Below are 112,361 nucleotides of genomic sequence, written 5' to 3' on the forward strand. Positions count from 1 at the left end.
TTGCCTATCTGATGCAGGAATTGCCGCAAGAGCGCCTGACGGTCGCCATCGGCGGTTTGGCCTCGGCCGAGGCGGCGTTGCAGTGGACCCTGGATTACACCCGCGAGCGCAAAGCGTTCGGCAAGGCGATTGCGGACTTTCAGAACACTCGCTTCAAACTGGCGGAGATGGCCACGGAGATTCAGATTGGCCGGGTCTTCGTCGACCGCTGCCTGGAGCTGCACCTGCAAGGCAAGCTCGACGTGCCGACGGCGGCGATGGCCAAATACTGGGGCACCGATCTGCAATGCAGGGTGCTCGACGAGTGCGTGCAGCTACATGGCGGTTACGGTTTCATGTGGGAATACCCGATCGCCCGAGCCTGGGCGGATGCGCGGGTGCAGCGGATTTATGCCGGGACCAATGAAATCATGAAAGAGATCATTGCGCGCTCGCTTTGACCGTGAGTTGACCGGGAGGCCGCCATCGCGAGCAGGCTCGCTCCCACAGGTTAAGTGATCTCTTGTGGGAGCGAGCCTGCTCGCGATTGGATCTACAGATCAATCAAGGTGCCGGATTCGGGTGATCCTTGTGAATCGCCTCGATCCCCGCCAGCACTTCATCCGACAGCTTCAGGTCGAAGCTGGCAATGTTGCTGTCCAGCTGTTCCAGCGTGGTTGCACCAATGATGTTGCTGGTGACGAACGATTGCTGGGTCACGAACGCCAAAGCCATTTGTGCCGGGTCCAGGCCGTGCTCGCGCGCCAGTGCCACATAACGGCTGCACGCGGCTTCCGATTGTGGGTTGAAATAGCGGCTGAAGCGGCTGTAAAGGCTCAGGCGACCTTTCGCCGGACGAGCCCCGCCTTCGTACTTGCCTGAGAGAAAGCCGAACGCCAGCGGCGAATAGGCGAGCAGCCCGCATTGTTCGCGGATGGCGATTTCCGACAGGCCGATTTCAAAGCTGCGGTTGAGCAGGTTGTAGGGGTTCTGGATCGACACCGCACGCGGCCAGCCACGGGCTTCAGCGAGGGCGAGGAAGCGCATGGTGCCCCACGGCGTTTCGTTGGATAGGCCGATGTGGCGGATCTTGCCAGCCTTGACCTGCTCGTCCAGTGCTTGGAGGGTGTCTTCCAGCGGTGTCAGGTTAGCTTCAGTCGTGTGCTTGTAACCCAGCTGGCCGAAGAAGTTGGTGCTGCGCTCAGGCCAGTGCAGCTGATAGAGGTCGATGTAGTCGGTCTGCAAGCGCTTGAGGCTGGCATCGACGGCTTCAGTGATGTGCTGGCGGTTGTGTCGCAGGTTTTTATCGCGAATGTAGTCGATGGTGTTGCCGGGGCCGGCGATCTTGCTCGCCAGAATCCAGTCGGCGCGATCACCGCGACTTTTGAAGTAATTGCCGATGTAGCGCTCGGTGGTGGCGTAGGTTTCGGCCTTGGGTGGCACCGGGTACATCTCGGCGGTGTCGATGAAATTGATTCCGGCGCTCTTGGCCCGCTCAATCTGTGCGAAGGCCTCTGCCTCGCTGTTTTGCTCGCCCCAGGTCATGGTCCCGAGGCAGATTGCACTCACGTTCAGATCGGTACGGCCCAGCTGTCGATAGTCCATCGGGTAGTCCTTGGAGGAAAACAATCATAAAAGCAGGTTGAATTTTTTTTCGCAATCTGCATAATTGCGCACCTCTTTCTGCAGTGGAAGTGATGCGCCGCCTGCCGAAGAATCTTGCCGTTGAACGGACGCGCCGACCCGAGCCCCCGATAGCGTCTGTACCCGGCTGCCTTTGACTTGTCAAAGTACGCACTATTCAGTAAGATCCGCCGTCTAAATTTACAGGGCGGCCCCTGAGGCTATAAAGAATGAAAACTTTTACTGCTAAACCGGAAACAGTAAAGCGCGACTGGTTTGTCGTCGACGCTGCTGGTCAGACCCTGGGTCGTCTGGCCACCGAGATCGCGAGCCGTCTGCGTGGCAAGCACAAGCCTGAGTACACTCCTCACGTTGACACCGGCGACTACATCGTCGTTATCAATGCCGAGCAGATTCGTGTAACCGGTGCTAAAACCACCGACAAAATCTACTACTCCCACTCCGGTTTCCCGGGCGGCATCAAGTCGATCAACTTCGAAAAGCTGATCGCTAAAGCCCCTGAGCGCGTGATCGAGACCGCGGTCAAAGGCATGCTGCCTAAGAACCCGCTGGGTCGCGACATGTATCGTAAGCTGAAAGTCTATGCGGGCGCTGCACACCCTCATACTGCTCAGCAGCCCCAAGAACTGAAGTTTTAACGGAATAGTTCATTATGTCGGCGACTCAAAATTACGGCACTGGCCGTCGCAAGACCGCAACCGCACGCGTTTTCCTGCGTCCGGGTACTGGTAACATCTCCATCAACAACCGCACCCTGGAAAATTTCTTCGGCCGCGAAACTGCCCGCATGGTAGTTCGTCAGCCGCTGGAACTGACTGAGACTGTCGAGAAGTTCGACATCTACGTCACCGTGATCGGTGGTGGTGTGAGTGGTCAAGCTGGCGCAATCCGCCACGGTATCACTCGCGCTCTGATGCAGTACGACGAAACTCTGCGCGGTGCTCTGCGCAAAGCTGGCTTCGTTACTCGCGATGCACGTGAAGTTGAACGTAAGAAAGTTGGTCTGCGTAAAGCGCGTAAGCGTCCGCAGTACTCGAAGCGTTAATTCGCTTTCGCGTTCAAAGCGCCCAGTCTCCTCGCGGAGCTGGGCGTTTTTTTTGCTCAAAGATTTATGATGTGACAACTTGCCACATCCGTAGAGCCCCTATACTACAAGGCTTGGCGCTGACCCCGGGTGGTAATTACCTTGTCAGAACTGGGGCTTTTCATTACCATTCTGCAAAATTTTTATAAGTTCAGATTTTTACTTAGTAGATGCCTGATTTAACAGGCCACAAAGCTGATGGGAGAGGACTGAATGAGCAATGACGGCGTGAATGCAGGCCGGCGTCGCTTCTTGGTAGCAGCCACATCCGTGGTGGGTGCTGCAGGAGCGGTGGGGGCTGCGGTCCCGTTCGTGGGGTCATGGTTTCCCAGTGCCAAGGCGAAAGCCGCAGGTGCACCGGTGAAAGTGAATGTCAGCAAAATCGAACCAGGTCAGCAAATGATTGCTGAATGGCGCGGTCAGCCGGTTTTCATCGTCCGCCGTACCCAGGAGATTTTGGGGAATCTCACAAAGATCGAGGGTGACCTCTCTGATCCAGACTCCAAGAATTCGGTACAACCGACTTATGTGGACCCCAAGACGCGTTCGATCAAGCCAGAAGTTCTGTTGCTGATCGGTATTTGCACGCACTTGGGTTGCTCGCCGACCTTCCGTCCAGAAGTAGCGCCTGCCGATCTTGGCCCGAAATGGGTGGGTGGTTATTTCTGCCCGTGCCACGGCTCCCACTACGATTTGGCTGGCCGCGTCTTCAAGTCGCAACCCGCGCCTTTGAACCTGCCAGTTCCCCCGCATTCCTATGAATCGAACGACATCATTGTCATCGGCGTCGATACGGAGAAAGCGTGATGAGCAAGTTCATGGATTGGGTTGATGCGCGCTTTCCCGCCACTAAAATGTGGGAAGACCATCTCAGCAAGTACTACGCCCCGAAGAACTTCAACTTCTTCTACTTCTTTGGCTCCCTGGCGCTGTTGGTTCTGGTTAACCAGATCGTAACCGGCGTCTGGCTGACCATGAGCTACACCCCGTCGGCGGAAGAGGCATTCGCCTCCGTCGAATACATCATGCGCGACGTCGAGTACGGCTCGATCCTGCGCCTGCTGCACTCCACCGGCGCTTCGGCGTTCTTCATCGTGGTTTACCTGCATATGTTCCGTGGCTTGCTCTACGGTTCGTACCAGAAGCCGCGTGAGCTGGTGTGGGTGTTCGGCATGCTGATCTACCTGGCGCTGATGGCTGAAGCCTTCATGGGTTACCTGCTGCCGTGGGGCCAGATGTCGTACTGGGGCGCCCAGGTGATCATCTCGCTGTTCGGTGCGATCCCGGTTATCGGTAACGACCTGACCCAGTGGATCCGCGGTGACTACTTGATTTCGGGCATCACCCTGAACCGCTTCTTCGCCTTGCACGTCGTCGCCTTGCCGATCGTGATTCTCGGCCTGGTCGTGCTGCACGTTCTGGCGCTGCACGAAGTCGGTTCGAACAACCCGGACGGCGTGGACATCAAGAAACACAAAGACGAAAACGGCGTACCGCTGGACGGCATTGCCTTCCACCCGTACTACACCGTGAAAGATATCGTCGGCGTGGTGGTGTTCCTGTTCATCTTCTGCTCGATCGTGTTCTTCTTCCCGGAAATGGGCGGTTACTTCCTCGAGAAGCCGAACTTTGAAGTGGCGAACGCCTTCAAGACCCCGGAACACATTGCACCGGTCTGGTACTTCACCCCGTTCTACGCGATTCTGCGTGCGATTCCGGACAAGCTCATGGGCGTTGTTGCCATGGGGGCTTCGATTGCCATGCTGTTCGTCCTGCCCTGGCTCGACCGTAGTCCGGTCAAGTCCATGCGCTACAAGGGCTGGCTGAGCAAAATCTGGCTCTGGGTGTTCTGCATCTCCTTCGTGATTCTTGGCTGGCTGGGTGTCATGGCGCCTACCCCGGAACGTACGTTGCTGTCGCAGGTCTGTACCTTCCTGTACTTCGCCTACTTCATTCTGATGCCGTTCTACACCAGGCTCGAGAAGACCAAACCGGTTCCGGAAAGGGTGACTGGCTGATGAAAAAGCTATTTGCTGTACTGATTCTTGCTGCTTTGCCTGTCTTGTCCTTCGCGGCCGAGCATGGTGGTCCAGAGCTGGAAAAGGTCGATATCGACGTCTCCGATAAAGCCGCAATGCAAGATGGCGCGCGTACGTTCGCCAACTACTGCATGGGCTGCCACAGCGCCAAGTTCCAGCGCTATGAGCGCGTTGCCGACGACCTGGGGATTCCTCACGATCTGATGCTGAAGAACCTGGTGTTCACAGGCGCCAAGATCGGTGACCACATGAGCATCGGCATGCAGCCGGCAGACGCCAAGGCCTGGTTCGGCGCTGCGCCGCCTGACCTGACCCTGGTGGCTCGCGTTCGTGGGACTGACTGGCTCTACAGCTACCTGAGGTCGTTCTATGAAGACCCGGCACGCCCTTGGGGTGTGAACAACAAGGTGTTCCCGAACGTCGGTATGCCTAACGTTCTGGTCGGCTTGCAAGGTCGTCAGGTGGTAGGATGCAAACAAGTTCAAATCGTCGAAGACGGTAAGAAGCAGTATGATCCGCTGACCGGCACGCCGCTGACTCATGAAGCGTGCGATCAGCTGACCATCGTGCCAAAAACCGGTGCACTGAACGAAGAGCAGTTCGACGAGAAGGTCAAGAACCTGGTGACCTTCCTGGCCTATTCGGCCAACCCGGTGAAGCTGCAGCATCAGCGCATCGGTACCTATGTGTTGCTGTACCTGGCGTTCTTCTTCGTATTCGCTTACTTGCTCAAGCGTGAATACTGGAAAGACGTGCATTGATAAAGCGTTAAGCAATTGCTGTTAATCGCGCGCGCCCAAGGGCGTCTCTGAACATGTAACGAGTCTGGTCATCCAGGCGTTACAGGAGGCGCCCTCTGGGCGCGCTCGTTTTTCCGCTCCCGATAATTTCAACAAGCGAGGAGGACCGCCATGGGCGTGACCAATCGGTTGGCCTGTTACTCCGACCCCGCCGACCACTATTCCCACCGAGTGCGCATCGTACTGGCAGAGAAGGGTGTCAGCGCCGAGATCATCAGTGTGGAGGCGGGTCGTCATCCGCCAAAACTGATCGAAGTGAACCCTTACGGCAGCTTGCCCACCCTGGTCGATCGTGACCTGGCGTTGTGGGAGTCGACCGTGGTGATGGAATATCTGGATGAGCGTTACCCGCATCCACCTTTGCTGCCGGTTTATCCAGTGGCGCGTGCCAACAGCCGTCTGCTGATTCACCGTATTCAGCGTGACTGGTGTGTGCTGGTGGATCTGATTCTGGATTCGCGGACCAAAGAGCCGGCACGTGTGCAGGCTCGTAAAGAGTTGCGTGAAAGCCTGACTGGCGTTTCGCCGCTGTTCGCCGACAAGCCGTTTTTCTTAAGTGAGGAACAAAGTCTGGTGGATTGTTGCCTACTGCCAATACTCTGGCGTTTACCGATTATGGGTATTGAACTGCCGCGGCCAGCCAAGCCGCTGCTTGATTATATGGAGCGCCAGTTTGCGCGTGAGGCTTTCCAGGCGAGTCTGTCTGGTGTCGAACGCGATATGCGCTGAGGCTTAAGGAGCCGCTATGAACTCCAGTCGACCTTATTTGGTCCGCGCGCTCTATGAGTGGATTGTGGACAACGATTGCACCCCGCACATGCTGGTCAATTCCGAGTACCCGTCAGTGCAGGTGCCGCAAGGCTTTGCCAGTGACGGACAGATCGTCCTGAACGTATCGCCTGCCGCTGTGCGTCATCTGCATATGGACAACGATGCGGTCAGCTTTGAAGGGCGCTTCGGTGGCGTGCCGCATACGCTGTACGTGCCTATCGCCGCGATCCTGGGTATTTACGCCCGGGAGAACGGTCAGGGCATGGTGTTTGATCTGGAATCGCCTATGGACGACGAAGAGATCGAGCCGGAGGATGATCTTCCGCCACCCGACAGCGAGCCACCGCGTCCCAGCGGCCGGCCAAGCTTGAAGGTAGTGAAGTAATAAAAAAGGCGATCCGGATGGATCGCCTTTTTTGTGCCTGCCAATCGGGTTACATCAGTCGATGTACTCGAACAGTTTCACAATCTTTTGTACGCCTGAAACGCCTTGCACCAGGTTGGTGGCCTGGTCTGCTTCCTGCTTGGTCACAAGGCCCAGCAAGTAGACGATACCGTTCTCGGTCACGACCTTGATGCGCGAGGCTGGAATGCTGTTGTCGGTGAGCATCTGGGTTTTGATCTTGGTGGTCAGCCAGGCATCGTTATTGCGGGCCAGTATCGACGAAGGCGGCATCACTTGCAGTTCGTTGTGTACGGTCTTGACCCGCTGAACCGCAGCGGCGGCTTGCCCGGCCAGTTCCTTGAGGTCCGGGCGTGGCGTTTGCCCGGCAAGCAGCACGACACCGTTGAAGGTGGTGACGATGATGTGCGAGCCATTCTCCAGGTCCGGGTTGGCCTTGGCCACGTTCACGCCGACCTTGGTTTCGATCAGGGAGTCGTCGATCTTGCTGCCGAGAGTGCGGGTTCCGCGATCGTCTTCAATGGGGGCTTCGCGGCTCGCGGTGATTACCGAGGTGCAGCCGCTGATGCCCAGGCTTAGAGTCAAGGCCAGAAGGCCAAGGCGATTAAGGGTCATTCTTCACTCCCGAACAGTTGGCTGTCGATCAAGTCACAAAGACAGTGGATCGCCAGCAGGTGGACTTCCTGAATACGTGCAGTGACATTGGCCGGTACGCGAATTTCAACGTCTTCGGGCAATAACAGCGAAGCCATGCCGCCGCCATCGCGCCCAGTCAATGCTACGACAATCATTTCACGATCATGTGCGGCCTGGATCGCTTGAATAATGTTTGCCGAGTTGCCGCTGGTGGAGATCGCCAGCAGTACGTCGCCGGGTTGGCCAAGCGCGCGGATCTGTTTGGAGAAGATTTCGTTGTAGCTGTAGTCGTTGGCGATCGAGGTGATCGTCGAGCTGTCGGTGGTCAGTGCAATGGCCGGCAGGCTCGGGCGCTCGCGCTCGAAGCGGTTGAGCAGCTCGGAGGAGAAGTGCTGGGCGTCACCGGCCGAACCACCGTTGCCGCACGAGAGCATTTTGCCTTCGTTGAGCAGGGCGTTGACCATCACTTGGCTGGCTTGCTCGATGTGCGGTGCAAGTACGTCCATCGCCTGTTGCTTGGTATCGATACTGGCCTGAAAAAGCTGGCGAATTCGGGATTGCATGTCCATCTGTGTGACCTTAAGTAGCGCGGCTTGGTGGCACAGCAATGTGCAGCCCGCAAAGCAAAGAGCAAAAGTGTTGAGTGAAGATCGGCCTTGCCTTTGAGCTGTCAGCTGTCAAAGGCATTCCTTAGCCAGTTCAAATGAGCCGCGCTGCTGTCTATGGCAACTACATCGAAACGGCAGGGGTAATTGGCCCAGCGCGACTCGCGCTGCAGAAAATACTGCGCGGCGAGTATCAGTTTCTGACGCTTGCGCGCATCGATGCTGCCGAGCGCGCCACCCCATTGGGTGTTTTGTCTGTAGCGGACTTCGACGAATACTACTGTATCGCCGTCAAGCATGACCAGATCAAGCTCGCCGCGTTTGCACAACCAGTTCTGCGCCAGGAGGCGCAGACCGTGTTGCTGGAGATGCTTGAGCGCCTGGCTTTCAGCTTCTCGACCGCTTTGTTGGCGTGACCTGTCGGGCATCAGCGTGGTGTGTCAGGCAGGCGTTGAACCTGGCCGTTGACGAACTGTGCCCATGGCAGTTGACGTTGAATGCGTTGCGACGACGTCATGCTCAGGGTGCCCGACTGACCTTCGATGGAGCTGGCCGACAGAGCCTTGAGCTGAGCCAGGCGCGGAGCCAGACGATAGGCGTCGACACCCATTGCGTACAGACGGCCCAGGCTGCCAGCAGCTTGTGGCCATTGTGTGGTCACTTGTCTGCGCAGTGGGTCGTTGGCATCCAGCAGCCATGGGGTTTCGCAGAAGCGAATGCCGTTCATGTCGTTGTACTGGTTCTGGTCGCCGCTGGCACTGAACACGTGGGATGTGGCGTAAACCGGTACGTCACCCGCGTATTGGAAGTTCAGCGTTGGCTTGATCTGCTGGGCTTGTTGCGGTGTCGAGGCGAGGAAAATGAACTCGATATCCTGACGGCGCGATGGCTGTGCAGCCAGCTGCGAACCTACGGTGCTTTGCAAGCTCTTGGCGCGACCTTCGCTCTGGCGCAGCTGGAACAGGTCGGCGATTTGCTGGGCCAGGGCCACAGGCTGATCAACACGTTCGATACCCACGACGGTGCCGCCGTTGGCTTCCCAATCCTGACGGAAGGCTTTGAGCACGCGATCACCCCATTCGCCTTTCGGCACCAGGGCCGCAGCGCGATGCAGGCCATCGGCACGTGCACGACGGGAGACTTCGCGCGCTTCGTCTTCGGCAGCCAAGCCAAACTGGAACAATTGGGCCGGACCTTGTTCGCCTTCGCTGTAGTTCAACGCCAGGGTGGTGATGGGCAGTTGCGGGCGAGCGCTGAGTTGTTTGACCAGCGGTTTTTCCAGCGGGCCGATGACCAGTTGCACGCCGTCGGCTTGTGCCTTGCGATAAAAGTCGTCCAGCGAGGTCAGGCGCGAGCTGTCATAGAACTCGATGGCTGGCGGCTTCTGCCCGGCTTGTTGAGCCTGGTAGTGAGCGGCCATGAACCCTTCGCGCAGGGCTTTGGCGACCGAAGCAAGCGGGCCGTCCTGCGGCAGCAGCAGACCGATCTTGCTGACCGGTTGGCTGGCCAGTTCCTTGAGTTTGGTCAGGGGCAGTGGCAGCACAATTGCGGCAGGGTGTTTAGGGTGCTGGGCGCGCCAGTTGTCGATAGCGGCCTGTTGCTGTTCCAGCGTGCTCGCGTTTTTCACCGCCACGGCCAGACTCATCCACCCGCCGAGGTCGTCGGTGGTGATGGGTTGCAGTTGGTCGGTCGGCAGGGACGAAATAAGTGCCCAGATGGCCTCATGGTTTTTGCTGGCCGCGTCGCCGCTGAGCAGTGGGGCGATAAAAATGCGCTCGCGGGCGGCAGCCAGGATCTGGCCGTCAGCTTCAAGGGCGCGGGCATGGACGGTGCCGGTGCGCACTTGCTGTTCGACCGGCAGCTCACTCAGGCGTTGCAGGCTCGGATGGCTCAGGGCAGTCAGCGCCGCCTTGGGTTGATTGCGAGTCATCGCCAGTTCGGCGGCCAGGGTGCTGGCGAAAACCTGTTGGCCAGGCTTCAACTGGTCCATCGGGACCTGTTGAAGGATTTGTCCGGACTGGCCGGCATTGCCCTGGCGGTAGGCCAGGTCTGCCGCGCTCAGGCGCAACAGGGCAGCCTTTTCCGGAGTTTTGCTGGTGGCTGCCTGTTCGAGCAATTGCTCGATACTGGCATCCGTGGTCCGTGGAAGGTCGCCAAGGCTGGACGAGGGCGAGCTGGCGCAAGCCGCCAACAGGGCAGCGAGGCAGAGGGCAGAGAACAGCCGCAGGCAAGCGATCATGTAATGTTCCTGATACTCGATCAAATTAGCGTGGAATTGTACCCAAGCACTGGCCGGGGCGCGATGTTACTGGCGTTAAACGTTCAATTTAGGTCGTGTAAATGTTACGCAGCTCAACAAAAGGCCGGGCCGCAAGATGATAGCTGCGCGCATTCAATGCACTTCTACGCGCTACAATGCCGGTTTTACCGATCATGAGGTGTGCGCTTTGACTGCTCCAGGTGCTTTGAATTCCGTTGCTGGCTCGCTTTATGTGGTGGCGACGCCCATCGGCAACCTGGACGATATCAGTGCGCGGGCGCTGAAAATCTTGCGTGAGGTGGCGTTGATCGCTGCTGAAGACACGCGTCACTCCATGCGGTTGATGCAACATTTCGGGATCGCCACGCCACTGGCAGCATGTCATGAGCACAACGAGCGTGACGAAGGCAGTCGCTTTATCACGCGTTTGCTGGCTGGTGACAACGTGGCGTTGATCTCTGATGCGGGTACGCCGCTGATCTCTGATCCGGGTTATCACCTGGTGCGTCAGGCGCGGGCGGCAGGAATCAATGTAGTACCGGTTCCCGGTGCCTGCGCGCTGATTGCGGCGTTGTCTGCGGCGGGGCTGCCGTCTGACCGGTTCATCTTCGAAGGTTTTTTGCCGGCCAAGACCGTGGGTCGCCGTGCGCGCCTGGAGTCCATAAAGGAAGAACCGCGCACGCTGATTTTTTACGAAGCACCGCACCGGATTCTTGAATGCTTGCAGGATATGGAGCAGGTGTTCGGTGCAGAACGTCCGGCCTTGCTCGCTCGCGAGCTGACCAAAACCTTCGAAACCCTCAAGGGGCTACCGTTGGCTGAGTTGCGAGCCTTCGTCGAAAACGATAGCAATCAGCAGCGCGGCGAGTGCGTGGTGTTGGTAGCGGGCTGGTCGGCGCCGGAGAGTGAGGAGGCGGTGAGTAGCGAGGCAATGCGTATTCTCAATCTGTTGCTCGAAGAAATGCCGCTCAAGCGTGCCGCGGCGCTGGCGGCGCAAATAACCGGTGAGCGCAAGAACGTTCTCTATCAGGTCGCCCTGGATCAACAGAAAAGCGAGTAAAAACGCGGGCTGTAGAGCGGCAAAAGGCTTTTATCGCTTGTTCTTCGGGCGCTCTGCCGTTAACCTTTGCGGCGGAGAGTCGATTGGACAGTCGCTGCCCTCTATGAAAATTAGGGGGGGGAGGAAAGTCCGGGCTCCATAGGGCGAAGTGCCAGGTAATGCCTGGGAGGCGTGAGCCTACGGAAAGTGCCACAGAAAATAACCGCCTAAGCACTTCGGTGCCGGTAAGGGTGAAAAGGTGCGGTAAGAGCGCACCGCACGACTGGCAACAGTTCGTGGCTAGGTAAACCCCACTTGGAGCAAGACCAAATAGGGTCCCAAGGCGTGGCCCGCGCTGGGACCGGGTAGGTTGCTAAAGATGTCCAGTGATGGCCATCGTAGACGAATGACTGTTCAAGACAGAACCCGGCTTACAGATCGACTCTCCACCTTTTCCCCTCTCTGCTTGAATTGCTGAGCAGAGCGTTTGTAATGGCAATTTCCCTTCTCGCAGTATCAATAGCAGAAGGGGTTTAGTAATCCCGATTAGCCAGCGCTTGAACCGTTGGTCGCATCACCCAGGTAGTGGCCAATCCCTCCCTGCTTGAATCAGTGGCAGAAGGGTTGTGTAATACCGATTAGCCAGCGCTTGAACCGTTAGTCGCATCACCCAGGTAGTGGCCAATTCCCTCCCTGCTTGAATCAGTGGCAGAAGCGCTTTTGTAATACCGAAAAAATCTTACTCTTAACAAATCACTTTAACTTCTGAACGTAGCCATCAGTGCTGGTTCAAGTTATCGAGCTAAATCATCCGCCAAATACTCACAACCCCTTCTTTTACAGCGCTAAATCTCCGATCTGTAAGGGTTTTCCTTTAATCCGCGCCTTGACGGTGTGGTGGGCGCATTCCTATAGTGTGCGCAAGTGGTGGAAAGTGGCATGAAGTGGGTTTTTTGAGCGTAAAACGCTAAAATTTGGAGAAACGCTGACGTGTTTCGTGGAGCTAACGCTATCAGTCTCGATGCAAAAGGCCGTCTCGCCATGCCGAGCCGGTATCGTGACGAGCTCGTTTCGCGAAGTTCCGGGCAATTAATTGTCACAATTGATGCCGTTGATCCTTGTTTGTGTGTTTACCCACTCGATGAGTGGGAGCTGATTGAAACCAAACTGCGCGCACTGCCTTCGCTTCGCGAAGAGAACCGCCGTTTGCAACGTTTGCTGATTGGTAATGCCGTCGACCTCGAACTCGACGGCAGTGGTCGTTTTCTGGTTCCACCGCGTCTGCGCGAATACGCCAAGTTGGATAAGCGCGCGATGCTGGTAGGCCAACTGAACAAGTTCCAATTGTGGGACGAGGATGCCTGGGATGCGGTTTCTGCCGCTGACCTGGCTGCTATTCAACAACCGGGCGCCATGCCTGATGAACTGCGTGATTTGATCCTGTGACTATTGATAGCGGCTTTAACCACATCACCGTACTGCTTGACGAAGCCGTTGAGGCTCTCGCCGTACGCCCTGATGGCTGCTATCTGGATGGCACGTTCGGGCGTGGCGGGCATAGCCGTCTGATTCTCAGCCAGCTCGGTCCCGATGGCCGGTTGCTGGGGTTCGACAAAGATCCTCAGGCGATTGCCACCGGGCAAACGCTAGCGGCCGAAGACGGCCGCTTTGTCGTTGTGCAGCGCAGCTTTGCCGAGCTTGGATCGGAAGTTGCCGAACGTGGCCTGGCCGGCAAGGTCAGCGGCGTTCTGCTCGATCTGGGCGTGTCTTCGCCGCAGCTCGATGACCCGGAGCGTGGCTTCAGTTTCCTCAATGACGGCCCGCTGGACATGCGCATGGACCCATCTCGCGGGATCAGTGCGGCAGAGTTCGTCAACACCGCTCCTGTCGAAGAAATTGCCCGCGTGTTCAAGGAATACGGTGAAGAGCGTTTCTCCGGTCGCATGGCCCGTGCCGTGGCCGAGCGCCGTGACATCAAGCCCTTCGAGCGCACTGGCGATCTGGCTGAAGTCCTGAAAGTCGCCAACCCTGCCTGGGAAAAGGGCAAGAACCCGGCGACTCGTGCGTTCCAGGGCCTGCGAATTCACGTCAACAACGAGTTGGGCGATCTTGAGACCGGTCTCGAAGCCGCGCTGGAAGCCCTCGAAGTCGGTGGTCGTCTGGTGGTGATCAGCTTCCACTCGCTGGAAGACCGCATCGTCAAACTGTTCATGCGCAAACTGGTCAAGGGTGAAACCGATAACCTGCCGCGCAACCTGCCGGTACGTTTCGAAGCCTTTGTGCCGAAAATCAAAATTCATGGCAAACCGCAGTTCGCCGGCGAAGCCGAGCTCAAAGCCAACCCTCGTTCCCGTAGCGCCGTCATGCGTGTCGCGGAGAAACTTCGGTGAGCAAGCTCTTCGCCAAGCCACTTCCAGGCGGAAGCTTTTTCATGCTGCTGCTCTTTATCGGCGTACTGGTTTCCGCGATTGCGGTGTCCTACAGCGCGCACTGGAACCGTCAACTGCTGAACTCGCTGTTCAACGAGTTGAGCGTGCGCGACAAGGCGCAGGCAGAGTGGGGCCGGTTGATTCTCGAGCAGAGCACCTGGACTGCCCACAGCCGCATCGAAGTCTTGGCCACCGAACAACTGAAGATGCGCATTCCCGGCGCCGCTGAAGTACGAATGGTGGCGCCATGATGAAACTCGAAGGAGCGCTCTTTCCGTGGCGTTTTCGCGTAGTGCTCGGTTTGCTGGGCGTCATGGTGGCAGCCATCGCCTGGCGCATTATCGACCTGCAAGTGATCGACCGTGACTTTCTGATTGGTCAGGGCGATGCGCGCAGTGTTCGACACATCCCGATTCCGGCTCACCGTGGTTTGATCACCGACCGTAACGGCGAGCCGTTGGCCGTGAGTACTCCGGTCACCACCCTGTGGGCCAACGCCAAGGAAATGCAAACGGCCAAGGAAAAGTGGCCGGCACTGGCGGCTGCGCTGGGTCAAGACCCTAAAGCCCTGACCGAACGTCTTGAAGCCCAGGCCAATAAAGAATTCATCTATCTGGTGCGCGGGCTGACCCCCGAGCAGGGTCAGGTCGTGCTCGATCTGAAAGTGCCGGGCGTTTACGGCATCGAAGAGTTCCGGCGTTTTTATCCGGCCGGTGAAGTCACCGCGCACATGGTCGGCTTTACCGACATCGATGACCACGGGCGTGAAGGCGTGGAGCTGGCTTACGACGAATGGCTGGCCGGTGTCGCCGGCAAGCGTCAGGTCATCAAGGACCGGCGCGGCAGACTGATCAAAGATGTTCAGGTGACCAAAAACGCCAAGGCTGGCAAGCCCTTGGCGTTGTCGATTGACCTGCGCCTGCAGTACCTGGCAAACCGCGAGCTGCGCAACGCGATCATCGAGAACGGCGCCAAGGCCGGCAGTCTGGTGATCATGGACGTCAAGACCGGCGAGATCCTCGCCATGGTCAACCAGCCGACCTACAACCCGAACAACCGTCGTTACCTGCAACCGGCAATGATGCGTAACCGTGCGATGATCGACGTGTTCGAACCGGGTTCGACCATGAAAGCGATCTCCATGAGCGCCGCGCTGGAAACCGGGCGCTGGAAACCGAGCGACACCGTCGAGGTGTACCCGGGCTCCTTGCAGATTGGCAAGTACACCATCAAGGACGTATCGAAGACCGAAGGCCCGGTGCTCGACCTGACCGGCATTCTGATCAACTCCAGTAACGTCGGCATGAGTAAGGTCGCCTTCGATATCGGCGGCGAAACCATTTTCCGCCTGGCGCAGAAAGTCGGTCTCGGTCAGGACACTGGCCTGGGCTTCCCGGGCGAGCGTGTCGGCAACCTGCCGAACTATCGCGAATGGCGCAAAGCCGAGACGGCCACGTTGTCGTACGGCTACGGCATCTCGGTGACCGCCATTCAACTGGTCCACGCCTTCTCGGCGCTGGCCAACAACGGTCGCATCGCGCCGCTGACCCTGATCAAGACCGACAAGGCGCCGCAAACCACTCAGGTGATTCCGGAAAACGTGGCAAAAACCATGCAGGGCATGTTGCAGCAGGTGATCGAAGCGCCACGTGGCGTATTCCGTGCGCAAGTGCCGGCCTATCACGTCGCTGGCAAGTCAGGTACGGCACGTAAGACATCGGTGGGCACCAAAGGCTACGCCGAGAATTCCTATCGCTCGCTGTTCGCAGGTTTTGGCCCGATGAGCGACCCGCGCTACGCGATCGTTGTGGTTATCGATGAACCGAGCAAGGCCGGCTACTTCGGTGGTCTGGTTTCGGCACCGGTGTTCAGCAAAGTGATGTCCGGAACCCTGCGTCTGATGAACGTCACCCCAGACAACCTGCCGACTACTCAGCAAGCCAGCGCGGCCCCTGTCACCCCTGTCAAAGCCAATGGAGGGCGCGGCTGATGTCCCTTAGCCTGAACAAGATTTTCGCCCACGCTGGCCGTGATCTACTGATTCGCGAACTGACCCTGGACAGCCGTAATGTCCGTGCAGGCGACCTGTTTCTGGCCGTCCCTGGCGCCAGGTTCGACGGCCGTACGCACATTGCCGATGCCTTGCAGCGCGGCGCCGCAGCCGTCGCCTACGAAGTCGAAGGCGCCACTGTTCTGCCGATTACCGATGTGCCGCTGATTCCGGTCAAAGGCCTGGCCGCGCAGCTGTCGGACATCGCCGGGCGTTTTTATGGCGACCCGAGCCGTAACCTGAACCTGATTGGCGTGACCGGCACCAACGGCAAAACCAGCGTGACCCAACTGGTCGCGCAGGCGCTGGACCTGCTGGGGCAGCACTGCGGCATCGTTGGCACCCTGGGCACCGGTTTCTACGGTGCACTGGAAAGTGGCCTGCACACCACACCGAACCCGATTGCCGTACAGGCAACCCTGGCCGACCTGAAAAAGGCCGGCGCCAAAGCGGTGGCCATGGAAGTATCGTCCCACGGTCTGGACCAAGGGCGCGTCAGCGCACTGGCGTTCGATGTGGCGGTGATGACCAACCTGTCACGCGATCACCTGGATTATCACGGGACCATGCAAGCCTACGGCGAGGCCAAGGCCAAGCTGTTTAGCTGGAACGACCTGAAGTGCCGGGTGATCAACCTCGACGATGAGTTCGGTCGGCAACTGGCAGCTGAAGAGGGTGAGTCACGGGTGATCACTTACAGCTTGGAAGACTCCAGCGCCTACCTGTATTGCCGTGAAGCGCAGTTTGACGACGAAGGCGTGCGCGCTACGTTGGTGACGCCACAGGGCGAACACCATTTGCGCAGTGCCTTGCTCGGTCGCTTCAACCTGAGCAACGTGCTGGCCGCTGTCGGCGCCTTGATCGGCCTGGATTACCCGCTGGATGAAATCCTCCGTGTCCTGCCAATACTCGAAGGCCCGGCCGGTCGCATGCAACGCCTGGGCGGCGGCACTCAGCCGCTGGTGGTGGTCGATTACGCCCACACCCCGGATGCGCTGGAAAAAGTCTTGATGGCCCTGCGTCCACACGCCAAGGGCAAATTGCTCTGCCTGTTTGGTTGCGGCGGTGATCGTGATCGCGGCAAGCGTCCGCTGATGGCCGAAGTGGTCGAGCGCCTGGCGGATGGTGTACTGGTCACCGATGACAACCCGCGTAGCGAAGACCCCGCACAGATTTTCGACGACATCCGCGCCGGTTTCACGGCTGTGGATAACGTGCGTTTCGTCGCCGGCCGTGGTCAGGCAATTGCCCAGTTGATCGCCAGCGCTTCGGCGGATGACGTGATTGTCCTGGCCGGCAAAGGTCACGAGGACTATCAGGAAATCAACGGCGAACGCCACGACTTCTCCGATCTGGTGGAGGCCGATCGCGCCTTGACCGCGTGGGAGGTGGCTCATGCTTAAAGCCTTGAAGCTGAGCGAAGTGGCTGGCCCATTGGCCGGCCGCCTCCTGGCTGCCGATTGCAGCTTTGATGGCGTCAGCATCGACAGCCGGGCGATCAAGCCGGGTCAGTTGTTTGTCGCCCTGACCGGGCCGCGTTTCGACGGTCATGACTACCTGAACGACGTAGCGGCCAAAGGCGCGGTTGGGGCGTTGGTCGAGCGTGAAGTGGCGAACTCCACGTTGCCGCAGTTGTTGGTCAAGGACACCCGTCAGGCCTTGGGCGAACTCGGCGCGCTGAACCGTGCGGCCTATTCGAACCCGGTCGCGGCAATCACCGGTTCCAGCGGTAAAACCACCGTCAAGGAAATGCTCGCGAGCATTCTGCGCACGCGTGGGCCGGTACTGGCGACCCGTGGCAACCTGAACAATGACCTCGGCGTTCCGCTGACCCTGCTCGAACTGGCCGCGGAGCACACCGCGGCCGTCATCGAACTCGGTGCTTCGCGGATCGGCGAGATTGCCTACACCGTCGGCATGACCAAGCCGCATGTGGCCGTGCTCAACAACGCCGGGACCGCCCACGTCGGTGAGTTCGGCGGGCCGGAAAAAATTGTTGAAGCCAAGGGCGAGATTCTGGAAGGGCTGGACGCCGATGGCGTCGCCGTTTTGAATCTCGACGACAAGGCTTTTGATATCTGGAAGAAACGTGCCGCCGGTCGCCAGGTGCTGAGCTTTGCCCTGAACGACAGCCGTGCCGATTTCCACGCCAGCGATCTGGACCGTGACGCACGCGGTTGCCCGTCATTCAAGCTGCACAGCCCGCAGGGTGTCGAGCATGTTCAGTTGAACCTGCTCGGCAACCACAACGTTGCCAATGCTTTGGCCGCCGCGGCGGCTGCCCATGCCTTGGGCGTGTCGCTGTTCGGTATTGCCACGGGGCTGAACGCGGTGCAACCGGTCAAGGGCCGTGCCGTCGCACAACTGGCGACCAACGGCATGCGCGTGATTGATGACACTTACAACGCGAACCCCGCCTCAATGTGCGCGGCCATTGATATACTTGCCGGCTTTTCCGGCCGCACCGTTCTGGTGCTCGGAGATATTGGCGAGTTGGGCGAGTGGGCGGAGCAGGGGCACCGTGACGTTGGCGCGTACGCCAGCGGCAAGGTTTCCGCGCTTTACGCCGTTGGCCCGATGATGGCGCATGCCGTCGCAGCCTTCGGTGAGCAGGCTCGTCACTTTGCCAGTCAGGCTGATCTGATCGCGGCGCTGGGCGCCGAACACGATACAAACACCACTATTTTGATCAAGGGCTCGCGAAGCGCTGCGATGGAAAACGTCGTTGCGGCTTTGTGCGGTTCGAGCGGGGAGAAACATTAATGCTGCTGTTGTTAGCGGAGTATCTGCAACAGTTCTACAAAGGCTTCGCGGTCTTTCAGTACCTGACCCTGCGCGGGATTCTCGGTGTGCTGACTGCATTGTCGTTGTCGCTGTGCCTGGGTCCATGGATGATCCGCACCTTGCAGAACCGCCAGATCGGTCAGTCGGTCCGCAATGACGGCCCGCAATCGCACTTGTCCAAGTCGGGTACTCCGACCATGGGCGGCGCACTGATTTTGACCGCCATCGGCGTCAGCACCTTGCTCTGGGCTGACCTGCACAACCGTTATGTCTGGGTTGTACTGCTGGTTACCCTGCTGTTCGGTGCTATTGGCTGGGTCGATGATTACCGCAAAGTGATCGAGAAGAACTCCCGTGGCTTGCCGAGCCGCTGGAAATACTTCTGGCAGTCGGTGTTCGGCCTCGGCGCGGCGATCTTTCTTTATATGACCGCAACGTCGCCGGTGGAAACGACCCTGATTCTGCCGATGCTCAAGGACTACAGCATTCCGCTGGGCGCAGGCTTCATCGTCCTGACCTACTTCGTGATCGTTGGCTCCAGCAACGCAGTCAACCTGACCGACGGTCTCGACGGCCTGGCGATCATGCCAACCGTGATGGTCGGCGGCGCGCTGGGGATCTTCTGCTACCTGTCGGGTAACGTGAAATTCGCCGAGTACCTGCTGATCCCTTATGTACCGGGCGCAGGTGAACTGATCGTGTTCTGCGGCGCGTTGATCGGGGCGGGCCTGGGTTTCCTCTGGTTCAACACTTATCCAGCTCAAGTCTTCATGGGCGACGTCGGCGCACTGGCGCTGGGCGCGGCCCTGGGCACCATCGCCGTGATCGTGCGTCAGGAAATCGTCCTGTTCATCATGGGCGGTGTGTTCGTGATGGAAACCCTGTCGGTGGTCATCCAGGTTGCCTCTTTCAAACTGACCGGTCGCCGCGTGTTTCGCATGGCACCGATTCACCACCACTTTGAACTCAAGGGCTGGCCCGAGCCACGCGTGATCGTCCGTTTCTGGATCATCACCGTGATTCTCGTACTGGTCGGCCTTGCCACCCTGAAGCTGAGGTAGAACGAGTGTCTCTGATCGCTTCTGACCACTTCCGCATCGTTGTCGGCCTCGGCAAGAGCGGCATGTCCCTGGTTCGCTTCCTGGCGGACCGGGGCGTGTCGTTCGCCGTCGCCGATACGCGGGAAAATCCACCGGAACTGGTCACGCTGCGCCGTGACTATCCGCACGTGGAAGTGCGTTGTGGCGAGCTGGATGTCGAATTCCTCTGCCGTGCCGACGAGCTCTACGTGAGCCCGGGCCTGGCTTTGGCGACTCCGGCCCTGCAAGCGGCTGCGGCCCGTGGCGTGAAGCTGTCCGGTGATATCGAGCTGTTCGCGCGTAACGCGAAGGCGCCGATTGTTGCCATCAGCGGTTCCAACGCGAAAAGCACCGTGACCACCCTGGTCGGCGAAATGGCGGCCGCTGCCGGCAAGCGCGTGGCGGTGGGCGGCAACCTCGGTACCCCGGCACTCGACCTGCTGAGTGACGACGTTGAGCTGTACGTGATGGAACTCTCGAGCTTCCAGCTGGAGACCACCGATCATCTGGGCGCCGAAGTGGCCACCGTGCTGAACGTCAGCGAAGACCATATGGACCGTTACAGCGGCCTGCCGGCGTATCACCTGGCCAAGCACCGGATCTTCCGTGGTGCGAAGCAAGTAGTGGTCAATCGTCAGGATGCGCTGAGCCGTCCGTTGATGGGGGAGGGCCTGCCGTGCTGGACCTTCGGTCTGAGCAAGCCCGACTTCAAGGCCTTTGGTCTGCGCGAGGAGAATGGCGAGAAGTACCTGGCCTTCGAATTCCAGAACCTGATGCCGGTGCGCGAGCTGAAAATTCGCGGCGCTCACAACCAGTCCAACGCCCTCGCGGCCCTGGCCCTGGGGCATGCGGTTGGCCTGCCATTCGACGCCATGCTGTCGAGCCTGCGCACCTTCGCCGGGCTTGAGCATCGCTGCCAGTGGGTCCGTGATCTGGATGGCGTGAGCTACTACAACGATTCCAAAGCCACCAACGTGGGCGCCGCTCTGGCCGCCATCGAAGGCCTGGGTGCGGACATCGAAGGCAAACTGGTGCTGATCGCCGGTGGCGACGGCAAAGGTGCCGAGTTCAAGGATCTGCGTGATCCGGTCGCGGCCAACTGCCGCGCCGTGGTGTTGATGGGCCGTGATTCCGAGCTGATTGGCCAGGCCATTGGCGATGCCGTGCCACTGATTCGCGTCAACTCGTTGATCGAAGCGGTCGAGCAATGCCGTGCCATCGCCCAGCCAGGCGATGCCGTGCTGCTGTCGCCGGCTTGCGCCAGTTTCGACATGTTCAAGAACTACGAAGAGCGTGGGCACTTGTTCGCCCGGGCCGTGGAGGACTTGGCATGAGCTTGAGAAACATCATCAAGCCGTACCCGTCGCCGATCATCACCGGGCGCGGTATCGACCTCGACTTCCCGATGCTCGCCGGTTGCCTGGCGTTGCTGGGGCTGGGGCTGGTCATGATCGCCTCGGCATCGACCGAAGTGGCGGCGGTGCAGTCGGGCAGTGCCCTGTATTACATGATTCGTCACCTGATTTACATCGTGCTCGGCTTGGGTGCCTGCATCGTCACCATGATGATCCCGATCGCCACCTGGCAACGCCTGGGCTGGCTGATGCTGATTGGTGCGTTCGGTTTGCTGGTGATGGTGATCGTCCCGGGGATCGGCCGCGAAGTGAACGGTTCGATGCGCTGGATCGGCTTCAGTTTCTTCAACGTTCAGCCTTCCGAGATTGCCAAGGTGTTCGTGGTGATCTACCTCGCCGGTTATCTGGTGCGTCGCCAAAAAGAAGTACGTGAAAGCTGGATGGGTTTCTTCAAGCCGTTCATCGTGTTGCTGCCGATGGCGGGTCTGTTGCTGATGGAGCCGGACTTCGGTGCCACCGTCGTGATGATGGCGGCGGCTGCGGCGATGCTGTTCCTGGGCGGAGTCGGGCTGTTCCGTTTTTCCTTGATGGTTGTCCTGGCTGTCGCGGCGGTGGTGTTGTTGATTCAAGTGCAACCGTATCGAATGGCGCGCCTGACCAACTTTGCGGATCCATGGGCCGACCAGTTCGGTGCCGGCTATCAGTTGTCTCAAGCATTGATCGCCTTCGGTCGCGGTGAATGGTTGGGCGTTGGCCTGGGCAACAGCGTGCAGAAACAGTTCTACCTGCCGGAAGCCCACACCGACTTCGTGTTCTCGGTCCTGGCCGAAGAACTGGGTGCCGTGGGTTCCTTGTGCACGGTCGCACTGTTCGTCTTTGTCTGTATTCGTGGCATGTACATCGGTTTGTGGGCAGAAAAGGCCAAGCAATTCTTCGCCGCTTACGTCGCCTACGGCCTGTCGTTCCTGTGGATCGGTCAGTTCCTGATCAACATCGGGGTGAACGTCGGCCTGCTGCCGACCAAGGGTCTGACCTTGCCGTTCCTCAGTTACGGCGGCAGTTCGTTGGTGATCTGCTGCGCCTGTCTTGGCTTGTTGCTGCGTATCGAATGGGAGAGTCGAACCCACTTGGGCAGCGAAGAGATGGAGTTCAGTGAGAGCGACTTCGCCGAGGAGCCGACTCATGGGCGCTAACGTGCTGATCATGGCGGGCGGCACCGGTGGCCACGTGTTCCCGGCGCTGGCTTGCGCTCGCGAGTTTCAGGCGCGCGGTTACACCGTGCACTGGCTCGGGACGCCACGCGGGATCGAAAACGAATTGGTTCCGGCGGCGGGTCTGCCGTTGCACTTGATCAACGTCAGCGGCCTGCGTGGCAAGAGCAAGCTGTCGCTGCTCAAGGCACCTTTTGTATTGCTCAAGGCGATCTGGCAGGCGCGTGCGGTCATTCGTCAGGTGCAGCCGATCTGCGTACTGGGCTTTGGCGGATATGTCACAGGTCCCGGCGGCGTAGCGGCCAAATTGACCGGTGTGCCGGTCATCGTTCATGAGCAGAACGCCGTGGCCGGTACCGCCAATCGGTTGCTGGTGCCGCTGGCCGCGCGAGTCTGCGAAGCTTTCCCGGACACCTTTGCTGCCAGTGGCAGCCGGCGCACCACCGGTAACCCGGTGCGCACCGAGTTGTTCCTCGATACACCGCGTCCAGCCCTGGCCGGACGCAAAGCGCGTTTGCTGATCCTGGGCGGAAGCCTGGGGGCAGAGCCGTTGAACAAATTGCTGCCTGAAGCCCTGTCGCTGGTTCCTGCTGAACTGCGCCCGGAAGTGTTTCATCAGGCCGGCAAAAACCACGATGAAGTGACTGCCGAGCGCTATCGCACTGCCGGTGTCGAGGCGCAAGTGCAGCCTTTCATCAAAGACATGGCCCAAGCCTATGGCTGGGCCGACCTGGTGGTCTGTCGCGCAGGCGCGCTGACTGTCAGTGAGCTGGCTGCTGCCGGTCTGCCCTCGATGCTGGTGCCTTTGCCCCACGCGATCGACGATCACCAGACCCGCAATGCCGATTATTTGGCTCGTGAAGGCGCTGCCTTCCTGATGCCGCAAAGAACGACTGGCGCAGCGGATCTCGCTGCACGCCTGACAGAGGTCTTGATGCAACCGCAACGACTCAACGACATGGCTGGCGCCGCTCGTCGCCTGGCCAAACCTGATGCAACCCGCAACGTGGTCGATATCTGCCTGGAGGTGGTTCATGGTTGAGAATCAGAAAGCCATGCCGCAACCGGAAATGCGCCGCATCCGTCGCATTCACTTCGTCGGAATCGGCGGTGTGGGCATGTGCGGGATTGCCGAAGTGCTGCTGAACCTGGGCTATCAAGTGTCCGGTTCCGACCTGAAAGCTTCGCCGGTGACCGAGCGTCTCGAATCGTTCGGCGCACAGATCTTTATCGGCCACCGCGCCGAGAACAGCGCGAGCGCCGATGTGCTGGTGGTGTCCAGCGCGGTGAACACATCCAACCCGGAAGTCGCGACGGCCCTGGAGCGTCGTATTCCCGTGGTGCCGCGTGCCGAAATGCTGGCTGAGCTGATGCGCTACCGCCACGGCATCGCCGTCGCCGGTACTCACGGTAAAACCACCACCACCAGCCTGATCGCTTCGGTGTTCGCGGCCGGTGGTCTGGATCCGACCTTCGTGATCGGCGGCCGCCTGAATGCAGCGGGCACCAATGCCCAGCTGGGCACCAGCCGCTACCTGATCGCCGAAGCCGACGAAAGCGACGCCAGCTTCCTGCACTTGCAGCCGCTGGTGGCGGTGGTCACCAACATCGACGCCGATCACATGGCGACCTACGACGGTGACTTCAACAAACTGAAGAAAACCTTCGTCGAATTCCTCCACAACCTGCCGTTCTACGGTCTGGCGGTGATGTGCCTGGACGACCCGGTGGTGCGTGAAATCCTGCCGCTGGTCAAACGTCCGACCATGACCTACGGCTTCAGCGAAGACGCCGACGTGCGTGCGATCAATGTTCGCCAGCAAGGCATGCAGACCTTCTTCACCGTGCTGCGTCCTGATCGTGAGCCGCTGGATGTCTCGGTCAATATGCCGGGCAACCACAACGTACTGAACTCCCTGGCGACCATCTGCATCGCGACCGACGAGTGCGTCAGCGATGAAGCCATCGTTCAGGGGCTGTCGGGCTTCCAGGGTGTTGGCCGACGCTTCCAGGTCTACGGCGAGCTGCCGGTCGAAGACGGCCACGTGATGCTGGTGGACGACTACGGTCACCACCCGACCGAAGTGGCTGCGGTGATCAAGGCCGTGCGCGGTGGCTGGCCGGATCGCCGTCTGGTGATGGTCTACCAGCCGCACCGTTACAGCCGCACCCGCGACCTGTACGACGATTTCGTCAATGTCCTGGCCGACGCCAACGTCTTGCTGCTGATGGAAGTCTATCCGGCCGGCGAAGAGCCGATCCCGGGCGCCGACAGTCGCAAGTTGTGCAACAGCATCCGCCAGCGCGGTCAGCTCGACCCGATCTACATCGAGCGCGGCGTCGACCTCGCGCCGCTGGTCAAGCCACTGCTGCGTGCCGGCGACATTCTGCTGTGCCAGGGCGCCGGTGATATCGGCGGTCTTGCACCGAAACTGTTGAATAGTCCGTTGTTCGCGGGTGCCGTTGTCGCTCCTAACGAAGGGAAGTTGAAATGACTGCTGCCTACGCCAACCTGTTCTCGACCATCGCCCCGAAAGACTTCGGTCGTGTGGCCGTGCTGTTCGGTGGCAAAAGCGCCGAGCGTGCGGTTTCGTTGAAATCCGGTAACGCGGTGCTCGAAGCCCTGCAATCCGCTGGCGTGGATGCGTTCGGCATCGACGTCGGCGACGATTTCCTGCAGCGCCTGCTGAATGAAAAAATCGACCGCGCCTTCATCATTCTCCACGGTCGTGGCGGTGAAGACGGCAGCATGCAGGGTCTGCTCGAATGCGCAGGGATTCCCTACACCGGCAGCGGCATCCTTGCCTCGGCGCTGGCCATGGACAAGCTGCGGACCAAACAGGTCTGGCACAGCCTGGGTATTCCGACGCCACGTCACGCGGTGCTGAGCAGCGAAGCCGACTGTATTTTGGCGGCGACGGAACTGGGCTTCCCTTTGATCGTCAAACCGGCGCATGAAGGTTCAAGTATCGGTATGGCCAAAGTGACTTCGGCGTCTGAATTGATCGAAGCCTGGAAAGACGCCAGTACCTACGATTCGCAAGTGTTGGTCGAGCAATGGATTCAAGGTCCGGAGTTCACCATCGCCACCCTGCGTGATCAGGTGTTGCCACCGATCGCTCTGGGCACGCCACACACTTTCTATGACTACGACGCCAAGTACCTGGCTTCCGATACCCAGTACCGGATCCCGTGCGGCCTCGATAGCGCCAAAGAACAAGAACTCATGGACCTCACGGCGAAAGCCTGTGAGGCGCTGGGTATCGCCGGTTGGGGACGGGCTGACGTGATGCAGGACGCCGATGGGCAGTTCTGGTTCCTGGAAGTCAACACCGCACCGGGCATGACCGATCACAGTCTGGTCCCAATGGCCGCACGAGCCGCCGGTCTGGATTTCCAACAGTTGGTGTTGGCGATCCTGGCGGCAAGTGTTGCCGGTAACGCTGCCAGTAACAAAGAGCCGCGAGGTTAAGTCCATGCAAGGCGCCCAGCTACGTCATCAGCCACCCGCACCCGGCCGCAAGCCGGTGCCGCGGGGTGCCAGCCGAATGGTGGCCAAAGAGCCGATGTCGGTGCGCCTGCCGAAAGCCAATTTTGGTTTTCTCAAAGCCTTGTTCTGGCCCGTGCTGTTGGTCGCGTTGGGGTTCGGTACTTACGAAGGTGCACAGCGTTTGCTGCCGTACGCCGACCGGCCGATCACCAAGATCAACGTGCAGGGTGATTTGAGTTACATCAGCCAGCAAGCGGTGCAGCAGCGGATCGCCCCGTACGTGGCGGCGAGCTTCTTCACCATTGACCTTGCGAGCATGCGTACCGAGCTGGAACAGATGCCATGGATTGCACATGCCGAAGTGCGTCGCGTCTGGCCTGACCAGGTGGTGATTCGTCTGGAAGAACAACTGCCCGTGGCCCGTTGGGGTGACGAAGCACTGTTGAACAACCAGGGGCAGGCGTTTACGCCGCGTGAATTGGCCAACTACGAACATTTGCCACAGTTGTTCGGCCCACAGCGGGCTCAGCAGCAAGTGATGCAGCAGTATCAGGTGTTGAGCCAGATGTTACGGCCATTGGGCTTCTCGATTGCCCGGCTGGAATTGCGTGAACGCGGCAGCTGGTTCCTGACCACTGGTGCGGGTAGTGCGGGCCCCGGTCTCGAGCTGTTGCTGGGTCGCGATCACCTGGTGGAAAAGATGCGCCGCTTCATTGCCATCTACGACAAGACGCTTAAAGAACAGATTACGAACATTGCGCGCATCGACCTGCGTTATGCCAACGGCCTGGCCGTCGGCTGGCGGGAACCTGTAGCGCCCACGACGGCCCAACCCGCCGTCGCGAAGAATTGAGAAGAGGCAGGACCATGGCAAACGTGCAAAGCGGCAAAATGATCGTCGGTCTGGATATCGGTACCTCCAAGGTGGTGGCGCTGGTAGGCGAGGTCGCGGCCGATGGCCAACTGGAAATCGTCGGGATCGGTACTCACCCGTCCCGCGGCCTGAAGAAGGGCGTGGTGGTGAATATCGAATCCACCGTGCAGTCCATTCAGCGTGCAATCGAAGAAGCGCAACTGATGGCCGGTTGCCGGATTCACTCGGCGTTCGTCGGCGTGGCCGGCAATCACATTCGCAGCCTGAACTCCCACGGCATCGTGGCGATTCGTGATCGCGAAGTCAGCTCGGCCGACCTTGAGCGCGTGCTCGATGCCGCCCAGGCCGTGGCCATTCCGGCGGATCAGCGAGTGCTGCACACGCTGCCGCAGGATTACGTGATCGACAACCAGGAAGGCGTGCGTGAGCCTCTGGGCATGTCCGGCGTACGTCTGGAAGCCAAGGTCCACGTGGTCACCTGTGCGGTGAACGCGGCACAGAACATTGAAAAGTGCGTGCGTCGTTGCGGTCTGGAAATCGACGACATCATTCTCGAGCAGCTCGCTTCCGCGTACTCGGTGCTGACCGATGACGAGAAAGAGCTGGGCGTGTGCCTGGTGGACATTGGTGGCGGTACCACCGACATCGCGATCTTCACCGAAGGCGCGATTCGTCACACCGCGGTGATCCCGATTGCCGGTGATCAGGTGACCAACGACATCGCCATGGCGTTGCGCACTCCGACCCAGTACGCCGAAGAAATCAAGATTCGCTACGCCTGCGCCCTGGCCAAACTGGCCGGCGCCGGTGAAACCATCAAGGTCCCAAGTGTCGGTGATCGTCCGCCGCGCGAGCTGTCCCGTCAGGCCCTGGCCGAAGTGGTCGAGCCGCGTTACGACGAGCTGTTCACGCTGATCCAGGCCGAGCTGCGTCGCAGCGGCTACGAAGACCTGATCCCGGCCGGCATCGTGCTGACCGGCGGTACTTCGAAGATGGAAGGCGCGGTCGAGTTGGCCGAAGAGATTTTCCACATGCCGGTTCGCCTGGGCGTGCCGCATGGCGTCAGAGGCCTGGACGATGTAGTGCGCAACCCGATTTATTCCACCGGTGTTGGTTTGCTGATGTATGGCCTGCAAAAGCAGTCCGACGGCATTTCCTTCTCCGGGATCAGCAGCAGTCGCGATAGCTACAACAGTGACGAGGCCAAGAGCCCGTTGATCGATCGCATCAAAAGCTGGGTCCAGGGCAATTTCTGAAGATTTACCGCAACACCGTGACACCGCAGCACCGTTGTACGCAGTAGGCGCAGTAGGCGAAAAAAACTAGAGAATGTAAGGAGAGGGAAAATGTTCGAACTCGTAGACAACATCCCCGCAAGCCCGGTTATTAAAGTTATCGGTGTTGGCGGTGGCGGCGGCAACGCTGTCAATCACATGGTCAAGAGCAACATTGAAGGCGTTGAGTTCATCTGCGCCAACACTGATGCCCAGGCGCTGAAAAGCATCGGCGCGCGGACCATCCTGCAATTGGGCACCGGCGTGACCAAAGGTCTGGGTGCTGGCGCGAACCCTGAGGTCGGTCGTCAGGCCGCTCTGGAAGACCGCGAGCGCATTGCCGAAGTGCTGCAAGGCACCAACATGGTGTTCATCACCACGGGCATGGGCGGCGGTACCGGTACCGGTGCTGCGCCGATCATTGCCGAAGTGGCCAAGGAAATGGGGATCCTCACCGTTGCGGTGGTGACTCGTCCGTTCCCGTTCGAAGGCCGCAAGCGTATGCAGATCGCCGACGAAGGCATCCGTCTGCTGTCTGAAAGCGTCGACTCGTTGATCACCATTCCCAACGAGAAGTTGCTGACCATCCTCGGTAAAGACGCAAGCCTCTTGTCGGCTTTCGCCAAGGCCGACGATGTACTGGCCGGTGCCGTTCGCGGTATCTCCGACATCATCAAGCGTCCGGGCATGATCAACGTCGACTTCGCCGACGTGCGTACCGTGATGAGCGAAATGGGCATGGCGATGATGGGCACTGGCTGCGCCAGCGGTCCGAACCGTGCACGTGAAGCGACCGAAGCGGCGATCCGCAACCCGTTGCTCGAAGACGTGAACCTGCAAGGTGCACGCGGCATTCTGGTGAACATCACTGCCGGTCCTGATCTATCCTTGGGTGAGTACTCCGACGTGGGTAGCATCATCGAAGCCTTCGCTTCCGAGCACGCCATGGTCAAGGTCGGTACCGTTATCGATCCGGACATGCGCGACGAGCTGCACGTGACTGTGGTTGCCACAGGTCTGGGCGCAAAAATCGAGAAACCTGTGAAGGTCATCGACAATACCGTTCACACCTCCATGGCTTCTCAGTCGCAACCGGCACCTGCTCGTCAGGAACAGCCTGCGGTGAACTACCGTGACCTGGACCGTCCGACCGTCATGCGCAACCAGGCTCAGGCCGGTGCTGCGACTGCCGCGAAGATGAATCCACAAGACGATCTGGACTACCTGGATATCCCGGCATTCCTGCGTCGTCAGGCCGATTGATGGAATGTATCAGGGCTATGAAGGTGATTGGTGTTCAGCAAAGGTCTGGTCTGCTATTATCGCCAGCCTTTGTTGATACCAGTTCGCAATTTGCGCTGAAGCGGCCCAAGCCATGATTAAACAACGCACCCTGAAAAATATTATCCGTGCCACAGGTGTAGGCCTGCACTCCGGGGAGAAGGTATACCTGACCCTCAAGCCCGCACCTGTAGACACCGGCATCGTGTTTTGTCGTGCCGACCTGGACCCTGTGGTGCAGATTCCTGCTCGCGCGGAAAACGTTGGTGAAACCACTATGTCGACGACACTGGTCAACGGTGACGTCAAAGTGGACACGGTGGAGCACTTGCTCTCGGCCATGGCTGGCCTGGGCATCGATAACGCCTACGTCGAGCTCTCCGCGTCCGAAGTCCCGATCATGGATGGTAGCGCTGGACCCTTCGTATTCCTGATTCAATCGGCTGGCCTGGAAGAACAGGACGCAGCCAAGAAGTTCATCCGGATCCTGCGTGAAGTGACAGTGGAAGACGGCGACAAGCGCGCCACTTTCGTCCCTTTCGAAGGCTTCAAAGTGAGCTTCGAGATCGATTTCGATCACCCGGTGTTCCGTGACCGCACTCAAAGTGCCAGCGTGGATTTTTCCAGCACTTCGTTCGTAAAAGAAGTCAGCCGCGCCCGGACCTTTGGTTTCATGAGTGATATCGAGTACCTGCGCAAGCACAACCTCGCACTCGGCGGTAGCGTTGAAAACGCCATCGTGGTCGACGCGGATGGTGTACTGAACGAAGACGGCCTTCGCTACGAAGACGAATTCGTGAAGCACAAGATCCTCGATGCAATTGGTGACCTCTACCTGCTGGGCAATAGCCTGATTGGTGAGTTCAAAGGCTTCAAGTCGGGTCATGCACTGAACAACCAGCTTCTGCGCAAATTGATTGAGCAGAAAGATGCTTGGGAAGTCGTGACGTTTGAAGACGCCAGCGCTGCTCCGATCTCTTACATGCGTCCAGTTGCGGCGGTGTAAGCAAAAACCTCTCTAGTTTTTAAAGGCTGCCTTCGGGTGGCCTTTTTTTATGCCTCGTTGCCGCTGCCTATTCCTGGGCGCTGACCACTCGATTGCGTCCACGGTGCTTGGCCTGGTACAGCGCCTTGTCGGCGGCGTACATCAGGTTTTCCAGGATTTCGCTCGGTTGCCCCGTTGAAGTGGCGAGGCCGATGCTGACGGTGATCGGTGACTTGTCGCCTTCGAACGGCGGCAGTCGCTCGACCTGCGCACGGATATTTTCGGCAATCCGCAGTGCGCCAGCGGTGTCAGTCTCAGCCAGCACCACGGAAAACTCCTCACCGCCATACCGTGCGACGAGGTCGGCGGGGCGGTGGATATTTTCGCTGATGACCCTGGCGAGCATACGTAACGCATCGTCGCCACCCTGATGGCCGTGGCGGTCGTTGAACGACTTGAAGTGATCGGCGTCGATCATCAGCACCGATAGCGGCTTGCCTGAACGCAGGGCGCGGGACCATTCGCGGTTCAGGGCCAGGTCGAGCGTGCGGCGGTTGGCCACCCCGGTGAGGGCGTCGATGGCCGCCTGTTGCGCCAGTTCCTGCTCGGCATGATGGCGCAGGCGCAATTCGCGGCACAGCAGCAAGGTCAGCCACATCAGGCCGATACACAGCACACCGGTGGCACCACTGATAACGTACGCGGTGCGTCTCCAGCTGGCGAAGACTTCGTCCATGGAGAGCGCGACGATTACCGTCAGCGGCAGGTTGCCGACGCGTGAGAAAGTGTACAGACGGTCCTGGTGGTCCATGCTCGAGACGCTGACGAAGTTGCCACTGCCTGCGCGCAGGATGCGGATGACGTTGGGTCGGCTGCCAAAGCTCTTGCCAATGCTGTCGTCCGTCAACATGGGCTTTTGCGCCAATAGAATGCCGTCCTTGTCGAGCACGTTGAGGGTGCTGTCAGTGCCAATGTTCAAGCTGCTGAACAGCTCGTCAAAGTACGCCAGGCGCATCGAGGCGACGGCAACGCCGAGAAACTCCCCGGTGGGTGATGAGATGCGCCGACTGAAGCTGATGCGCCACTGATCGTTGTCGACGCAGTCACAGCGAGGTTTGAACGGGCGGCTGATAAACATCCCGGTGTCGCTGTTGGAAACGTGAGCCTGGAAGTAGTCGCGGTCGGCGAAGTTGCCGGGTTTTGGCTGAACCAGCGACGAATCGGCGATCACCTCGCCCTGCTTGTCGAGCAACAGGATATCGCCCTTGAAACGTGCCGTGCTGGATCGGTCGAACAGCACCAGGTGACGGATCTGGGCGGAAACCTTCTGCAAGTCGTCGCGTTGGGCGGCAGCAATCAACCCTTGCAGTGACAGGTCATAGAGTTCGACATTGCGCAGCACATCGGCGTCGATCAATTGCACGATGTTGGTCGCACCGCGCGTGGCTGCTTGCATGGCATTGGCGTGTTCGCGGATCAGCAGGAAGGTGACGATGGAAATGATCGCGATGACGGTCAGCGAACTGCCGAGAATCAGCATGAGTTCCGGTCGGCGGGTAGTGCCCGTTATGTGGGGGGACGTACGGCTTGCACTCATGGTTCTGATTTCTGCAGAGGGACTTCATCAGCGTAGTTCCCGAACAGGTCGGGCGGCATGGCAGATATCAGTACATTTATCGTTTCAGCTACCTGTATAAATCCCGGATATAAAAAAGGCCAGCACAAGGTGCCGGCCTTTTTGCAGGGTTTTGTCAAACAACAAAAAAAAGCCGCTGAGAGCAGCGGCTTTGAAGACAACCTCTCAAGGGAAAGAGCCGTGAGAAGTGTCGAGGGAAACTGAGAGGTGTTACAGATCAGCTGTCCTTTTCAACCCGCGGTTGAGCCTGAGTGGCCGATGTTTGCCGGGTTTGCTCAGCGCTTTGTGCCTTTGCGGTCAGTTCAGCCTGAGCCTTTTCAAAGGTTTCGGCACGTGCGGCATTGTGTGCGACGAATGTCTGTGACTCTTCAGCCATGGCCAAGGGCGACAGGAACAAGGACGACAAAACGAAAGCGCTGGCAATACCCATACTGTTGGACATCTGGAAAACCTTCTTGCTTGGCAAGTGCTGTTTGGTGCGGCAAAAGTAAAGGTCTTCAGCGTCGGGAAAAAGAGCGGATTGCAGAAAGGACTGTTGCATCAAGAGCAATAGTCACACTGACCTGTGGCGAGGGGAATTTTGTGGCGAGGGGGCTTGCTCCCGCTCGGCTGCGTAGCAGTCGTCATTCGGGGTAGGTAGTGTGTCTGACGAAAGACGGTTGATTGTGTTGGGGCCGCTTCGCAGCCCAGCGCGAGCAAGCTCGCTCGCCACAGGTATTTCGGGGGGATCAAACCGGCAAATAGATTCCGAACGTATTCACGCCGTTATCACTGCGCACAAACACACCACCGCCATGCATCAGCGCAATCGCCTTGACGATGGCCAGTCCCAGGCCATGATTGGCGCCGCTGTTGCTGCGCGAGGCGTCGACCCGGTAGAAACGTTCGAACAAGCGCGGCAGGTGCTCGCTGGCGATGGGCTCGCCGGGGTTGGTGACGCCGATGCAGACCCGATGCTCCTGAACATCGATCTGCACCTGAATGACCTGGCCAGGGGCGGTGTGTTGCACGGCGTTGTTCAGCAGGTTGATCAGCGCCCGGCGCAGGTGTGCGATCTCGATCTGCACTTGGGCATCGCCACTGACCTGAACCTTGACCTGAGCGTCTTCGAGGATGAAGTCCAGGTAGTCCAGGGTGGTGGCAACTTCGCCCGCCAGCGAGGTGGAGGTCAGTTTAGTGGCCTTGCTGCCCTGATCGGCGCTGGCCAGAAACAGCATGTCGTTGATGATCGAGCGCAGCCGTTCGAGCTCTTCAAGGTTTGATTGCAGCACTTCGAAGTAGTGTTCCGCCGAGCGCCCGCGCGTCAGGGCGACCTGGGTCTGGCCGATCAGGTTGGTCAACGGCGAGCGCAGTTCGTGGGCGACATCGGCATTGAATGATTCGAGCCGGGTATAGGCGTGCTCGACCCGTTCCAGCGTCGAGTTGAACGAGCTGACAAACTGATTGAGTTCCGGCGGTAACGGCGACAACTGCAGCCGTGCAGACAGCAACGGCGGCGTCAGTCGTTGGGCCTCCTGAGACACCTTGATCAAGGGTTTCAGGCCGATCCGTGCCACCCAGTACCCGAGCACCGAGGCCAGCAGCACGCCGATGATCGCCAGGCTGATCAAGGCAATCAGCAAGTAATGCTGGGTTTCATAGAAGGTTTGTGTGTCGATGCCGATCATGAAGCGCAGCGGCGGACGCTGATCCTTGGCCGGAAACTGGCTGACCAGCACTTTCAGCGGGTAGGGCTGGTCCGGCAGCTGCACGTCGCGCTTGCCTGTCGGGCCTTGCGCCAAGGCACGGATCTGCGGGGTGATGTTGCCGTATTCGTAGTTGGCATCGCCGCTGATGATCCAGAAACTGATGCGCTTGTCCTCTTCGCCGAGCAGCTTGAGTTTGTTGTTGATTTTCAGCCAATGCTCCGGCGTACCAAAGCGACCGACCGTGGATTCGAGCACGCTGTAACGTGCATCCAGTTCGGCTTCCGGCAACAGCGCCAGTCCCTTTTCGACCTGTTGATACAGCGCCCAGCCGATCAACAGAAACACCAGCGCCGCCACCAGCGTGAACATGCCGCTCAGGCGCAGGGCGATGGAATTACGAGGCACTGCGGCTCTCCAGCACATAACCCATGCCGCGAATGGTGTGCAGCAATTTTTCTTCGAACGGTCCGTCGATCTTCGCTCGCAGACGTTTGATCGCGACTTCAACGACGTTGGCATCGCTGTCGAAATTGATGTCCCAGACCATTTCGGCGATGGCGGTTTTCGAGAGGATTTCACCTTGCCGACGGGCCAGTACACTGAGTAGCGAGAACTCCTTGGCGGTCAGGTCCAGCCGCGTGCCGGCGCGGGTGGCCTTGCGGCTGATCAAATCGATCCACAGGTCGGCGATGGTCACTTGTACTGGCTCGTGACCGCTACTGCGGCGGGTCAACGCTTGCAGGCGCGCCACCAGTTCCAGAAACGAGAAGGGTTTGCCCAGGTAATCGTCGGCGCCATCGCGCAGGCCCTTGATCCGGTCTTCGACACGTTCGCGGGCGGTGAGCATGATCACCGGGGTTTGCTTGCGTGCACGCAGGGCGCGCAACACGCCATAGCCGTCGAGACCCGGCAGCATCACATCGAGAATGATCACCGCGTAATCGCTTTCCAGCGCCAGGTGCAGACCTTCGACACCGTCCGGGGCCCGGTCCACGGTGTAACCCTGTTCGGTCAGGCCGCGGTACAGGTAGTCCGCGGTTTTCTCTTCGTCTTCGATAATCAGAACGCGCATGACCCGCCTCAGTGTGTGGTCGCCAGCGCAGGCGCTGGTGTGGAGCGATGGAACACTCGCTCAAGCCATAAGTATATGACCGGCGTGGTAAACAGCGTCAGCGCCTGGCTGACCAGCAAGCCGCCAACCACCGCGATCCCCAGTGGCTGACGCAGTTCGGCGCCGGTGCCGAAGCCGAGCATCAGCGGCAGGGCGCCGAGCAGGGCGGCGAGGGTGGTCATGATGATCGGCCGGAACCGTGTGAGGCAGGCAGCAAAGATCGCTTCTTCCGGGGGCAGCCCACGATTGCGCTGGGCGTCGAGGGCGAAATCGATCATCAGGATGCCGTTCTTCTTGACGATACCGATCAGCAGCACCAGGCCGATCAGCGCCATGATCGAGAAGTCCTGGCCCAGCATCCACAGCAGAATCAAGGCGCCCAGACCCGCCGACGGCAAGGTCGAGATGATCGTCAGCGGGTGCACGAAACTCTCGTAGAGCACGCCGAGAATGATGTACACCGCCACCAGCGCCGCAAGAATCAGCCACGGCTGACTGGCCAGGGAACTCTGGAACGCCTGGGCCGCGCCCTGGAAGTTACCGTTGACCGAGGCCGGCATGCCGATTTCATTTTTTGCCTGATTGAGCAACGTCACCGCATCGCCCAAGGCCACGCCCGGGGCCAGGTTGAACGACAGGTTGGCGGCCGGGAACATGCCGTCATGGGCGATGGACAACGGGCCGATGGTCGGCGCATCGAATCGGGCCAGCGCTGACAACGGCACCATCTCGCCACTCAGCGGCGAACGCAGGTAGAAGTAGGCCAGGCTTTCGGCCTTGCCGCGTTGGCGAGTGTCGAGTTCGAGGATGACGTTGTACTGGTTGATTTCGGTCTGGAACTCATTGACCTGCCGTTGGCCGAAGGCGTCGTAGAGCGCTTCGTCGACATCGCTGGCGGTCAGCCCGAAACGCGCTGCAGCGGCACGGTCGATGTTGATGTGGGTGATGCTGCCGCCCAATTGCAGGTCGTTGGAAATGTCACGGAACGCCGCAATGCCGCGCAGTTTTTCGGTCAGGCGTTGGGTCCAGAGGTTCAGTGTCGGGCCGTCGTTACTCTTGAGCACGTATTGATACTGGGCGCGGCTGGGGCCGGAGCTGAGGTTGATGTCTTGCCCGGCGCGCAGGTACAGCACGATGCCCGGAATCTTCATCAGTTGCGGACGAATCCGGTCGATGAATTCACTGGCGGACACATCGCGGTCACCGCGTTTTTTCAAGGAAATCCAGAAGCGTCCGTTGGCGATGGTCTGGTTGCTGCCCGACACACCGACCGAATGGGAGAACGCCTGCACCGCCGGGTCGGCAGCGACGATCTCGGCCAGGGCCTGGTGCTTTTTGACCATTTCCGGGTAGGAGACATCAGCCGCTGCCTCCGTGGTGCCGAGGATGAAACCGGTGTCCTGGATCGGGAAGAAACCCTTGGGAATGAACACATACCCGGCAATCGCCATACACAGTGTCAGGCTGAAGACGCCCAGCATCAGTTTTTGATGGGCGAGGGCACGGCGCAGTGCGCGCTCGTAGAGCGCCAGCAGGCGTTCGCCGAAGCCTGGTTTGGCGTTGGCGTCATGCACCGGAGCGCGCATGAACAGGGCGGCCATGGTCGGTGCCAGGGTGAGAGAAACCACCACCGAAATCAAAATGGTCGAGGTCGCGGTGAGGGCGAACTCCTTGAATAGCCGGCCGACCACCCCGCCCATGAACAGCAGCGGAATAAACGCAGCCACCAGCGAGAAACTGATCGAAACCACGGTAAAACCGATTTCGCCGGCACCCTTGATCGCCGCCTCGCGCATACCGTCGCCGGCCTCCAGGTGGCGGTGGATGTTCTCCACCACCACAATCGCATCGTCGACCACAAAACCCACGGAAATGACGATCGCCACCAGGGTCAGGTTGTTCAGGCTGAAACCCATGATGTACATCAACGCGATACTGGCGATCAGCGAAACCCCGAGCACGCTGGAAACGATCAGCGTCGCCGACCACTGGCGCAGGAACAGCGCCATCACCGCAATCACCAACAGGACGGCGATCAGCAGCGTGACTTCCACTTCGTGCAGCGAAGCACGGATGGTCTGGGTCCGGTCGATCAGTACATTGACCTGTATCGACGCCGGCAGCATCGCTTCAAGGCCCGGCAACGCGGCTTGAATCCGGTCCACGGTGTCGACGATGTTGGCCCCTGGTTGCCGCAAGATCACCAGGTTGACCCCCGGCCGATCGCCGGACCAGGCCTGGACGTAGGCGTCTTCCGAGCCACTGACCACCTTGGCGACATCCTTGAGCTGAACCGGCGCACCGTTCTTGTAGGAGACGATGAGTTGGCCGTACTCGTCGGGATGGAACAGCTGATCGTTGGTCGATAACGTGGAAATGCTCGACTCACCGTACAGCGCGCCTTTGGCCAGGTTGAGGCTGGTTTTCTGAATGGCCAGGCGCACATCGGCCAGGGTCAGGCCGATGGCTGCGAGCTTGTCGGCTGAGGCCTGGACCCGGATCGCCGGGCGTTGCTGACCGGTGATGTAGATCTGGCCGACGCCGTCGATCTGGCTCAGTTGCCGCGCCAGCAGGGTTTCGGCGTAGTCGCTGAGTTCGGTGCCGGGCATTTGCGTCGAACTGACGCTGAGGATCAGCACCGGGCTGTCAGATGGGTTGACCTTGCGCCAGGTCGGCAGCGTCGGCATGTCCTTGGGCAGTTTGCCGGCGGCGGTGTTGATGGCGGCCTGAACTTCTTGCGCTGCGGTGTCGATGCTTTTATTGAGGGTGAATTGCAGGGTGAGGTTGGTCGAACCCAAGGCACTGCTGGAGGTCATCTGGGTCATGCCGGGGATGGCGCTGAATTGCACCTCCAGGGGTGTTGCCACCGACGAGGCCATGGTGTCCGGGCTGGCACCAGGCAACAGGGCGGCGACCTGAATGGTCGGGAACTCGGCCTCAGGCAGTGGTGCGACGGGCAGGCGCGGGAAGGCGATCAAGCCCAGCAGCACCAGCGCGAAGGTCAGCAGGACCGTGGCCACCGGGTGGTCGATACACCAGGCGGAAATACCACCGTGGACCTTCATTGCGGTTGCTCCGCCGCGTTGTTCTGGGTGAGTGCTGGCGGGTCGCTGAGCACCTGAATGCTAGCGCCGGGTTTGAGCCGCGACTGACCGTCGCTGACCAGCACATCACCGGCCTGCACACCCTTGATGATGTTCAGCCCGCTGTCTTGATAGACCATCTGTACCGGAACGGATTCGACGGTGTCGCCTTTGACCCGGTAAACGAACGGTTGATCCAGCCCGCGCTGGACCACACTCGGCGGTACCACCAGGGCATTCTTGTTGAGGGCGGTCTGGATCCTGATGGTCACCAGTTGCCCCGGCCAGAGCTTTTGTCTGGCATTGTTGAATTCGGCCTTGGCGCGAATGGTTCCGGTGTTGGTATTGATCTGGTTGTCGATCAGCGTCAGGTGGCCTTCGCCGAGCAAGTCGCCGGTCTGGCCGTTGGTGTCGGTGCCGATGTAGGCATTCACGTCGGCGGGTGGGGTCGCACTGATCAGCTGTTGCAGCGTCGGCAGCATTTGCTGTGGCAGGGAAAACTCGACGGCAATCGGGTCGATCTGGGTCACCGAGAACAGTCCTTGGGCATCGTTCATACGCAGGAAGTTACCTTCATCCACAGTACGAATACCGACCCGACCGGTCACCGGTGAGCGAATCTGTGTGTAGGAGAGCTGCACCTGCGCTGCGTCAATGGCCGCCTGATTGCGCTGCGCTGTGGCTTTCAACTGATTGACCAAGGCTTGTTGCTGGTCGTAGGTCTGCTTGGACACACCGTCATCCACGCTGAGCAACTTGTAGCGCTTGAGATTGACCTCGGCCACCTGCAACTGCGCCTGGTTTTCAGCCACTTGTGCACGGGCCTGATCGAGGCTGGCGCGGATCGAGCGATCATCGATGGTGGCCAGCAGGTCACCGGCCTTCACCAACTGGCCTTCCTTGACCAGCAGTTTGGTGAGAATGCCGTCGATCTGTGGGCGGATGACCACGCTGTGCAACGACAGCACTGAGCCAATCCCGCTGACGTAACGCGGCACATCGCGCTCGGCGACGCTGATGACCCGCACCGGGATTGCCGCCGGTGCCGAGAGCTTGCTGGTCGCGGGTTTGATCGCAACCCCAATGGCCACGGCAGCGACAGTCGCCAACAGACCGGCGATCAGCAGTTTTTTTCTTGGAATGGGCATGAGCATCAAGCGCCGGGGCAAAAAGGACGGAGAATAATGGCCTATTTATAGTCCTTTGTTGCGGTCAGCAGGGTGACTGCTAACTGACAGGGCTGTCAGCTAGGCGACCATTCGTGCGTCGGGAGGTTAAAGATCGCAGGCGCACAGGTATACTGCCCGCCTTTCGCGGTCCACTCATCGGGCCCGACTCTATGTGCATCACCCGGAGCATTCATGACTTCCCCGATACAAGCGCCTGTTGCTGACGAACAGGCTGACCTGCCAGACAGCGTCGACTCCAGCGCCGACAGCGAAACCCGCGCCGCGATTCCGGCCTTCAAGTTCCCGTTCAAACCGGGTGAGCTGGCAGCCGGCAAAAACGCCAATCAACCGTGGTACAAGAACGGCGCCAAGAACGGCCACACCAAGGTTCCTGGTGCCGCGCCGCCTGGCACTCGTCGCTCGATGGGTAAGCGCTGACAGTCAGGCGTTTTTGGCTGGAAACAATTCTCTCTGTCGCTGAGATAGTTCCCACAAGGATAAGCGATCTGTCCTCTTGGGGCGTCGGTGGTCACTCGTTGAAGATTCATGCCCGCGCAATGTGTGTCGTTTGACCCATTGCCAGATGATATTGCCCGCACTGAAGGGGCAGGCATCGCGGACTCCCATGATTGCTTGATGAAGGCCACCGAAATGTCTCTGGTAAAAACCGTAACTTTGCTCTCTCTGATGGCTCTGACCACCGGTTGCGTGTCGTCCGCGGTCGACCCTCAGATCCGCTTCGGCGTCGAAGCCCTGGTTCCTCCGTTCGAGAGTCGCAACGAGAAAGGCGAGTTGGTGGGGCTGAACATCGAGTTGGGCAACGCGCTGTGTGCCGAACTCAAGTCCCGCTGTGTCTGGATCGATCAAGCCTACGCCACCAATGTCGACGCGCTTGAAGCCAAGCGCTTTGATGCGATCATGCCGATGACTGCCACGCCTTTGCGTCGGGAACGGGTCGACTTTACCGAAGACCTGTACCCCCTGAATAACCGCCTGGTGGCACGCAAAAACTCGGGCCTGCAACCTGATCCGCAATCGCTCAAAGGCAAGCGGGTAGGCGTACTGGCGGGTACCAGCCGTGAGGCGTTCGCCAAGACTCGTTGGGCTGCGTCGGGCGTGACGGTGCGCAGTTTCGATTTCAACGACCAATTGGTTGCCAGTCTGTTGGCCGGTGAGATCGACGCCACCCTGCAAGACTCCATTGAAATCACCCACGCGCTGTTAAGCCAACCCCAGGGGCAAGATTTCGATTTTGTCGGCCCGACCCTCAAGGACCCTTTGCTGGGCAGTGGCGTGGCCATCGCCGTGCGCAAAAACGACACAGCGTTGCGCGATAACCTGAACGGTGCACTTGAGCGTATCAAGCAAAACGGCCAGTACCAGACCATTACCCAGCGCTTTCTGCCGCCTGCAGCACCCGATTCGCCACGCTATTTTCCTAACGAAGAAGGCCTGCCATTCTCCGATGCGGTGCAGGTTGGCCAGACCATCTATCTGTCCGGCGTGCTCGGTCTGGGGGCTGACGGCGAACTGGTCAAGGGCGGCATCGTTCCGCAGATGACCCAGGCTATGGAGAATCTGCGCGACGCGTTGCAACGTAGTGGTTCGTCCCAGGCTCACGTAGCCAAATGTACGGTCATCCTCGCCGACATCAAGGATTTCGCCGCCATGAATACGGTTTATAGGCAGTACTTCCCGGCGGATCGATTGCCGGCTCGCACGTCGTTCGCTGCCGGGAAGCTGCTATTGGACGCACGAGTGGAGGTTGAATGTCTGGCGGTCACTGCGCGTTAGCCTTCCATAAACATGCCCTGTGCAGTATGTCCTGGGCCTCGGCTGGCTTGTCGTCTCAGGCCGCCCGCAGCGAGATAAACGCATAGTTCAGCGGTTCCGCCGTGGTCACTTGGGCCCCGGCGGCCTGCACTTGCTCGGCGATTTCGTTGCCTGACACATGGAACTGCCATTCACCAGCCGACTCTGGCAACGGCACTGCCTGCACCTGATCAATCGCCTGGGCAAACGCCGCCATGTCCGGCAGGTACGCGGTAAACCCGTCACCCTTGAGGGCTGTGGTGCGCATCCCCAGACGTGCGCAAATCGCTTCCTTGGTTTGAATGTCGTCGCGGTCTGCCTGACGCGAGCGCTGGATCAGGCTGGCCAGTTCCTGGTCAACCAGCTGACCGCCGACGATCAACTCAGGGCCTTGCTCCCACGATTCGGGCGGGCAGTCCTTGGCTGTTGGCGTCAGCGGAATGTGCGGATTGATTTCCATTGGGTAGATGCGACAGACCAAAGGCCGGCGTTCGTAGATGCCGCAGAGGTTGTCTTTGTCAAGATTCCGGCAGGGGCCGGCGTTGTACGCGGCGAAGGTGATGGCGATGTGGGCCTCGGTCGCGCCGCTGGGCACCACCACGGAACGGCGTTCGGCGTGCTCGCCTTGCAAGGCGGGAAGGCCCAGGCCATTGCCGAGAAAACCTTCCACCAGCACGATCACGGTACCGCCGTCAGCCGCCCACATCCGGGCCTCGACGAGGGTCAGAGGCACGTGGTGGTCGCTGCAGCATTTGCCGCAACCTACGCAGGAAAACGTCGTATTCATAGGGCGACCAGTCACATTCCAGAGGCGTCAGCGATGACGAAAAGCCACCGCAAGGAACTCTCCTGAAGCAAGTTATGCGCCAGTCACCAGCCCTTGGGCGTGCGTTGACCAAGGGCTGAATCTGCATGATGGTTTGCTGTTGGTAGTGCGGACCTCATCGCGAGCAGGCTCGCTCCCACAGTGGTTTTCGTTGTACATAGAATCTGCGTTCCATGAGATCAAATGTGGGAGCGAGCCTGCTCGCGATAGCGGTATCAGTCTGGAACAAGTTCTCGGCGTACCAGGCGCATTCCAGCGTTTTCATACAATCGCAGGGCTCGAGGGTTGTCCTCCAGGACCTTCAGATCAACGAACCCCTCGCGTCGCTGTTGAAACACACTGAATGCATGCAACAACAACGCCCGTCCCAATCCTTGGCCCTGCGCGCGCGGATGTACCACCAGGTTCTTGATGTAGGCGCTGGTCCAGCACTGCGCCACGCCGACAATGCCTTGCACATCCGAGGCGATGAAGCACAGCGCCGGGTCATATTCGGCATCGCGTTCAAAATGCTCGCGCCAAACCTCCAGGGCCGGAACTCGCCCACCGCCTTGTTGATAGCCCTGTTCCATCAACCCGTGCACGGCTTCGGCCAATGGCGGGCGATAGAGGCTCAGCTGGATACCGTCCGGCCAGACGACGGGCGGCAACGTCTCGGCCAGGTCGCGCCGCAGCAGCAGGCAATACGTTTGCGCCAAGGCTTAGTTACCTTGCTGCGCGACCGCTTTTGCGGCCTCGATCAGGCATTTGGTCAGCTCTGGCGAGGAGAACTTGGTCAGCACCGCGTTCGCCCCGGCCAATCGGGCCTTTTCACTGTTCATCGCGCTGTCCAGCGAGGTGTGCAGCAGCACGTAAAGGTGGGAAAAGTCCGGAGTTTCGCGCAGGGTTCGGGTGAAGGCGTAGCCGTCCATTTCGGACATTTCGATGTCCGAGACAATCAGGTTGATCTGCTGCGCGGTGCCTTGCAGGTCCAGCAGGCAGTCGATGGCTTCCCTGGCGCTGCGTGCGGTGTGGCATTGCAGGCCGAGGTTGCGCAGGGTATGCACCGATTGTTGCAGTGCCACCTGGCTGTCATCGACCACCAGAATGCGTGCGTTGCCCAGCACTTCGGCGTCTTCCATGCTGAGCTCGGTCGGGGCCATTTCGATCTGCGCCGGGGCGATGCCGTGGATGACTTTCTCGATGTCGAGCACCTGCACCAGCGTGCCGTCCACCGAGGTCACCCCTGTGATATACGAACGCACGCCCCCGGAGCCGTAGGGCGGTGGGCGGATGTCGGTGGTCAGGCAGTGGACGATCTTGCTCACCGCCTGAACGTGCAGGCCTTGCTTGGAGCGGCTGACGTCGGTGACGATCAGGCAGCCGCCATCCGGGTCCACCAGCGGTCGTTCACCGATTGCCCGGCTCAGGTCGATCACTGACAACGAGGCGCCGCGCAGGGTGGCGATACCTTTGACGTGGGGGTGCGACTCCGGCAGCTTGGTCAGCGGCGGGCAGGGAATGATTTCACTGACTTTCAACAGGTTGATCGCCATCAGCTTGCCGCTGCGCAAGGTAAACAGCAGAAGCGAAAGTGAATCTGCGCGGGCTTTGGTGGAGGACATAAAAACCTTCTGTGGAAAAAGGTGATGGGCGATCGCAGGACCGCCAGCAACTATTGATATCGGGTTATCGACGCAAGCGGGGCAGGCTTTAACCTTAATGCCAAACGCTGAATCCTGTGGCGAGGGAGCTTGCTCCCGCTCGACTGCGCAGCAGTCGCCAAATAGGTAATTGTGTGCAGTCTATTGCAATGTGGTGACTGATTTGGGAGTGCTTCGCACTCCAGCGGGAGCAAGCTCCCTCGCCACACTGGTTACTACTTCATCCCCAACCGCTTGGCCATCCGCCCAAGGTTTGCTCGATCCAAGCCTAGCTCACGGGCGGCGCTGGCCCAGTTGTTCTGGTGGCGTTCAAGACAAGCGGTGATCAGCTGGCGTTGATAGTGTTCGGTGGCTTGGCGCAGGTCGCCGAACACTTGCGCCGTGGGCGCAGGGTCAATGATTGCTGGCGGCAGGGCGGTTTCGACAGTGTCGTGGGGCAGGTCAAGATCCGCCGCACTCAGGCTCAGAATCTTCGGCCGCTCCCGTGAGTTGCCCAGTGCTTTCAGCGCGCTGCGGCCGATCAAGTGTTCCAGTTCGCGGACGTTGCCCGGCCAGTTGTAGGCCAGCAGTGACGCGTGTGCGTCGCTGCTCAGGCGCAGGCTGTTGAGGCCCATGCGCGAGCGGTTCTGCTCAAGGAAATAGCCGCTGAGCAACAACACATCCCGACCGCGATCACGCAGCGCCGGCACCCGCAATGGGTAAACGCTGAGGCGATGGTAGAAATCGGCGCGGTAGCGGCCGCTGCGCACCTCTTCGGCCAGGTCACGGTTAGTCGCGGCGATCAGGCGCACGTCGACGTGATGCTCCTTGTCCGACCCCAGGCGCTGTAACTGACCGCTTTGCAGCACGCGCAGCAATTTGGCCTGCACCGTCAGCGACAACTCGCCCACTTCATCGAGAAACAGCGTGCCGCCATTGGCCAGTTCGAATTTGCCGCGACGGTCGTTCATCGCCCCGGTGAAGGCGCCGCGCACGTGGCCGAACAGTTCGCTTTCCACCAGGGTGTCGGGCAGCGCGGCGCAGTTGAGGCTGATGATCGGTTTGTCGGCACGCGGTGAAGCGGCGTGGATCGCCTGGGCCACCAGCTCTTTACCGACCCCGGTTTCGCCGGTGATCAGCACGGTCAGGTCGCTGCCACCGACCAGGTTGATCTCTTCCACCAAACGCTTGTGTGCCTTGCTCTGGCCGATCATTTCGCGGTTCTGCTGGCCGCTGGCCTGGCGATAGACCTCGGCGCGCTGGTGCTCGTCTTCCGCGCGATTGGCCAGCCGTTCGATACGTTCGGCGGCGTTGACCGTGGCGGCAGCGAGGCTGGCAAAGGCTTGCAGGGCGTCCAGTTCGATGGGCTCGAAGCGCTCCGGGTCCAGGGCGTCGAGGGTCAGCAAGCCCCACGGACGCTCATCGATAAACAGCGGGCAGCCCATGCAATCGTGGACTTCCAGGTGATCGTGGAGGCCATCGACCAAGCCGTCATAGGGATCGGGCAAGGCGCTGTCGCTGGGGAAGCGCGTCGGCTCCGAGCGGCTGAGCAACACTTCAAAGCGCGGGTGTTCGCTGACCTTGAAGCGCCGCCCCAGGGTGTCGATGCTCAGACCGTTCACCGCCAGCGGCACCAGCCATTCACCGTCGAGCCGCAGCAGGGCGGCGGCGTCGCAGGGGAGCAGGGCGCGCATCGCTTCGAGCAGGCGTCGGTAGCGCTCGCCTTCCGGCAATTCGCGGGAAAGGTCGGAGACCAGTGGAAGCAGTGCGGTAAGCAAGGATTTTGCAGTCATATTGACTCCATGTAGTCGAGATGACTATAAGCCTGCTTGTGTCTATATGACTACACTATTTATAACATATTGATTTATATGAATTTAATTATTGGCATGGAAACTGATATGTAACGGTTAGAAAGCTATAAACCCAGCCGTTCAGGAGTACCCCTTATGCTTAGCGCGCAAGACCGTGCCATCGTCAAATCCACCGTACCGTTGCTCGAAAGCGGTGGCGAAGCCCTGATCACCCACTTCTATCGCATGATGCTCTGCGAATACCCGCAGGTGCGCCCGCTGTTCAACCAGGCGCACCAGGCCAGCGGCGACCAGCCTCGGGCCTTGGCGCGCGGCGTACTGATGTACGCGCGGCACATTGATCAGCTCGATCAGTTGGGTGACCTGGTGGCGAAGATCATCAACAAGCACGTTGCCCTGCAAATCCTGCCGGAGCATTACCCGATTGTCGGCGCTTGCCTGCTGCGGGCGATATCCGAGGTGCTCGGTGACGATATCGCCACGCCAGAAGTGATGAGCGCCTGGGGCGCGGCCTACAATCAACTGGCCGACATCCTGATCGGCGCCGAAACCGCGATCTACGACCAGAAAGCCCAAGCCCATGGTGGCTGGCGCGGGGCGCGGGAATTCAAACTGGCCAAACGTGTGGAGGAGAGTGCGGAAATCACCTCGTTCTACTTTGAACCGGCGGACAAAGGGCCGATTCTCGCAGCGGAACCGGGTCAATACATCGGCATGAAACTGATCCTCGACGGTGAAGAAATTCGTCGCAACTACTCGCTGTCGTCCCTGGGTGATAACGGTCAGTACCGCATCAGTGTCAAACGCGAAGAGGGCGGCCGTGCCTCGAACTACCTGCACGACCAGTTCCCTGTCGGCGCCAGCATCCTGTTGTTCCCGCCAGCGGGCGAGTTCACCCTGACCGCCAGCGACAAGCCGTTGGTGCTGATCAGCGGCGGCGTCGGCATCACACCAACACTGCCGATGCTTGAAGCGGCGCTGGCCACCGAGCGTCCGGTGCACTTTATCCACTGCGCGCGTAACGGTGGTGTGCATGCGTTTCGTGACTGGATCAACGGTCTGGCCGAGCGTCATCCGCAACTCAAGCACTTCTATTGCTATGCCGAAGATGATGGGGTCAGCCCGGCAGCGCATAAGGTCGGGCTGTTGAGCCAGGAGCAGTTGGCGGACTGGTTACCGAAAGAGCGCGACCTGGACGCTTATTTCCTGGGGCCCAAAGGTTTCATGGCCGCGATCAAGCGCCACCTCAAGGCCCTGGGTGTGCCAGAGAAGCAGAGTCGCTACGAATTTTTCGGCCCGGCTGCTGCGCTGGAATAAGCGCAGTGTGGCGACTCGGGTAGACCGAGTCGCCTTCATCGCGAGCAGGCTCGCTCCCACAGTGGATTGGCGTTGTGACTCAGATTGTGATCACACCACCATTCACCTGTGGGAGCGAGCCTGCTCGCGATGGCATCATCCGCTTCGCCACAGATCCAACTGTTTAATCCGCTGTTAATAAGCCTGCCGTTAATTCCCTCCTGTTAATCCACCCCAGTGGTCAGCGTGTAAACTTGCGATCAATTGATACGCGAAAGGCCCACTGCGGTCGGTGGGCCTGTTGAACACAACCAGCACTTTTGGCAAAGGAAACGGGAATGAATGAGGAAATGATGCGGTTGGGACGTGAGCGGCGCTTTCTGGTCCTGCTGGGCGTCATCTGCCTGGCGTTGATCGGTGGCGCGCTGTACATGCAAGTGGTGCTGGGCGAGGCGCCATGCCCGCTGTGCATCCTGCAACGTTATGCGCTGTTGCTGATCGCGATCAGTGCCTTTGTCGGTGCCGCCATGCGCACTCGCCGCAGCATCACCGTGTTTGAAGGGCTGGTGGTGATTTTCGCCCTGGCCGGCGCCGCAACGGCCGGGCATCACGTCTATACACAGTTCTACCCGGCAGTCAGTTGCGGCATCGATGTGCTGCAACCGATTGTCGACGGCTTGCCGCTGGCAAAGATCTTCCCGCTGGGCTTCCAGGTCGACGGCTTCTGCGAGACACCGTACCCGCCGATCCTCGGCCTGTCGCTGGCACAATGGGCGCTCGTGGCCTTTGTGTTGACTGTGGTGCTGGTGCCGCTGCTCGTCTCGCGTAACCGCAAACACCTGAACTGAGGCCGCTCGCCGCCGCCACAGGCCTTGAAAAAACGCCCCGGTCCTCGAAAAGAGGCCGGGGCGTTTTGCGTTTCAGCGGTCTTGTAAAAGGATTGTGATGCGCGGCTAAGAAGGCTGTGTCGCATGTGCGACATGTTGTCACAGCTCAGGTGTGGCAACTCATTTCAAAGTCGATTGTCGTCGCTGAAACTGACAAGGAATTTACCTCACTGACGGGCTTCCCCAAAGCACAGCCAAGGCGCCGCAGCAGGCAGTTTTAACAGGCTTGGACGAATGGCCAAATGCCTTGTGACAGGGGGCTTTGGCGAGGTCGGCGACGCTTCTGGAGACGGCGATGCTGTCTGAACTGTGGACAGTAGACCTACATTTTTCGAGGTTCCTGTTGAGAATAAATCGCGATACCATGAAAAATCTTTGCAGAAACCGTTAATGATTGTTGCCGTATCCGATAAAAATTATTTCGAGTTGAGACATGGTTTATACAACGTTACATATCTACAATCGCCCGCACTGAAATTCCGGCGCGGCGCTCTCCTTGGCACAAGGGGCGGTCGTGGGGCTTTAACGGGCTTCATTCGACGCCAGGTGTCGGCGCCTTCCAACTATCCGCACCAAATGGAATTGGTCTGTAACAAGGCCTTTGACCACGAATTCGAATAAGAACTCACCGCTAGCCCAGGATGTGTCGATCAGCGGTTAACGCGCGACGGGCAAGCCCTTATTCAATCCAAGAAAAATGCCAACCCTTGGCAGGGTGAAGTGTTGGCGATCAAAACCCAACTGCATTGCGCAAGCTGCTTTAGAGGTCGTGAGATGAGTAAAAACAGGTACCCCAGATTACTAGGCTTATTGCCGCTGCTCGGCACGCTGTTGCTGGGAGGTTGCAACATGACCTTGCTCGACCCCAAGGGCCAGGTCGGTCTGGATGAACGAAACCTGATCATCACCGCCACGCTGCTGATGCTGTTGGTCGTTGTGCCGGTCATCGTCATGACCTTCGCCTTCGCCTGGAAATACCGCGCGTCGAACCAGAACGCCGACTACGCGCCAAAATGGTCCCACTCCACCAAGATTGAAATCGCGGTGTGGACTGTTCCGGTGCTGATCATCATCGCCCTGGGTTACGTCACCTACAAATCGACCCATGCCCTGGACCCTTACCGTCCGCTGGATTCCGACGTCAAGCCGATCACCATTGAAGTGGTCGCCATGGACTGGAAGTGGCTGTTCATCTACCCGGAACAAGGCATCGCCACGGTCAACAAGATCGTGTTCCCGGCCCACACGCCAATCAACTTCAAAGTCACCTCCGACACCGTGATGAACTCGTTCTTCATCCCGGGCCTGGGCGGCCAGATCTACGCGATGGCGGGCATGCAGACCAAGCTGCACCTGATCGCCAACCAGAACACCGAGCTTGAAGGTATCTCCGCCAACTACAGCGGCGCTGGCTTCACCGGCATGAAATTCAAAGCGATCGCCACTTCCCAGGAAGATTTCGACGCCTGGGTCAGTGACGTCAAGAAGGCACCTAAACAGCTTGAAAAAGCTGAATACGAAGCCCTTTCCAAACCAAGCCAGAACAACCCGGTTGAACTCTACTCCTCGTACACGCCGAACCTGTTCCAGATCATCCTCGACAAGTACGAAGGCATGAAACCGGGCAAGCCGATGCACCACGAGAAAGACGAGAAAGAAGTGGCCGGTATGGAAGGAATGGACATGAGTTCGCATTCAGCTGCCGGGGCAGAGGAGTAAACGATGTTTGGTAAATTAAGTTGGGAAGCGGTCCCGTTCCACGAGCCGATTGTGATGGTAACCATCGCCATGATCGCGCTCGGTGGTCTGGCGGTGTTCGCTGCAATCACCTATTTCAAGAAGTGGACCTACCTGTGGTCCGAGTGGCTGACTTCGGTTGACCACAAGAAAATCGGCGTGATGTACATCATCGTGGCCATGATCATGCTGCTGCGTGGTTTTGCCGACGCCGTCATGATGCGTTCCCAGTTGGCCCTGGCCACCGAGGGTTCGCCTGGCTACCTGCCACCTGAACACTATGACCAGATCTTCACCGCTCACGGTGTGATCATGATCATCTTCATGGCGATGCCATTCTTCACCGGCCTGATGAACCTTGCGGTGCCGCTGCAGATCGGCGCGCGTGACGTTGCCTACCCGTTCCTGAACTCCCTGAGCTTCTGGCTGCTGGTCTCCGGCGTCGTGCTGGTGAACGTGTCCCTGGGTGTCGGCGAATTCGCCCGTACCGGTTGGGTTGCATACCCACCGCTGTCGGAACTGGGCTACAGCCCGGGCGTGGGTGTGGACTACTACATCTGGGCACTCCAGCTATCGGGGTTAGGTACGACGTTAACCGGGGTCAACTTCCTGGCCACCGTGCTGAAAATGCGTACCCCGGGCATGAAAATGATGGACATGCCGATCTTCACCTGGACCTGCACCTGGGCCAACGTTCTGATCGTCGCTTCCTTCCCGATCCTGACCGCTACCCTGGCATTGCTGACGCTTGACCGTTACATGGATTTCCACATTTTCACCAATGAACTGGGTGGAAATCCGATGATGTACGTCAACCTGTTCTGGGCCTGGGGTCACCCCGAGGTTTACATCCTGATTCTGCCGGCGTTCGGGATCTTCTCCGAAGTCATCTCGACCTTCTCCGGCAAGCGTCTGTTCGGCCACCACTCGATGATCTACGCCAGTGGCGCGATCTCGATCCTGGGCTTCATGGTCTGGCTGCACCACTTCTTCACCATGGGTTCGGGTGCCAACGTCAACGCCTTCTTCGGTCTGGCGACGATGCTCATCTCGATTCCGACGGGGGTGAAGCTATTCAACTGGCTGTTCACCATCTATCGCGGTCGTCTGCGTATCACCAGCCAGGTTCTGTGGACCCTGGGCTTCATGGTGACCTTCGCCATCGGCGGCATGACCGGCGTACTGCTGGCCATCCCGGGTGCTGACTTCGTACTGCACAACAGCCTGTTCGTGATCGCTCACTTCCACAACGTGATCATCGGTGGCGCGGTATTCGGCTACATCGCCGGTTTCGGCTTCTACTTCCCTAAAGCGTTCGGCTTCAAGCTGCACGAAGGTTGGGGCAAGGCAGCGTTCTGGTTCTGGATCTCGGGCTTCTTCGTCGCGTTCATGCCGCTCTATGTACTGGGCTTCATGGGCATGACCCGTCGTCTGAACAGCACCACCAACCCTGAGTGGACGCCGTACCTGCACGTTGCAATGGTCGGTGCGGTACTGATCGCCTTCGGTATTGCCTGCCAGTTGATCCAGTTGTACGTGAGTATCCGTGATCGCAAGCTGCCGCAGAACATGTGCGAAGCCGGTGACCCGTGGAATGCCCACACGCTGGAATGGTCGACCTCGTCGCCACCACCGTTCTACAACTTCGCCGTACTGCCGAAAGCCGAAGGCATCGACCCGTTCACCGAGGCCAAGGAAAACGGTACTGCGTACCAGGCTCCAGCCCGTTACGAGCCGATCCACATGCCAAACAACACCGCGACCGGTCTGGTCATGGGTGCTCTGTTGACCGTGTTCGGTTTCGCGATGATCTGGCACATCTGGTGGATGGCCATCGCAGGCCTGGCCGGCACCGTGATCTATTTCGTCATCCACGCTGCCCGTGATGACCAGGGCTACATGGTCCCGGTTGAAACAATCGAGCGCATCGAAGCCGAGCAGCACAAGCGTCTGGTAGCGGCCAAAGCGATCCCGGCCACCGCCACCCGTGTTGAAACCTCGTTGGAACAGGCTTAAACCATGTCGAACTTAGTGACCAATGCTGGACACACCCATGTCGATGGACATGGGCACGATGACCATCACCACGACTCGGGCGAGATGACCGTATTCGGTTTCTGGCTCTACCTGATGACCGACTGCATTCTGTTTGCGTCGATCTTCGCGGTGTACGCGGTACTGGTAAACAACGTAGCCGGTGGCCCGTCGGGCCACGACATCTTCGAACTGCCGTACGTGCTGGGTGAAACCGCCTGCCTGTTGTTCAGTTCGATCACCTACGGCTTCGCCATGCTGGCGTTGTTCAAGGGCAAGAAAACTCAGGTACTGGGCTGGTTGGCGATTACCTTCCTGTTCGGTCTGGGCTTCATCGGCATGGAGATCAACGAGTTCCACACGCTGATCTCCGAAGGCTTCGGTCCGAACCGCTCAGGCTTCCTGTCCGGGTTCTTCACCCTGGTCGGCACCCACGGTCTGCACGTGACCAGCGGTCTGATCTGGATGGCGATCATGATGTATCAGGTCAACAAACATGGCCTGACGTCGACCAACAAGACCCGCTTGAGCTGCCTGAGCCTGTTCTGGCACTTCCTGGACGTTGTGTGGATCTGCGTATTCACCGTTGTTTACCTGATGGGGACTCTGTAATGGCTAACGCAGCTCACTCACACAATGGCCACGATAGCCACGACGACAGCCACGGCAGCGTCAAGTCCTACGCCATCGGCTTCATCCTGTCGGTGATCCTGACCGTCATTCCATTCGGCCTGGTGATGTACCCATCCCTGCCGAAAGCCATGACCCTGTGGATCGTACTGGCCTTCGCAGTGATCCAGGTGCTGGTGCACCTGGTCTACTTCCTCCACCTGGACCGCTCCGCCGCCCAGCGAAACAACGTGATTGCGTTTATCTTCGCTGCCCTGGTGATCGTCCTGTTGGTGGGCCTGTCGCTGTGGATCATGCACAGCATCCACACCGTCATGATGGCGCACTGAGGAAAGTCCGGATGTCCTTAAAGCACTTTATCCAAATCACCAAACCGGGGATCATTTTCGGTAACGTGCTTTCTGTGGCAGGCGGGTTTTTCCTGGCCTCGAAAGGGCATGTCGATCTGGCCATATTCCTGGCTGCGATGATCGGCACGTCCCTGGTGGTAGCGTCGGGTTGCGTGTTCAACAACTGCATCGACCGTGACATCGACCTGAAGATGGAACGCACCAAGAACCGCGTGCTGGTGCAGGGCCTGATCTCCCTGAAACTGGCGTTGGTTTACGCGACCGTCCTGGGTGTCGCCGGCGTTGCACTGCTGTACCGCGTGGCGAATCCGTTGGCTGCGCTGTTCGCAGTGATCGGTTTTGTCATCTACGTCGGCTTCTACAGCCTGTACCTCAAGCGCAAGTCGGTTCACGGCACGCTGGTGGGCAGTCTGTCGGGGGCGATGCCGCCGGTGATTGGCTATGTCGCGGTCAGCAATAGCTTCGACATGGCGGCGCTGACGCTGCTGGTGATGTTCAGCCTGTGGCAGATGCCGCATTCCTACGCCATCGCGATCTTCCGCTTCAACGATTACCTGGCTGCATCGATTCCGGTGTTGCCGGTGAAGCGCGGGATTCAGGTGGCCAAGAAGCACATCCTGCTCTACATCCTGGCGTTCCTGGTCGCGACCTTGATGCTGACCTTCAGCGGTTACGCTGGCATGAGCTACCTCGCGGTTGCTGCTGCGATGGGCATGTACTGGTTGTACATGGCCTGGACCGGCTACAAGGCGGTGGATGACACGGTTTGGGCACGCAAGCTGTTCGTGTTCTCGATCTTCACCATCACCGCCCTGAGCGTGATGATGTCGCTGGACTTCAAGGTGCCGAGCGAGTTGTTGCTGACTTACGCGCCTTAAGGTTTTTGCGGTTGTACGAAAAGCCCCGCCTTCGAGAAAAACGCGGGGCTTTTTATTGCGCACGATTTATCTGTGGGAGCGGGCTTGCTCGCGAAGGCGGCCAGACAGCCGACCACTCTTTTGCGGATGTACATCAATCAACACTGTGGGAGCGAGCCTGCTCGCGATGGTGATGGGTCAGTCAATATTGATGTTGAATGTACCGCCGTCATCGCGAGCAGGCTCGCTCCCACATTTAATCTGCTGGCGTGGCCGTTACTGTGCGGCGATGCTGTAACCGTCGAAAGCGGTTTGCTGCTGAAGCGGCGATGTCACAAAAACGTTCGCTACTTCGTCTTAAGGGGACCTGCACAAATTTCAGGAACGCGAAGCATGAATCCCTTTTCACATTGGGCAAACCATGTCCGCCAGCAATATCAGCTTGGAAAGATCACTTTGGTCATCTTGATCCTCTTGGGGTTGGGAGGAATCGGTGCGATCACACAGAGCCTGCTCACCGTAAAAGGGCAAACTGACTACCCCGCCCCAGGTCAAATGGTAAGCGTTGGCGATCATCGCTTGCACATTCATTGTGAAGGCCATGGACAACCAATTGTTCTATTGGAATCTGGTCTCAGCGGGTGGTCCCAGGACTGGGCTTTGGTCCAACCTGAACTTGCCAGGACAACCACGGTTTGTGCCTACGACCGCGCGGGGTATGCCTGGTCTGACGAGTCCCCGACTGCACGCACTGGGTTGCTGGCCGTGGATGATCTGCGCACACTCTTGCACAATGCGAATTTGCACGGCCGCATGGTCGTGGTTGGCCATTCATTGGGCGGTTTGTTGGCTCAAATGTTGGCTCAGACCCATCCTGACGAGGTCGCCGGATTGGTGCTCATTGATGCACTGCAGCATGACCAAACATTCAGCATGGATCCCGAGGCTCATGCGCGTTACAGTCGCAACATGGATCTCTTGACCAACTCAGCCACTTGGCTGGCACCCTTGGGTTTGACACGGCTTACAAACATGCCAGCGTCAGTGGTATTGGACAAGCTTCCCTTGGCCGAGCAACCAGCCGCACGTGCTCTCGCGATGCAAAGTAAAAACTACCGCGCATTGCGTACCGAATACTTGGCTGTTGATTCGGCCTTGGACGTTGCCCGCAAGCTTGCGCCCATTCCGGCCATGCCCATTGTGGTGCTCAGCACAAATGCACAGAGCGAATTTCCGCCTGGGTGGGAAACCGAATATATGCGCCAGCACTGGATCGATGGTCAACGCGCCTTAGCCCGAGAAACCGGTAGCCAACAAGTGGTGGTGGCAGACGCTGGTCACTACTTGCAGCTCGAACGCCCCAAGTTGGTCATTGACTCCGTTCTGACAGTCTTGCATCAGGTCCGTAATGCCTCCAAAAATCCTGTGACGCAAGATGGAAACTGACGCAAGCCATTCATTTGAAGATCATCGGGGATATTTGCAAGCACTGGCGTACCGGATGCTGGGCTCTTTCTCCGAAGGGCAGGATGTTGTGCAAGACGCATGGCTGCGCCAAAGTAGAGTAGATCTGACTATGGTGGACCACCCCCGAGCCTATCTGTCCCGCATAGTCACCAATCTTTGTCTGGATCGCATGCAGTCTGCGCGTGCACGGCGTGAGCAGTACGTCGGCTGCTGGCTACCGGAACCACTTGAGGATGAGCACTGCGCCTATGACCCGGGACCAATGGCGAATTTGGAATATGCGCAGAGCATATCCATCGCCTTCATGCTGACCCTTGAGCGGTTGACCATACTTGAACGAGCCGCTTTTCTGCTGCATGACGTATTTGATCAAAGCTATGAGGAAATTTCCCATCGGCTGGCGCGAAGCGAAGCAACATGCCGCCAGTTGGCCGCGCGTGCACGGAAACACGTGCAACGCGAACAATCCATTGTGGATATTGAACAGGAGAAAGCCACCACGCTGCTGAAGGCATTTGTGCAAGCCATTTCAAGCGGTGATGTCGAGAGTCTTGCGCAACTGCTAACTGAGGACGTGGTGATGCTTTCCGACGGTGGCGGTATTGTCGCTGCAGTGCCTCGGCCCCTAAATGGCGTGAACTTGATATCAAGGACACTGATTGGTTTCGCAAAATTGTGGCGACCGCAGGATTTCCACTTACGCCTTTCGACTATCAACAGCCTGCCGGCGGTCATCCTCTATAACTTGCAAGGTCAGGCCGTCCAAACCACCGCGCTGAGCTTCAATGACAATGGTCAGATCAAAGCAATCTATGCAATGCGCAATCCACAGAAATTGGCCCATCTAAACCTACTCCCGAGTTAGATGACCGGTGGGTCGCCACATTGTCGGTCCAGGTGGGCGTTCAGCCAAAAACCGACACGGCTGCCATAAAAATGCGATTTTCAACAGCCGTCAACACGTGGAACTGCTCGCCAGAGATGCCACGGTAAACGTAAAGCCCATCTAACGGTACGTGGTGTTCATGGGTCGCTTACGGTCAAAAGATCGCAGCCTGCGGCAGCTCCCACAAGAGCCGGGCGTCGTTGGTGCTTACTGCACAGCGATGCTGTAACCGTCGAAAGCGGTCTGCTGCTGAAGTGCGGTAACGATAGCCTTGCGTGTAGCCGGTTGTTCGGCACCAGCGTTGTCGATGAAGGTCTCGTTTTCCAGCTCAGCTTCATCGCCTTCACCGACAAAGGTGAAGCCGAGGAATTCGAAGGCTTCGCGGTCGGCGCTCGGTTTAACCCGTGGGTTGCGCAGTGGCAGGCTGACGCTGACGCCGTCCTTGCTGATGTTGAACACTTCGATGTCTTTCTTGGCGCGGGCTGTCTTGCTCTTGCCGCTGCTCGGGTTGCTGATGGCCTGATGGGTCTGGTTCAGCACTTTCAGCGCCAGGCCATAGACCAGCTCCTGAAAACTTGGGTCATCCTTGAAGCTCGACAGAATCCGGCTGATCGGGAACTTGCTGCTCAGGTCTTCCAGGGCGGCGATGTCGGCGGCCTCGGCGTCTTTGAGTTGTTTGAGCTCGCCCATCAGTTCGTAGGCTGTGTCGTCGTCGAAGCGGTCGTGAGCCAGGCGGATGGCCGCGCGCAGTTCGCGAATCTGGTCGCTTTCTTTCGAGGTGTGGAAGGCGTCCAGGACCATCTCGCTGATGGTTTTGGCCTGCGGCACGTGTTGTGAAAGATTGATGGAGTTTTCGTATTCCGCTTTGGACGACAAGGTGATTACGGATTCAGCGGTGTTGGAATCTGGCATTGAAATTTCACTACTTCTTTAAACAGAATTTGAGACGAGAACAGCGTCGGCGTTTTCGGGTCGCCTAATCTATTGGACCGCAGCGATGTTGTCACGGACCAACGGACGATCAGTTCATCTCGGCGACCAGCACTTCAACCATGGCCTTCGCGCTCATTTCCCGCGCCAGCGCGGCGCCCTGGCCGGCCCACTGCACTGCGAACTCGTTGCAACCCTTGGCGCTGGCGGCGGCGTGCAGGGCCTTGGCGGCGTCGTAGGTCAGGGGGTACGCCGGGCATTGTGGTGCGCCGGCGGCGTCGAGGTCGGTGATCAGGCGATTGACCATGCCCCGCGCCGGTCGCCCGGAAATCGCGCTGGTGATGCGCGTATGGGCGGCCTTCGGGCTCTTCAGGTCGGCTCGATAGCGCGGGTTGGCGGCGGATTCGGGGCAGAGGATAAACGCGGTACCCAGCTGGGCACCTTGTGCGCCGAGTTTGAGCATGGCGCTGATCGACTGACCGTCCATGATCCCGCCCGCGGCGATGACCGGGATCGAACGCTGCTGGCTGAGGGTTCTGACCAGTGCCAGGGTCCCGGTCAGGGCGTCATGTTGCGGGTTGAACACACCGCGATGGCCGCCGGCTTCGACGCCTTGGGCGATGATCCCGTCGAGGCCGGCTCGCTCGATCAGCTCGGCTTCGTGTGGATCCGTCGCGGTGGCCAACAGCACGATGCCGGCCCTTTTCAGCGCGTCGATCCAGGACGCTGGCGGCAGGCCGAAGTGAAAGCTGACCACGGCCGGACGTTCGACCAGCAGCAGTTCGAGCATGTCCGGGTCATCGAGGAAGCTGGTGTAGATCTCATTCAGCGTGGTGGGCGGCGTGGCGTCGAACTCGGCAAACAGCGGATGCAGGTGCTTCAGCCAGTCGGACTGCAGGGGCTGATCCGGTTCGGGTGTGCGGTGACAGAACAGGTTGACGTTGAATGGCCTGGCGGTCAGCGCCCGGGTCTCGGCAATCATCGCCTTGGCCTGATTGACGTTGCTGGCTCCGATCCCGATCGAGCCCAAGGCACCGGCATTCGACACGGCCGCCGCGAGTGCCGGCGTGGACACGCCGACCATTGGCGCCTGGATGATTGGATACTGGATGCCGAGCCGTTGCGTCAGCGTCAGGTTTTTCGGGTTGGGGCGCAGATCCATATCAATGACTCCCGGGTTGTGCTTCAAAGGTTAAAGGTGGGCGAGCGATCTCGAAGCCTCAACGACGCAGGCGGCCGGCCTTTTTGCCATGTGCGGCGCATTGATCTGGCGGAACAACTCGCCCACGCTGCGTCCGGCATCCACCAGGGCGGTGGAATTCACGAACGGTCGCGGGACGATGTAGGTGTAGAACTTGGCGCCTTCGCAGACAGTCCCCAGCGCCCAGGCATTGCTCAGCGGTTTGCCGCTCAGCGGGACGATGTGCAGGCCTTCATCGACATCAATGCCGCTGACCTCCATGCCTTGATTGGTGAACGGGCGAACCAGGCCTCTTTCGAGCAAGCGGTAGAGCAGCGGTGATTTGTCCTGGTTGGGTGACGACTGCGGCACCCGAGCGCGAATCAGCACATCGGCGCGGAATTCTCGCTCGGGCAGGCTCGTGCTGTTGATCGTGAATGAATACGACGCGCCGTCCATAGACGCACGGGCCCCTGGGCCGAAGCTGGCCATCAGGTTACCTGCACGTATCAGCGCGAGCATTTCTTCGGTGCGTTGCAGGGGCGGACCAACGGCCAGCCGATTCATTACCGGAATGAATTCGTTCATGAAGCGCTTGTGCGACGAGGCCGACAGCGCGCCGAAATCGACCACTCGGCGCAGGTTGTCGCGCAGGTCGCGCAGCACATCGCAGGCGGCCTTGATCGGACTTTCGCAATTGCCATTACGGGCCTCGGCCAAGTCTTGCTCCAGGTAGTCGGTCAGCCACTGATGGAAGTGTTCCTTGCTGGCCAGGGCATTGCGGCTGATGGGGTTGGCCATCTTGTCCCAGGAAAACGGCGGAATTTGTGGGCAGCATTGGCGCAGTACGTTTTCGGCGGCCGGCGTTTCGAGATGAACCAGTGTGGCGTCGAGCAACTCGGCGAAGGAGCTGCCATGCAACCGGGTGGCATGGGACAAGTAATAGGCGTGGGCCATGTCGCGCAGAATCAGCGGGAAGATATGGCCGTGGAAATCAAGTTCGCCGGGCTTGTGGGTCTGCTTCCATTGATTGATTCGCTCCAGCGTCAGGAAGCGTGCCTGGTATTGGCCCGAGACACCTTTCTGGTTCACCGCGCGGGCGGCGAACGGAATCCCGCTGCGCGAGAACAGCGCCAGTGACGGCTCTGCGCCGGACGGCTGATAGTTCAGCACGCCGGTCGTTTCGTCACGCTCGAAGCGGCCGCCACGACCGACGGTCAGTGCGGTAATCGCATCGATGGCGGTCAGGCCCATGCCTTCGATTGCCACCGAGGCGTCAGGGGCAATCTCATCGAGTTGCTTATGAATCGGCAGTGGCCCGGTGACGATGTAGCGCAGGTTGGCGTTGTTGAAACGGTGGGTCGCGACAAAGGCACGACGGTCGATGTCCAGCGCGTCCGGATGATTTTCCGAGTGGCCCGTGGTCAGGAACAGGTAGTCGGCGTTGATCGTTTTGCCGTGCGCCGTCTGGATGACAAACGATTGGGTTGCAGTCTGCTCGATATCGGTGGCCGTGCACGTATGCAGGTGCACGTCGCAGTGCTGTTCCAGTCGGGTGAGCAGGAACTTGAAGACCCAGTTCAGGTACTCGCCAAAGGCGCTGCGGGGCAGGTACGTGTCGGGACCCAGCGGTAACGGGTGTTTCCAGTTGCCAACAGCCCACGCGTACAGGCTTGGCCCCTCGATCAACGGCCCGGCATCGGCCACGGTCGGGTCCATGAACAGGGTGATCTGGGACGCTACGGTGTTGAGTTGCAGGTAGTCGGGTTGCGAGGAGTGGTGGATGCCTTCGCCCGGTACACCGGGGTCGATGAGATGCACTGCTATTTTCTTGTCGGTTTTCTGATCGCAAGCGTAGGCGGTGATTCGTTCGAGCACGTTCAGGCCCCGTGGCCCCATGCCGATAATCGCGATCGCTAGCGTAGCCTGTTGCATCTGCCCCAACTCCCTTGTTCTTAGAGAGGCGTTTGCTCGACGTTGTGCAGGACATCTCCCTGTTTCAGGTCGTGTTCTGCTCAACATCACCTCATATGCGTTTAAATCCGGGGCAGGATACGCAGCGCAAAATTAGCTTTGCCAACGATTATCCGAGATACTGCGCATCACTTTTCGAGATGTCAGCGTCCAGGGATGGCAGTTCCATGCAGCTCAAATCACTTCGGATTTTTTTGGCTGTGGCTGAGACGGGCAGCTTCGTGGCCGCCGCTGAACGCCTGCACACCGTGCAATCCAACGTCACTGCACATATCAAGAAACTCGAAACCGAATTGGGTGCTCAACTGATCGACCGCAATGGCCGGGTGCGTCTCACCTCCGCTGGTCACGCACTCAGCGAATACGCTGACAGAATTCAGCGAAATCACGACGAGGCTGTGGCCTTTTTCCGAGGTAACCAGTCCCTAAGTGGCGAGTTGCGCATCGGCGCGATGGAGACCACCACGGCGTTTCGCTTGCCGGGGATCCTGGCGAGCTTTCACGGCAATCATCCGGAAGTTGATATCAAGCTCACCACCGGGCCGACGGCAGACCTGGTCAGGGGATTGGTGGAAGGGCGCTTCGATTGCGTATTTGTGGCCGGCAAAGTCGACCACCGGCGCTACCACATGTACAAAGCCTTCACCGAGGAGCTGGTGCTGATTTCCTCCCGGCCGCTGGAGAAAATGCCGCCCAAGGAAACCTTGCTGACAGCCACCTTCCTGGCCTTCCGCCAAGGCTGCAGCTATCGCCACAGCATTGAATTGCTGCTGGCCTCTTGCGGGGTTTCGGCCGTGCGCATCATTGATTTCGGCACGCTGGACGCCATGCTCGGCTGCGTCGCGGCGGGCATGGGGTATGCCGTACTGCCGAAGTCCGCGGTCGAGGCTCAAAGGTCGCGCTTCAACATCTACAGCCTCGATCTGCCGGAGCGCTATGCGATTGTCGACACCTATTTTGCGGCCGCACCGCAGAACACCTGGACGCCGGCCATGGCCTCGTTTTCTGAAACGGTGTGCGATGCGCTGGTGATCACCGATGCACCGCCATCGCACGAAGTGATAAGAAGCCAGAAGGTGTAAACCTTATTCAGGACGAGTCACGATGCTGAAAAAGAGCCCGCCTTCGGTATGAAGTGCGGGCTTTTCTTTAAGCGGCAGAAGCGTTTTTGAGTGCCAACAGCGCCATCCATTCGCGGTACAGCGTGATTGCCCTGCCGCAGAAGAGCCCGACCGTAAACCCCGAGGCGGTGCCTGTGAGCGTCAGCATCTGCACGCTGGCCGAACGTTCCGGGTGAACAGCGGCCTGATAGCCGATGAAGTATTTCACCGCGAAGAACAGCAGCGAGATGCAGAGGATTTTCCAGGTGCCGGGAACGATCAGCCCTTTGCCGCCGCTGTCCAGTGTCAGCCCTCGGCGCGAGAACAGTGCAATCGCCGCCAGGCTGCCCAGCGCGATGCCGGCCACCCAGCTGCCCAGCGCCAACTCGGCGTGTTCGTGGTAGTTCAGCGAAAAGAATGACCAGAGCGTCAGGAGGCCCGGTGTAATGAGCAGGGAGAGTTTGCTTTCCCGGCTGGGCGTTCTGGCCCTGAACCCGTAATAACAGATCAACAGGAAAACCCCGTAGACCCATAGCGGCGTGCCTTGCAGAATATCGAGCATGTTGGTCAGCGTCCTTGCCTTGGAAAACCTGACCGGATGCTGCCACAGGCTTGAGGCACTGTCACTGCTGGCCTCGGACAAGCGTTTTCAGAGCGTGTCCTGCCAGGTCTGACGGGAGGACTGGAGCTGGGTTTTGACCCAGTTGCTGAACGCTTGAACCACCGGCCGCTCGGGTTTCTGCGGGTCGGCCACCAGGTAGTAGCCACGGTGCAGATCGATGGTGATGTCGAACGGGCGCACCAGCAGACCCTTGGACAAGGCATCGCCGCTGATCAGGTTGTCGCCGATGGCGATGCCCTGGCCGGCGATGCACGCGGACTGCGCGCAGTGCGCATCGGAAAACAGGATGCCGCTGACGGCGTTGACGCCCGAGGCGCCGGCTGCGGTCAGCCAGACTCGCCAATCCGAGTAATCGGTCATGTGCAGCAACGGGTAGCCGCTGAGCTCCTGCGGGCTTTTCAGGCCGCTGAGCGAGTTGATCAGGCGCGGGCTGCACACCGGGAAAAACCTTAGCGCAACGATCTCTTCAACGAGCATTTCCGGCCAGTCGCCAATCCCGTACGCGATGAACAAATCGGCATTGGGGTTGTGGGTGTCGTCTGGTGTCCGGGGGGAAATCAGCTGCAACTGCACCTGTGGGTACTGACGCAAGAACGCGCCGATGTGGTGGCACAACCAATACGTGGCGAACCCCGGCGCGCAACTGACGCACAGCCGTCCGGACACTGGCTGGTCGTCGATCAACTGACCGGCGTCGAGCAAGTTCAACAGAATTCCGTGCACCTCACGGGCATAGCGTTCGCCCTGGTAGGTCAGGCCGATCCCTCGACCGATGCGCTCGGTGAGGGCGAAGCCGACGCACTCCTCAAGCTTGCTGATCTGGTGGCTGATGGCGCTGCGGGTCAGGTTCAGTTCACGGGCGGCGACCGACACGCTGCCCAGGCGTGCGACTGCGTCCAGAGCGCGAAGGGCAGTCATTGAAGGAAAACGCATAAAGAGTCCAGCATCAGGTTGTAGGAGGGGTTACGACGGGGTTGTGAAAACCTGTGGCTCGGGCCGTTTGCAACTTATGGTGAATTAAATTGAACGATTAAGCCAAAAAAAATCGATTGTTGTGTTAGTTGGTTCAACAATACTAGCCCCATTCGTCAGGGCCCCCGAAGCGCAAAACGCGTGGCGGACCTTCCTATCGCTCTGAACTCAAAGGTGGCTTACATGGCTGGGTCCGACAACTTTACCTCGACCCATTCCGCGCAAGGGACATACGCCGATCTGATCCTCGGTAACGGTCGTATTTACACCCAGGATCCTTTGAGCCCGTGGGCCGAGGCTGTGGCGATTCGCGACGGCAAGTTGATCGGTGTCGCCAGCCTGAGCGAGCTTGCGGGATTCAAGGGGCCGAACACGATTTTCCATGATCTGGCGGGGGCATTCTGCATGCCGGGTCTGCATGACATGCACACTCATCCCGACCTGGCGCTGGCGCCGCGCTACAGTGACGACCTGGATGTCGGCATCGAAGACCCGACCCCGGAACAGTTGCGCGAGAAAATCCTCGCCTACGCCGACGCCCATCCGGGCGATGGCTGGATTTACGGGCAGTACTGGGTGCGTTACACCTTCCGCGAAGCCGGGTTGACACCGGGCCGGGCGTGGCTCGACAGCATCATGCCGGACCGCCCGGTGGCGCTGCTCGACCGGATGTGGGGCACCATGATGGTCAACTCCAAGGCCCTGGAACTGGCCGGCATCGACCGCCACACTGCTGACCCGCGCAACGGCTACCTGGAGCGTGACGAACTGACCGGCGAGCCCACCGGCCTGATGATCGACGGCGCCTACGCGATGATTCATGCGGCGATGCCACCGACCCCGGTCAGCGTGTTGCGTCGTGCGTATCGTGACGGCGTGCATTTCCAGAGCTCGCGTGGGGTGACGGCGAGCAAGTACGTGCACGTCTGCGAACAACGGTTGCAGGCCTTGAAAGAGCTGGATGACAGCGGTGAACTGACGGTGCGCATCGAAGCGGCCATCAGTTGGCAGGACGATATCTTCCCGGTGCGCCGGCGTTGGGAACTGCTCAGCGGCGAGCGGCACTATTACCGCAGCGCCCGGTTGAGCGCCAACGCGGTGAAGTTCCATTTCGACGGCACCGTCGAGCCACGCTCGTCGTACCTGCTGACGCCGTGGCCGCAAGAATCGAACTGGCGCGGCAAGCTCAACCTGACCCCCGAGCACATCACCGACATGGTGGTGGACATGGACAGCCGAGGCATCCGGGTGATCGCTCATTGCACCGGTGACGGCGCGTCCGATGTGTTTCTCGATGCCGTGGCCGAAGCCCGTCGTCGCAACGGTTTCAGCGGTGTGCGCCATCAGTGCGCGCACAGCACCTTGCTGCATCCGGGTAATCTGCCGCGCTTCAAGCAATTGCAGGTCATCGCCGAATTCTCGCCGGCCGCCTGGTACCCGACGCCGTTCGCCAGCGGTGCACGCTCGGGTTACGGTCAGGAGCGGCTCAAACGCATCTACGACTTCAAGGGTGTGCTGGAAGCGGGCGGCACCGCGGTGATGGGCACCGACTGGCCGGTGGCGTCCATCGACCCGTGGCTGGCGCTGGAAACCATGGTCACCCGCCAGAACCCGTGGAACGACGACCCGACTTGCTTCGGCGAGCCGATCAGCCTGGAGCAGGCATTGAATGTGATCACGCTCAATGGCGCCGTCGCGATGGGCCTGGAACAGAGCACTGGCAGCCTCGAAGTCGGCAAGTCGGCCGACTTGATTGTCATCGACCGGGACTTGTTCGCCGAGCCGGCGCGCAACTACCTCCACCGCACCAATGTGTTGCTGACTTTTGTCGAAGGCCAGTTGGTCTATGACCGCCATTCAACGCTGGCGTCATCGGGGTTGAAGGCGGTCTGGCAGGGCGAACCGCCGATGCTGGAGGGCAAGGCGTAATGGACGCACAACGGATCGCGGTGACCGTCGTTTCGGGGTTTCTCGGTGCCGGCAAAACCACCTTGCTCAACCGCATGGTGCGCCGTGCCGAAGGCAGCCGGTTGGCGGTGATCGTCAATGATTTCGGTGAGCTGAACATCGATGCGGCGATCGTCTCCGAAGTCACCGATGCGGTGTACAGCCTGCAGAACGGTTGCATCTGCTGCACCGTGCAAGAAGACCTGCTGGCGCAACTGACCAGCCTTACGCAGATGCAGCCTCGGCTTGAGCGCATCGTCATTGAATGCAGCGGGGTGTCGGATCCGCAACGTATTGTGCAAACCCTGGCTTACCCGCAACTGCGCAGTCAGATGCAACTAGACATGGTGATCACCGTTGTCGACGCGACACGTCATCTGCAACTCGATGGCGAGTACGCCCGACTGGCCCGAGCGCAAGTGGCTGCGGCCGACTTGCTGCTGTTGAACAAAACCGATCTGGTGAGCGACCAGCAGTTGCAGGCACTGCGCGATACGCTGGGTGCCAGAACCCGGATTCACGTCAGCGTGCAGGCGGATCTGCCTGATGCGCTTTGGCTGGATTCGGACCTGGACCTTGAGCCTCGGGCGCTCAAGCCGCTGACACGGGTGTCGACCGACGACCACAGTGAAATGTTCAGCAGTTGGCTGTGGCAGAGCACGACGGCTTTGAACATCGAGCGTCTACGCGGCTGGTTGCAGGCGCTGCCCACCGAGGTGTTCCGGGTCAAGGGATTGGTCGTGCTAGAGCCGGGCACCCAGTTGCATTGGCTGCAACATGTCGGCACGCGCAGTCAGTTTTCGCCCGCCACGGAGGACGCACGGGCCACCGGCACGCGGCTGGTGTTTATCGCCCGCCGCGGTTTCGAGGGTTGGGACGCGTTAGGGCAAGGGTTGGAGCAGTGTCAGGTGGCAGAGGCGTCGCGGACCTGAGCGAGACAGAGCAGTCAGCGCTGCGTTGGCGCGCCTACCGAGCGTCAGTCATCGCGACCCCGGCGAGTTCAGGTTCATCGAGCGAACTGCCAACGCGTTCGCCGTTTCCTCATCCACCGGCAGCGAAAAGCGGAAGGTCGCACCTTGGTCCGGTACATCCAGCAAGCGAATTTCGCGGCCATGCAGTTGCAGAATCCGGTGCACGATGCGCAATCCCAATCCGCCGTCACGGCGTGCACCGCCAATGTTGAACGGGCGCAAAAACAAGCCTTCGCGCAATTCGGCGGCGATGCCGGGGCCGCTGTCGCTGACGGTGATTTCGACGAATTTGCCTTGGGGGACGAGGCTGATATCAATCTCCCCGCCATCGGGTGTGTGGCGCAAGGCGTTGTCGAACAGGTTGGTCAGCACACGTTCGATCAGCCCTAGGTCGGCACAGACTGCCGAGACATTCGGTGCGAAGCTTGCCTTGAGCTGCACTTGCCGGGCTTCGGCGGTCAGCTCGAACTTTTGAAAGATGTCCTGCACCAGATCGGTCAGTGAAAAGCGCTCCAGCACCGGTTGGACGAAGCCGTGTTCCAGGCGCACCAGTTCCAGCAACGACTGCGCCAGGCCGCCGACCTTGCGGCTCTGGTCGAGGGCGATGCCCAGGTAGCGGCGGCGCTCGGCCGGGGTCAGGCTGGCGTCTTTCAGTGACAAGGTTTCGAGGTAGCCGTGCAGCGACGCCAGCGGTGTGCGCAGATCGTGGGAGATATTGGCGACCAGCTCACGGCGTTCCTGATCCTGGCGGGTCAGGGAGCTCCATTGTTCGCCCAGGCGCTTTTGCATCTGCCGGAAGGCGGCATCGAGCACGGCGATTTCGTCATGAGTGGCGAGGTTATCCGCTGTGCCTGACGGCACCGGCGAAGGCGGGGCGACCGGAGCGCCGTCGATGTCGAAATGCGCAACCGTGTCGGTCAAGCGGCGCAGCGGGCGGGTGATCAGGGTAAACGCCGTGAGACCGGCGATCAGGCACAGCAACGCCACCATCCCGATCGACCACAGCGCGGTGTTCAGCGCCTCGCTGGTGGCCCCGCGCTCGGCGATGCGGTCATGTTCTTCGCTGAGCAGCACTACGTAGAGATAGCCAGTTTGCTGACCGTTGACTTTAAGTGGCGCGGCGCTGAACACCTTGCGCCCGTCGACGCTGCGCGGGTCGTCGCCGAGAATCGGCAGCGCCTCACCGTTGAGCAAGCGCCGCACGGGTGCCAGATCGACCTGCTCGCGACGCAGGTGGCCTTCGGGCGCAGCATTGCCGACGACCCGGCCGTTGGTGTCGAGCAGATAGACCTCGACACTCGGATTGACCAGCATCAACTGGCTGAACAACTCGCGCAGTGCGTCGGGTTTCAGGCCGTTGGCGTCCATCAGCTGGGTGTCGTGGGCGATGTGCTGCGCCAGGTCCCGGGACAGGCCTTGCACCACTTCCAGCTCATGCATGTGGTTGGAGCGCACCTGCATCCACACCGAGGTGCCGCTGCACACCAACAGCAACAGGGCGAACACCGCCGACAGGCGCTGGGTGAGTGTCAGTCTCATGGCTGCTCCTGCGCCGTGGCGAATTTATAGCCACGGCCCCACACCGTGAGAATACGCACCGGTTGCGCCGGGTCGGTTTCGATCTTGGCCCGCAGACGATTGATGTGAGTGTTGACTGTGTGCTCGTAGCCTTCGTGGCTGTAACCCCAGACGGCGTTCAGCAGGTCCATGCGCGAGAAGACTTTGCCCGGCTGCCGGACGAAGAAGTACAGCAGGTCGAACTCCCGTGGCGTGAGGTCCAGGCGCTTGCCGTCGAGTGACACTTCACGGGTGATCGGGTCGATGAACAGCCCGTCGCTGGTGAGGCTGCCGGCGTCCATTTTCAGGTTGCGGGCCATGGCGTCGACCCGCCGCAGCAGGGCTTTGACCCGTGCCACCAGCTCAAGCATCGAAAACGGCTTGGCCAGGTAATCGTCGGCCCCCAGTTCCAGGCCGAGGATGCGGTGCATTTCGCTCGACCGGGCGCTGGTGATGATGATGGGCGTGTAACGGGCCATGGCGCGGGCGCGGCGGCAGATCTCCAGACCGTCGACACCGGGCAGCATCAGGTCGAGGATCAGCGCATCCCAGCTGCCTTGTTCGAGCAGGCGCAAGCCTTCGTTGCCATCGGCGCTGTGCACGACCTCGAACTGCTCGTCGCGCAGGTGCAGGCAGATCAGGTCGGCGATGTGTTTATCGTCCTCGACCACCAGGACACGTTTGGGTTGATCCATTTGGGCTAAATCCTGTTGCGCAGTGAATGCATTGTGCGGGTTTTCCCCATCGCGAGTTATCACGAATTGTTTAACTCCACGTGAGGATTTGGCGATCACCTCAAGCCTAGGCTGTGTTCCATGTAAACCACGGCGAATTTAGGGAGAGGGCCATGTTTTCACGGCGACAGATTCTTCTGGCGGGCGGCGGGCTGGGCCTTGCAGCGCTGGCGGCCGGTGTATTGCCAAAAATGACTGGGCGCTCGGCGCTGGTCAGCGAGGCGAGCGCCGCCGAGACCTTCGAGGTCACCCACAGCGACGCCGAATGGCACGCGAAGCTCAGCGCCGAGCAGTACGACATCCTGCGTAACGAGGGCACCGAACGTCCCTACTCCAGCGCACTGAACAACGAACACCGCGACGGTACTTTCGCCTGTGCGGGCTGCGATCTGGCGCTGTTTTCATCGAGCACCAAATTCGACAGCCATACCGGTTGGCCGAGTTTCTGGGCACCTTTGGAACATGCGGTCGCGACTCGCGAAGACCACTCGTTTGGTGTGCTGCGCGAGGAAGTTCATTGTCGACGCTGCGGCGGGCATTTGGGCCATGTGTTCAACGACGGGCCAAAACCGACCGGTCTACGCTACTGCATGAACGGTCTGGCGATGACTTTTGAGCCGCAATCGGCCTGACACCATGGGCAGGTTCTTTCCTTCACTTCATACAGGTCCTCGTTATGTGGCTTCTGGTCCTCGCTTATCTCGGTGGTGTGCTGACGATTGTCAGTCCGTGCATTCTGCCGGTACTGCCCTTTGTCTTCGCTCGCACCGGGCAGCCGTTTATCAAGAGTGGCTTGCCGCTGCTGGCGGGGATGGCGCTGACCTTCGCGCTCGTCGCCTCGTTGGCGGCGGTGGGCGGCGGTTGGGTGGTGCAACTCAATCAGTACGGTCGCTGGCTCGCGTTGCTGTTCGTTGCACTGTTCGGGCTGACGCTGTTGCTGCCACAACTCGCCGAACGGCTGACGCGTCCACTGGTGGCGGCTGGCAGCCGGCTGTCGGAAGTGGCGGGCGCCGATGCCCGGCCGCGTCCGGGCGCTTCATTGCTGATCGGCGTCGCCACGGGCCTGCTCTGGGCACCGTGCGCCGGGCCGATCCTCGGGTTGCTGCTGACCGGCGCAGCACTGCAAGGGGCAAGCATCGGCACCACCTTGTTGCTACTGGCCTACGCGCTGGGCGCCGCCACTTCCCTCGCTGTCGCCTTGCTGCTGGGCGGTAAAGTCTTTGCGGCGATGAAACGCTCGATCGGCGCCGGTGAATGGCTGCGCCGTGGTCTGGGGGCGGCGATGCTGGCGGGTGTGGCGGCTATTGCCCTGGGCCTGGACACCGGGATTCTGGCGCGGGTGTCGACGGCCTCGACGGGTGGGCTTGAACAGGCGCTGGTCGGTCGACTGGCGGGTAAGTCCGGGGAGCAGATTCCGCTGTCCACAAACGATCAACCAGGCTCGAGCATGATGGCCGCCGGTGGTGCGATGAAGATGGCCGCCAACGGTCCCGCGACGCTGCCCGTCGAAGGCAACCTGCCGTCGCTGGACGGCGCCGTGCAGTGGCTCAATTCGCCGCCGCTCACTGCTCAAGGCTTGAAGGGAAAAGTGGTACTGGTGGATTTCTGGACCTACTCCTGCATCAACTGCCTGCGCACCCTGCCGTATGTCAAAGCCTGGGCCGAGAAGTACCGCGATCAGGGCCTGGTGGTGATCGGCGTGCATGCGCCGGAGTTTGCCTTCGAACGGGATGTGGGCAATGTGACCAAGGCCATGAAGGACCTGGGCATTACGTATCCGGTGGCCATCGATAACGACTACAAGATCTGGCGTGCTTTCAACAACGAATACTGGCCGGCCCACTACTTTGCCGACGCTCAGGGACGTATCCGTTACCACCATTTTGGTGAAGGCGAATACGCAGAGTCGGAACGGGTGATCCAGCAATTGCTGCGTGAAGCTGGCACAGCGAAAGTTGCCGATGGCCTGATCAATGCCAGCGCCCAAGGTGTGCAATTGGCGCCGGACATGAACGAAGTCCGTTCGCCGGAAACCTACGTCGGCTACCAGCGTTCGGAGCATTTCGTACCTGAAGCGAGTCTGGCCCCCGACAAGGTCACTGCGTACAGCGCGCCCGCTACCTTGTCGCTGAATGACTGGGCGCTGGACGGTCAATGGAACGTCGGCTCTGAGCGCGCCATATCGGTCGCCCCGGCCAGTCGCATCGTCTATCGCTTTCATGCCCGCGACCTGCACCTGGTGTTGGGCCCCGGCGCCGACGGTAAACCGGTTCGCTTCAAAGTCATGATCGATGGCAAAGCCCCAGGTGAAGCCCACGGCACCGACGTCGCACCGGATGGCAGCGGCCGTGTGACCGAACAACGCCTCTACCAGTTGCTGCGCCAACCCGGCGACGTGGCAGATCGCACATTCAGTATCGAGTTCCTCGACCCGGGCGTGTCGGCGTATGCGTTTACCTTTGGTTGATGGGCATTCAGTTGCCCAGGAGTGACTTTCATGAAAACCCTATTTACCTGGCGCCGGACTCTGTTGGGTCTGGCCATCGCCGCCGTCGCCGGTCAATGCCTGGCGTTCTCATTCGGCGTTGCCGAGGACGCGATCGCCATCGCGCCGCCAGCCCTCGACGAAACGCCCAAGGCCAGCAGCGAAACGGCGGTGTTCGCCGGTGGCTGCTTCTGGGGCGTGCAAGGCGTGTTTCAGCATGTCAAAGGCGTCAAGAATGCCGTTTCCGGTTACGCCGGCGGCGCTGCCAACACCGCGCAATATGAACGCGTCAGCGACGGCGACACTGGCCACGCAGAGTCCGTCGAAGTCACCTTCGATCCTGCTCAGGTGAGCTACGGCACCTTGCTGCAAATCTACTTCTCGGTGGCTCACAACCCCACCGAACTCAACCGCCAAGGGCCCGACAGCGGCACCCAATACCGCTCGGCGATCTTTCCAGAAAGCCCCGAGCAACAAAAAATCGCCCAGGCCTACATCGCACAGTTGGATGCAGCGCATTCCTTCAACAAACCGATCGTGACCAAACTCGAAACCTACAACGGTTTCTACCCGGCAGAGGCCTACCATCAGAACTTCCTGACGGAGCATCCGACGTATCCCTACATCGTGATCAACGATCTGCCGAAAGTGGCGCAGCTCAAACAGCTGTACCCGCAGCGCTATCAGGAGAAACCGGTGTTGGTGAAGGCAGGTATGTAGTTCTGGATTATCCGGAAATCATGTTCTTGCCGATGATCTTCGAGCGATACAACGCTTGATCCGCCCTGGCCAGCAGGCTGGTTTGTTGCTCGTCCTCAAAGCGCTGCGCCACGCCAAAGCTCATCGTGACCTGGAAGTCGCCCACCGGTGGCAGGCTCGATAACTCAAGGCGGATTTTTTCGGCGAGGGCGCGTGCGGTGGCAAGGGCGCTGTTGGGCAGAATCACGATGAATTCATCGCCGCCCCAACGGGCCAGTAAATCGCCTTCGCGCACGCAGCGTTTAACGCTTTCAACCACGTGCACCAACGCCGCGTCGCCCAAGGCATGGCCGTAATGATCGTTGATGCATTTGAAGTCATCAATGTCCATGGCGATCAGCGACAGCGGCTGACGAAAACGCTGGGAGCGCTCGCATTCCAGCGGCAGGGCTTTTTCCAGGAGATAGCGGTTGGCGATTCCGGTCAGGGTGTCGCTTTCCGCCAGTTTGCGGTTTTCGTCCAGCTGAGCCTGTAACTGCTGATTGAGCAGAGACAACTCGCGGGTCCGTTCCTCGACCATCGCTTCAAGGGAATGATTGCGCCGTTCGAGTTGCTCAAGCAGACGCTTCTTGTCTTCAATGCTGCGATTCGCCCCGATCATCCGTGCCGCTGAGCCATCGGCGTTACGCTCGATCACATGACCGCGATCCTCGATCCAGGTGTAACTGCCATCCAGCGTGCGGCAACGGTACTCGGCTAGATAATGGGGCGAGCGCTGATGCAGATGGTCATCGAAATGCATCATTACCCGCAGGTAATCGTCGGGATGAATCAAGTTCTCCCAGGTCAGCACAGTGTTCTCAAGTGCATGAGGTTCGTAGCCGAGCATTTCGTACCAACTGCGGTTGCGGTAGACGAACCCGGTGTTGGCGTTCCAGTCCCAGATCCCGTCGCTGACCAGCTCCAGAATCGTGTGCAGCATGTCTTCATTCAGATCAGTCAGGCTGACCTTCAACGGTTCAATACTGGAGGTATCACCCATCACCGCTCTCCCTGCTGCCCTGAACTTGAAGTGGCCGGCCAGTCGTAGAGACCAGCTCATGGCACGTTGACACTGTAGCGCCGGGGATTAAGGGATAGAAGCCTCTCACGCAGCAAAAAGGCTCAGTTTTGTTTGCCCCACATCTGCAAGGCAAATTCGACAAAACTGCGCAGCTTCGGCAGGCGGTATCGGTCCTGCGCGTAGACCAGATTCATCGGTCGGCGGGGCAGTTGATAGTCCTGCATCAGTGCCACCAGTTTCCCTTCCCGAAGATCTTGATCCACCAGTGCATCCGGCAGCATCACCACGCCCATTCCGGTGCGCGCCGCCTGGTGCAGGCCTGATGAGCTATTGATCAGCATCGGACCGCTCACCGCAACGACTATCTCACCGTCGGGCCCGCTCAGGCGCCACTGTTTTTCTACCGAGCGCCATTCATCGCCCGCTGGGTAGGCGAAGGCTAGGCAGTCGTGATCGGCCAGTTCCTCCGGTTTTTGCGGTGTGCCGCGCCGTGCCAGATACGCTGGCGAGGCACACATCGTCAGGGTGTAATCCTCCAAAGGCCGGGCAATCAGGTTGGACGGTTCGGTGTTGCCCAGGCGAAGCGCGGCATCAAAGCCGTTGTCCAGCAGATCAAGGCGTTGATTGGTCAACACCACATCCAGCTTGACCTGCGGGCAGCGCAGCACGAATTCGCTTAGGGCCGGCGCCAGGCGTTCTGTGCCGAAGGTCAGTGGTGCGGTGATGCGCAGCGTACCGCTGGGTTCGCCCTGGGTTTGTTCGGCCAGCCGCTCGGAGTCAGCCACCAGCCCCAGCACCTCAAGACAGCGCTGATAGTAGGTCGAGCCAAATTCGGTCAAACGCTGACGCCGCGTCGTACGGTTAAGCAAGCTGACGCCCAGGCGTTGCTCCAGCGCTCGCAGGTGATTGCCGACCATGGTGGTCGACATTTCGCACTCCAGGGCGGCGGCGGTCATGCTGCCAGCCTCGACCACTTTCACGTAAACCGACATCGCCAGCAGTAAGTCCATTATCAAGTCCAGATTTAAAATGATTGAAGTATTACAGCGTTTATCCAGCCCAGGTGGTTAACGATACTGCAAAAACACCGACTGATGATGGAGCTTGATGTCATGACCGCCGCTTGCCTGATGACCACCTATCAACCCCTGGCCTTGAGCTTTACCAAAGGGCTGGGCACACGCCTGTGGGATCAGGCCGGTCGTGAATACCTGGATGCGGTGGCGGGCGTGGCCGTGACCAACGTCGGCCATTCGCACCCGCGGGTGGTCAGCGCCATCAGTGAACAGGCCGGATTGCTGCTGCACACGTCCAACCTGTACAGCATCGACTGGCAGCAACGGCTGGCGGAAAAACTCACACAGCTGTCCGGTCTTGATCGGGTGTTCTTCAACAACTCCGGCGCCGAAGCCAATGAAACCGCGCTGAAGCTGGCGCGACTGTACGGCTGGCACAAAGGTGTCGAACAGCCGTTGGTGGTGGTGATGGAAAACGCCTTTCATGGACGGACCCTTGGCACCTTGTCGGCCAGCGATGGCCCTGCGGTGCGTTTGGGATTCCACGAGTTGCCCGGGAATTTTCTTAAAGTGCCGTTCGGTGACCTCGCCGCACTGGATCAGGCCTATCAGATTCACGGCCAACGCATTGTGGCGATTTTGATGGAGCCGATTCAGGGCGAAAGCGGTGTGCAACTCGCGCCGCCCGGTTATCTGAAAGCCCTGCGCGAACTGTGCAACCGGCGCAATTGGCTGTTGATGCTCGACGAAATTCAGACCGGCATCGGCCGCACCGGGCAATGGTTCGCCTTTCAGCACGAAGGCATCGTGCCGGACGTCATGACGTTGGCCAAAGGCCTGGGCAACGGTGTCCCGATCGGCGCCTGCCTGGCGCGAGGCAAAGCCGCCGAACTCTTCACCCCGGGCAGCCACGGCAGCACCTTTGGCGGCAACCCGCTGGCGTGCCGGGTGGGTTGCACGGTGCTGGAGATCATCGAAGAGCAAGGCTTGCTCCAGAACGCGAAACGCCAGGGCGAACGCTTGCTCGCACGCTTGCACGCCGAACTGGATGGCGACCCGCAGGTGCTGGCGATCCGTGGCCAGGGCTTGATGATCGGCATCGAGCTGTCCCAACCCATTCGCGACCTGACCCTTATCGCCGCGCGGGATCACGGGCTGCTGATCAACGTGACACGGGGCAAGACCATTCGCTTGCTGCCACCGCTGACCATCGATGAGCGAGAGGTGGAGATGATTGTGCGCGGGGTAGGGCGGGTGGTGAGGGGCGCTGAAAACTGATTGATCCCCACCCCTCCCGTAGCAGCTGCCGAGCCTGCGAGGCTGCGTTCGGTCTGGGCCGCACTCGGACGAAGCGGTCGTCAAATCAGGCAGCGCGTTCTATCAGGCAATCCGCATGCACAGGGTTTGCGAGGACTGCGTCCTCGAACGCAGCCTCGCAGGCTCGGCAGCTGCTACGGGGGCTAAACCGAAGGGATGTGTAGATACTTTTGCCGCTCGGGAATGGGGTAGTCGTTGGTTATGCGTTTTACCTGGGCTTTGGAGCTGCCGAAGGCTGCGACGTTTTCGCGGTATGGGTATTCGGCAGGAGGATTGAGAGCGAAGTGAGAACGTGATGGTAGCCGGTGCTCAGTAGTGGTATCTGCACATCACGATCTGTAGTTCGTCACCTTCTACTGTATAGACCAGACGATGTTCGGCAGTGATCCTGCGGGACCAAAAGCCGCTAAGGTTATGTTTGAGTGGCTCTGGTTTTCCGGGTCCTGCGAAAGGGTCCCGCAATGTTGCCTTGATCAGTAAATTGATCCGTTTGAGCCCGGCTTTATCGTTCTGCTGAAACCAGAGGTAGTCGTCCCAGCCTTCGGGGGTGAACAGAATGTTCATTCTTCAATGAGCTGCCTTGGCTTGGTTTTCCCCGCGCGCAGGCTGTTGATCGACTTGATCAGACGCTCGGCGTTGGCCGGAGTACGGAGCAAGTAGGCGGTTTCTTCGAGGGCGTTGTACTCGGCAAGGGAAATCATCACTACCGGCTCACCTTTCTGCCGGGTTACCAGCAGTGGGGCGCGGTCTTCATTGACCCGATCCATGGTTTCGGAGAGATGTGCCCGGGCATTGGTGTAGTTGATTGTTTGCATGAAGTTGTCCTCGCTTGATGCGAAACCGTACAGAAATGAGTACATGTTGGCAAGGTGATACCTACGAGTGGTCGTTGCAAACGGAAGTGGCCCAAAAAGCAGTCTCGATCAGGCGCTAGGTATAGCTCCGTTGTCTTCAAGACGTTTCCTTGAAAAGTGTAGGTTCGATCCGAGTCAAAACAGCCTGATTTACTCCTGGAACTTACGCTTATTCCTCAGGTGCAGGACCACCGCCACAATCGCAACCACCACCACAACACCCAGGGCAATGGGCAGCCGGTAAGGCTTGAGGTTACCGAACAATCGCTGAAGCGCTTCGCCAGCCCAATAACCACCGGTGACGAACAGCGTGGCCCAGACCATTGCGCCGAACATGTTCAACAGTGAAAACCGCAGTGGCGACAGGCCACTGGCACCGATCACCATAGGACCTACCAACCGCATGCCGTACAAAAAGCGCACCGAAAAAACCGACGTCGACGGGTAACGATCGATTAGTCCGGAGACTCGCTTGATCTGCGCTTGATGGCGTTTGAGGCGAGGCAAGAGTCGCGGGCCGAAATAACGACCGCTCCAGAACAGCAACTGATCCCCCAACATTCCGCCTGCGCTGGCCCAGGCAATCACCGGCCAGAGCTTCAGTAAATGCTGATGCGCCGCCATGCCACCCAATATCAGGATGGTTTCGCCTTCCATGACACAGCCAAGGAAAACCGCCCAATAGCCGTAGGTCGCGAGGAAGTGGTTGAGGTCTATGTGCGCGAACATGGGCTATCGACGACCTTTTGAACGTTGTGGGCGCTTGGCGGATGTGGACCGTTATCGTGTGGCTTCGTTGCGTCCGGTGTTGTGGATCATGTGGTGGGGGCATTACAGAGCGGACGCTCCCCCAGATACTCAACCAACCGTAGCAGATAGCCGTCCGGGTCCTGCACCAATAGCTCAAGTTGGCCAACTTCTACCGTGCCGGATCGATACCAGGCATCGGCAAACGGGCGAAACAACGGCCACTCGGCAGCAGCCAGCCGCTGGAGAATCGGCTCGACACTGTCGACCGTCATCTGAAAGTTGATGCCGCGCCCAAAAGGCGCTTCCAGTGGGCCGGTCACCCATTGCCCTTCGAGAGGGTCGTACTGCTCCAGCATGACTTGCACGCCGTCGAAGTCGAGGTAGGCAAATCCTTCTTCCGGGCGGTCGTAGGCCACCTGGAATCCAATTAATGTGGTCCAGAAATCCAGACTTTTCCTGATGTCGCCGACCATCAGTTCGGGGACCATCCTGTTCCTTGAAAACATACCTCTCCCTGGTGAGCGTCCAGCCCAATCAATGTGAGCTGAGGATACCGTCTTGATCGTTCCCGCGCTCTGCATGAGAACGATCAATCGGCAAGATGTCTGAAGCGTCCCCACCTTGCACCAACGTTTGCGCCTCACCATTCTCAATCACCCAGCGCAGCATGTCGCTCACCGGCACGCGGTGGCTGCGTTCGACCCATTGCAGGCCGTCGGGGCTGTAGTGTTCGGTGTAGCGGGTGAGGATCACCTCGCGCTGGTCACTCGACAGCCGCAGGCTGACTTCGCGGCAGTGCAGGCCAGCGTCTGCGCGTTTCACCACGCGTTGTTGCAGGATCAGGGACTGGCGTTCAGAGGTCATCGGTCGGGGCTTCCTGGCAGCGGTTCTTCTGGGGGGCGGTGGCGCCTTGTTTGCCTTCCAGCACGAAGTTGGCGCGATGCTCGGCGGCGAGGTCGCGCAGGGCGCTGTAGTAATCCGGCATGTGTTGCAGGCTGTCGGTGAGCGGCAGCAAGGTCGCACGCTTATCGATTACGCCGCCCACCAGGTTGACGGTGGTGAGGGTCTGGACGGTGTCGCTGTTGTTGCCGAAGGGGTTGAAGGCAAAGCTGAGCACCTGCCCGGCGGCATCACGGCTGTTGGCGGTGCCGAGCAGCGGCATTTCAACGACAGGACCGTTGCCGATGCCCCACACGCCGAAGGTCTGGCCGAAGTCGGCGGTGTGGCGCGGGATGCCCAGCGGGTCGGAGACGTCGATCAGGCCGAGCAAGCCGACGGTGGTGTTGACCGTGAAGCGCCCCAGGGTATTGACCGAGCGTTGCGGGTTGCCCTGCAGCAGGTCGTTGATAAAGACCTTGGGCTCGCCGAAGTTGGTCGTGAAGTTATGCACACCCTTTTGAAAAAACTCGGGCATGTGGCGATAGCCGCGGGCGACGGGGGCCAGGGCATATTTGTCGACGGTCTGGTTGAAGGCGAAGATGCCACGGTTGACCCGCTCGGCCGGGTCGTACAACGGGTAGCTGACTTTCGCGCAGGTGACACTGCTCTCGTCCGGCGTGCGGCTGGTGCATCCGGCGAGGTAAGTCAGGGTCAGCAGCAGCGCGGTGTGGCGAACCAGCGCGGTGGAACGCGTGAGCGAAGGCATGGGTAAACAGTCTCCGGAGAAAAGGTGCCGGATGCTGACATTCGGGCCTTGCACAAAGATGTCTGCTTTTTTACCGCGCTGACGCTTTGTTACCCGATTGAAATATATGACGGGCTGCGCCGAATGGTTTTAGATACGGGTTCTTTCAGACCTTAAGTGATGCCGCTGGTGAGCAGTCTTTTGATCGTGGACGACGACCTTGAGGTCCTCGCGCTGCTGAAGAAGTTTTTTATGCAACAAGGCTATGCGGTGGAGGTTGCCACCGATGGCGTCTCGATGTGGGCGGCGATTGAGCGCCAGGCACCGGACCTGATCATTCTCGACTTGATGATGCCGGGCGAGAACGGGCTGACGCTGTGCCAGCGCCTGCGTCAGCAATACCCGACGCCGGTGATAATGCTGACGGCCATGGGTGAGTTGAGTGATCGGGTGGTGGGGCTGGAGATGGGCGCCGACGATTACCTGAGCAAGCCGTTCGACGCCCGGGAGCTGCTGGCTCGGGTGCGCGCGGTATTGCGTCGGGCCGGAGAAAGCCGACCGCTGACCGGCCAGGCGCCCCGCCCGCTGATCACATTCGCCGACTGGCAACTGGACCTCACCCGCCGGGAGCTGCGCTCACCGGATCAGGTGATGATTCCGCTGTCGGCCGGCGAGTTCGACTTGCTGCTGGTGTTTGTCGAACATCCGCAGCGCATTCTCACCCGGGAGTTGCTGCTGGACCTGGCGCGGGGCCGCACGCACGAGGCGTTTGATCGCAGCATTGACGTTCAGGTCAGCCGCTTGCGACGCAAGCTGGAGTACGACACCAAGCGCCCCGAGATGATTCGCACGGTGCGCAACGGCGGTTACCTGTTCACCCCCAGCGTGACCCGCCAGTGAAAGGGTTCATGGCCGGTTTGCGTCGGCGTCTGCGCCCGCGTGACACGGTGACCCGCTGGATCGCCCTGACCACCATCGTCGCGATGCTGACTTCGCTGGGCTTCTATGCACTGTTCACCCAGCTGGCGGGTGTCTGGGCCTATCCGCCGCTGACCGAGACTGGTTTGCTGGAGAAGATCGCGTCCCTGAGCCGGGTGATTGAAGCCTCACAAGCCCCACAGCGCCAACATTTGGCCGTCGCGGCCAGCGACAGCACCTTGGACATCAGTTGGCACGCCAGCTATGAAGAGCTGAACTTGCCGACGACCCCCGACGCCATCAGCCGCACGGCCACACCGCTGGCTCAACGCCTGTTCAACACACCCGAGCGCCGGGTCGAAGCCTATCAGCCCAGCGATTGGCCAGACGAAAGTGGGCATTACGCGCTGGCGATGCAACTGGCGGACGGCTCTTGGCTGATGTTCAGCATGCCCTCGCGCAGTTGGGGGCTGGGGCTTTGGCAACGCAACCTGCTCGTGATCGTGTTGGTGCTGCTGTCGACCGGCATCGTCGCGCTGATCGCCACCCGCCGACTGGCCAGACCCCTGGAGCAATTCGCCCAGGGTGCACGACGCTTTGGCGTCGACTTCCGGGCACCGCCCATCGAGCCGGTCGGGCCCCATGAAATTCGTCAGGCAATCCTGGCGTTCAATGCCACGCAGGCCCAGTTGCAGCACTTCATCAAGGACCGCACGCAGATGCTCGCGGCCATCTCCCACGACCTGCGCACCCCCCTGACCCGAATGCGCCTGCGCGGTGAGTTCATCGAAGACTCAGAGCAGCAACAGCGGCTGTTTCGCGACGTCGACGAAATGCAGGCAATGATCAACTCCGGTCTGGAATTCTTCCGCGACGATGCCCGCCTGGAACAGGCGACCCAGTTCGATCTGGCGGAACTGCTGCAAACCCTGATCGACGACTACCGCGACCAGTCCATCTACATCGCTTTCAGCGGTCCACCCCGACTGGTCTACTTCGGCCGGCCGCTGGGGCTCAAACGGGTGATCACTAACTTGCTGGACAACGCGATCAAGTACGCCAGCGAACCGGCGATTGAACTGCGGCAGGATGATGAACAGGTGATCGTTCGTGTACTTGATCGTGGCCCCGGGATTCCTGCTGATAGTTATGAACAGGTGTTTGCGCCGTTCTTTCGGTTGGAAGGGTCGCGGAACAAGAGCACGGGTGGGGTTGGATTGGGGTTGTCGGCGGCACGGGCGATTGTGTTGGAACATGGGGGGACGTTGACGGTGCGCAATCGCACGGTTGGAGGATTGGAGGCGCGGGTGGTGTTGCCGGTGCAGGAGGGGTAGGCGGGGAAAGCACAAATCCTACTATGCATGGGCATTCACTTACGTTCCCCCGGCGCCGAATGGCAGAGGACATGTAGCCAAGGCCACAGAAAAGTTATTTCTAGAACAGCGCACTAGAATGTTTGGTAATAAGCTCCAAAAGAAAAAGCCTTATGACCTGATTTTTTCGAGCCTGTCCTGCATGATGGCGCGACTTATGCAATATGAAGCCCAACGAGTCTGGAACACCTTACATTGAGCGGTTACCTGATTTTTATCAGATAAAAACAAATGTCATAACCCCTTCAAGCAAGGCTCAGGGCATCGCATGTGCTCTTGAAAAGCGAATTTTTTTAAGACGACCTTCTTCCCAACCCTGAAATCTTGATCTACAGTTAGTTACCGCCACGGATGGTAAAAAGGACAAGGATGACCTATTTCAAGAAAATCCATTATCCCGCTGCCCCGCAAATAGCATGGGACAGTATCGATAAAATAGCTCAGACTCCCCAATTGGCTATCGGTCTATGCACACCGATTGAGCTGCTCTTTTCTCCGATCCCTTCAATGAATGGCTCAGGAGAAAAATCTCTCCGCTTTTCTAAAAAACATACGTATCCAGCTCCGCGTCTCCTCCGTTCTCTGCTGCTTATTGAAAAGCCTGCGGAACAAACACTCGAACAACTGATACCCCATACTGCTATCAAAAATAAACATCAGAAAAGAACCTGTAAAATCCTCGATCCCGGCAGTCCTGAATACACTCGATAAAGCGTTATTCAATACTTAATTGTATGGGGCGCTGTGCCCATGAGTAAAAACAGCGAGCATCTAAACGAGCCGATAGTCCGCAGATAGAACCGTGGGGGAAAGTCTATGTTTGTTAGCATTGAATCTAGAACAAGTAGAACTTTACTGAAGTCAATCTGCTACGGTTTACCCTTCGATGCAACCGGACTGCACAGTGATACGAAAGCTGTAACAGATCGCCTGGACGAGCTAAGGCATCGATATACCAGTTTGCGCATCTCGTCCGGAAACTCTGCATCACCGGTCAGTAACTATTTATTTTATTTGATGCTTAAAGAGAAGTACTCGGGCTTTCATTTCGAGTTGAGAAAACCAGAGAGGCGAGTCGTCACCAACCTGCATCTATTCAAAGTGAAAGGACGTATTCCTTCGTTGGCCGCCTTGCTGCTATCGGACTCGCTTGCCATAAAAACAGATATTGAAAACAAATATGAGCGAGTCAGAAACTTGAATAAATATACCAATGAAATAGCTTCACTCATCTCCGGATCAGGCGTCATGCCGCCTACCGAACGCTCTATGCAAGGGCTGGTTAACACCTTGGAGCTGTGCAAAAAAGAAAACACTGAACTGGTCTTTATCAGCGCTATCTGCCCGGACTATTCTTACACTCGCGACGCAGATGGCAAGCCACAATATACATTCCACAGTGTTGGCGACAACACGGGACTGGCGGGCGACAAACTGATCAAAGCAGCGAGCGCAATCAAAACGTTTGGAGCAGACGTAGGCGTCCAGGTCAGCCATGGGTTGTTCGGAGGGGAGTTTGAGTATGTTTCATTTTACAAGAGTGACTACTCACCGTCGCAAAGAGCAGAGTTCCTGAACAAGGTCGATACACAACTTCATACCATCGGCGGCAAGCTGGAAGCGCCGTTCAGCGTCGAGTCATTTTTTGAGCTGTGCGGTGGCGAAGAAGGTTGGAACGATCAGCACCAACAAATAAAGCAACGTATAAAGTCCGGCGACATGGGTTTGACCGGTCTGGATAAATACGCATTTCTGGAGGTGTATGAATCCAGAAAGGCCCTGTACGCAAAATGGTTTCCCAGCAGTGAGGAAGAGATAGTCTGGAATAATTTCATCTCCCAGGCGGCCGAATATGCCCTGATGGGTAAGCTTTTCAACGAACATTACAAGCACCACGTAGTGCTTGCGGTCGACCATTACAAGATGGAACCGTTCTACTCGTACTTTGGATCGTCAAGCGTATTGTATGTAAAAACCGATTATCTTTGACTACCAGTTGAGTAATGCAATGAATCGAGAATATAGCACGCGGTATACAAAGTACGGCCATGGCATAGACGTAAGGAAAACCTACGAAGGACTTCCTCTACAAGCATTCTGGACTTGGGTAACGGGGAAGTCGTTAAATACCAAGCCGCCGAAGTCACCCAGAGAAACGCTGCTAAGCGTATGGCAGTTGGCACTGCAAATAAGCTGGGGGTATGGCGTCTTCTTTGCCGCCGTTATCTTTGGTCAATGGCTAATAGACTCGGACCTTTCGTGGCCGATAAAGGTTTTGCTGTCGATCCCGATATTTTGCATGGTCGTTAACCGATCAAGAGGATTGCTTCACACCAGCCATTACACGATCCATGGGGCAACATTGGCCAGTAAAAATCAGGCCAGGTTTTTCTACAAATGGATTCTTTCCATCCCGGTGTTACACACCCCTTGGGAAAACTACATGAAGCTTCACGTCAGTGAGCATCATGGCATCAATACCTTCAGCACAGAACGTGATGTTGACCTGGTTTACATGACCCAGCACGGGTTTTACAAAGGGATGAAAGAGAAGGAGTTCTGGACAAAATTGCTGCTGGCGCCCTTTCATCCATTGAGAATCTACGAACATCTCAATTTCCGTTTTAGAATAAATTTCGTGGATTGTGAGCCTCACGAAAAAATCAGCCGACTGGCTTACTGGGCGGTGCTGCTGGCGGTTGTTTATGCAACCGGTTATATGGAAAGTTTCCTGATTTTCTACGTGTGTTCAATTCTGCTGGTTACACAGTTTTCGTCCTGGGTACAACACATCACTGAACACCTGTGGTTTTCCACAAACAGTGAAGGCTTACCCAAATACTTGTATTACGGGTCACTGTCGTGGGGCCGGTTTTTTGGGCGCCCCTATCCCAAGGATAAAAAAGGGCTTTCTTTCGTCGTCGGCTTCATTAGATGGCTGTCGGGAACCCTGTTCATTGATATTCCCCTGCGACTGTTCGCTTATATGCAAGATTTGCCTAGCCATGACTTCCATCACCGGGCGCCTGGTGTGAATTTCTGGAGCATCGCCCCGGAACGCGCAGCCAATGAAGCTCTGCCGTCAAGGTTTGGCCCGATGACAGAAACATGGAGCATGAAGGAAAGCCTGCTGATAGTCAGGGACCATTTGTGCCGGGATGAAAGTGATCCTTTCAAAATACGGCAATGGTACAAGGAGAACAGCAGTGTTTATGAATCGACCAGCCACAAAAAAAGCAGCGTGAAATCAGAGCAAAAAATCCAGGACATAACGGAGTATTCACTGTGAGCTCGACAAACAAAAATATTGCGCACGACCTTAAAAAAAATGGTGTTGCTTATATTCAGCCAGGCAACCTGTTTTATACCGATGAAGACTGGCAGCAGATCAACGCGATCATCAATCATCAGGATTTGCCTTGGGAAAAAATCCTGATCGGGGACGCTGATGAGAGAAATGATCTGCTGGTCGCGCGCTTCATGACGGATATTGATATCCCACGGTACGTGAATACCCCACTTTCGACCCAACTCAAGGGCGTGGTTTGCAACGAAGCCATCTGGAACTTTTTTTCCGAACTTCTCGATGGTGAAGACTTCTACTTGCGCAGAATGCAAGTCAACAAAATGAGAGAAGACTCCTTCATTGGCCGGCATTTGGACATCGACAGCAACCCAGACTATCTGTATTCGGTCGTTCTGCAGTTGGGTCAAAATTTTTCCGGTGGAGAGTTCACTGTTTACAATAGCTCTGGGGTTGTTTCGGATAAAATCCAGCCTGCGTTGGGCTCGGTGATCATCAGTGACTGCACCTTTGCACACGAAGTGAATACGGTCCTTCAAGGTGACCGGATTTCCCTGGTGTTTTTTGTGAGCAAACATGCTGACAAAAATAGACGAGTGCGCGCAAAAACCGCAGAACACGCTTAAGTACTGAATGCTCGAGACCATTAAACGGCGAGGAAGAGTCTGCAAGAAATCGGCTCGGGCATGCCCCAAAAAATGTAGATGCAAGTCACCTGTTTCAGCGCGGACATTATTGCCAGCCTTAAAGACAAGGCGTAGCATGACCACAGAGAATTTCATAAAAACTTGGCAAAACAATAAAAATATGGATTTTTAAAATGACCAAGAAAATCGCTCGACTTGAAGTCGAGGCACATTTTAAATGCTGCCATCATCCGGCTTGGTTTCGTTCCTGAGTAAGGGAATGAACTGACCGAAACGTCAAGCAAACCTAAATTTTCTCTGGACTAAAATATGCACTTAACCTTCGATTTGCTTTGCGCGTTCGCCCTCTTTGCTTTTGTTTCATCAATCACCCCCGGTCCAAATAACACCATGTTGTTGGCATCCGGTGTGAACTTTGGATTCATCCGCACTATTCCACATGCACTGGGTATCAGTGGCGGATTCATGATTATGGTATTGGCGGTAGGGTTTGGCATGGGTCAGATTTTTACCGCTTTTCCAATGGCTTACACCGTACTGCGCTATGCAGGAGCGGCGTATCTGCTCTATCTTGCATGGAAAATTGCAACCTCTGGACCGCTCTCGAAACCTGGGACAGCCAATGCCGAACCCTTGGGTTTTCTGGGTGCCGCAGCATTCCAGTGGGTAAATCCAAAGTCGTGGGTTATGGCGATTGGGGCCATCAGCACCTATACCCCTTCCGAAGGCTACTTCTATAACGTAGTGGTCATCGCATTGGTTTTTGCCATCATCAACATACCGTGCGTATTTTCCTGGGCCAGTTTTGGCAGTGCACTTCGTAACGTGCTTAAAAGCCCGAGAAATCTTGTGATCTTCAATATCACTATGGCCGGACTTCTGGTCATTTCCCTCTATCCGCTGTTGCTCAGCACCAGCTAGTTTCTGAGTTATAACAGCCGGCAACAATCACGAGCGCTGAATAGAGTAACGTAGATAGCAGGGGCAATATGGCTAGCCAGAAAATCGATTTTGATAATCTCGGTTTTAATTATATAAAAACAGACTATCGATATTTGTCCTATTGGAAGGAGGGCGACTGGGATGACGGAGCATTGGTTACCGACAACCAGCTTCACATCAGTGAAGGGTCAACCGCCCTGCATTATGGTCAGCAATGTTTTGAAGGGCTCAAGGCCTATCGCTGTAAAGACGGCTCTATAAACATCTTCAGGCCTGATCAAAATGCGCTGCGAATGCAGCACAGTTGCTCAAGACTGTTAATGCCATTAGTTCCCGTAGAGGTGTTCGTTGAAGCCTGCAGGAAGGTCGTGCTGGCCAATGAGCACTTCATCCCGCCTTACGGTTCAGGAGGTGCATTGTACTTACGCCCGTTTCTGATTGGTGTTGGCCATAATATTGGAGTCAAAACGGCGGCGGAGTTCCTGTTTTCTATCTATTGCGTTCCCGTGGGCGACTATTTCAAGGGGGGCTTAACGCCTCATCAGTTTCTGGTATCCGACTATGATCGTGCGGCCCCCAATGGGACTGGCGCTACCAAGACCGGCGGCAACTATGCTGCAAGCCTGGTGCCCAGTGCAGAAGCCAAGCAACGGCAGTTCACCGACTGCATATACCTGGATCCGCTGACTCACTCAAAAATTGAAGAGGTGGGTTCCGCGAATTTTTTCGCGATTACCGAAAAAAATGAATTCATCACCCCCGCCTCTTCATCGGTTCTGCCCGGGATCACTCTGTCCTCCCTCAAGGATATTGCTCAGTCCAGCCTGGGCATGGAGGTCATCGAAGGCGATATTTTTATCGATGACCTGGGTAAGTACAAAGAAGCAGGCGCCTGCGGCACGGCGGCGGTGATCACGCCTATTGGCTGTATTGAATACCAGGATAACTTTCACATCTTTCACAGCCTGAAGAGTGTAGGGCCTGTTACGCAACGGCTGTATCGCGAACTGACGGGCATCCAGTCGGGTGATATCAAGGCACCGGGCGAGTGGATCGTCAAAGTGTGATCTGTCCCGTAATTCAAAACTTTACTGGGCATAGCTCGCCGGATCAAAAACCTTGGGGTCAATCTCGGCCATGGATTTGAGCGAAACCGGCTCCAGAATTACCACATACGGCTCGTCGGGATTGATACCCATTGGCTTGTTTCGCGAGTAGAGCACGACGGGTTTGCCCTCGGCGTCGCTCACTGGCGTTTCACTGCCATCGACGCACAGCGCCTGCAGGTCATTCGGGCTGATGATGGGGTCGGTAGTCGGCAAGCAGCGCAGGCTGACACCATTGATGGTGAGTGGGGTCGAGTAGTTGGACAAGTCATCGCGGCGCAGTTTGGCTACGCCGGTGGCCAGATCTTCATGGACCTGCCATTGACCGTCCATATCGCGGGTGACAGAGGTCATTTTGTCGCCATTGACAATAGTAATATCGACCTGTTGATTGGGCTCGATTCGATATTCGCAACCGTCTTGCGGCGTCATCCGGTCCACCACTTCCGAGTACGGATGTTCAACCTTGCGCAGATAGTGACTGGCATCAGCGATCACGGTGATGCGCTCAGTCAGGAAGTCGGCCGGGGTCGGCGGGAAGGGCTTGACCGGCAGGTCCATCAGTTTTGCCGTGTTCGCACACATCTCGTAAGCGCTGTTGCGGATAAGGGCATGCATGCCGTCCAGGGGCTCCGGCCGCTCCACCTGCACCAGTTCCCGTGCACCCCCATCACCCGCAACGGCCAATGCGCTATTGCCCAAGCCGATGACACACATCATCGCCAGAAGAATTTTGCAGTGCGCCCGCGCGCTCGCAGCAACCGATTCCATGGAGGCTTCCTTTTTGATCTTTTTGTGAGGTCCGAGAGTGTTTAGCCATCGCCGTTAGCGCGGCGTGCTGAGCTTAGTGAGGTTTTCAGGCGTGGACAACTGTGTACGGAGGCGTGCGCGCGATGGCCGAACGCATCCAACCAAGGGCTTTGGCGTAGTAAACTCCGTTGATTGATGGCAGTAACAGAACGTGTATTTTCGCGTCCGCGAAAACAGGGAGCGATTATGTTAGTGAATCTGAATCGGGTGACCGCCTCCTGCCTGAACCCAGCGCATGAGTCCCACGCTGAGGGCTGTGAAAAACCGTTTCACAGGGTCGAGGCCGGCCAGTGAACCAGCAGATGCTCGAATCCGGCCCGCAGGGAGCCAAGGTGCTGTCGGTCTTTGACTTTGACGGGACCCTGACTCGGCACGACAGCTTTGTTCCATTCCTGAGGTTTGCTTTTGGGAGGCGAGCGTTCAGCCGGAGAATGCTAAGACTGGCGGTGCCCAGCCTGCGATTCCTCACACGTCGGCTCAGCCGTGATGAACTCAAGGCTCAACTGATCAGCACATTCCTGACAGGGGTGGAAAAGGAATGGGTCCAGCAGAAAGCCGAGGCGTTCAGTCAGGTGATTTGGACCAGGCTGATGCGACCCGCAGGTTTACGATCAGTCGCGACCGAAGTCGAGTCCGGGGCGGTGGTAACGCTCTGTTCTGCTTCTCCAGCCCTGGTGCTGCAACCGTTCGCCGATCGCCTCGGCATCAAGCTGATTGGTACCGAGCTTGAGGTCATCGACGGATTGCTGACCGGACAAATCACCGGCAACAATTGTCGGTGCGAGAATAAAGTGCTTCGCCTTGAAGCTGTCTATGGTCCTCTGAGTCAGTACCGACTCAGAGCTTGGGGCGATACCCGGGGCGATCGAGAACTGCTGGCCGCCGCGCAAGACTCCCATTGGCGGCAGTTTCATCCGGCATGGCGCCGTGGACAGCAGTACCGATGAGTGTTCGTCAGCGGGTTTATTCATGGGCATGGTGGTTGAGGGAACCCTCAGGGACAGGCCACGTTTACTCATACCCATAATCGTGGTCTGTCTCGTCATTTTCCCGTTAATTACCGCACGGTTCATCAACGACAAACCCCGCCGAAGCGGGGTTTGTTTATTTGAGAGACATCAACCGCACTTATGCAGTGACGTTGATGGTCACGCCGATGGCCTGCCCGCTGCTGTTCACAGTAGGAGAAGGCGTGGTGGAGGCGGTTGTGTTGCTGCTGGCAGTGCTGCTTTGTGCCGCGCGGTGGTGATGGTGCTTGTGGGGGGCCGCGGTGTTGCTGGCGGTTGTGCTGGAAGTCGGCGATTGCGCGGTTGTCTGGCTCGACGTAGTCGCGGCCTGAGTCGGCGTAGTAGTGGTAGTGGTTGGAATCGAAGCTGAAATTGCACCAATAGACATCGTTACCTCCTGGATACTTGGAGAACCTGCGCGAGTTGCAACCAGGCAACGAGGAGCGCAGGTAATCTTTTTGTTTTTGAATTATTCGACCGTTCAGATGGGCCTACTGCGGGGGCAATCCCGAAGTCGAGCAAAGGTTAACACCGCCGCATTGCCTGATTTGTGGGCGTAATGTCGGAGCCGTGTATTGTTTCGTATACACCGTTCAGCGTGTGTGGTCTTCCCGTATTTCTGCTCAGCTTTTGCTTTGAGCTGAGTTATTAAAAGCCCCGTAAACCTCGGGGCTAATCCCAAATTCCAGTCAGCACGCACAACCCCTGTGGGAGCGAGCCTGCTCGCGAAAGCGCCAGATCAGCCAACATCAATGCTGAATGTACTGCCGTCATCGCAAGCAGTTCGCTCCCCCAGGTTTCATTCCTTACCGACTGGCATCAGAACCACAATTTTCCTGCTACTACCCTTCAGACTTCGCCGCCACCCGCTTAGGTGTCGGTGCAGGAGTACGGTCACGCGTAAGCACCTTCACCGCATCATCAACCACCGCCTTACTCATCGCCGTCAAATAATGCGCGGCCCAGGCGTGGCGGTCGGTGTCTTTGGCGTAGGCAGCATCTTCGGTAAGCGCCTTGGCGAGAAACAGAAAATCAGAAGCCATGGCTAACGCATCACCGAGGGGCACGTTGCGGGTGACATGGAACAGGGCTTGATCCAGGGTTGTCACCGCAGAGGCGTAAGCGCATCAGACGGTCCCTCCGACGCTGCGGTTAGGTGTCCACAGGATGGTGGCGCCGTTTAGCTCGGCTTCTATCGCGGTCTTGGTGGCGTTCCACTTGGCCTGCACCGTGCGCACGGTGTCATCCCCTGACGGGCCGGTATGGATGCCGTAAATCTGTAGCACGCCCTCAACATCGCGACGGAACTGAAAGCGCACGCGGGTCGGAGCTCGGGTCATACTGCGTAGCTGATCGTCGGTATAGAGTGTGCCGTCGCCCATTTTGGTCGGGAGCATGCCCAGCACAAACACGCCGGCCGGATTTCCGCGCAATGCCCAGGTGAATCCCTTTTGCATGATGCCGCCACCGGCTATGCGCCCCAGTACCGTGTCGAAGCCTAGAGCGAGTCCGGCAGCTTGTGCCGCCGACGGGACAAGCATTGACCCAGCCAGCATGACCTTACCAAAGTCTGAGGCAGGCATGGTGTTGCTACCGGCGTGAGTGCTCCCCCAGTTTTCAGGAGTGCAGCACTTGGCAAAGACTGGGTCTGAACGCTCCTTGGGAATTGGCCATTCATCTTTGGGGATGTATTCCCGCTTGGCTCAGGGGGCGGATTCCAGGCGGCCCACGAGGCGCCACCGTTCGGACGTTTCCGGCTCCAAATGTCGTCGAAAGGATTTTTTTCTGCTTGTCCTTATGCATGACAATCCCTGTGTGACTTCGTCTCGAGACGGGAGATTGTCGATCAGTTCGCTTCCCAGTCAATTTGACTCGGTAACCTAAAGTTTCAGACTCTGGATAAAACGTTATCTGTCCCGTGTTTCTCCCCGTCCTAGGACATTTCCCGCAAACCGTAGCGCCTTCCATGAACTGGCGGCTGCTCTTCTTCAGGGATAGCCTTCAGGTGTCGCTGCGCATCAGCGATCGGCTTTGACAGGCTGAAAAATGCAAGCTTTCACTCCTCTTGATAAAACGGCATGCTTTCCCGCGTGCAGTTTCTTTCTGGCGGCTGTGCGTGGGGCATCTTCGGATGCACCGGGTGCTTGCGTTCCTGGTCTGTCAACCCGCGTACAGTTGCCACCCAATCCTGTTTGACAGCAGGAGCTGGCAGCTTCGTTAACCAACGCAAGGAGTTCTGCCATGAAGAAAATTACTCCCAATCCGCCCGAAGTCCCGACGTCGTCTACCTCTGATCCCGTAGATCCCATCCCGCTCAGCGAAACCGCCCAACGCGCCGTCAGTGCCCGTTTGCGTAATCCCAGTCACCCTGATCCCGTCAGCCATGTATTCACCATTGTCCCCGACATAGACACGCCAACCTTGCTGGTCCACGCCAGCGAAACCCTCGCCTCTATCAACGCCATGACCACCGACCTGGCGTTCGAACTCGAAGGTTCGCGGCGCAATGTGGCACTGGCGATGCAACAGTTGACCGTGCTGGCCGAGTTGCTGGTAAACCGAGCACTGGACCACCTCGACCAGCCCGATGGCGCAGGTGAGAGTCAACCCGCCGTCCACCACTGAGTGGCCGCGCTCGTTTACCCAATGGAGGTTTGTTATGGATCGATACATGCCTGTCACCGGAATTGACTGCACCGTCCCGTCACTGCTGATCGATACCCAAGCGCCGCTCGACGTACTGCACGAAACCGCGGCCTACCGCATCCGCACCGCAACCCAACTGCTGGAGAACATCGCCATGGGCGAGGGTGTTCACAGTGAACTGGCGCGGGTGCTGGTGACTTCACTGCGTGATGGCTGCGATTTGCTGGACGTGGTTGGGCGACGGTTGCAGGCGCAGATGCTGTTGGTATGAAAAATGGGCGACCTGATTCAGGTCGCCCATTTTAGTTGGAGGGAAAACGAGTATGAAAATAAATCTGTCCCGTTTTGTCGCTGGTTTACCTACCCTACCGGCTGCAACGTTTCAATGTGTTTGAGCCAGGAATCGAAGCGGATACATTCTGCCCGGATTGTGGGAAGGCCGATTTCAATCGCCGCGAGCGAGCCATGTAGCGGTTTTTCGTAGCCGTCGTAAAGTTTCAGGATCCGTTTACTCGGCGCCGTCACAGTGCTGTTATTGATGGCTTCCGGCGTATCGAACTCATTTCGTATGTGCAGAAACTTGTCCTCAAGGGTGGGCTGGTTGATTCCCATGGCTAGCCGCTTAGGACAACTGAACAGCAACCCCTCGAATTCGTACATCTGGACATAAGGAATGAATCGACGCATTGCATCGTCCCCCAACTTCTTTCGCAGCTTGTCCATCATGGCTTCCAAGAGACAATCGGCCTTTTCATCCATGGTGCTCTTGCTGGCGGCCTCAACCTTGCCGGGAAACTCTTCGGGTAGGCCGTAGAAGTCGAAAAATGTTGTGCAGTAAGCCTGACGATCGCCTAACAGTCTTTTTTCGAGATCGGTGAGGAGTCGCTCGAAACGGAAGTTCCCGCCCTTGTGGCCCGGCTTGCCTATCAGCGCAGGCATCAGATAAATGCCCAAATGATGAAAGGCTTGGGCAAGCACCTCATTGATGAACATTTCCTCGGTCTGGCCTTCGCAAATGATATGGACTCGAATCATTTACGCGGCCTCCCGCCAAGTATGTTTTTCTCCCATAGTTCACCGACCGAGTAGTCATCCAACCAGGTCTCGAACTCCTCCTCGTTGAGTCGTTTGAAAACAGTCGCGCCCTTCTCGCGTTCGACAATGATCAAATCGTCAATGGAGAACTCATTTACCAGCGGCACGGATTGTGTCGAGACAATCACCTGCATTCGTGTCGACGCCGACCGAAGCAGTGAGCCCAGCAGGGTGATGGCGTAAGGATGCAGACCCAGTTCAGGTTCATCGATGATGATGGTCGATGGAGGGTCGGGTTGCAGCAGCGCGGTGACCAAGCACATAAAACGGATCGAACCGTCCGAGAGCTGGCTGGGCCAGAAGACGTAGTCGCTGTCTTTTTGGCGCCACTGCAAATTGATCAGCTCTTCTTCCGTATCCAGTCGACGAGGCTTGAGCACGAAATCATCAAAGAACGGAATGGCCAGTTGTATGGTTTTGCGAATCTGTTCGTAGACATCCGGCGTCTCTGTGGCCAAGCGATAAAGATAGGCTGCCAGATTCGAGGCATCAGGACGCAGGTAGTCGTTGATGTGAGCGGGGCCAAAGCGCTTGACGCTCGCCATGTCGCTAGTGTCATGGAAGTGGAAGACTTTCCAGCTGGAAATCGATTCGTAGCAGTAAGCCACAACATTGTTTTTGTATGGAGCCCGGAATTTTTTAGAGTCAAATGCTTCTTTGAGCTTGGCCTCTTGGTGCCCCGAACCGAGCGGAATCCATTCTTGCCCATACATCGGCCCATCGAAAAAAAGCTGTTCATTGGCAAATACAAAGTCTCCGTCCACCGTCGGCTCTAGCTCGAACTGGTAGCCGTTCAGGCCAAACTGGACGAAGGACTCTATTTTTTGGGTTTCTTTCACGCCGAAACTGACAATACGATCAGCGGAACCTTGCTGAGTGGTCCATTTTTTCAGGCGCAGTTCCATCATTTCGCTGAGCATACGAAAGTAGGAGACGAAGCTGCTCTTTCCAGCACCATTGGCACCAAGCAGTACGTTCAAGTTGCCAAGGTTCAGGTCATCCAGGTTCTTGATGGACTTGAAGCCCTTGATCGTGAGCCGGCTGATGGGGTTCTTCTTGCTCATTGATGCCTGATTCCTTACGTGGCGCTGTTCGTCGAGCATCAGGCCACGGTCATTGATACATGTTCAGAGTTTGCCATTGATTCCAGGGGCTGACTCAACTCGTGATGGCTTCATCCTAACTCTAATCATTTCCACCTAATACCAAGCTCTTGGGGCGCAAGGTACTACGACTTTCGACAGCGTCAGGGGAAAAGCGGACAGGTTTATTTTCATACCAGCCAAAGCCCTGCCCGTATCAGTCGGTGTAAAGGGGCACCAAACCTGCTCCCAGCCCGATCATTCACTGAATGTCTTTCAAGTAATCCTTAAGCGCAATGAGCGGGCTATCAAGCTGCTCTAGCGTCTGCGCCGCGCTGAAGTCTCCCGACAATCTATCCAGCTCTCGACCCAGCGGCGTACCAACTCCACCTATCGCCTCAAGCGCCAGCCCCACGCATTCACCCACTTTGACCTTGATGGTCTCGACATCACCTCTGCGTACCAGCAAGCCGAATACGTCCCTCTGGTAGTCGCTCATCATCAGGTCGTCACGCAGGATCGGACTTTGATCTTCCGTTTCATAAGCCAGCTTGAGGGAGAAGAGGGCGACTGTTTCCAGTGGCAATTCCATGGGGGGGAATCCTTGTGATGTCTTGCCGGTCGGTTGTGCGGTACCACTTTCCTACAGACGAAAAAAAAGACCTTGAATTTCAAGGTCTTTTTTAATTTGGTGCCCCGAGGGAGACTCGAACTCCCACTCCTTTCGAAAACGGATTTTGAATCCGCCGCGTCTACCAATTCCGCCATCAGGGCTCAATGGCGGCGAAGTATAGAGAGGTGAATACCGTTGGTCAATCAGGTACATGGAGAATTTTTGATTATTCCGCTAGACTTCCCGGCCCTGCTAGACGAACCCCATCATGCGCGTTGCTGACTTTACTTTCGAACTCCCTGATTCGCTGATCGCTCGCCACCCTTTGGCCGAGCGGCGCGGCAGTCGCCTGTTGACCCTGGATGGGGTCAGCGGCGCTCTGGCACACCGTCAATTCACTGATTTGCTTGAGCATTTGCGCCCGGGCGACTTGATGGTGTTCAACAATACCCGGGTGATTCCGGCGCGGCTGTTTGGCCAGAAGGCTTCCGGCGGCAAGCTGGAGATTCTGGTGGAGCGGGTGCTCGACAGTCATCGCGTGCTGGCCCATGTGCGCTCCAGCAAGTCGCCGAAGCCGGGTTCGAAGATCCTCATCGACGGCGGTGGCGAAGCTGAAATGCTCGCGCGCCACGATACGTTGTTCGAACTGGGGTTCGCCGAAGAAGTGCTGCCGTTGCTCGACCGTGTCGGGCACATGCCGTTGCCTCCTTATATAGACCGCCCGGACGAAGGTTCGGACCGCGAGCGTTACCAGACGGTCTACGCCGAGCGCTTGGGCGCGGTGGCGGCACCGACTGCCGGGTTGCATTTCGATCAGCCGTTGCTGGAGGCAATTGCTGCCAAGGGCGTCGAGACTGCGTTCGTGACCTTGCATGTCGGCGCTGGCACTTTTCAGCCGGTGCGCGTGGAGCGGATCGAAGATCACCACATGCACAGCGAATGGCTGGAAGTCGGTCAGGACGTGGTGGATGCGGTCGCTGCGTGCCGTGCGCGTGGCGGGCGAGTGGTGGCGGTGGGGACCACCAGCGTACGTTCGCTGGAGAGCGCTGCCCGTGATGGCGTGCTCAAGCCATTCAGCGGCGACACCGATATCTTTATCTACCCAGGCCGGCCGTTCCATGTGGTCGATGCTCTGGTGACCAACTTTCATTTGCCCGAATCCACGTTGTTGATGCTGGTTTCGGCGTTCGCCGGTTATCCCGAAACCATGGCCGCCTACAAGGCCGCTGTCGAGCATGGGTACCGCTTTTTCAGCTACGGTGATGCGATGTTCATCACCCGTAATCCCGCGCCACGCGGCCCTGAGGATCAAGCATGAGTCGCACAAGTCGTATGTCTTTCGAATTGCTGGCCACCGACGGCAAGGCTCGTCGCGGTCGTTTGACCTTCCCGCGTGGCACTGTCGAGACGCCGGCGTTCATGCCGGTCGGCACTTACGGCACGGTCAAGGGCATGTTGCCGCGGGATATCGTTGCCACTGGCGCCGAGATCATTCTGGGTAACACCTTTCACCTGTGGCTGCGCCCTGGCACTGAAGTGATCAAGAAGCACGGCGACCTGCACGATTTCATGCAGTGGAAAGGCCCGATTCTGACCGACTCCGGCGGTTTCCAGGTGTTCAGCCTGGGCGCTATGCGCAAGATCAAGGAGGAGGGCGTGACCTTCGCCTCTCCGGTTGATGGCGCCAAAGTGTTCATGGGGCCGGAAGAGTCGATGCAGGTTCAGCGTGACCTGGGCTCCGACATCGTGATGATTTTCGACGAATGCACGCCGTACCCGGCTGACGAAGATGTGGCGCGGGTGTCCATGGAGCTGTCGTTGCGCTGGGCTCAGCGTTCGAAAAACGCCCATGGCGACAACACCGCGGCGCTGTTCGGTATCGTTCAGGGCGGCATGCACCAGGACCTGCGCATGCGTTCCCTGGAAGGCCTCGACAAGATCGGTTTTGATGGTCTGGCGATCGGCGGTCTGTCGGTGGGCGAGCCCAAGCACGAGATGATCAAGGTGCTTGATTATCTGCCGGGCATGATGCCGGCTGACAAACCTCGTTACCTTATGGGCGTTGGCAAACCGGAAGACTTGGTTGAGGGTGTGCGCCGCGGGGTGGACATGTTCGATTGCGTGATGCCAACCCGTAATGCCCGCAATGGGCACCTGTTCATTGATACGGGCGTGCTGAAGATCCGTAACGCGTTCCATCGCCATGATGATTCGCCGCTCGATCCGACCTGCGATTGCTATACCTGCCAGAACTTCTCGCGCGCTTATCTGCATCACCTGGACAAGTGCGGCGAAATGCTGGGGAGCATGCTCAATACCATCCATAATTTGCGCCATTACCAGGTGCTTATGGCTGGTTTGCGCGAGGCTATTCAACAGGGTACATTGGCCGCCTTTGTCGATGCCTTCTATGCCAAACGCGGGTTGCCTGTTCCGCCTTTGGACTGAGTTTTAAAACGTTTAAGACACTAAATTTGCAACTGGAGTGCTAAATGAGCTTTTTTATCTCTAATGCGATGGCTGACGCCGCTGCACCTGCTGCCGGCCCTATGGGTGGCGGTTTCGAGTGGATTTTCCTGGTTGGCTTCCTGGTCATTTTCTACCTTATGATCTGGCGTCCACAGGCCAAACGCGCCAAAGAGCAGAAGAACCTGCTCGGCAACTTGCAAAAAGGTGACGAAGTTGTGACCTCTGGCGGCATCGCCGGCAAGATCACCAAAGTAGCGGATGATTTCGTTGTTCTCGAAGTTTCTGACTCGGTAGAGCTGAAGTTCCAGAAGGGCGCCATCGCTGCCACGCTGCCAAAAGGCACGCTAAAAGCGATCTAAGTTCCAACTTCATACTCAATCGACGGGGCGCGCAAGGCGCCCCGCGTCATAAGCGGGCGGCGTGATGCTGAACAAATACCCTCTGTGGAAATACATTCTGATCCTGGCGGTGCTGGCGGTCGGTCTGATTTATTCCGCTCCCAATCTTTATCCTGACGATCCGGCCATTCAGGTCAGCGGTGCAAGTACTGCGCTGCAGGTTAATCAGGCGGATCTGGATCGTGTGAGCAAAGCGCTCAGCGACGCCGGGATCAACGTCAAGGCTGCCACCCTTTCGGCCAATGGCAAGGGCGGTTTGTTGCGTCTGACCAAGGCTGAAGACCAACTGCCAGCCAAAGACGTAGTGCGCAAGGCGTTGGGTGATGACTATGTTGTCGCGCTGAACCTGGCACAAACGACCCCGCAATGGCTGCGCAGCCTCGCCGCGCATCCGATGAAGCTGGGTCTGGACTTGTCCGGTGGTGTGCACTTCCTGCTTGAAGTGGACATGGACAAAGCCCTCGACGCACGCCTGAAAGTCTACGAAGGCGACGTCAAGAGCCTGTTGCGTAAAGAGAAGCTGCGCTATCGCAGCCTGCCGCAGATCAATGGCGCCATTCAGCTGGGTTTCAGTGATGAAGCTTCCCGCGAACAGGCCCGTGCGCTGATCCGCAAGAGCTTCAACGATTTCGACATTGTTCCGGCCGACCTCAATGGTCAGGCGGTGCTGCGTCTGGCGATGACCCCGGCCAAGCTGGCGGAAATCCGTGAATACTCCATCAAACAGAACTTGACCACGGTGCGTAACCGCGTCAACGAGCTGGGTGTTGCCGAACCTATCGTTCAACGTCAGGGTGCCAACCGCATCGTGGTTGAGCTGCCAGGGGTACAAGATACTGCCGAAGCCAAGCGTATTCTCGGCAAGACGGCCAACCTCGAGTTCCGTCTGGCGGCTGAGCCGGGTGCTTCGAAAGCTACCTCCGAGACTTTCGAGTTCCGTGAAGGCAAGCGTCCTCCTGCGCAAATCGAGCGTGGCCTGATCATCACTGGCGACCAGGTGACTGACGCCAAGGCCGGTTTCGGTGAGCACGGTACGCCAGAAGTGAACATTCGTCTGGACAGTCACGGCGGCGAGCTGATGAACCGTGCGACGCGCACCAACGTCGGTCGCAGCATGGCGGTGATCTTCATCGAGCAGCGCCCGGTGACGACTTACGTCAAGCAAATGGTCAACGGCGTCGAGAAGGACGTGCCGGTTCAGACCTTCAAGGAAGAGAAAAAGATCATCAGCCTGGCGACCATTCAGTCGCCGCTGGGTGCTCAGTTCCGCATTACTGGCCTGAACGGTCAGGGCGAATCCTCGGAGCTGGCCCTGCTGCTGCGCGCCGGTGGTCTGGCGGCGCCGATGTACTTTGCTGAAGAGCGCACCATCGGTCCAAGCCTGGGTGCTGACAACATCACCAAGGGTATCGATGCGTCGCTGTGGGGCATGCTGTTCGTGTCGCTGTTTATCATGGCCATCTATCGCTTCTTCGGCATCGTCGCCACCGTTGCGCTGACGGTGAACATGGTGATGCTGCTGGCCTTGATGTCTTTGCTGGGTGCAACGCTGACCCTGCCAGGTATCGCCGGTATCGTATTGACCATGGGTATGGCGGTCGACGCCAACGTACTGATCTTCTCGCGGATACGTGAAGAGATCGCGGCCGGCATGACGGTGCAGCGAGCAATCAACGAAGGTTTCGGGCGCGCATTCACTGCGATTCTCGACGCCAACCTGACCACCTTGCTGGTGGGCGGGATTCTGTTTGCCATGGGTACAGGTCCGGTCAAAGGCTTCGCAGTGACCATGTCCCTCGGGGTGCTGACCTCGATGTTCACGGCCATCATGGTTACCCGCGCGATGGTCAACCTGATCTTCGGCGGTCGTGACTTCAAGAAGTTGTGGATTTAAGGGGCTGCCATGTTACGTACTATCAACTTCATGGGCGTTCGCAACGTTGCGTTCGGCGTCACATTGTTCCTTACCGCCATGGCGTTGTTCAGCTGCTTCCACAAGGGCATGAACTGGGGTCTGGACTTCACCGGCGGTACGCTCATCGAGCTAACCTACGAGCATCCGGCCGATGTCATGAAGGTTCGCTCCCAGCTGACTGAGGCGGGTTATCACGAAGCGATCGTTCAGAGCTTCGGCGCTACCACCGATTTGCTGGTGCGCATGCCTGGCGAAGACCCGCAACTGGGTCACCAGGTAGCTGAGGCGCTGCAGAAGGTCGGTGGCGACAACCCGGCGGTGGTCAAGCGCGTCGAGTTCGTCGGCCCGCAGGTCGGTGAAGAACTACGCGACCAGGGCGGCCTCGGCATGCTGATGGCGCTGGGCGGTATCCTGATCTACCTGGCTTTCCGCTTTCAGTGGAAGTTCGCGGTCGGTGCGATTGTCTCGCTGATCCACGACGTGATCGTGACCGTGGGTATCCTGTCGTTCTTCCAGGTCACCTTCGACCTGACGGTGCTGGCGGCGGTACTGGCGATCATCGGTTACTCGCTGAACGACACCATCGTGGTATTCGACCGGGTTCGCGAAAACTTCCGGGTGCTGCGCAAGGCCAGCCTGATCGAGAACATCAACATCTCGACCACGCAAACCCTGCTGCGGACTATGGCGACGTCGATCTCTACCTTGCTGGCGATCTCGGCTCTGCTGTTCTTCGGTGGTGACAACCTGTTCGGTTTCTCCATTGCACTGTTCATCGGTGTTCTGGCGGGTACCTACTCGTCGATCTATATTGCTAACGTCGTGCTGATCTGGCTGAACCTGAGCAGTGAGGATCTTATCCCTCCTGCCAGCACCGAGAAGGAAGTGGACGACCGTCCTTGAGGCGTTATCTCTTCTCGTTATAACCAAAAGGCGCGAGTATTGAACTCGCGCCTTTTTTTGTGCTCAAACGCTGGGAGAGGAGCGGGCATATCCCGCATTTGATGGTCAGGAGGTTCATGTGAACAAGTCGTTACTGGTTGGTGCGGTATTGGGTGCTGTCGGTGTAACTGCCGGAGGCGCTGTTGCCACCTACAGCCTGGTAAAAAACAACGGCCCTGAGTATGCGCAAGTACTGGCGGTTGAGCCGGTCAAGACGCAGATCAAAACTCCACGTGAAGTATGCAGGGATGTGCCTGTTACCCGGCAGGCGCCGGTGAAGGATCAGCATCAGATCCTCGGTACGGTGATTGGCGCAGTCGGCGGTGGTCTGTTGGGCAATATGGTCGGTGGCGGTAATGGCAAAAAGCTCGCCACCGTGGCGGGCGCGGTTGGCGGCGGTTACGCCGGCAACAGGGTGCAGGAAGGCATGCAGGAGCGTGATACCACCACCTCGGTGCAAAGACGTTGCGAAACGGTCAATGACGTCAGCGACAAGCTCGTAGGCTATGACGTTCGGTATTCGCTGGGCGGCAAGGAAGGCAAAGTGCGGATGGATCGTGATCCGGGTAACCAGATTCCGGTTGGCAAGGACGGTCAGTTGGTCCTGGGTCCGAATCAGCCAGCGAAGTAATGAGCTGATTGCCGAACAAAAAAAGCACCCGGAGGGTGCTTTTTTTTTTGTACCCGAGACTCATGTGCCACCACCAATCCCCTGTGGGAGCGAGCCTGCTCGCGATAGCTGAATGTCAGTCAGCATTAATGTTGAATGTTCGATGGTCATCGCGAGCAGGCTCGCTCCCACAATGGGGTGTGGTGTTTTCGGGGCCAAATTGCAGGTATAAAAAAAGCACCCCGAAGGGTGCTTTTTTGTGCCTGGCGCTTAACGTTTCAGCGAGGCTGGCAGGTGCGGCTGGATGGCCGTCAATACTGCTTTGAAGCATTTGGTGTTGCCGGCAACGACGTGGCCTTTTTCAAGGAAGTCGTGACCGCCGGTGAAGTCGCTCACCAGGCCGCCGGCTTCTTGAATCAGCAGGGCACCTGCAGCCATGTCCCACTCGGACAGGCCCGATTCCCAGAATGCGTCGTAACGACCCGCGGCAACATAAGCCAGGTCCAGGCTTGCTGCGCCAGCGCGGCGGATGCCGGCGGTCTGGCCAACCAGGCTGCGGAACATGCCCAGGTAGTTGTCGAGGTTGTCCATCTGGTCGTCACGGAACGGGAAGCCCGTACCCAGCAACGCGCCTTCAAGGCTGGTGCGACCGCTTACGCGCAGACGACGACCGTTGAGTTGAGCGCCGCGACCGCGGCTGGCGGTGAATTCTTCCTGGCGAACCGGGTCCAGAACCACTGCGTGTTCCAGGCGGCCGCGGTATTTGCAGGCGATGCTGACGGCGAAATGCGGAACGCCGCGCAGGAAGTTGGTGGTGCCGTCCAGTGGGTCGATGATCCACAGGTACTCTTCGCCTTCACCGCTGCCAGCGTGCATGCCGGTTTCTTCGCCGAGAATGCCGTGAGTCGGGTAGGCCTTGCGCAGCGCGTCGATGATTTTCTGCTCGGCAGCGCGATCCACTTCGGACACGTAGTCCTTGGCGTCTTTTTCGTCGACCTTGATGGTATCCAGGCGCTCGATGGAGCGGAAGATCAATTCACTGGCGCTGCGGGCGGCGCGCAGCGCGATATTCAGCATGGGCTGCATGGATGTGTCACCTAAGGTTGTTAAAGAAAGCCGAGCATTCTAGCAGAAAGTTTCTACAGATGAAGGACGACGTTCGCTTTCGTAGCTTAACTTTAGGATGAACTGTAAGATTTGCGGCCAATTTCCCTGTCAGAGAGCGCCTCCCTTGCTGCAGAACATTCGTGTCGTCCTGGTCAATACCAGCCATCCGGGGAATATCGGTGGGGCTGCGCGTGCCATGAAGAACATGGGGCTGTCGCGACTGGTGCTGGTCGAGCCGCGGTTGTTCCCGTACCACGAGGCGGATGCGCGGGCCTCTGGTGCCGGTGACATTCTGGAGAACGCGCAAGTCGTCGCCACGCTGGAAGATGCGCTGGTCGGCTGCAATCTGGTGCTGGGCACCAGTGCCCGTGATCGTCGTATTCCTTGGCCGCTGCTTGATCCCCGTGAGTGCGGGGTGAAGGTGGTAGAGGAGGCCGCGCAAGGCGCCGAGATCGCTTTGGTGTTCGGTCGTGAAGATTCCGGCCTCACCAATGAAGAGCTGCAACGATGTCATTACCACGTGCACATCCCATCAGACCCTGAGTTCAGTTCGCTGAACCTTGGGGCAGCGGTGCAGGTGCTGAGCTATGAAGTGCGCATGTCCTGGCTGGCGGCCGAAGGTCAGCCGAGCAAGGTCGAGAAGGATGAAGTGGCGTCCACCAAGAGTGGTGAGCTGGCGACCATGGATGAGCTGGAGCGATTCTATGAACATCTGGAGCAAACGCTGGTGGCCATCGAGTTTCTCGACCCGGAAAAGCCGCGACACTTGATGGCGCGCCTGCGTCGGTTGTACGGACGAAGCTCGGTCAGCCGGGCGGAAATGAATATTTTGCGTGGCATCCTCACGGAAACCCAAAAAGCGGCCCGTGGTGAGCTTCTTAAACGGAAGGATTAATGATGTTCGAGCGTTTGCGTGAAGATATCCAGAGCGTTTTCCATCGTGACCCGGCGGCGCGTAATGCTTTTGAGGTGCTGACCTGCTACCCCGGCATGCATGCAATCTGGATTCATCGACTGTCTGCTGCTCTATGGGGTATGGGCTGGAAATGGCTGGCGCGGTTGGTATCGAACTTCGGTCGCTGGTTGACCGGGATCGAGATTCATCCGGGCGCGAAGGTGGGGCGGCGTTTCTTTATCGATCACGGAATGGGCATTGTTATCGGCGAAACGGCTGAAATCGGCGATGACGTGACGCTGTATCAGGGCGTTACCCTCGGCGGTACCAGTTGGAACAAAGGCAAGCGCCACCCAACGCTGGAGGATGGCGTGGTGGTGGGGGCGGGTGCCAAGGTGTTGGGGCCGTTCACTGTGGGTGCCGGTGCCAAGGTGGGCTCCAATGCGGTGGTCACCAAGGCTGTGCCGGCCGGTGCGACGGTGGTCGGGATTCCCGGGCGGATCATTGTCAAATCCGATGATGAGCTGGAGGCCAAGCGCAAGGCCATGGCCGAGAAGATTGGTTTCGACGCCTACGGCGTCAGCGAAGACATGCCGGACCCGGTGGCGCGCGCCATTGGTCAGTTGCTGGATCACTTGCAGGCTGTTGATGGCCGGCTGGAAGGCATGTGCGGGGCGCTCAAGGATCTGGGCAGCCCGTACTGCGCCAAGGACTTGCCTGAGTTGCGCGACGAAGATTTCGCCTGCGTAAAAGGCAAGGATGAAAGCAAGGCCAGCTGAATCGGGGTGGCCCCATCGCGAGCAGGCTCGCTCCCACATCAGATCTTCAGCGGCCACAAATTTGTGCGCAACAGAGATCAAGTGTGGGAGCGAGCCTGCTCGCGAAGAACGATAACGCGCATTTACTGGTCGTTCGCCTCCAGATATTTGCTATAGTGCGCGCGCTCTTTTGCGGGTAAACCTGACTAAAGTACTAGGTCTTATAGTTGACTTAAACACTCGGGAATTGCATACTCGCCTCCATTCCGAAACTCCGTGGTAATTGTCCATGCGACTGACTACAAAAGGCCGATACGCTGTCACCGCCATGCTCGACCTGGCGTTGCACGCGCAACATGGCCCGGTGTCCCTGGCCGATATCTCTGAGCGCCAAGGCATTTCCCTGTCCTACCTCGAACAGCTTTTCGCCAAATTGCGCCGTAGCAATCTGGTCTCCAGCGTCCGTGGCCCAGGCGGTGGCTACCAGCTATCGCGTGACATGCAGGGCATCCAGGTCGCTCAGGTGATCGATGCGGTAAACGAATCGGTTGATGCAACCAAATGCCAGGGCCTGGGTGATTGCCATGGTGGCGACACCTGCCTGACCCACCACTTGTGGTGTGATCTGAGCCTGCAAATCCACGAATTTCTGAGCGGTATCAGCTTGGCTGACCTTGTGACTCGCCGTGAGGTGCAAGAAGTAGCCCAGCGTCAGGACCAGCGTCGTTGCAACAGCAAGACGTCGCGTCTGGACAAGATTGAAGCGTCCGCCGTCGAATGACAGCCAAAGAGCTAGCGGCACGCCAGCCAGCCTGATTTAGGAGATAGTCCATGAAATTGCCGATTTACCTTGATTACTCTGCGACCACCCCGGTTGATCCGCGTGTCGCGCAAAAGATGAGTGAATGCCTGCTGGTCGACGGAAACTTCGGTAACCCGGCGTCCCGCTCCCACGTGTTCGGCTGGAAAGCCGAAGAATCGGTCGAAAACGCTCGCCGCCAGGTCGCCGACCTGGTCAACGCCGACCCGCGTGAAATCGTCTGGACCTCCGGTGCTACCGAGTCCGACAACCTGGCAATCAAGGGTGTCGCGCATTTCTATGGCACCAAGGGCAAGCACCTGATCACCACCAAGATCGAACACAAGGCTGTCCTCGACACCATGCGCCAACTGGAGCGCGAAGGTTTCGAAGTCACCTACCTCGATCCTCGTGAAGACGGTCTCGTGACGCCTGAGATGATCGAAGCCGCACTGCGCGATGACACCATCCTGGTGTCGGTCATGCACGTGAACAACGAAATCGGCACCATCAACGACATCGCAGCCATCGGCGAACTGACCCGCTCCAAGGGCATCCTGTTCCACGTCGACGCTGCGCAGTCCACCGGCAAAGTCGAAATCGACCTGCAAAAGCTGAAAGTCGACCTGATGTCCTTCTCGGCCCACAAGACCTACGGTCCTAAAGGTATCGGCGCGCTGTACGTAAGCCGCAAGCCGCGTGTTCGCCTTGAAGCGACCATGCACGGCGGCGGTCACGAGCGCGGCATGCGTTCCGGCACCCTGGCGACCCACCAGATCGTTGGCATGGGCGAAGCGTTCCGTGTGGCCAAGGAAGACATGGCTGCCGAAAACGTCCGTATCAAAGCCTTGAGCGATCGTTTCTTCAAGCAGGTCGAAGGCCTCGAGGAGCTGTACGTCAACGGCAGCCTGACGGCTCGCGTTCCGCACAACCTGAACCTGAGCTTCAACTACGTTGAAGGCGAGTCGCTGATCATGGCGCTCAAGGATCTGGCGGTATCGTCCGGTTCGGCCTGCACCTCGGCGTCCCTTGAGCCTTCGTACGTACTGCGTGCCCTGGGCCGCAACGACGAACTGGCACACAGCTCGATCCGCTTCACTTTCGGCCGCTTCACCACCGAAGAAGAAATCGATTATGCCGCGCAGAAAGTCTGCGAGGCCGTCACCAAGCTGCGCGCTTTGTCGCCGCTGTGGGACATGTACAAAGACGGCGTCGACATTTCGAAAATCGAGTGGGCGGCACACTAACAAATTAAGTCGCCGCATACGGGCTCTGTAAACCCTGTTGAAAAGTCGGCTTGCAGGGCCCAAAGAGCGACTATCTGATGAGTGAGGAATGAATCATGGCTTACAGCGAAAAGGTCATCGACCACTACGAGAACCCGCGTAACGTCGGCAAGATGGACGCGGAAGATCCAGATGTCGGCACCGGCATGGTCGGCGCTCCAGCATGCGGCGACGTTATGCGCCTGCAAATCAAGGTCAACGAGCAAGGCATCATCGAAGACGCCAAGTTCAAGACCTACGGCTGCGGCTCTGCCATTGCTTCCAGCTCCCTCGCCACCGAGTGGATGAAGGGCAAGACTCTGGATGAAGCAGAAACCATCAAGAACACTCAGCTGGCTGAAGAACTGGCCTTGCCGCCAGTGAAAATCCACTGCTCCGTACTCGCTGAAGACGCCATCAAGGCAGCTGTTCGCGACTACAAGCAGAAGAAAGGCTTGATCTGACTTTCAAGATTTGGCGACGAGTAAGGAGTCACCGATGGCTATCAGCATGACAGAAGCGGCTGCTCAACACGTGCGACGCTCCCTAGACGGGCGCGGCAAGGGTGATGGGATTCGTCTGGGTGTTCGCACCACGGGCTGTTCCGGCCTTGCCTACGTGCTGGAGTTTGTCGATGAGGTAGGGGCAGACGATCAGGTATTCGAAAGTCACGGCGAGAAAGTGATCATCGATCCGAAAAGCCTGGCGTACCTGGACGGTACCGAGCTCGATTTCGTCAAGGAAGGGTTGAACGAAGGCTTCAAGTTCAACAATCCCAACGTGCGCGGTGAATGTGGCTGCGGCGAAAGCTTCAACATCTGAGGCTGCTCGTGGGTACTCCTTGTCATTTCGCTTTATTTGAGCTGCAACCGAGCTTCACTCTGGATCTCGATCAGCTGGCTACGCGCTACCGTGAGTTGGCGCGCGGCGTTCATCCAGACCGCTTTGCTGACGCTTCCGAGCGTGAGCAACGGCTGGCGCTAGAGCAATCCGCGAGCCTCAACGAGGCCTACCAGACGCTCAAAAGCCCCCCCAGGCGCGCACGTTACCTGCTCGCCATGGGCGGTCATGAGCTACCGCTGGAGGTCACGGTGCATGATCCGGATTTTCTTCTGCAGCAGATGCAATGGCGTGAAGAGCTCGAAGACCTGCAAGACAGCGCCGATCTGGCCGGTATTGCGGTGTTCAAGCGTCGCCTGAAGGTCGCTCAGGATGAACTGAACGAAAGCTTCGCAGCTTGCTGGAATGATGCGGCGCAACGTGAACAGGCCGAACGCCTGATGCGACGCATGCAGTTCCTCGACAAGCTCACCTACGAAGTGCGCCAGTTAGAAGAGCGCCTCGACGATTAACCCAGTGCCGCCTCGGTCGCACGCCTGATATACAGATAAGTCCTGATAACGATGGCCCTACTGCAGATCGCCGAACCCGGCCAAAGTCCTCAACCGCACCAGCGTCGTCTGGCTGTGGGGATCGACTTGGGCACTACCAATTCGCTGGTCGCTGCGTTGCGCAGTGGTCTTTCCGAGCCGCTGGCCGACGCGCAAGGGCGGGTCATTCTGCCGTCTGCGGTGCGCTATCACGCTGACCGTGTCGAGGTTGGCGAATCCGCCAAACTGGCAGCCGCTACCGATCCGTTGAACACGGTGTTGTCGGTCAAGCGCTTGATGGGTCGTGGTCTGTCCGACGTCAAGCAATTGGGCGAACAGCTGCCGTACCACTTTGTCGATGGCGAGTCGCACATGCCGTTCATCGACACCGTCCAAGGGCCGAAAAGCCCGGTCGAAGTCTCCGCCGATATTCTCAAGGTGCTGCGTCAGCGCGCCGAATTGACGCTGGGTGGCGAACTGGTTGGCGCGGTGATCACCGTTCCGGCTTACTTCGATGACGCGCAACGCCAGGCGACCAAGGATGCGGCCAAGCTGGCCGGCCTGAACGTACTGCGTTTGCTCAATGAGCCGACCGCTGCGGCGGTGGCTTATGGTCTGGATCAACAGGCCGAAGGCCTGGTTGCCATTTATGACCTGGGCGGCGGTACCTTCGATATTTCGATTCTGCGTCTGACCGGCGGTGTGTTTGAAGTGCTGGCGACCGGCGGCGACAGCGCCCTGGGCGGCGATGACTTCGACCACGCGATTGCTGGCTGGATCATCGAGAGCGCGGGCTTGTCCGCTGACCTCGATCCGGGCGCGCAACGTCATCTGCTGCAAACTGCCTGCGCGGCCAAAGAAGCGCTGACCAGTGTTGCGGTTGTTGAAGTCGCTTATGGCGATTGGAAAGCCTCGCTGACTCGCGAAGCCTTTGACGCCTTGATCGAGCCAATGGTTGCTCGCAGCCTGAAAGCCTGCCGTCGCGCTGTGCGTGATTCCGGTATCGAACTGGAAGACGTGAAGGCGGTTGTGATGGTCGGCGGTTCGACCCGTGTGCCGCGTGTTCGCGATGCCGTGGCTGAAGCCTTTGGTCGTCAGCCACTGACCGAGATCGATCCGGATCAAGTGGTGGCCATTGGTGCTGCGATCCAGGCCGATACCTTGGCTGGCAACAAGCGCGATGGTGATGAACTGCTGCTGCTCGACGTGATTCCGTTGTCCTTGGGGCTGGAAACCATGGGCGGCCTGATGGAGAAGGTGATCCCGCGTAACACCACCATCCCCGTCGCTCGCGCCCAGGACTTCACGACGTATAAAGATGGCCAGTCGGCCATGGCGATCCACGTGTTGCAGGGCGAGCGCGAGCTGATCAGCGATTGCCGCTCCCTGGCGCGCTTCGAATTGCGCGGCATTCCAGCCATGGTGGCGGGTGCGGCGAAGATTCGTGTGACCTTCCAGGTCGATGCCGATGGCTTGCTCAGCGTTGCCGCCCGCGAGTTGGGTTCGGGCGTTGAGGCGAGCATCCAGGTCAAGCCGTCCTACGGCCTGACCGACGGCGAAATCGCCCGCATGCTCAAGGATTCGTTTCAGCACGCCAATGACGACAAGGTCGCCCGCGTGCTGCGTGAGCAGCAAGTCGATGCCCAGCGTTTGATCGAAGCGGTGCAGGGCGCCCTGGATGTTGACGGCGAGCGTCTGCTCGACGCCGAAGAGCGCATGGTCATCCAATTGCAGATGCAGGAGCTGACCGAATTGATGAAAGGCACCGATGGTTACGCCATCGAGCAGCAGACCAAGCGTCTGTCGCAAGTGACCGATGCCTTTGCTGCCCGCCGCCTGGACTCGACGGTGAAAGCCGCTCTGGCGGGGCGCAACCTGAATGAAATCGAGGAATAACTGATGCCGCAGATCATTTTTCTGCCACACGCCGAGCATTGCCCGGACGGTATGGTTGTAGAGGCAGAGACCGGCAAGTCCATTCTCGAAGTCGCCCATGACAACCATATCGAGATCGAGAGCGCCTGCGGCGGCGTCTGTGCCTGCACCACCTGTCACTGCATCATTCGCGAAGGTTTCGATTCGCTGGGGGAGGCTGACGAGTTGGAAGAGGACTATCTTGATCGGGCCTGGGGTCTGGAAGCGCAGTCGCGCCTGACCTGCCAGGCGATCGTCGGGACTGAAGACCTGACCGTCGAAATTCCGAAATACTCGCTCAACCATGCAGCCGAAGCGCCGCACTGATTCAAGGAATTGTCATGAGTCTTAAATGGGTTGATGTGCTGGAAATCGCGATCCAGCTGGCTGAAAGCAAGCCGGATGTGGATCCGCGTTACGTGAACTTCGTCGATCTGCACCAATGGGTGCTGGCATTGCCAGAGTTCAATGATGACGCTGCTCGCGGTGGCGAGAAGGTGCTTGAAGCCATTCAAGCGGCCTGGATCGAAGAAGCCGACTGAACGCGCCGTACGCCGTTAGGCAATACCAAAGAACCCGCGTATAATTCGCGGGTTTAATTTTTCGCAAATTACCGTTTCTGGAGTTACACCATGGCTGTTCAACGTACTTTCTCCATCATCAAGCCTGACGCTGTTGCAAAAAACGTTATCGGCGAGATCACCACTCGTTTCGAAAAAGCTGGCCTGCGCGTTGTAGCTTCGAAACTGAAGCAACTGTCCAAAGCCGAAGCTGAAGGCTTCTACGCTGAGCACAGCGCTCGTGGTTTCTTCGGCGACCTGGTTGCTTTCATGATCTCCGGTCCGGTTGTCGTTCAGGTTCTGGAAGGCGAAAACGCTATCGCTCTGAACCGTGAGCTGATGGGCGCTACCAACCCTAAAGAAGCTGCTGCCGGTACCATCCGCGCTGACTTCGCTGATTCCATCGACGCCAACGCTGTACACGGTTCGGACTCCGAAGCCGCTGCTGCTCGCGAAATCTCGTACTTCTTCGCAGCTACTGAAGTAACCACTCGCTAAGCATTGGCTTATGAGTGAAGGTGAATCCATGACTACATCGACTGCAAAAATTAACCTGCTGGGTCTGACTCAGCTGGAAATGGAAAAATTCTTCGACTCAATCGGGGAGAAGCGTTTCCGTGCCGGTCAGGTAATGAAGTGGATTCACCACCTTGGCGTCGATGATTTCGACGCCATGACGAACGTCAGCAAAGCCTTGCGCGACAAGCTCAAGGCGATTGCTGAAGTTCGCGGCCCCGAAGTGGTCAGCGAGGACATCTCCAGCGACGGCACCCGTAAGTGGGTGGTGCGCGTGGCGTCCGGCAGCTGCGTCGAGACCGTGTACATTCCCCAGGGCAAACGCGGCACTCTGTGCGTTTCGTCCCAGGCAGGCTGTGCCCTGGATTGCAGTTTCTGCTCCACTGGCAAGCAAGGTTTCAACAGCAACCTCACTGCTGCCGAAGTCATCGGCCAGGTGTGGATTGCCAATAAATCGTTCGGCAGCATCCCGGCAACCGCCGACCGTGCCATCACCAACGTGGTGATGATGGGCATGGGCGAGCCGCTGCTGAACTTCGACAACGTCGTTGCCGCCATGCACCTGATGATGGATGACCTGGGTTACGGCATTTCCAAGCGCCGTGTGACCCTGTCGACCTCGGGCGTGGTGCCGATGATCGATGAGCTGTCCAAGCACATCGACGTCTCCCTGGCGTTGTCCCTGCACGCACCGAATGACGCATTGCGTAACCAATTGGTGCCGATCAACAAGAAATACCCGCTTAAGATGCTCCTCGAGTCGTGCCAGCGCTACATGTCGTCCCTGGGCGAAAAACGCGTGCTGACCATCGAGTACACCTTGCTCAAGGACATCAACGACAAGGTCGAGCATGCCGTTGAAATGATCGAGTTGCTCAAGAATGTTCCGTGCAAGATCAACCTGATCCCGTTCAACCCGTTCCCTCATTCCGGTTACGAGCGGCCGAGCAACAACGCCATCCGTCGTTTCCAGGATCAACTTCATCACGCTGGCTTCAATGTCACCGTGCGTACCACCCGTGGCGAAGACATCGACGCCGCGTGTGGCCAATTGGTAGGACAGGTGCTGGATCGCACCCGTCGTAGCGAGCGTTATATCGCCGTGCGTGAATTGAGCGCCGACAACGATATGGCGCAAGACGCTGCGAATCGTACTTAAGAGAGGATCTCTATGTCCCTGCGCCTGGCGCTGCTTCTGCTGTTTGCCAGCCTGACGGCTGGCTGTGTTCTGTCGGGTGATTTCAATCCGATGAAAACCAGCAAGGGGCGTGACGAGGCGCGTGCTGCGTATGTGCAACTGGGCGTGGGGTATCTGCAGCAGGGCATGACTGAACGGGCAAAAGTCCCGCTCAAGAAGGCGCTTGAGCTGGATGACTCCGACCCGGATGCCAACGCGGCGTTGGGCCTGGTGTTTCAGGCCGAGATGGAGCCCGAGCTCGCCGATCAGCATTTTCGCAAGGCACTGTCCGGTCGTCCGGGCGATGCACGTATCCTGAACAACTACGGCAGCTTTCTCTTTGAAGAGAAACGTTACAAAGAAGCATACGAACGCTTTGAGCAAGCGGCTGCCGATAGCCTTTATCCTGAGCGTTCACGGGTTTTCGAGAACCTGGGCATGACCGCTACGATGCTCGGTCAGCGGGAGTTGGCCCAGCAACAACTGGAAAAAGCCCTGCGCCTGAACCGACAACAGCCACGCGCGTTGCTGGAAATGGCTGAGTTGTCCTACGAAGACAGGCATTATGTGCCCGCGCGTGACTATTACGATCGTTTTAGCCTGCTTGCCGAGCAAAATGCACGTAGTCTATTGCTCGGCGTTCGACTGGCCAGCGTGTTCGAAGATCGCGACAAGGCCGCCAGCTTGGGCCTGCAATTAAAACGACTCTATCCCGGTACGCCGGAATATCAGCAATACCTGTCGGAGCAATGATGAAAGCGGCGCATCCAGAAGTTGTAGCAGCGACTCGCGTAAACCCCGGAGAGACCCTGCGTCAGGCCCGCGAAGGCAATGGTTGGTCGCTGGCGGAGGTGGCTCTCAAGCTCAATCTCACCGTGAATTCCTTGAAGAATCTGGAAGACGGCGCTTTCGACAAGCTGCCTGGGCATACCTTTGCTCGCGGCTATATCCGCGCTTACGCCAAACTGCTTGGCATGGACCAGGCCGCTCTGGTTCAACAGTTCGATCAGCTCACCGGCACCGACTCCCGGGGCAGCAACGTGCAAGGCCTTGGGCGTATCGAGGAGCCATCGCGGGTGTCCCACACCATTTTGCGAATTGTCAGCCTGTTGCTACTGGTTGCCGTGGTGGGTGGCGGTTTTGTCTGGTGGCAGGATCAAACCTCGTTGCGCACCAAGGACCTGATCGGCCTGAGCCCTGAGCACGTCGAAGTCGAAGGCGCTGATGGCACCACGCAGATCCATCCGCTCGACGAGCCGGAAGATCAGGCCGTGGTAGAAGGTCAGACCGAAGCTGGAACCCCGCTTGCGCTGCCTGAAGGCTCGGCCACTGCCGAAGTTCAGGCCAATGTTGAAGCGCCAGCTCCGGCCGCTCCGGTAGCCCCGGTGGTCGCGCCGACGGCTCCGGTTGTCGCACCCGCCCGCACCGCACCAGCCCCGGTTGTTGCGACGCCAGCGACACCGATCGCGCCTGTTGCGCCAGCGCCAGTCGTGGCCGTCGCGCCAGCACCAGCCGCTCCGGCTGCAGCACCGGCCACTCCGGTTGCCGGCGCGGGCCAGGTTCAGATCAAGTTCTCCGCCGACTGCTGGGCACAAGTCACCGATGGCAACGGCAAAGTGCTGTTGAGCGGTCTCAAGCGTAAAGGCGAAACCGCCGACGTCAGCGGCAAACCACCGTTTGCAGTGCGTCTGGGCTATGCCCGTGGCGCGCAGGTCAGCTACAACGGGCAAGTGGTCGATGTAGCTCCGTTCACCAGTGGCGAGACTGCTCGCCTGAAGTTGGGTCAATAAGTCATGCACGGCGAATCTCCAATCAAACGTCGCGAATCCCGCAAGATCTGGGTTGGTTCGGTACCGGTGGGCGGTGATGCGCCGATCGCTGTACAGAGCATGACCAACAGCGACACCAATGACGTGGCCGCCACCGTGGCCCAGATCAATCGTCTGGAAGCTGCCGGTGTCGATATCGTGCGGATTTCCGTTCCAGACATGGACGCCGCCGAAGCTTTCGGTCGAATCAAGCAACTGGTCAAAGTTCCGTTAGTTGCCGACATCCACTTCGACTACAAGATCGCCTTGCGCGTAGCCGAACTGGGCGTCGATTGCCTGCGGATCAACCCGGGCAACATCGGTCGTGAAGACCGTGTGCGCGCGGTGGTCGATGCCGCCCGTGACCGGGGGATTCCGATCCGTATCGGTGTCAACGCCGGCTCCCTGGAAAAAGACCTGCAAAAGAAATACGGCGAGCCAACGCCAGCCGCGCTGGTCGAGTCGGCCCTGCGTCACGTCGAGCACCTTGAACGCCTGAACTTCCAGGACTTCAAGGTCAGCGTGAAGGCCTCCGACGTGTTCATGGCCGTCGAAGCCTACCGCCTGCTGGCCAAGGAAATTGTCCAGCCACTGCACCTGGGCATCACCGAAGCCGGTGGTTTGCGTTCAGGCACAGTGAAATCCGCCGTGGGCCTCGGTATGCTGCTCGCCGAAGGGATTGGCGATACTATCCGCATCTCGTTGGCGGCTGACCCGGTCGAGGAAGTGAAAGTCGGGTACGACATTCTCAAGTCCCTGCACCTGCGTTCCCGTGGCATCAACTTCATCGCCTGCCCGAGCTGCTCGCGGCAGAACTTCGATGTGGTGAAAACCATGAACGAACTGGAAGGGCGCCTCGAAGATCTGCTGGTGCCGCTGGATGTTGCGGTCATCGGTTGTGTGGTCAACGGCCCCGGCGAAGCCAAAGAGGCCCACATCGGCCTGACTGGCGGTACGCCAAACCTGATTTACATCGACGGCAAGCCGTCGCAGAAATTGACGAATGACAATCTGGTGGATGAGCTGGAACGGCTGATCCGCCAGAAAGCGGCCGAAAAGGTCGAAGCCGACGCGGCAGTTATCGCCCGCGGCTGATCGAACGAATTAAGGAAATTTTGTGAGCAAGTCTCTGCAAGCCATTCGTGGCATGAACGACATCCTGCCCGAACAGACCCCGCTGTGGCGTCATTTCGAGGGCACCGTTTCGCGTTTGCTGGATAACTACGGTTACAAGCAGATTCGCATGCCGATCGTCGAGTTCACCGAGCTGTTCAAACGCTCCATCGGTGAAGTGACCGACATCGTCGAAAAAGAGATGTACACCTTCGACGACCGTAACGGCGACTCGCTGACCTTGCGTCCAGAAGGCACCGCTGCGTGCGTGCGTGCCGTGCTTGAGCACGGCATCACCGGCGGTGGCCAGGTGCAGAAACTCTGGTACATCGGCCCGATGTTCCGCCACGAGCGTCCGCAAAAAGGTCGTTATCGCCAGTTCCACCAGATCGGTTGCGAGGTCTTCAACCTTGATGGTCCGGACATCGAC

The 112,361-nt window shown here is 58.5% G+C and carries 115 protein-coding genes, 1 tRNA gene and 1 other RNA gene (2 of these 117 cut by a window edge); 78 read left to right on the forward strand and 39 right to left on the reverse strand.

Translation table 11 applies throughout. The annotated features are described in order from the left end of the window. On the forward strand, nt 1-440 hold the 3' end of the coding sequence (locus NTD87_RS20135) for an acyl-CoA dehydrogenase family protein (protein ID WP_410017500.1). It extends 697 nt beyond the left edge of the window; the window shows 440 of its 1,137 coding nt (coding positions 698-1,137); its start codon lies off the left edge, out of view; it ends in the stop codon at nt 438-440. A gap of 103 nt (nt 441-543) precedes the next feature. Here the strand turns inward: NTD87_RS20135 and NTD87_RS20140 are convergent, their stop codons facing one another. Further along, a complete protein-coding gene (locus NTD87_RS20140; protein WP_262115945.1) occupies nt 544-1,584 on the reverse strand; it encodes an NADP(H)-dependent aldo-keto reductase in 1,041 nt (346 codons plus the stop codon). A gap of 248 nt (nt 1,585-1,832) precedes the next feature. Between NTD87_RS20140 and rplM the strand changes: the two genes are divergently transcribed. From rplM to NTD87_RS20175, 7 genes are all read left to right on the forward strand, one after another. Further along, nucleotides 1,833-2,261: a 50S ribosomal protein L13 gene (gene rplM / locus NTD87_RS20145; protein ID WP_019693576.1), complete on the forward strand. Its 429-nt coding sequence runs from the start codon at nt 1,833-1,835 to the stop codon at nt 2,259-2,261. Between the two features lie 14 nt (nt 2,262-2,275). Further along, nucleotides 2,276-2,668, forward strand: a complete 393-nt coding sequence (gene rpsI / locus NTD87_RS20150) for a 30S ribosomal protein S9 (protein ID WP_003216038.1) — start codon at nt 2,276-2,278, stop codon at nt 2,666-2,668. A 252-nt stretch (nt 2,669-2,920) separates the two neighbouring features. Beyond that, nucleotides 2,921-3,514, forward strand: a complete 594-nt coding sequence (gene petA, locus NTD87_RS20155; RefSeq protein ID WP_262115946.1) for a ubiquinol-cytochrome c reductase iron-sulfur subunit — start codon at nt 2,921-2,923, stop codon at nt 3,512-3,514. Then, on the forward strand, nt 3,514-4,725 hold the full coding sequence (locus tag NTD87_RS20160) for a cytochrome b (RefSeq protein WP_201120579.1): 1,212 nt from the start codon (nt 3,514-3,516) through the stop codon (nt 4,723-4,725). The genes petA and NTD87_RS20160 overlap by 1 nt, the downstream gene beginning before the upstream one ends. After that, nucleotides 4,725-5,507, forward strand: a complete 783-nt coding sequence (locus tag NTD87_RS20165; protein WP_262115947.1) for a cytochrome c1 — start codon at nt 4,725-4,727, stop codon at nt 5,505-5,507. Before NTD87_RS20160 ends, NTD87_RS20165 begins: the two co-directional genes overlap by 1 nt. Before the next feature lie 150 nt (nt 5,508-5,657). After that, complete coding sequence (locus tag NTD87_RS20170; RefSeq protein ID WP_262115948.1) at nt 5,658-6,275, forward strand: glutathione S-transferase N-terminal domain-containing protein; 618 nt, start codon at nt 5,658-5,660, stop codon at nt 6,273-6,275. A 16-nt stretch (nt 6,276-6,291) separates the two neighbouring features. Next, on the forward strand, nt 6,292-6,702 hold the full coding sequence (locus NTD87_RS20175; RefSeq protein WP_262115949.1) for a ClpXP protease specificity-enhancing factor: 411 nt from the start codon (nt 6,292-6,294) through the stop codon (nt 6,700-6,702). A 54-nt stretch (nt 6,703-6,756) separates the two neighbouring features. On the opposite strand, the gene NTD87_RS20180 is transcribed toward NTD87_RS20175, so the two are convergent. The 4 genes from NTD87_RS20180 to NTD87_RS20195 form a co-directional block, all read right to left on the reverse strand. After that, nucleotides 6,757-7,335, reverse strand: a complete 579-nt coding sequence (locus NTD87_RS20180; RefSeq protein WP_262115950.1) for a BON domain-containing protein — start codon at nt 7,333-7,335, stop codon at nt 6,757-6,759. Further along, nucleotides 7,332-7,925 (reverse strand): phosphoheptose isomerase, encoded by a 594-nt coding sequence (locus NTD87_RS20185; RefSeq protein WP_007904374.1) that lies wholly within the window; start codon nt 7,923-7,925, stop codon nt 7,332-7,334. Before NTD87_RS20185 ends, NTD87_RS20180 begins: the two co-directional genes overlap by 4 nt. A 101-nt stretch (nt 7,926-8,026) precedes the next feature. Next, on the reverse strand, nt 8,027-8,389 hold the full coding sequence (locus tag NTD87_RS20190) for a YraN family protein (protein ID WP_262115951.1): 363 nt from the start codon (nt 8,387-8,389) through the stop codon (nt 8,027-8,029). After that, nucleotides 8,389-10,200: a penicillin-binding protein activator gene (locus NTD87_RS20195; RefSeq protein WP_262115952.1), complete on the reverse strand. Its 1,812-nt coding sequence runs from the start codon at nt 10,198-10,200 to the stop codon at nt 8,389-8,391. Before NTD87_RS20195 ends, NTD87_RS20190 begins: the two co-directional genes overlap by 1 nt. Before the next feature lie 208 nt (nt 10,201-10,408). On the opposite strand from NTD87_RS20195, the gene rsmI reads away from it, so the two are divergent. From rsmI to lpxC, 18 genes are all read left to right on the forward strand, one after another. Further along, a complete protein-coding gene (gene rsmI, locus NTD87_RS20200) occupies nt 10,409-11,281 on the forward strand; it encodes a 16S rRNA (cytidine(1402)-2'-O)-methyltransferase (RefSeq protein WP_262115953.1) in 873 nt (290 codons plus the stop codon). Between the two features lie 75 nt (nt 11,282-11,356). Beyond that, nucleotides 11,357-11,710, forward strand: an RNA gene (gene rnpB / locus NTD87_RS20205) — RNase P RNA component class A. Between the two features lie 540 nt (nt 11,711-12,250). Beyond that, the gene (gene mraZ / locus NTD87_RS20210) at nt 12,251-12,706 is read left to right on the forward strand and encodes a division/cell wall cluster transcriptional repressor MraZ (RefSeq protein ID WP_019693566.1); all 456 of its coding nucleotides are present in this window, start codon (nt 12,251-12,253) and stop codon (nt 12,704-12,706) included. Next, nucleotides 12,703-13,650: a 16S rRNA (cytosine(1402)-N(4))-methyltransferase RsmH gene (rsmH, locus tag NTD87_RS20215; protein WP_410017501.1), complete on the forward strand. Its 948-nt coding sequence runs from the start codon at nt 12,703-12,705 to the stop codon at nt 13,648-13,650. The genes mraZ and rsmH overlap by 4 nt, the downstream gene beginning before the upstream one ends. Beyond that, entirely contained in the window at nt 13,647-13,940 is a 294-nt protein-coding gene (gene ftsL / locus NTD87_RS20220) for a cell division protein FtsL (protein ID WP_262115954.1), read from the forward strand. Before rsmH ends, ftsL begins: the two co-directional genes overlap by 4 nt. Continuing rightward, nucleotides 13,940-15,679 (forward strand): peptidoglycan D,D-transpeptidase FtsI family protein, encoded by a 1,740-nt coding sequence (locus NTD87_RS20225; protein WP_262116051.1) that lies wholly within the window; start codon nt 13,940-13,942, stop codon nt 15,677-15,679. The genes ftsL and NTD87_RS20225 overlap by 1 nt, the downstream gene beginning before the upstream one ends. Beyond that, nucleotides 15,679-17,142, forward strand: a complete 1,464-nt coding sequence (locus tag NTD87_RS20230; RefSeq protein ID WP_262115955.1) for a UDP-N-acetylmuramoyl-L-alanyl-D-glutamate--2,6-diaminopimelate ligase — start codon at nt 15,679-15,681, stop codon at nt 17,140-17,142. The genes NTD87_RS20225 and NTD87_RS20230 overlap by 1 nt, the downstream gene beginning before the upstream one ends. Beyond that, the gene (murF, locus tag NTD87_RS20235; RefSeq protein WP_262115956.1) at nt 17,135-18,502 is read left to right on the forward strand and encodes a UDP-N-acetylmuramoyl-tripeptide--D-alanyl-D-alanine ligase; all 1,368 of its coding nucleotides are present in this window, start codon (nt 17,135-17,137) and stop codon (nt 18,500-18,502) included. The genes NTD87_RS20230 and murF overlap by 8 nt, the downstream gene beginning before the upstream one ends. After that, the gene (gene mraY, locus NTD87_RS20240) at nt 18,502-19,584 is read left to right on the forward strand and encodes a phospho-N-acetylmuramoyl-pentapeptide-transferase (RefSeq protein ID WP_262115957.1); all 1,083 of its coding nucleotides are present in this window, start codon (nt 18,502-18,504) and stop codon (nt 19,582-19,584) included. The genes murF and mraY overlap by 1 nt, the downstream gene beginning before the upstream one ends. A gap of 5 nt (nt 19,585-19,589) precedes the next feature. Continuing rightward, nucleotides 19,590-20,936 (forward strand): UDP-N-acetylmuramoyl-L-alanine--D-glutamate ligase, encoded by a 1,347-nt coding sequence (murD, locus tag NTD87_RS20245; RefSeq protein WP_262115958.1) that lies wholly within the window; start codon nt 19,590-19,592, stop codon nt 20,934-20,936. Next, nucleotides 20,933-22,150: a putative lipid II flippase FtsW gene (gene ftsW, locus NTD87_RS20250; protein ID WP_410017502.1), complete on the forward strand. Its 1,218-nt coding sequence runs from the start codon at nt 20,933-20,935 to the stop codon at nt 22,148-22,150. Before murD ends, ftsW begins: the two co-directional genes overlap by 4 nt. After that, complete coding sequence (gene murG / locus NTD87_RS20255) at nt 22,140-23,210, forward strand: undecaprenyldiphospho-muramoylpentapeptide beta-N-acetylglucosaminyltransferase (protein ID WP_262115959.1); 1,071 nt, start codon at nt 22,140-22,142, stop codon at nt 23,208-23,210. Before ftsW ends, murG begins: the two co-directional genes overlap by 11 nt. Further along, complete coding sequence (gene murC, locus NTD87_RS20260) at nt 23,203-24,663, forward strand: UDP-N-acetylmuramate--L-alanine ligase (RefSeq protein ID WP_262115960.1); 1,461 nt, start codon at nt 23,203-23,205, stop codon at nt 24,661-24,663. Before murG ends, murC begins: the two co-directional genes overlap by 8 nt. After that, nucleotides 24,660-25,640, forward strand: coding sequence for a D-alanine--D-alanine ligase (locus NTD87_RS20265; RefSeq protein WP_262115961.1), 981 nt, complete (start codon nt 24,660-24,662; stop codon nt 25,638-25,640). Before murC ends, NTD87_RS20265 begins: the two co-directional genes overlap by 4 nt. Before the next feature lie 4 nt (nt 25,641-25,644). Beyond that, a complete protein-coding gene (locus tag NTD87_RS20270) occupies nt 25,645-26,511 on the forward strand; it encodes a cell division protein FtsQ/DivIB (RefSeq protein WP_262115962.1) in 867 nt (288 codons plus the stop codon). A 14-nt stretch (nt 26,512-26,525) separates the two neighbouring features. Further along, entirely contained in the window at nt 26,526-27,788 is a 1,263-nt protein-coding gene (ftsA, locus tag NTD87_RS20275; protein ID WP_262115963.1) for a cell division protein FtsA, read from the forward strand. 90 nt (nt 27,789-27,878) lie between these two features. Further along, nucleotides 27,879-29,069: a cell division protein FtsZ gene (gene ftsZ / locus NTD87_RS20280; RefSeq protein ID WP_123425034.1), complete on the forward strand. Its 1,191-nt coding sequence runs from the start codon at nt 27,879-27,881 to the stop codon at nt 29,067-29,069. A 112-nt stretch (nt 29,070-29,181) separates the two neighbouring features. After that, entirely contained in the window at nt 29,182-30,093 is a 912-nt protein-coding gene (gene lpxC, locus NTD87_RS20285; RefSeq protein ID WP_019693551.1) for a UDP-3-O-acyl-N-acetylglucosamine deacetylase, read from the forward strand. A 67-nt stretch (nt 30,094-30,160) separates the two neighbouring features. On the opposite strand, the gene NTD87_RS20290 is transcribed toward lpxC, so the two are convergent. After that, on the reverse strand, nt 30,161-31,669 hold the full coding sequence (locus NTD87_RS20290) for a sensor domain-containing diguanylate cyclase (protein ID WP_262115964.1): 1,509 nt from the start codon (nt 31,667-31,669) through the stop codon (nt 30,161-30,163). 57 nt (nt 31,670-31,726) lie between these two features. Here NTD87_RS20290 and NTD87_RS20295 point away from each other — a divergent pair, with 57 nt between their 5' ends. Next, the gene (locus NTD87_RS20295) at nt 31,727-31,912 is read left to right on the forward strand and encodes a hypothetical protein (RefSeq protein WP_262115965.1); all 186 of its coding nucleotides are present in this window, start codon (nt 31,727-31,729) and stop codon (nt 31,910-31,912) included. A 13-nt stretch (nt 31,913-31,925) separates the two neighbouring features. On the opposite strand, the gene NTD87_RS20300 is transcribed toward NTD87_RS20295, so the two are convergent. The 5 genes from NTD87_RS20300 to NTD87_RS20320 all read right to left on the reverse strand — a co-directional run bounded on the left by NTD87_RS20300 (nt 31,926) and on the right by NTD87_RS20320 (nt 38,738). After that, nucleotides 31,926-32,150 (reverse strand): hypothetical protein, encoded by a 225-nt coding sequence (locus NTD87_RS20300; protein WP_262115966.1) that lies wholly within the window; start codon nt 32,148-32,150, stop codon nt 31,926-31,928. A 286-nt stretch (nt 32,151-32,436) separates the two neighbouring features. Continuing rightward, complete coding sequence (locus NTD87_RS20305; protein WP_262115967.1) at nt 32,437-33,801, reverse strand: heavy metal sensor histidine kinase; 1,365 nt, start codon at nt 33,799-33,801, stop codon at nt 32,437-32,439. Next, nucleotides 33,791-34,468, reverse strand: a complete 678-nt coding sequence (locus tag NTD87_RS20310; RefSeq protein ID WP_262115968.1) for a heavy metal response regulator transcription factor — start codon at nt 34,466-34,468, stop codon at nt 33,791-33,793. Before NTD87_RS20310 ends, NTD87_RS20305 begins: the two co-directional genes overlap by 11 nt. Before the next feature lie 8 nt (nt 34,469-34,476). Then, nucleotides 34,477-37,572 (reverse strand): multidrug efflux RND transporter permease subunit, encoded by a 3,096-nt coding sequence (locus NTD87_RS20315; RefSeq protein WP_262115969.1) that lies wholly within the window; start codon nt 37,570-37,572, stop codon nt 34,477-34,479. Next, nucleotides 37,569-38,738: an efflux RND transporter periplasmic adaptor subunit gene (locus NTD87_RS20320; RefSeq protein ID WP_262115970.1), complete on the reverse strand. Its 1,170-nt coding sequence runs from the start codon at nt 38,736-38,738 to the stop codon at nt 37,569-37,571. Before NTD87_RS20320 ends, NTD87_RS20315 begins: the two co-directional genes overlap by 4 nt. A gap of 213 nt (nt 38,739-38,951) precedes the next feature. Between NTD87_RS20320 and NTD87_RS20325 the strand changes: the two genes are divergently transcribed. After that, nucleotides 38,952-39,197 (forward strand): hypothetical protein, encoded by a 246-nt coding sequence (locus tag NTD87_RS20325; RefSeq protein ID WP_262115971.1) that lies wholly within the window; start codon nt 38,952-38,954, stop codon nt 39,195-39,197. A gap of 213 nt (nt 39,198-39,410) precedes the next feature. After that, entirely contained in the window at nt 39,411-40,553 is a 1,143-nt protein-coding gene (locus NTD87_RS20330) for a transporter substrate-binding domain-containing protein (protein ID WP_262116053.1), read from the forward strand. A 55-nt stretch (nt 40,554-40,608) separates the two neighbouring features. Here the strand turns inward: NTD87_RS20330 and NTD87_RS20335 are convergent, their stop codons facing one another. The 4 genes from NTD87_RS20335 to norR all read right to left on the reverse strand — a co-directional run bounded on the left by NTD87_RS20335 (nt 40,609) and on the right by norR (nt 44,812). Continuing rightward, nucleotides 40,609-41,358 carry a YkgJ family cysteine cluster protein gene (locus NTD87_RS20335; RefSeq protein ID WP_262115972.1) on the reverse strand — a complete coding sequence of 250 codons (750 nt, stop codon included), beginning with the start codon at nt 41,356-41,358 and terminating at the stop codon, nt 40,609-40,611. A gap of 254 nt (nt 41,359-41,612) precedes the next feature. Continuing rightward, nucleotides 41,613-42,095 (reverse strand): GNAT family N-acetyltransferase, encoded by a 483-nt coding sequence (locus NTD87_RS20340; RefSeq protein WP_262115973.1) that lies wholly within the window; start codon nt 42,093-42,095, stop codon nt 41,613-41,615. A gap of 3 nt (nt 42,096-42,098) precedes the next feature. After that, nucleotides 42,099-43,001 carry a chemotaxis protein CheV gene (locus NTD87_RS20345; RefSeq protein WP_262115974.1) on the reverse strand — a complete coding sequence of 301 codons (903 nt, stop codon included), beginning with the start codon at nt 42,999-43,001 and terminating at the stop codon, nt 42,099-42,101. Nucleotides 43,002-43,255: 254 nt separating this feature from the next. Further along, on the reverse strand, nt 43,256-44,812 hold the full coding sequence (gene norR / locus NTD87_RS20350; protein ID WP_262115975.1) for a nitric oxide reductase transcriptional regulator NorR: 1,557 nt from the start codon (nt 44,810-44,812) through the stop codon (nt 43,256-43,258). A gap of 156 nt (nt 44,813-44,968) precedes the next feature. Here norR and hmpA point away from each other — a divergent pair, with 156 nt between their 5' ends. The 9 genes from hmpA to sigJ all read left to right on the forward strand — a co-directional run bounded on the left by hmpA (nt 44,969) and on the right by sigJ (nt 54,956). After that, on the forward strand, nt 44,969-46,150 hold the full coding sequence (gene hmpA / locus NTD87_RS20355) for an NO-inducible flavohemoprotein (protein ID WP_262115976.1): 1,182 nt from the start codon (nt 44,969-44,971) through the stop codon (nt 46,148-46,150). 317 nt (nt 46,151-46,467) lie between these two features. Continuing rightward, nucleotides 46,468-46,977, forward strand: coding sequence for a disulfide bond formation protein B (locus tag NTD87_RS20360; RefSeq protein ID WP_262115977.1), 510 nt, complete (start codon nt 46,468-46,470; stop codon nt 46,975-46,977). An 813-nt stretch (nt 46,978-47,790) separates the two neighbouring features. Next, nucleotides 47,791-48,735 (forward strand): ubiquinol oxidase subunit II, encoded by a 945-nt coding sequence (gene cyoA, locus NTD87_RS20365; RefSeq protein WP_262115978.1) that lies wholly within the window; start codon nt 47,791-47,793, stop codon nt 48,733-48,735. A gap of 3 nt (nt 48,736-48,738) precedes the next feature. Further along, on the forward strand, nt 48,739-50,769 hold the full coding sequence (gene cyoB / locus NTD87_RS20370) for a cytochrome o ubiquinol oxidase subunit I (protein WP_262115979.1): 2,031 nt from the start codon (nt 48,739-48,741) through the stop codon (nt 50,767-50,769). Nucleotides 50,770-50,772: 3 nt separating this feature from the next. Beyond that, nucleotides 50,773-51,399, forward strand: coding sequence for a cytochrome o ubiquinol oxidase subunit III (locus NTD87_RS20375; protein WP_262115980.1), 627 nt, complete (start codon nt 50,773-50,775; stop codon nt 51,397-51,399). Next, a complete protein-coding gene (gene cyoD, locus NTD87_RS20380; protein WP_262115981.1) occupies nt 51,399-51,746 on the forward strand; it encodes a cytochrome o ubiquinol oxidase subunit IV in 348 nt (115 codons plus the stop codon). Before NTD87_RS20375 ends, cyoD begins: the two co-directional genes overlap by 1 nt. 11 nt (nt 51,747-51,757) lie before the next feature. Then, nucleotides 51,758-52,645, forward strand: coding sequence for a heme o synthase (gene cyoE, locus NTD87_RS20385; RefSeq protein ID WP_262115982.1), 888 nt, complete (start codon nt 51,758-51,760; stop codon nt 52,643-52,645). Nucleotides 52,646-52,729: 84 nt separating this feature from the next. Beyond that, complete coding sequence (locus NTD87_RS20390; RefSeq protein ID WP_262115983.1) at nt 52,730-54,070, forward strand: alpha/beta fold hydrolase; 1,341 nt, start codon at nt 52,730-52,732, stop codon at nt 54,068-54,070. Beyond that, on the forward strand, nt 54,060-54,956 hold the full coding sequence (gene sigJ, locus NTD87_RS20395) for an RNA polymerase sigma factor SigJ (protein ID WP_262115984.1): 897 nt from the start codon (nt 54,060-54,062) through the stop codon (nt 54,954-54,956). The genes NTD87_RS20390 and sigJ overlap by 11 nt, the downstream gene beginning before the upstream one ends. A gap of 228 nt (nt 54,957-55,184) precedes the next feature. On the opposite strand, the gene NTD87_RS20400 is transcribed toward sigJ, so the two are convergent. The 3 genes from NTD87_RS20400 to NTD87_RS20410 form a co-directional block, all read right to left on the reverse strand. Continuing rightward, a complete protein-coding gene (locus tag NTD87_RS20400; RefSeq protein WP_262115985.1) occupies nt 55,185-55,889 on the reverse strand; it encodes a hypothetical protein in 705 nt (234 codons plus the stop codon). Between the two features lie 109 nt (nt 55,890-55,998). Next, nucleotides 55,999-57,069, reverse strand: a complete 1,071-nt coding sequence (locus NTD87_RS20405; protein ID WP_262115986.1) for an NAD(P)H-dependent flavin oxidoreductase — start codon at nt 57,067-57,069, stop codon at nt 55,999-56,001. Between the two features lie 30 nt (nt 57,070-57,099). Continuing rightward, entirely contained in the window at nt 57,100-59,022 is a 1,923-nt protein-coding gene (locus NTD87_RS20410) for an FAD/NAD(P)-binding protein (RefSeq protein WP_262115987.1), read from the reverse strand. 32 nt (nt 59,023-59,054) lie between these two features. Here NTD87_RS20410 and NTD87_RS20415 point away from each other — a divergent pair, with 32 nt between their 5' ends. After that, nucleotides 59,055-60,143, forward strand: a complete 1,089-nt coding sequence (locus NTD87_RS20415; RefSeq protein ID WP_262115988.1) for a LysR substrate-binding domain-containing protein — start codon at nt 59,055-59,057, stop codon at nt 60,141-60,143. A gap of 67 nt (nt 60,144-60,210) precedes the next feature. On the opposite strand, the gene NTD87_RS20420 is transcribed toward NTD87_RS20415, so the two are convergent. Next, entirely contained in the window at nt 60,211-60,723 is a 513-nt protein-coding gene (locus tag NTD87_RS20420) for a hypothetical protein (RefSeq protein ID WP_262115989.1), read from the reverse strand. Between the two features lie 87 nt (nt 60,724-60,810). Then, nucleotides 60,811-61,716 (reverse strand): LysR substrate-binding domain-containing protein, encoded by a 906-nt coding sequence (locus NTD87_RS20425; protein WP_262115990.1) that lies wholly within the window; start codon nt 61,714-61,716, stop codon nt 60,811-60,813. Nucleotides 61,717-61,938: 222 nt separating this feature from the next. On the opposite strand from NTD87_RS20425, the gene NTD87_RS20430 reads away from it, so the two are divergent. Together NTD87_RS20430 and NTD87_RS20435 are read left to right on the forward strand one after the other, a co-directional pair. Then, nucleotides 61,939-63,684, forward strand: coding sequence for an amidohydrolase (locus tag NTD87_RS20430; protein ID WP_262115991.1), 1,746 nt, complete (start codon nt 61,939-61,941; stop codon nt 63,682-63,684). Beyond that, entirely contained in the window at nt 63,684-64,634 is a 951-nt protein-coding gene (locus NTD87_RS20435) for a CobW family GTP-binding protein (RefSeq protein ID WP_262115992.1), read from the forward strand. The genes NTD87_RS20430 and NTD87_RS20435 overlap by 1 nt, the downstream gene beginning before the upstream one ends. Before the next feature lie 48 nt (nt 64,635-64,682). Here NTD87_RS20435 and NTD87_RS20440 read toward each other — a convergent pair whose 3' ends face one another. Next, nucleotides 64,683-66,212 (reverse strand): sensor histidine kinase, encoded by a 1,530-nt coding sequence (locus tag NTD87_RS20440; RefSeq protein WP_262115993.1) that lies wholly within the window; start codon nt 66,210-66,212, stop codon nt 64,683-64,685. Then, nucleotides 66,209-66,925, reverse strand: coding sequence for a response regulator transcription factor (locus NTD87_RS20445; RefSeq protein WP_262115994.1), 717 nt, complete (start codon nt 66,923-66,925; stop codon nt 66,209-66,211). Before NTD87_RS20445 ends, NTD87_RS20440 begins: the two co-directional genes overlap by 4 nt. A gap of 152 nt (nt 66,926-67,077) precedes the next feature. Between NTD87_RS20445 and msrB the strand changes: the two genes are divergently transcribed. Genes msrB through msrA form a run of 3 tightly spaced genes read left to right on the forward strand, consistent with a single transcriptional unit; the run spans nt 67,078 to nt 70,169 of the window. Further along, entirely contained in the window at nt 67,078-67,596 is a 519-nt protein-coding gene (msrB, locus tag NTD87_RS20450) for a peptide-methionine (R)-S-oxide reductase MsrB (RefSeq protein ID WP_262115995.1), read from the forward strand. 44 nt (nt 67,597-67,640) lie between these two features. Further along, nucleotides 67,641-69,431 carry a cytochrome c biogenesis protein DipZ gene (locus tag NTD87_RS20455; protein ID WP_262115996.1) on the forward strand — a complete coding sequence of 597 codons (1,791 nt, stop codon included), beginning with the start codon at nt 67,641-67,643 and terminating at the stop codon, nt 69,429-69,431. 30 nt (nt 69,432-69,461) lie between these two features. Continuing rightward, entirely contained in the window at nt 69,462-70,169 is a 708-nt protein-coding gene (msrA, locus tag NTD87_RS20460) for a peptide-methionine (S)-S-oxide reductase MsrA (RefSeq protein ID WP_262115997.1), read from the forward strand. Between the two features lie 7 nt (nt 70,170-70,176). Here the strand turns inward: msrA and NTD87_RS20465 are convergent, their stop codons facing one another. Then, a complete protein-coding gene (locus NTD87_RS20465) occupies nt 70,177-71,190 on the reverse strand; it encodes a sensor domain-containing diguanylate cyclase (RefSeq protein WP_262115998.1) in 1,014 nt (337 codons plus the stop codon). A gap of 122 nt (nt 71,191-71,312) precedes the next feature. Further along, nucleotides 71,313-72,221, reverse strand: a complete 909-nt coding sequence (locus tag NTD87_RS20470) for a LysR family transcriptional regulator (protein ID WP_262115999.1) — start codon at nt 72,219-72,221, stop codon at nt 71,313-71,315. Nucleotides 72,222-72,323: 102 nt separating this feature from the next. Here NTD87_RS20470 and NTD87_RS20475 point away from each other — a divergent pair, with 102 nt between their 5' ends. Beyond that, nucleotides 72,324-73,505 (forward strand): aspartate aminotransferase family protein, encoded by a 1,182-nt coding sequence (locus NTD87_RS20475; protein WP_262116000.1) that lies wholly within the window; start codon nt 72,324-72,326, stop codon nt 73,503-73,505. 348 nt (nt 73,506-73,853) lie between these two features. On the opposite strand, the gene NTD87_RS20480 is transcribed toward NTD87_RS20475, so the two are convergent. The 6 genes from NTD87_RS20480 to NTD87_RS20505 form a co-directional block, all read right to left on the reverse strand. Next, nucleotides 73,854-74,108: a Txe/YoeB family addiction module toxin gene (locus NTD87_RS20480; RefSeq protein ID WP_262116001.1), complete on the reverse strand. Its 255-nt coding sequence runs from the start codon at nt 74,106-74,108 to the stop codon at nt 73,854-73,856. After that, the gene (locus NTD87_RS20485) at nt 74,105-74,359 is read right to left on the reverse strand and encodes a type II toxin-antitoxin system prevent-host-death family antitoxin (RefSeq protein ID WP_262116002.1); all 255 of its coding nucleotides are present in this window, start codon (nt 74,357-74,359) and stop codon (nt 74,105-74,107) included. The genes NTD87_RS20480 and NTD87_RS20485 overlap by 4 nt, the downstream gene beginning before the upstream one ends. Before the next feature lie 189 nt (nt 74,360-74,548). Beyond that, nucleotides 74,549-75,127 (reverse strand): DedA family protein, encoded by a 579-nt coding sequence (locus NTD87_RS20490; RefSeq protein WP_262116003.1) that lies wholly within the window; start codon nt 75,125-75,127, stop codon nt 74,549-74,551. An 86-nt stretch (nt 75,128-75,213) separates the two neighbouring features. Next, nucleotides 75,214-75,654: a bleomycin resistance protein gene (locus tag NTD87_RS20495; protein ID WP_262116004.1), complete on the reverse strand. Its 441-nt coding sequence runs from the start codon at nt 75,652-75,654 to the stop codon at nt 75,214-75,216. 28 nt (nt 75,655-75,682) lie between these two features. Then, the gene (locus NTD87_RS20500) at nt 75,683-76,012 is read right to left on the reverse strand and encodes a hypothetical protein (protein ID WP_262116005.1); all 330 of its coding nucleotides are present in this window, start codon (nt 76,010-76,012) and stop codon (nt 75,683-75,685) included. Continuing rightward, nucleotides 76,002-76,793, reverse strand: coding sequence for a VacJ family lipoprotein (locus tag NTD87_RS20505; protein ID WP_262116006.1), 792 nt, complete (start codon nt 76,791-76,793; stop codon nt 76,002-76,004). Before NTD87_RS20505 ends, NTD87_RS20500 begins: the two co-directional genes overlap by 11 nt. A 168-nt stretch (nt 76,794-76,961) precedes the next feature. On the opposite strand from NTD87_RS20505, the gene NTD87_RS20510 reads away from it, so the two are divergent. From NTD87_RS20510 to NTD87_RS20545, 8 genes are all read left to right on the forward strand, one after another. After that, nucleotides 76,962-77,672 carry a response regulator gene (locus NTD87_RS20510; RefSeq protein ID WP_315975332.1) on the forward strand — a complete coding sequence of 237 codons (711 nt, stop codon included), beginning with the start codon at nt 76,962-76,964 and terminating at the stop codon, nt 77,670-77,672. An 8-nt stretch (nt 77,673-77,680) separates the two neighbouring features. Next, the gene (locus NTD87_RS20515) at nt 77,681-79,024 is read left to right on the forward strand and encodes an ATP-binding protein (protein ID WP_262116008.1); all 1,344 of its coding nucleotides are present in this window, start codon (nt 77,681-77,683) and stop codon (nt 79,022-79,024) included. 408 nt (nt 79,025-79,432) lie between these two features. Continuing rightward, a complete protein-coding gene (locus NTD87_RS20520; protein WP_262116009.1) occupies nt 79,433-79,774 on the forward strand; it encodes a hypothetical protein in 342 nt (113 codons plus the stop codon). 105 nt (nt 79,775-79,879) lie between these two features. Continuing rightward, nucleotides 79,880-81,052: a hypothetical protein gene (locus tag NTD87_RS20525; protein ID WP_262116010.1), complete on the forward strand. Its 1,173-nt coding sequence runs from the start codon at nt 79,880-79,882 to the stop codon at nt 81,050-81,052. A gap of 19 nt (nt 81,053-81,071) precedes the next feature. Then, the gene (locus tag NTD87_RS20530; protein WP_262116011.1) at nt 81,072-82,352 is read left to right on the forward strand and encodes a hypothetical protein; all 1,281 of its coding nucleotides are present in this window, start codon (nt 81,072-81,074) and stop codon (nt 82,350-82,352) included. Beyond that, on the forward strand, nt 82,349-82,993 hold the full coding sequence (locus tag NTD87_RS20535; RefSeq protein WP_262116012.1) for a 2OG-Fe(II) oxygenase: 645 nt from the start codon (nt 82,349-82,351) through the stop codon (nt 82,991-82,993). The genes NTD87_RS20530 and NTD87_RS20535 overlap by 4 nt, the downstream gene beginning before the upstream one ends. A 330-nt stretch (nt 82,994-83,323) precedes the next feature. Next, on the forward strand, nt 83,324-83,935 hold the full coding sequence (locus tag NTD87_RS20540; RefSeq protein WP_262116013.1) for a LysE family translocator: 612 nt from the start codon (nt 83,324-83,326) through the stop codon (nt 83,933-83,935). A gap of 68 nt (nt 83,936-84,003) precedes the next feature. Next, nucleotides 84,004-85,023: a branched-chain amino acid aminotransferase gene (locus tag NTD87_RS20545; protein ID WP_262116014.1), complete on the forward strand. Its 1,020-nt coding sequence runs from the start codon at nt 84,004-84,006 to the stop codon at nt 85,021-85,023. 21 nt (nt 85,024-85,044) lie between these two features. Here the strand turns inward: NTD87_RS20545 and NTD87_RS20550 are convergent, their stop codons facing one another. Beyond that, on the reverse strand, nt 85,045-85,833 hold the full coding sequence (locus NTD87_RS20550; RefSeq protein WP_262116015.1) for a hypothetical protein: 789 nt from the start codon (nt 85,831-85,833) through the stop codon (nt 85,045-85,047). 341 nt (nt 85,834-86,174) lie between these two features. On the opposite strand from NTD87_RS20550, the gene NTD87_RS20555 reads away from it, so the two are divergent. Further along, on the forward strand, nt 86,175-86,819 hold the full coding sequence (locus NTD87_RS20555; protein WP_262116054.1) for an HAD family hydrolase: 645 nt from the start codon (nt 86,175-86,177) through the stop codon (nt 86,817-86,819). A 181-nt stretch (nt 86,820-87,000) separates the two neighbouring features. Here the strand turns inward: NTD87_RS20555 and NTD87_RS20560 are convergent, their stop codons facing one another. The 3 genes from NTD87_RS20560 to NTD87_RS20570 form a co-directional block, all read right to left on the reverse strand. Then, nucleotides 87,001-87,267: a hypothetical protein gene (locus NTD87_RS20560; protein WP_262116016.1), complete on the reverse strand. Its 267-nt coding sequence runs from the start codon at nt 87,265-87,267 to the stop codon at nt 87,001-87,003. 454 nt (nt 87,268-87,721) lie between these two features. Continuing rightward, nucleotides 87,722-87,988 (reverse strand): DUF3077 domain-containing protein, encoded by a 267-nt coding sequence (locus tag NTD87_RS20565; RefSeq protein ID WP_262116017.1) that lies wholly within the window; start codon nt 87,986-87,988, stop codon nt 87,722-87,724. Between the two features lie 18 nt (nt 87,989-88,006). Beyond that, nucleotides 88,007-88,420, reverse strand: a complete 414-nt coding sequence (locus tag NTD87_RS20570; RefSeq protein ID WP_262116018.1) for an S-type pyocin domain-containing protein — start codon at nt 88,418-88,420, stop codon at nt 88,007-88,009. Between the two features lie 700 nt (nt 88,421-89,120). Between NTD87_RS20570 and NTD87_RS20575 the strand changes: the two genes are divergently transcribed. Together NTD87_RS20575 and NTD87_RS20580 are read left to right on the forward strand one after the other, a co-directional pair. Then, nucleotides 89,121-89,504: a DUF6124 family protein gene (locus NTD87_RS20575; RefSeq protein WP_262116019.1), complete on the forward strand. Its 384-nt coding sequence runs from the start codon at nt 89,121-89,123 to the stop codon at nt 89,502-89,504. 34 nt (nt 89,505-89,538) lie between these two features. Further along, a complete protein-coding gene (locus NTD87_RS20580; protein ID WP_262116020.1) occupies nt 89,539-89,796 on the forward strand; it encodes a hypothetical protein in 258 nt (85 codons plus the stop codon). 89 nt (nt 89,797-89,885) lie between these two features. Here the strand turns inward: NTD87_RS20580 and NTD87_RS20585 are convergent, their stop codons facing one another. From NTD87_RS20585 to NTD87_RS20600, 4 genes are all read right to left on the reverse strand, one after another. Beyond that, complete coding sequence (locus tag NTD87_RS20585) at nt 89,886-90,560, reverse strand: DUF4276 family protein (RefSeq protein WP_262116021.1); 675 nt, start codon at nt 90,558-90,560, stop codon at nt 89,886-89,888. Further along, nucleotides 90,557-91,684, reverse strand: coding sequence for an AAA family ATPase (locus NTD87_RS20590; RefSeq protein WP_262116022.1), 1,128 nt, complete (start codon nt 91,682-91,684; stop codon nt 90,557-90,559). The genes NTD87_RS20585 and NTD87_RS20590 overlap by 4 nt, the downstream gene beginning before the upstream one ends. A 280-nt stretch (nt 91,685-91,964) precedes the next feature. Continuing rightward, a complete protein-coding gene (locus NTD87_RS20595) occupies nt 91,965-92,294 on the reverse strand; it encodes a hypothetical protein (RefSeq protein WP_262116023.1) in 330 nt (109 codons plus the stop codon). A 97-nt stretch (nt 92,295-92,391) separates the two neighbouring features. After that, a tRNA-Leu gene (locus NTD87_RS20600) sits at nt 92,392-92,476 on the reverse strand. A gap of 107 nt (nt 92,477-92,583) precedes the next feature. On the opposite strand from NTD87_RS20600, the gene queA reads away from it, so the two are divergent. The 6 genes from queA to NTD87_RS20630 all read left to right on the forward strand — a co-directional run bounded on the left by queA (nt 92,584) and on the right by NTD87_RS20630 (nt 98,670). Further along, the gene (gene queA / locus NTD87_RS20605) at nt 92,584-93,633 is read left to right on the forward strand and encodes a tRNA preQ1(34) S-adenosylmethionine ribosyltransferase-isomerase QueA (RefSeq protein ID WP_262116024.1); all 1,050 of its coding nucleotides are present in this window, start codon (nt 92,584-92,586) and stop codon (nt 93,631-93,633) included. Between the two features lie 14 nt (nt 93,634-93,647). Then, the gene (gene tgt, locus NTD87_RS20610) at nt 93,648-94,763 is read left to right on the forward strand and encodes a tRNA guanosine(34) transglycosylase Tgt (protein WP_185015345.1); all 1,116 of its coding nucleotides are present in this window, start codon (nt 93,648-93,650) and stop codon (nt 94,761-94,763) included. A gap of 44 nt (nt 94,764-94,807) precedes the next feature. Beyond that, nucleotides 94,808-95,143, forward strand: coding sequence for a preprotein translocase subunit YajC (gene yajC, locus NTD87_RS20615; protein WP_123425083.1), 336 nt, complete (start codon nt 94,808-94,810; stop codon nt 95,141-95,143). 64 nt (nt 95,144-95,207) lie between these two features. Continuing rightward, on the forward strand, nt 95,208-97,076 hold the full coding sequence (gene secD, locus NTD87_RS20620) for a protein translocase subunit SecD (RefSeq protein WP_262116025.1): 1,869 nt from the start codon (nt 95,208-95,210) through the stop codon (nt 97,074-97,076). 9 nt (nt 97,077-97,085) lie between these two features. Then, nucleotides 97,086-98,000: a protein translocase subunit SecF gene (secF, locus tag NTD87_RS20625; protein WP_262116026.1), complete on the forward strand. Its 915-nt coding sequence runs from the start codon at nt 97,086-97,088 to the stop codon at nt 97,998-98,000. A gap of 118 nt (nt 98,001-98,118) precedes the next feature. Next, nucleotides 98,119-98,670: a glycine zipper 2TM domain-containing protein gene (locus NTD87_RS20630; protein WP_262116027.1), complete on the forward strand. Its 552-nt coding sequence runs from the start codon at nt 98,119-98,121 to the stop codon at nt 98,668-98,670. Between the two features lie 249 nt (nt 98,671-98,919). Here the strand turns inward: NTD87_RS20630 and suhB are convergent, their stop codons facing one another. Further along, nucleotides 98,920-99,735 carry an inositol-phosphate phosphatase gene (suhB, locus tag NTD87_RS20635; protein WP_262116028.1) on the reverse strand — a complete coding sequence of 272 codons (816 nt, stop codon included), beginning with the start codon at nt 99,733-99,735 and terminating at the stop codon, nt 98,920-98,922. A 145-nt stretch (nt 99,736-99,880) separates the two neighbouring features. Here suhB and trmJ point away from each other — a divergent pair, with 145 nt between their 5' ends. From trmJ to hisS, 16 genes are all read left to right on the forward strand, one after another. Beyond that, entirely contained in the window at nt 99,881-100,651 is a 771-nt protein-coding gene (gene trmJ / locus NTD87_RS20640) for a tRNA (cytosine(32)/uridine(32)-2'-O)-methyltransferase TrmJ (RefSeq protein ID WP_262116029.1), read from the forward strand. Between the two features lie 2 nt (nt 100,652-100,653). Next, nucleotides 100,654-101,430: a serine O-acetyltransferase gene (gene cysE / locus NTD87_RS20645; RefSeq protein WP_262116030.1), complete on the forward strand. Its 777-nt coding sequence runs from the start codon at nt 100,654-100,656 to the stop codon at nt 101,428-101,430. Nucleotides 101,431-101,698: 268 nt separating this feature from the next. Then, nucleotides 101,699-102,190: a Fe-S cluster assembly transcriptional regulator IscR gene (iscR, locus tag NTD87_RS20650; RefSeq protein WP_262116031.1), complete on the forward strand. Its 492-nt coding sequence runs from the start codon at nt 101,699-101,701 to the stop codon at nt 102,188-102,190. A 50-nt stretch (nt 102,191-102,240) separates the two neighbouring features. Beyond that, nucleotides 102,241-103,455 carry an IscS subfamily cysteine desulfurase gene (locus NTD87_RS20655; RefSeq protein WP_262116032.1) on the forward strand — a complete coding sequence of 405 codons (1,215 nt, stop codon included), beginning with the start codon at nt 102,241-102,243 and terminating at the stop codon, nt 103,453-103,455. 95 nt (nt 103,456-103,550) lie between these two features. Continuing rightward, nucleotides 103,551-103,937: a Fe-S cluster assembly scaffold IscU gene (gene iscU / locus NTD87_RS20660; RefSeq protein ID WP_003443374.1), complete on the forward strand. Its 387-nt coding sequence runs from the start codon at nt 103,551-103,553 to the stop codon at nt 103,935-103,937. Nucleotides 103,938-103,971: 34 nt separating this feature from the next. Further along, nucleotides 103,972-104,295, forward strand: a complete 324-nt coding sequence (gene iscA / locus NTD87_RS20665; RefSeq protein WP_123425091.1) for an iron-sulfur cluster assembly protein IscA — start codon at nt 103,972-103,974, stop codon at nt 104,293-104,295. 8 nt (nt 104,296-104,303) lie between these two features. Beyond that, entirely contained in the window at nt 104,304-104,825 is a 522-nt protein-coding gene (gene hscB / locus NTD87_RS20670) for a co-chaperone HscB (protein WP_262116033.1), read from the forward strand. Nucleotides 104,826-104,876: 51 nt separating this feature from the next. Then, a complete protein-coding gene (gene hscA, locus NTD87_RS20675) occupies nt 104,877-106,739 on the forward strand; it encodes a Fe-S protein assembly chaperone HscA (RefSeq protein WP_262116034.1) in 1,863 nt (620 codons plus the stop codon). 3 nt (nt 106,740-106,742) lie between these two features. Then, nucleotides 106,743-107,084 carry an ISC system 2Fe-2S type ferredoxin gene (gene fdx, locus NTD87_RS20680; RefSeq protein ID WP_262116035.1) on the forward strand — a complete coding sequence of 114 codons (342 nt, stop codon included), beginning with the start codon at nt 106,743-106,745 and terminating at the stop codon, nt 107,082-107,084. A gap of 14 nt (nt 107,085-107,098) precedes the next feature. After that, complete coding sequence (gene iscX / locus NTD87_RS20685; RefSeq protein WP_071553503.1) at nt 107,099-107,299, forward strand: Fe-S cluster assembly protein IscX; 201 nt, start codon at nt 107,099-107,101, stop codon at nt 107,297-107,299. A gap of 90 nt (nt 107,300-107,389) precedes the next feature. Then, nucleotides 107,390-107,815, forward strand: a complete 426-nt coding sequence (gene ndk / locus NTD87_RS20690; protein WP_007916882.1) for a nucleoside-diphosphate kinase — start codon at nt 107,390-107,392, stop codon at nt 107,813-107,815. Nucleotides 107,816-107,843: 28 nt separating this feature from the next. Beyond that, a complete protein-coding gene (rlmN, locus tag NTD87_RS20695) occupies nt 107,844-108,992 on the forward strand; it encodes a 23S rRNA (adenine(2503)-C(2))-methyltransferase RlmN (RefSeq protein ID WP_262116036.1) in 1,149 nt (382 codons plus the stop codon). Between the two features lie 12 nt (nt 108,993-109,004). Beyond that, entirely contained in the window at nt 109,005-109,763 is a 759-nt protein-coding gene (gene pilW / locus NTD87_RS20700) for a type IV pilus biogenesis/stability protein PilW (protein WP_262116037.1), read from the forward strand. Further along, nucleotides 109,763-110,800 (forward strand): RodZ domain-containing protein, encoded by a 1,038-nt coding sequence (locus tag NTD87_RS20705; RefSeq protein ID WP_262116038.1) that lies wholly within the window; start codon nt 109,763-109,765, stop codon nt 110,798-110,800. The genes pilW and NTD87_RS20705 overlap by 1 nt, the downstream gene beginning before the upstream one ends. Before the next feature lie 3 nt (nt 110,801-110,803). Beyond that, nucleotides 110,804-111,913 carry a flavodoxin-dependent (E)-4-hydroxy-3-methylbut-2-enyl-diphosphate synthase gene (gene ispG, locus NTD87_RS20710; protein ID WP_019693460.1) on the forward strand — a complete coding sequence of 370 codons (1,110 nt, stop codon included), beginning with the start codon at nt 110,804-110,806 and terminating at the stop codon, nt 111,911-111,913. Between the two features lie 22 nt (nt 111,914-111,935). After that, on the forward strand, nt 111,936-112,361 hold the 5' end (the start) of the coding sequence (gene hisS / locus NTD87_RS20715) for a histidine--tRNA ligase (protein WP_262116039.1). It continues 864 nt past the right edge of the window; 426 of the gene's 1,290 nt are visible here — the first part of the coding sequence; its start codon is at nt 111,936-111,938; the stop codon falls past the right edge of the window.

It is taken from the genome of Pseudomonas sp. 6D_7.1_Bac1 (genome assembly GCF_025465945.1).
In the GTDB taxonomy this organism is placed as follows: Bacteria; Pseudomonadota; Gammaproteobacteria; order Pseudomonadales; family Pseudomonadaceae; genus Aquipseudomonas.

Excerpts from the sequence above, each read along its gene's own strand:
- NTD87_RS20140 (WP_262115945.1), bottom strand. The coding sequence starts at position 1,584 with ATGGACTATCGACAGCTGGGCCGTACCGATCTGAACGTGAGTGCAATC.
- rplM (WP_019693576.1), top strand. The coding sequence starts at position 1,833 with ATGAAAACTTTTACTGCTAAACCGGAAACAGTAAAGCGCGACTGGTTT.
- rpsI (WP_003216038.1), top strand. The coding sequence starts at position 2,276 with ATGTCGGCGACTCAAAATTACGGCACTGGCCGTCGCAAGACCGCAACC.
- petA (WP_262115946.1), top strand. The coding sequence starts at position 2,921 with ATGAGCAATGACGGCGTGAATGCAGGCCGGCGTCGCTTCTTGGTAGCA.
- NTD87_RS20160 (WP_201120579.1), top strand. The coding sequence starts at position 3,514 with ATGAGCAAGTTCATGGATTGGGTTGATGCGCGCTTTCCCGCCACTAAA.
- NTD87_RS20165 (WP_262115947.1), top strand. The coding sequence starts at position 4,725 with ATGAAAAAGCTATTTGCTGTACTGATTCTTGCTGCTTTGCCTGTCTTG.
- NTD87_RS20170 (WP_262115948.1), top strand. The coding sequence starts at position 5,658 with ATGGGCGTGACCAATCGGTTGGCCTGTTACTCCGACCCCGCCGACCAC.
- NTD87_RS20175 (WP_262115949.1), top strand. The coding sequence starts at position 6,292 with ATGAACTCCAGTCGACCTTATTTGGTCCGCGCGCTCTATGAGTGGATT.
- NTD87_RS20180 (WP_262115950.1), bottom strand. The coding sequence starts at position 7,335 with ATGACCCTTAATCGCCTTGGCCTTCTGGCCTTGACTCTAAGCCTGGGC.
- NTD87_RS20185 (WP_007904374.1), bottom strand. The coding sequence starts at position 7,925 with ATGGACATGCAATCCCGAATTCGCCAGCTTTTTCAGGCCAGTATCGAT.
- NTD87_RS20190 (WP_262115951.1), bottom strand. The coding sequence starts at position 8,389 with ATGCCCGACAGGTCACGCCAACAAAGCGGTCGAGAAGCTGAAAGCCAG.
- NTD87_RS20195 (WP_262115952.1), bottom strand. The coding sequence starts at position 10,200 with ATGATCGCTTGCCTGCGGCTGTTCTCTGCCCTCTGCCTCGCTGCCCTG.
- NTD87_RS20225 (WP_262116051.1), top strand. The coding sequence starts at position 13,940 with ATGAAACTCGAAGGAGCGCTCTTTCCGTGGCGTTTTCGCGTAGTGCTC.
- NTD87_RS20230 (WP_262115955.1), top strand. The coding sequence starts at position 15,679 with ATGTCCCTTAGCCTGAACAAGATTTTCGCCCACGCTGGCCGTGATCTA.
- murF (WP_262115956.1), top strand. The coding sequence starts at position 17,135 with ATGCTTAAAGCCTTGAAGCTGAGCGAAGTGGCTGGCCCATTGGCCGGC.
- mraY (WP_262115957.1), top strand. The coding sequence starts at position 18,502 with ATGCTGCTGTTGTTAGCGGAGTATCTGCAACAGTTCTACAAAGGCTTC.
- ftsW (WP_410017502.1), top strand. The coding sequence starts at position 20,933 with ATGAGCTTGAGAAACATCATCAAGCCGTACCCGTCGCCGATCATCACC.
- murG (WP_262115959.1), top strand. The coding sequence starts at position 22,140 with ATGGGCGCTAACGTGCTGATCATGGCGGGCGGCACCGGTGGCCACGTG.
- murC (WP_262115960.1), top strand. The coding sequence starts at position 23,203 with ATGGTTGAGAATCAGAAAGCCATGCCGCAACCGGAAATGCGCCGCATC.
- NTD87_RS20265 (WP_262115961.1), top strand. The coding sequence starts at position 24,660 with ATGACTGCTGCCTACGCCAACCTGTTCTCGACCATCGCCCCGAAAGAC.
- NTD87_RS20270 (WP_262115962.1), top strand. The coding sequence starts at position 25,645 with ATGCAAGGCGCCCAGCTACGTCATCAGCCACCCGCACCCGGCCGCAAG.
- ftsA (WP_262115963.1), top strand. The coding sequence starts at position 26,526 with ATGGCAAACGTGCAAAGCGGCAAAATGATCGTCGGTCTGGATATCGGT.
- ftsZ (WP_123425034.1), top strand. The coding sequence starts at position 27,879 with ATGTTCGAACTCGTAGACAACATCCCCGCAAGCCCGGTTATTAAAGTT.
- lpxC (WP_019693551.1), top strand. The coding sequence starts at position 29,182 with ATGATTAAACAACGCACCCTGAAAAATATTATCCGTGCCACAGGTGTA.
- NTD87_RS20290 (WP_262115964.1), bottom strand. The coding sequence starts at position 31,669 with ATGAGTGCAAGCCGTACGTCCCCCCACATAACGGGCACTACCCGCCGA.
- NTD87_RS20295 (WP_262115965.1), top strand. The coding sequence starts at position 31,727 with ATGGCAGATATCAGTACATTTATCGTTTCAGCTACCTGTATAAATCCC.
- NTD87_RS20300 (WP_262115966.1), bottom strand. The coding sequence starts at position 32,150 with ATGTCCAACAGTATGGGTATTGCCAGCGCTTTCGTTTTGTCGTCCTTG.
- NTD87_RS20310 (WP_262115968.1), bottom strand. The coding sequence starts at position 34,468 with ATGCGCGTTCTGATTATCGAAGACGAAGAGAAAACCGCGGACTACCTG.
- NTD87_RS20315 (WP_262115969.1), bottom strand. The coding sequence starts at position 37,572 with ATGAAGGTCCACGGTGGTATTTCCGCCTGGTGTATCGACCACCCGGTG.
- NTD87_RS20320 (WP_262115970.1), bottom strand. The coding sequence starts at position 38,738 with ATGCCCATTCCAAGAAAAAAACTGCTGATCGCCGGTCTGTTGGCGACT.
- NTD87_RS20325 (WP_262115971.1), top strand. The coding sequence starts at position 38,952 with ATGACTTCCCCGATACAAGCGCCTGTTGCTGACGAACAGGCTGACCTG.
- NTD87_RS20330 (WP_262116053.1), top strand. The coding sequence starts at position 39,411 with ATGTCTCTGGTAAAAACCGTAACTTTGCTCTCTCTGATGGCTCTGACC.
- NTD87_RS20335 (WP_262115972.1), bottom strand. The coding sequence starts at position 41,358 with ATGAATACGACGTTTTCCTGCGTAGGTTGCGGCAAATGCTGCAGCGAC.
- NTD87_RS20345 (WP_262115974.1), bottom strand. The coding sequence starts at position 43,001 with ATGTCCTCCACCAAAGCCCGCGCAGATTCACTTTCGCTTCTGCTGTTT.
- norR (WP_262115975.1), bottom strand. The coding sequence starts at position 44,812 with ATGACTGCAAAATCCTTGCTTACCGCACTGCTTCCACTGGTCTCCGAC.
- hmpA (WP_262115976.1), top strand. The coding sequence starts at position 44,969 with ATGCTTAGCGCGCAAGACCGTGCCATCGTCAAATCCACCGTACCGTTG.
- NTD87_RS20360 (WP_262115977.1), top strand. The coding sequence starts at position 46,468 with ATGAATGAGGAAATGATGCGGTTGGGACGTGAGCGGCGCTTTCTGGTC.
- cyoA (WP_262115978.1), top strand. The coding sequence starts at position 47,791 with ATGAGTAAAAACAGGTACCCCAGATTACTAGGCTTATTGCCGCTGCTC.
- cyoB (WP_262115979.1), top strand. The coding sequence starts at position 48,739 with ATGTTTGGTAAATTAAGTTGGGAAGCGGTCCCGTTCCACGAGCCGATT.
- NTD87_RS20375 (WP_262115980.1), top strand. The coding sequence starts at position 50,773 with ATGTCGAACTTAGTGACCAATGCTGGACACACCCATGTCGATGGACAT.
- cyoD (WP_262115981.1), top strand. The coding sequence starts at position 51,399 with ATGGCTAACGCAGCTCACTCACACAATGGCCACGATAGCCACGACGAC.
- cyoE (WP_262115982.1), top strand. The coding sequence starts at position 51,758 with ATGTCCTTAAAGCACTTTATCCAAATCACCAAACCGGGGATCATTTTC.
- sigJ (WP_262115984.1), top strand. The coding sequence starts at position 54,060 with ATGGAAACTGACGCAAGCCATTCATTTGAAGATCATCGGGGATATTTG.
- NTD87_RS20400 (WP_262115985.1), bottom strand. The coding sequence starts at position 55,889 with ATGCCAGATTCCAACACCGCTGAATCCGTAATCACCTTGTCGTCCAAA.
- NTD87_RS20405 (WP_262115986.1), bottom strand. The coding sequence starts at position 57,069 with ATGGATCTGCGCCCCAACCCGAAAAACCTGACGCTGACGCAACGGCTC.
- NTD87_RS20410 (WP_262115987.1), bottom strand. The coding sequence starts at position 59,022 with ATGCAACAGGCTACGCTAGCGATCGCGATTATCGGCATGGGGCCACGG.
- NTD87_RS20420 (WP_262115989.1), bottom strand. The coding sequence starts at position 60,723 with ATGCTCGATATTCTGCAAGGCACGCCGCTATGGGTCTACGGGGTTTTC.
- NTD87_RS20425 (WP_262115990.1), bottom strand. The coding sequence starts at position 61,716 with ATGCGTTTTCCTTCAATGACTGCCCTTCGCGCTCTGGACGCAGTCGCA.
- NTD87_RS20430 (WP_262115991.1), top strand. The coding sequence starts at position 61,939 with ATGGCTGGGTCCGACAACTTTACCTCGACCCATTCCGCGCAAGGGACA.
- NTD87_RS20435 (WP_262115992.1), top strand. The coding sequence starts at position 63,684 with ATGGACGCACAACGGATCGCGGTGACCGTCGTTTCGGGGTTTCTCGGT.
- NTD87_RS20440 (WP_262115993.1), bottom strand. The coding sequence starts at position 66,212 with ATGAGACTGACACTCACCCAGCGCCTGTCGGCGGTGTTCGCCCTGTTG.
- NTD87_RS20445 (WP_262115994.1), bottom strand. The coding sequence starts at position 66,925 with ATGGATCAACCCAAACGTGTCCTGGTGGTCGAGGACGATAAACACATC.
- msrB (WP_262115995.1), top strand. The coding sequence starts at position 67,078 with ATGTTTTCACGGCGACAGATTCTTCTGGCGGGCGGCGGGCTGGGCCTT.
- NTD87_RS20455 (WP_262115996.1), top strand. The coding sequence starts at position 67,641 with ATGTGGCTTCTGGTCCTCGCTTATCTCGGTGGTGTGCTGACGATTGTC.
- msrA (WP_262115997.1), top strand. The coding sequence starts at position 69,462 with ATGAAAACCCTATTTACCTGGCGCCGGACTCTGTTGGGTCTGGCCATC.
- NTD87_RS20465 (WP_262115998.1), bottom strand. The coding sequence starts at position 71,190 with ATGGGTGATACCTCCAGTATTGAACCGTTGAAGGTCAGCCTGACTGAT.
- NTD87_RS20470 (WP_262115999.1), bottom strand. The coding sequence starts at position 72,221 with ATGGACTTACTGCTGGCGATGTCGGTTTACGTGAAAGTGGTCGAGGCT.
- NTD87_RS20475 (WP_262116000.1), top strand. The coding sequence starts at position 72,324 with ATGACCGCCGCTTGCCTGATGACCACCTATCAACCCCTGGCCTTGAGC.
- NTD87_RS20480 (WP_262116001.1), bottom strand. The coding sequence starts at position 74,108 with ATGAACATTCTGTTCACCCCCGAAGGCTGGGACGACTACCTCTGGTTT.
- NTD87_RS20485 (WP_262116002.1), bottom strand. The coding sequence starts at position 74,359 with ATGCAAACAATCAACTACACCAATGCCCGGGCACATCTCTCCGAAACC.
- NTD87_RS20490 (WP_262116003.1), bottom strand. The coding sequence starts at position 75,127 with ATGTTCGCGCACATAGACCTCAACCACTTCCTCGCGACCTACGGCTAT.
- NTD87_RS20495 (WP_262116004.1), bottom strand. The coding sequence starts at position 75,654 with ATGTTTTCAAGGAACAGGATGGTCCCCGAACTGATGGTCGGCGACATC.
- NTD87_RS20500 (WP_262116005.1), bottom strand. The coding sequence starts at position 76,012 with ATGACCTCTGAACGCCAGTCCCTGATCCTGCAACAACGCGTGGTGAAA.
- NTD87_RS20505 (WP_262116006.1), bottom strand. The coding sequence starts at position 76,793 with ATGCCTTCGCTCACGCGTTCCACCGCGCTGGTTCGCCACACCGCGCTG.
- NTD87_RS20515 (WP_262116008.1), top strand. The coding sequence starts at position 77,681 with ATGGCCGGTTTGCGTCGGCGTCTGCGCCCGCGTGACACGGTGACCCGC.
- NTD87_RS20520 (WP_262116009.1), top strand. The coding sequence starts at position 79,433 with ATGACCTATTTCAAGAAAATCCATTATCCCGCTGCCCCGCAAATAGCA.
- NTD87_RS20525 (WP_262116010.1), top strand. The coding sequence starts at position 79,880 with ATGTTTGTTAGCATTGAATCTAGAACAAGTAGAACTTTACTGAAGTCA.
- NTD87_RS20530 (WP_262116011.1), top strand. The coding sequence starts at position 81,072 with ATGAATCGAGAATATAGCACGCGGTATACAAAGTACGGCCATGGCATA.
- NTD87_RS20540 (WP_262116013.1), top strand. The coding sequence starts at position 83,324 with ATGCACTTAACCTTCGATTTGCTTTGCGCGTTCGCCCTCTTTGCTTTT.
- NTD87_RS20545 (WP_262116014.1), top strand. The coding sequence starts at position 84,004 with ATGGCTAGCCAGAAAATCGATTTTGATAATCTCGGTTTTAATTATATA.
- NTD87_RS20550 (WP_262116015.1), bottom strand. The coding sequence starts at position 85,833 with ATGGAATCGGTTGCTGCGAGCGCGCGGGCGCACTGCAAAATTCTTCTG.
- NTD87_RS20555 (WP_262116054.1), top strand. The coding sequence starts at position 86,175 with ATGCTCGAATCCGGCCCGCAGGGAGCCAAGGTGCTGTCGGTCTTTGAC.
- NTD87_RS20560 (WP_262116016.1), bottom strand. The coding sequence starts at position 87,267 with ATGTCTATTGGTGCAATTTCAGCTTCGATTCCAACCACTACCACTACT.
- NTD87_RS20570 (WP_262116018.1), bottom strand. The coding sequence starts at position 88,420 with ATGCTTGTCCCGTCGGCGGCACAAGCTGCCGGACTCGCTCTAGGCTTC.
- NTD87_RS20575 (WP_262116019.1), top strand. The coding sequence starts at position 89,121 with ATGAAGAAAATTACTCCCAATCCGCCCGAAGTCCCGACGTCGTCTACC.
- NTD87_RS20580 (WP_262116020.1), top strand. The coding sequence starts at position 89,539 with ATGGATCGATACATGCCTGTCACCGGAATTGACTGCACCGTCCCGTCA.
- NTD87_RS20585 (WP_262116021.1), bottom strand. The coding sequence starts at position 90,560 with ATGATTCGAGTCCATATCATTTGCGAAGGCCAGACCGAGGAAATGTTC.
- NTD87_RS20590 (WP_262116022.1), bottom strand. The coding sequence starts at position 91,684 with ATGAGCAAGAAGAACCCCATCAGCCGGCTCACGATCAAGGGCTTCAAG.
- NTD87_RS20595 (WP_262116023.1), bottom strand. The coding sequence starts at position 92,294 with ATGGAATTGCCACTGGAAACAGTCGCCCTCTTCTCCCTCAAGCTGGCT.
- queA (WP_262116024.1), top strand. The coding sequence starts at position 92,584 with ATGCGCGTTGCTGACTTTACTTTCGAACTCCCTGATTCGCTGATCGCT.
- tgt (WP_185015345.1), top strand. The coding sequence starts at position 93,648 with ATGTCTTTCGAATTGCTGGCCACCGACGGCAAGGCTCGTCGCGGTCGT.
- yajC (WP_123425083.1), top strand. The coding sequence starts at position 94,808 with ATGAGCTTTTTTATCTCTAATGCGATGGCTGACGCCGCTGCACCTGCT.
- secD (WP_262116025.1), top strand. The coding sequence starts at position 95,208 with ATGCTGAACAAATACCCTCTGTGGAAATACATTCTGATCCTGGCGGTG.
- secF (WP_262116026.1), top strand. The coding sequence starts at position 97,086 with ATGTTACGTACTATCAACTTCATGGGCGTTCGCAACGTTGCGTTCGGC.
- suhB (WP_262116028.1), bottom strand. The coding sequence starts at position 99,735 with ATGCAGCCCATGCTGAATATCGCGCTGCGCGCCGCCCGCAGCGCCAGT.
- cysE (WP_262116030.1), top strand. The coding sequence starts at position 100,654 with ATGTTCGAGCGTTTGCGTGAAGATATCCAGAGCGTTTTCCATCGTGAC.
- iscR (WP_262116031.1), top strand. The coding sequence starts at position 101,699 with ATGCGACTGACTACAAAAGGCCGATACGCTGTCACCGCCATGCTCGAC.
- NTD87_RS20655 (WP_262116032.1), top strand. The coding sequence starts at position 102,241 with ATGAAATTGCCGATTTACCTTGATTACTCTGCGACCACCCCGGTTGAT.
- iscU (WP_003443374.1), top strand. The coding sequence starts at position 103,551 with ATGGCTTACAGCGAAAAGGTCATCGACCACTACGAGAACCCGCGTAAC.
- iscA (WP_123425091.1), top strand. The coding sequence starts at position 103,972 with ATGGCTATCAGCATGACAGAAGCGGCTGCTCAACACGTGCGACGCTCC.
- hscA (WP_262116034.1), top strand. The coding sequence starts at position 104,877 with ATGGCCCTACTGCAGATCGCCGAACCCGGCCAAAGTCCTCAACCGCAC.
- fdx (WP_262116035.1), top strand. The coding sequence starts at position 106,743 with ATGCCGCAGATCATTTTTCTGCCACACGCCGAGCATTGCCCGGACGGT.
- iscX (WP_071553503.1), top strand. The coding sequence starts at position 107,099 with ATGAGTCTTAAATGGGTTGATGTGCTGGAAATCGCGATCCAGCTGGCT.
- ndk (WP_007916882.1), top strand. The coding sequence starts at position 107,390 with ATGGCTGTTCAACGTACTTTCTCCATCATCAAGCCTGACGCTGTTGCA.
- rlmN (WP_262116036.1), top strand. The coding sequence starts at position 107,844 with ATGACTACATCGACTGCAAAAATTAACCTGCTGGGTCTGACTCAGCTG.
- pilW (WP_262116037.1), top strand. The coding sequence starts at position 109,005 with ATGTCCCTGCGCCTGGCGCTGCTTCTGCTGTTTGCCAGCCTGACGGCT.
- NTD87_RS20705 (WP_262116038.1), top strand. The coding sequence starts at position 109,763 with ATGAAAGCGGCGCATCCAGAAGTTGTAGCAGCGACTCGCGTAAACCCC.
- ispG (WP_019693460.1), top strand. The coding sequence starts at position 110,804 with ATGCACGGCGAATCTCCAATCAAACGTCGCGAATCCCGCAAGATCTGG.